A 107,716-nucleotide genomic window follows, 5' to 3' on the forward strand; every position below is an offset into this window, starting at 1 on the left:
GTCGTCAAAGCCGCCGCAATAATTGGCTGATTGAAACCAGTCGCTTGAGGCAACTTCAGCCCACTCTTGTTCCGTCTTGTTGTTCCGCATTATCTCGTCAAGATGACCTTTCAGTTCTTCATCGACTGTAAGTATCATAGTGCGCTCATCTTAACCAAGATTGCCGGAGACCCTAAAGCGCAGATGCGCATTCAGCAACGGCAGCTTCGTCCGCATAGCGGGCCAACACGGTTTGCGGACACCCCCAATGAAAAAGGGCGCCCGCGACGGACGCCCCTTTGGTCTGGAATGCGCGGGTCGGATCAGGTCTTGATCTCGAAGCCCAGATGCTTGGCTACGGCGAAGATATCCTTGTCGCCCCTTCCGCACATGTTCATCACGATGATGTGGTCCTGGGGAAGCTCCGGCGCGATCTTCATGACATGGGCCAGCGCGTGGCTCGGCTCGAGCGCCGGGATGATGCCCTCCTGCGCGCAACACAGCTGGAACGCCTCAAGCGCCTCCTTGTCCGTGATCGAGACGTACTGGGCCCGGCCGGTGTCGTGCAGCCAGGCGTGTTCCGGCCCGATGCCGGGATAGTCGAGCCCGGCCGAGATCGAGAACCCTTCGAGGATCTGGCCGTCCTCGTCCTGCAGCAGGTAGGTGCGGTTTCCGTGCAGCACGCCGGGGCGGCCGCCGGTCAGGCTGGCGCAATGCTCCATCCGGTCGTCCACACCCTTGCCGCCGGCCTCGACGCCGATGATGCGGACCGAAGGGTCATCAAGGAACGGATAGAATAGCCCCATCGCGTTCGAGCCGCCGCCGATCGCTGCGACGACGGTGTCAGGCAGGCGCCCCTCGCCTTCCTGCTCGGCCAGTTGCCAGCGAACCTCCTTGCCGATGATCGACTGGAAGTCGCGGACCATCGCAGGATAGGGGTGCGGACCCGCGACCGTACCGATGCAGTAGAAGGTGTCGCGGACGTTGGTGACCCAGTCGCGCAGCGCGTCGTTCATCGCGTCCTTCAGCGTCCCGCGACCCGAGGTAACCGGCACGACCTCTGCCCCCAGAAGCCGCATGCGGAAGACGTTCGGGGCCTGACGCTCGACGTCATGGGCACCCATGTAGACGATGCACTTCAGGCCGAACTTGGCGCAGACGGTCGCGGTCGCCACGCCATGCTGGCCGGCGCCCGTTTCCGCGATGATGCGGGTCTTGCCCATGCGGCGCGCAAGGATGATCTGGCCCAGAACGTTGTTGATCTTGTGCGCGCCGGTGTGATTCAGCTCGTCGCGCTTCATGTAGATCTTGGCGCCGCCAAGGTGCGTCGTCAGGCGCTCGGCGTAGTAAAGCGGCGAGGGACGGCCGACGTAGTGCTTCCAGAGCCAGTCCATCTCTTCCCAGAAGCTGGGATCGGTCTTGGCCTTTTCGTACTCTGCCTCAAGATCAAGGATCAGCGGCATCAGCGTTTCGGACACGAACCGTCCACCAAAGATGCCGAAGCGACCCTTTTCGTCGGGTCCGGTCATGAAGCTGTTGATCAGGTCCTCGGCCATCTTCGCCTCCTCTCAGTTCAGAACGCGTTTATAGCCAATGTGGGATGGGGTAAAGCCAAGGCTTTCGTAGAAACGGTGGGCATCGGGGCGGCTGCGGTTCGTGGTCAGCTGCATGAGCCCGCAGCCTGCCTCCCGGGCGCGGGTTTCCGCATCGCGCATCAACGCCGCCCCGATCCCCTGCCCCCTGAGTTCCGATACGACGCGCACCGATTCCACCTGCGCCCGCCGCGTCGCGCGCAGGGACAGGCCCGAGATGAAGGTGATCTGATAGGTGGCGACGATCCGGCCGTCCAATTCACCGACGATCAGATGATTGGCGCCTTCATCCCTCATCCGGTGGAAAGCGGCCAGATAGGTGGCGGCGTCCGAGCTTTCGCGCGCGGCCCCCAGTACATCGTCCAGCAGCAGCGCCACGACCGTCAGCACGTCCCGTTCTTCCGCTGTGCGGAACCGGATCATTCCAGCGCCGCCTTGCAGAAGGCGCGGATCAGGGCTTCGTCCTTGACGCCAGGCGCGGTTTCGACGCCGGATGAGACATCCACTTGGCGGGCGTTGGTCGAACGGATGGCCAGGGCCACGTTGTCCGGCGTCAGGCCACCCGCCAGCATCCACGGCCGGCGCCAGACCCTGCCCAGCATCAGCCGCCAGTCGAAGGCCAGGCCGTTGCCGCCCGGCAGCACCGCCCCTTTCGGCGGCTTGGCATCCACAAGGATCTGGTCCGCGACGGTCTGGTAAAGATCAAGCGCCGCAAGGTCGGCGGGTTCGGCGACGCCCACCGCCTTCATCACGGGAAGCCCATAGCGTGAACGCACCTCGGCTACGCGCTCGGGGCTTTCGGATCCGTGAAGTTGCAGCATGTCCAGCGGCACCGCCTCCGTGATCGCGTCCAACTCCTCATTGGTCGCGTTCACGGTCAGCGCGACCTTGGCTATACCTTCGGGCACGCCAAGCGCCAACGCGGCCGCGTCGGCAAGCCCAAGATGGCGCGGCGAGCGCGAGAAGAACACGAAGCCCACATAGCGCGCGCCAGCCTCGGCGGCGGCGACGACATGGGCGGGTTCCCGAAGGCCGCAGATCTTTACAGCGATATCCATGACTGCGATCTAGATGATTATCGTGCCCTGCACAAACCCCTGCCCCGAGCACATCGGCGGCGCCCTACCGGGCGCCCTTGCGTTCCAGAAGGGCCAGCACATCATCCTCGGGCTGGTCGCTGTCGGCCTTCAACCGATCGACTTCGCGCGCAAGGCGCCCGGCTTCCCGCCGGTGCTGCGTTGCGGCGCTGCGATGCTTGGACTCACGCAGCCATTCCCAGACGAAACCGATGGCAAGACCCGCGACGATGCCCGCGAAGATCACCAGGAAGAGCGGCAGCTTGACGGACAGGCCGAAGCCAAAGAAGCTATCCACCTGCTCAGGCACCAGTCGCAAAACGACCAGCTCACGGTTGGCGGATGCAACGCCAAGCAAGGACAGGCCCAGCAGGGCCAGAAAAAGCCATTTCAGAACACGCAACATGGTACCGGATCATTCACCGTTCAGGCGGTCACGTAGCAGCTTGCCGGTCTTGAAGAAAGGCACATGCTTCTCATCGACATCGACGGATTCGCCCGTGCGCGGATTTCGTCCCTGCCGGGAATCGCGCTTCTTTACGGAAAACGCGCCGAACCCTCTGAGTTCGACCCGATCACCGCGGGCCAGGGCACCGACAATCTCTTCGAATATGGTGTTCACAATCCTTTCGACGTCGCGCTGAAAGAGGTGCGGATTCTCATCAGCTATCTTCTGAATGAGTTCGGACCGGATCATCAAAAACCCCCCTGCGCACGCGACTCGCAGCGCGTCCGCTGCACTTTTTTGGTTCGACAGACTATAGGGGCAAAACCGGCATCGACAAACAGGAAAGCCTTTGGAAAGTCAGGGATTCCGTCGTGAGGTGGTCAGTTTCGCGAGCCATTTCGCCGCGTCCGGCCAAGCCGCGCTGCAGCAATCGCGGTGCCGCAGCGCCGCAGCACCTTGCCGATCGCGACATCCTCGGCGCGATTCGCAATGTCCTGACCGACGCGCAAAGCGTCCAGCGTGTTCCGGCAGGACAGGATGGAGCGCTGGCTCAGGTTCGGGGGCAGTTCCGAACCCGATCAGCCCGGATTGCGGCCGGTGTGCCGCGACTCCGCCACGCCCCGCACTCCGGGCTGGCGACGCCACGTCCTTCGGGAAGGGTGCCGGCGGATCAATGCGATGCTGTCGGGCCTTGCTGCCTGGAGCTGACCTGGGGGAAATGGAAAAAGCCCCGCGCATTGCGCGGGGCTTCCGTTCGGGCAATCCGCCCGAAGATTACTTCTGACCCTTGAGCGCGGCGCCCAGGATGTCGCCGAGCGAGGCGCCGGAGTCCGAGGAACCGTACTGTTCGACGGCTTCCTTTTCCTCGGCGATCTCGCGCGCCTTGATCGACACGCCCAGCTTGCGGGTCTTGCTGTCGACGTTGGTCACGCGAACATCGACGTGATCGCCAACCTGGAAGCGCTCGGGGCGCTGGTCGGCGCGGTCACGGGCAAGGTCCGAACGACGGATGAACGACTTCATGCCGTTGTACTCGACCTCGATGCCGCCTTCTTCGATCGCGGTGACGTTCACGGTGATGACCGAACCACGCTTCACGCCGTCAACGGCGTCCGAGAAGGTGTCGGCGTCCAGAGCCTTGATCGAGAGCGAGATGCGCTCTTTCTCGACGTCCACTTCGGTGACCGCGGCCTTGACCACGTCGCCCTTGCGGTAGGACTGGATCGCCTCTTCGCCGCGCTGATCCCAGCTGAGGTCGGAGAGGTGCACCATGCCGTCGATGTCGTTCTCGAGGCCGATGAACAGACCGAATTCGGTGATGTTCTTGACTTCGCCCTCGATCACGCTGCCGACCGGGTGGGTCTCGGCGAAGACTTCCCACGGGTTGCGCATGCACTGCTTGAGACCCAGCGAAACGCGACGCTTCGCGGTGTCGATCTCGAGCACCATGACGTCGACTTCCTGCGAGGTCGACACGATCTTGCCCGGATGGACGTTCTTCTTGGTCCAGGACATCTCGGAGACGTGGACAAGGCCCTCGACCCCGGCTTCCAGTTCCACGAATGCACCGTAGTCGGTGATGTTCGTGACGCGGCCCTTGTGGATCGAGCCCAGCGGGAACTTCTGCTCGACCGAATCCCACGGATCGGACTGAAGCTGCTTCATGCCCAGCGAGATGCGGTGGGTTTCCTTGTTGATCTTGATCACCTGGACCTTCACGGTCTCGCCGATGTTCAGGATCTCGGACGGATGGTTCACGCGGCGCCACGCCATGTCGGTGACATGGAGCAGACCATCGACGCCACCCAGGTCAACGAACGCACCGTATTCGGTGATGTTCTTGACGACGCCATCCACGACCTGGCCTTCGGACAGGTTGCCGATGACTTCGGCGCGCTGCTCGGCGCGGGACTCTTCGAGGATCGCGCGGCGCGACACGACGATGTTGCCCCGGCGGCGGTCCATCTTGAGGATCTGGAACGGCTGCTTCATGCCCATGAGCGGGCCGGCATCGCGAACCGGACGAACATCGACCTGCGAACCCGGAAGGAACGCGACAGCGCCGCCCAGATCGACGGTGAAGCCACCCTTGACGCGGCCGAAGATGGCGCCATCGACGCGCTCTTCGTTGGCATAGGCCTTCTCAAGACGGTCCCAGGCCTCTTCGCGGCGGGCTTTCTCGCGGCTGATGACGGCTTCGCCGCGGGCGTTCTCGACGCGGTCGAGATAGACCTCGACCTCATCGCCCACCGCGATTTCGGGGGCCTGGCCGGGGGCTGCGAATTCTTTCAGATCGACGCGGCCTTCCATCTTGTAGCCGACGTCGATGATGGCCTGGCCCGCCTCGATGGCGATGACCTTGCCCTTGACGACCGAACCTTCGTCCGGGGTGTCGATTTCGAAGCTTTCGTTAAGGAGGGCTTCGAATTCCTCCATGGTCGCTTTAGCGCACATGCGTTTTCAGTTCCTTTTCAACATGTTTTCTGGCCATGCGGTTGGCTCCGCCGGTCTTTGCTGGCCCCATGACAAAAAGCCGCCTGGCCCGGACGCCTGTCCGGTGCTCAGCGACTCCTGCCTCAGGATGGGGGCGCTATAGCGACAATGGGTCCGAGAAGCAAGAAGATTGGGGCAATGGGGCCGATGCAGGCGCACCGCGAACGGCCACGGTCGCCCCACGCATCGCCCTATGCCTAGACTTCCGCGGATAGCCTTGTGTCCACCACGGCTTTCGCCGCCGCGACCGCGCTTTCGATGGTCATTTCGCTGGTGTCCAGCACCACGGCATCCGCAGCGGGTTTCATCGGGGCGACCAAGCGTTCCGCGTCCCGCTTGTCCCGTTCGATCACCTGCGCCAGCACTTCGGCCTCATCCCCACCAACCTCCAGCCAGCGGCGATGGGCGCGGACCTCGGCGCTGGCGGTGACGAAAAGCTTCACCTCCGCCTCGGGGCAAATCACCGTGCCGATGTCGCGCCCGTCAAGCACCGCGCCGCCCTCGCGCCGGGCGAAGCGGCGCTGAAAATCGACCAACGCGGCACGCACCTCGGGGATCACGGCGACCTGACTTGCGGCTTGCCCGGCCTCCAGCGTCCGAAGGTCGCCGCGGGTCAGGTCTGCCTCCGACAGGGTTTGCGCGGCCCGGACCGGATCGCCGCCCTTCGCCCCCACGGCGCGGTAAAGAAGCCCGGTGTCGAGATGGGCAAAGCCAAAATGACGGGCGACGGCGCGGGAGATCGTCCCCTTCCCCGCCGCGGCCGGCCCGTCAATGGCAACCGTGAAGATCATGCGTCCGCGCGTTCGACCAGCGCGCCTAGGCCGCGCATCAGGTCCTCGAACACCGGGAAGGAGGTCGCGATCGGCGATCCGTCATCTATGCTAACTGGCTTTTGCGCAGCAAGGCCCAAGACGAGGAAGGACATTGCGATCCGGTGGTCGATGTGCGTCTTCGCGGTTCCCCCGCCCGGCACACCGCCTGCGCCCATGCCGTGGACGATCAGGGTGTCTTCGTCTTCCTCGATGCGCACGCCCATGGCTTCAAGCCCGCGCGCCATCGCGTCGATCCGGTCGCTTTCCTTGACGCGCAGCTCCTTTACGCCGCGCATGACCGTGGTGCCCTCGGCACAGGCCGCGACCACCGACAGGACAGGATATTCGTCGATCATCGAGGCCGCGCGCTCTTCGGGAACCTCGATCCCCTTGAGGGTCGAGAAGCGGACACGCAGGTCCGCGACCGGTTCGCCGCCCTCTTCGCGCGGATTCTGGAACTCGATATCGGCGCCCATCTCCACCAGCGTCGTATAAAGACCGTTACGGGTGGGGTTCTGGCTGACCCCCGGAACCATGATGTCCGACCCCTCGACGATCAGCGCGGCGCAGACCGGAAACGCGGCCGAGGACGGATCGCGCGGCACCGCCACGGTTTGCGGCTTCAGCTCGGGCTGCCCCTTCAGGATGATCACGCGCCCTTCCGCCGTATCCTCGACCGCCAGGTCTGCGCCGAAGCCGCGCAGCATGCGCTCGGAGTGGTCGCGCGTCGGCTCCTTCTCGATCACCACCGTCTCACCCGGCGCGTTCAGGCCAGCAAGAAGGACGGCTGACTTGACCTGCGCCGACGGCATGGGAACGGTATAGCGCACCGGGACGGGTTCGCCTGCGCCGACGATGGTCATCGGAAGCCGGCCGCCTTGGCGGCCGTAGGCCTGTGCGCCGAACAGCGCGAGCGGATCGGTCACGCGGCCCATCGGGCGCTTGCGCAGCGACGCATCGCCGGTGAACGTCGCGGTGATGGGCGAGGTCGCCATCGCCCCCATGATCAATCGCACGCCGGTGCCGGAGTTGCCGCAATCGATCACGTCAGAGGGTTCGGCGAAACCGCCCACCCCCACGCCATGAACTGACCAGTCGCCGTCGCCCAGCCGCGTCACCTGCGCGCCGAAAGCCCGCATTGCCTTTGCGGTGTCGATCACGTCCTGCCCCTCCAGAAGGCCCGTCACGCGCGTCTCGCCAACCGAAAGCGCGCCCAGGATGAGCGAACGATGTGAAATGGACTTGTCGCCCGGCACTTCTGCCACCCCTTTCAGGGGACCCGACTTGCGGGCGATCATCGCAACGGGCTCACCATGGCCGGACATTCGGAACTCCCTTCAAAATCCGCATCGCTGATAGCGCAAGCGAATGGGGGCGTCCATGGCTGATCCAGATCAAAGACACCTTGACCGCTCCGTCTTACGCGCTTCTGGACAAGGGAGCGCACATGGACCTGACCGCCCTTCTGGACTACGTCGAGGAACCGCAGCTTGCGGCGCTTCTGGGTCTGCTGACGGGGGCGGTTTTCGGCTTCTCCGCGGAACGGTCCGCCTTTTGCCTCAGGGCCGCGACGGTCGAGTTCGCCCGCGGCAAGCTGGGGGAACGCATGGCGGTCTGGCTTCTGACCTTCTCGACGGCCGTCATCTGGGTTCAGGGCGCAGAGTTGATGGGCCTGTTTCGTGCGGAAGAGGCCCGCATGATGGCGATCGCCGGGTCGTGGTCCGGCGCGATCATCGGGGGGCTGATGTTCGGCGCGGGCATGGTTCTGGCGCGCGGCTGTTCCGGGCGGCTCCTGGTCCTGGCGGCGACCGGCAATCTTCGGTCCGTCGTCGCTGGCCTGATCTTCGCCGTGGTGGCACAGATGGCGCGCCACGGCTGGCTTTCGCCGCTGCGTCAATGGCTTGCGGCGCTCTGGGTGACGCCGGGCGGACGCAACGTCGATCTAGTCAGCTCTCTGGGGCTGCCCGACGCGGGGGGCTTGTTGCTGGGCGTGGCGATAGCGCTTCTGTCCCTTTGGCTCTCGTTCCGCAACGGGCTGGGCTGGTCGCGGCTGGTCTTCGCCTCGGGCGCCGGGTTCGCCGTGGCACTGGGCTGGGTTCTGACGTTTTCACTGTCGCAGATCGCGTTCGAGCCTGTCAGCGTGACATCTGCGTCATTCTCGGGGCCCTCGGCTGATACGCTCATGTTCTTCCTTGTCGAAAACCCGGCGCTCGATTTCGACATCGGGCTGGTTCCCGGCGTGTTCATCGGCGCGCTGGTTTCCGCCGCGCTGAAGGGAAGCCTGCGGTTTCAGGGTTTCGACGGCGAAAGTCAGATGCGCCGGGCGATGACCGGCGCCGTGCTGATGGGCTTCGGGGCCATGCTGGCCGGGGGGTGCGCGATCGGAGCTGGCGTCACCGGCGGGTCGATCTTTGCGGCGACGGCCTGGCTCACGCTTTTCTGCATGTGGATCGGCGCGACGCTGACCGACTTCGTCGTCGATCAGCGCGCGCGACTTGTCGCGGCCTAGACCCCGGACAGGAAGCGATAGCCCTCGCCGCTGCGTTCAGCCCGTCCGATCCCGCCGTCGGGAAGGTGATAGCCGATCAGCACCACCTGATCCGCGGCAAGCCGGTCAAGAAGCGCGGTCCGGGTACTGGCGGCAAGATCCTTGTCCTGATCCGACCCGGAGGCCCATCCCGGGCGTTCGAAGCCGACATGGTGGTTTCCGATCGCGTCGCCGACGACCGTGACCGGCACCGAACCGGCCGTCATGTCGAACGACATGTGCCCCGGCGTGTGGCCCGGCGTCAGTCGCGCGACAAGACCGGGCAGCACCTCTTCGCCGTCCGTCAGCCGTCGCAGGCTGTCGCCGATGACCGACAGGCGGCGAGACGCGCCGACGGCAAAGCTCGCTCGGGCCTCACCGATCGTGTTCACCGTGTCGGGGTCCGTCCAGTAATCGAACTCTGCCCCGCCCATCGCGAATTCGGCGTTGGCAAAGATCGGTTCGTCGAATTCGTCCAGAAGTCCCCAAAGATGGTCCGGGTGCCCGTGGGTGAAGACGACATGTGTTACATCGTCGACCGACAGGTCCAATGCCTCCATCGCCTCGGCCAGCTTTCCGGCGGTCGGCTGGAAATCCGGACCGGAACCGACATCGAACAGTACCGTGTTCGTGCCGTCACGCCAAAGCGTGACATTGCACGGCGGCGTCAGCTGATCGGTCGCAAGACCGTATCTGGAAACGATTTCCTGAAGCTCGGTTTCGGGCATGCCGCCAAGAATGAAGTTGCCGGGCAGCGTCAAGAAGCCGTCCGACAAGGTATCGATCCGCGCGCCCCCCAGGTCAAGCGTGCTGGCGGACCATACGCGGGATACCGGAAGGGCGAGCGCACCCCCGGTCGCGGCAAGGAAATGGCGGCGGGTCAGCATGTCGGATCTCCTGTCGGCAGATGGGCGCTAGCCGAAGATGTCGGCGGTAATCGTGTCGTACCAGTCAAAGCTTTCCTCGTAAGTCAGCCGCCGTTCCTCCGCGTCTTCGTCGGGACGGCTTATGAAGCTTCCGGTCGAGGCGATGTGGTCGTCGGCCGGTTCATAGGCACCACCAAGCTTGACGGAATCTTCGGGCGCAAGCGCCGACCAGCAGGTGTTGACGTAGATCGCAGGGGGCACATCGGCCCCTGCCAGATCGCCCAGAAGGGACTGCACCACGACCGCGGCCTGCGAGTTGGCGGCGACGGCCGATTTCGGCATCTCGGCCGCGCTGGAGGCGTCGCCCAGGACCCAGACGGCGGGATCTACGGCAGAGCGCATGCTGTCCGGCTGGATGGGGGCCCATCCCGTGTCGTCCGTGACGCCCGCGATCCGCGCGATCGCCCCGGCCCTCTGCGCCGGAATCACGTTGCAGACATCGACCGCCTGCGCCTCTCCTTCGATCAGGACCTCCATCGTGGCGGGCCTGACCTCGACATCCGCGCCGCCGAATTCGGGATTCACCCAATCGATCATTCCGTCATAGTGCTGAAGCCAGGCGTTTTCGAACAACGTCTGCTTGGAATATTTGTCCTTGGGATCAAGGATCATGATCTTGGCCGTGGGATTCACTTGCGTCAGCAGGTTCGCGACCATGCAGGCCCGTTCATAGGGCGCGGGCGGGCAGCGGTAGGGATTTGGCGGGGCGATCATCACGAAAAGCCCACCCTGCGGCATCGCCTCGATCATCCGGCGCAGCAGGACGGTCTGCGATCCGGCCTTGTAGGCATGCGGCATGATCTCTGCGTCATCAATCGACCATCCAGGAACGGAACCGTCGACAAAGTCGATGCCCGGGGCCAGCACCAGCCTGTCGTAGGGCAACACCGCGCCGCTTGAGAGCGTCACTGTCCGATTGTCCCGGTCCACCCCCGTGGCAAGGTCATGGATGACCTCCACGCCCGCGGAAACCAGGCCAGCGTAGCCGAAACGAAGGCTTTCGATCGTGCGGATTCCACCCAGATACAGGTTCGAAAAGAAGCAGGTCGTGTAGCTGGGGTTGGCCTCGACCAGCGTGACGTTGATGGCGCCGGCGGACTCCAAGGCCAGATGCCGGGCGACGGTTGCCCCGGCCGCGCCGCCGCCGACGACGACGACACGAGGCCGCCCCTGACCGAACACCGCGGGGGCGGACAAAAGGCCAGCGGCCCCGGCACTACCCGCGATCAGGGTTCTTCTGCTCAGGCGCATCAGCGCACCCCTTCTGTCAGAAAGCGGCGCGCTGAACGCGCGCCTGCTCAGGGTTCCAGGGTCGAAAGATAGGCGACAATCGCCGCGCGGTCTTCTTCCTTCTTCAGTCCGGCAAAGGACATCTTCGTGCCCTTCAAGAACCCCTTCGGGTTTTCAAGGAACGACATCAGCGACGCCTCGTCCCAAACCAGCCCTTCGGCCGCGGCATCGGCCATGGCCTTGGAGTACTTGAAGCCCTCGACCGATCCGGCAGCGCGGCCGATCGTTGCGTTCAGATGCGGTCCTGTGCCATTCTTGGCACCCTCGCCGACCTTGTGGCACGCCGCACATTTCTTGAAGACCTTCTGCCCGGCCTCGGCCAGCTCGGAATCGACCTCGGCCGCAGCCGTTTCCGTGGTCTCTGCGGGCGCGTCGGTCGATGTTTCCTGCGCCTCTGACGCAGGCGCGGCCGCGGTGGCCGCCGCCATGATGTCCGGCAGCGTTCCGGCGGGCCGGCCGTCCGGGTCCTCGGGCGTGACGTTAAGGTCCACCGCCCTCTTCGTGACCTTTACCTCGGGTCCGCAATCACTCATGCAGCCCTCGCCGCTGAACAGCGGGTATTCGCTTTCGGCGCGATCGTCGGGATAGAATCCATCTGCGTTCGGCAGGGTGTTCTCGGTGAAGTTCTCGTTTGACAGGACGTAATCGTCTTCGACCAGACCGTTGGAATAAAGAAGGAACGCGGTGATCGCATAGGCCTCATCCGTCGAGACGGTTTGCGCCGCGCCGAAGGGCATCGAGCGGTGGACATAGTCAAAGACCGTGGACAGATAGGGCCAGTAGCTGCCGATGGTCTTGACCGGGCGGCGGTGTTGCAATGTGCCTTCACCGCCGGCCAGAACAGGCCAACTGTCAAGCCCCTCGGCGAATTCGCCGTGGCAGGACGCGCACTTGTCGGCAAAGACTTCCTCGCCCGTCAGGACATCGCCTTCGCCCTTTGGCAGGCCGGTTCCATCGGGCAGGACCGACACGTCCCAGGCGGCGATCTCTTCGGGAAGCGCCGGACGGCCAAGACCCATCTTTTCGGCCATGGCGGGCGCGGCGATCAAGGCCGCCATCGCGGTTCCGACAAGAAGGTTAAGCGACTTCGACATTTTCAACCTCCCCGTCGGACTTGAGCCACCAGGTCTGGATACCGTTGTTGTGATAGACGTTGTTCAGGCCGCGGATCTCGCGCAGCGCGTCCTTGGTCGGCTGGACATAGCCGGTCTCATCGGTCGCGCGGGATTGCAGAAGCAGTTCCGATCCGTCCCAGTCGATGTCCAGGTGGAAGCGGGTCAGCGCCTTGGGCTTCGCCTCGCCCGTGATCCGCGCCTCTTGCCAGTTGCGCCCGCCGTCAAGCGAAACGTCGACCTTGGTGATCCTGCCGTGGCCTGACCAGGCCAGTCCGGTCAGGACAAGCGGCCCCTTGCCGTGGCGCACCGGCGCCTGGGGCGAGGGCGAGGTGATGACCGACTTGGCGTCCATGACCCAGGTCCACTTGCGCGCGCGGCCGTCCGGCATGAGGTCGGTATACTTCGACGTCTCTTCGCGGCTTTCGACGGCCTGATCGTAGACGCCAATCCGCCGGACCCACTTGACCCACATGTTGCCCTCCCAGCCCGGCACGACGAGCCGGACGGGATAGCCATGCTCCTTGCGCAGCGCCTCGCCATTGGCGAAGAAGGCGACCACGACGTCGTCCAGCGCCTTTTCCATCGGAATCGAGCGGCCGTTCGACGACGCATCGGCGCCCTCGGCGTAGATCCACTTGCCCTCGGCCTGAACGCCGGCCTCCTCAAGCAGGTAGCGCAGGGGTACGCCGACATATTCCATGTTGTGGATCATGCCCTGGGTGAACTGGCAGCCCTCAAGCTGGGCGCCGCCCCACTCCATGCCGCCATTTGCCGCGCATTCCAGGAAGGCCGTGACGGTGGTGCGGGGGAAGCGCATCAGGTCTTCGAAGGTGAACACCAGCGGCGTGTCGACCAGACCGTTGATCATCAGCCGGTAGTCGGCCTTCGACAGTTCGATCGCGCCGGAGTGGTGGCGTTCGAAGGCGCAGCCCTGTGGCGTGATCGTTCCCTCAAGCGCATGGATCGGCGTGAAGTTGATCGACGATACCGGGCTTTCGGTCAGCCATTCGACGTTGCGCCGCACCACGTGGGATTCAAAGCGGATCGGCATGCCGTAGGGCGACGCATCCACGGCATCCCCAAACGAGGACGCCCAGTCCTGCACCTCGGTGATCAGGGGATCAGCGCCTTCTGCCCGGACGGCTCCGGTGGCCAGCGCGCCCGCGCCAAGCGCGGCGCCGCCCTTCAGGAAGTTCCGGCGCGATGCGCCCCTGGCGGGTTCGTCGGACATGGCGAACTCTCCTTTTCTGTCTCAGATGCCGGTCACGGTGACCGAAGTGTTGGGTTCCAGTTTGACGGTGCCGATCTTGCGGATGTGCGCTTCGATCACATCCCAGATCTGCGGGCCTTCCGTGCCTTCATTGACGCTGGCCCAGCCTGCCACGGTGTAGGACTTCGCCGCGTCGATCGCCTCGCCCGTGTCTGCCAGGCGCATGTCGCTGATGCGTTCACCGATCGGCTTCGAGACATCGATCGAATAGGCCAGACCGCCGACGCGGACCATGTCGCCGCCCTGCTGATAATAGGGGTCTGTGTTGAAGATGTTGTCGGCCACGTCCTCAAGGATCAGTTTCAGCGTCTCGCCGGTCATCTCGTTGCGGTAGCAGGCGCCGTAGGTCATCGAGGTGACGTTGTGGATGTCTTCCCGCGTGATGGCCTCGCCGGGCAGAATCGTGGTGCCCCACCGCACGCCAGGCGACAGCGCGATCTGCGCGTCCCGCTCTGAGCGGATCGCCTGACAGATCAGGTCGTCCCAGGTGCCGTTGAAGTTGCCGCGCCGATAAAGCAGGTCCTCGGTGGTTCCGATCGGCTCTTCGAGCTGGTCCCTGAAGGGGGCGCGGCTTTCGTCGATCAGCGACGCCATGTCCGCGTCAGGCTCGATCACGTCAGAAAAGATCGGGATCAACTTGTGGCGGAAGCCCATCATGCGGCCGTCGCGCACATCCAGATCGACACGGCTTACAAACTTGCCGTTCGAGCCGCTGGCGATCAGGATCGTATCTCCGACCAGAACCGGCTCGGGCACGGCGTCATGGGTATGCCCGGTCAGGATCACGTCGATCCCCTTGACCCGGCCGATCATCTTGCGGTCCACGTCGAAGCCGTTGTGAGACAGGCAGACGACCAGATCGACGCCCTGCCCGCGCACCTCGTCCACGACTTCCTGCATCCGTTCCTCGCGGATGCCGAAGCTGTACTCGGGGAACATCCAGCCGGGGTTCGCGATGGGCATGTAGGGGAAGGCCTGGCCGATCACCGCGATCCGCACGCCACCGCGTTCGAAGATCGTGTAGGGTTCGAAGGCGGGTTCGTCCCACTCCACGTCGAAGATGTTCGCGCCCAGGAAGGGGAACGGCAGGCCCTCGACGATCTCGTTCACGCGCTCCGATCCGTAGGTCCATTCCCAGTGGCTCGTCATCGCCTCGACGCCGAGCGCGTTCATCACGTCGACCATGTCCTGCCCCTTGGTCAGGAAGCTGGTCATGGACCCGTGCCAGGTATCGCCGCCGTCCAGCAGGATCGCCTCGGGACGCGCGGCTTTGATCGATTTGACCACCGTCGCCACGCGGTCCATGCCCCCCATCTTGCCGTAGGTGCGACCCAGCGCGGTGAAATCCTCGTAGGTCAGCGCATAGGCTTCCGGAGAGCCCGGCGTAAGGTTGAACATCTTGATGAAGTCGGCACCCGTCACATGCGGCGGGAGGCCCGCGGCTTCGCCCACTCCGATGTTGATCTCGGGTTCGCGGAACCAGATCGGTTTCAGCTGCGCGTGGATGTCCGTCACGTGAATAAGGGTGACGTTGCCGAAATCGTCGAACTGCAGCAACTGATCCTGCGTCAACGCCTGTTGCGCCGCAAGGCGGGACCAGTTTCCGAAGCCGGAAATGCCGACGATGGCCGAGGCGGCCACCGAAGCCTGAAGGAATTCCCGACGGGTGATCATGACCGGCTCCTTGAACTTTGGACATGCAAAGGCGATCGCGCAAACGCGTCTGAAAGCCTGCTTTTTTCCGAATTGGTGATGCGCGGCCGCCGGACTATCCGGCGACCGCGGGATCGTCAGTGGCGAACGCCGACGCCTTCGATGGACAGGCCGTTGCCGCGCGAAGCGACGTAAAGCTCAAGCGCCTTGAACTCGTCCGAACCGGCCTTGAAGGTTTCTGCGCGCGTGTCGCGAACGCAGCCCACGAAACGCTGCTGGGCAGACACCAGACCCGCATCCTTGAGACGATAGACCGGGAAGCCGGATAGCTGACCCTGACTCAGGTGGTCTGCACGGATGTAGCGACCGTTATTGTCCTCGTGGCAGGTTGCGCAGGACATCTCGAGCTGACCGTAACGGGTGTAGTAGATCTCCTTGCCCTTCTCCCAGTACTCGGCAGCAGGCCCGTCGATGGCGACGTTCTGAGGCTGGCCGCGCGACTGCAGGGAGATCAGCGCAAGCATGTTCTTCATGTCACCCGAGGTGGTTCCCCACTTCTCCAACCCCATGCGTTCTGTCACGCAGGTGTTGATGTAGTCTTCCATGATCATCAGCTTGCCGGTCGTGGCATCGACCCGCGGCGTCACCGCGCGAAGTCCAGCCATGCTTTCGGGCCCCTGGTGGCAGCCCGCGCAGCTTTCGCCATTCGTGCCGATCGCCTCTTCCCACTTCTCCAGCCCGAGGTCGACAAAGACCATGCCCGGGTTGTCGAAGTCGTCACGTTCCATGTCCCGCGTGTCAGGATCCCGGTAGTGCCAGCCCGAATAGACGGTGTCGAACACGTCTTTGACCGCTTCCGACGCGGGCGCCATCGTGGTCAGCGTGATCGTTCCGTCGTCGGTCGTGACTTCAAGCGTGTCCTCCGCCGGATCAGCGCCAGCCATGCCCGCAAGAGCCAGACCAAACGCTGCGGCCGCCGCAAAGTTTCGTGTCGTTCTTCTACGCTGCATTCGTTTCCTCCCCGACCTGCGCTGATTATCAGGCGATGGCGATGGGCTTGGTGTCTTCGTAGACCGAGCCGTCGTCGTCATACCAGGTGAACTTGAACTCCCCCGCCGCATCGACCTTGGCGTCGAATTCGAAATAGGGGTTGGTCGAGATCGCCGGCTCAAGCGTCACGTCGATGACGTTCACACCGTTCAGATCACAGGTGAAACGATTGATGATCGAGCGCGGAATCACGTTGCCGTCCGCGTCCTTGCGCTGGCCCGACTCCATGGTGTGGCTGATCAGCGCCTTGATGGTCACGACCTCGCCGGCCGCCGCCGACTTCGGAACCTTAACGCGGGGTTTTGCGTCTTTTGCCATGTTCTTGACTCCTGATCCTCAGCCGCCGCAGCCGCCGATGGTGACTTTGACGGTGGAAGCCGCCTGAACGATCGAACCGTCGGCCATCTTGGCCATCGCCACGACATCCTGGGTCTTCGCAAGGCGAATGCGGGTGGCGGCGCGCTGGCTGCCGGCCGCCGGACCGAAGGTGAAAGTCGCCACCGCCGGCTCCGGGTTGCCGGTGGCCAGAAGCATGATTGCGACCGCGCCGGGTGCGCTCACCTCCACCGGAACGGTGTTGCCGTTCTCGGCGATTTCAGGGGCGGTCAGGGTGATCCCGCCTTCGCCCGCCGCCGCGCCGCCGGTGAAGGCCGCGGTCAGTTCCTCGACAGTTGCCGCAAACCCCAGCCCCGGAAGAGCTGCGGCCGCGAACCCGCCGAAACCGGCTAGCATCGCGTCGCGTCTGGTGATCTTCATGGTCATCTCCTTGAATTCCTCTTGCCCGTCACTCTTTGAGCGTCAGCAGATAGGCAACGACATCCTCGATCTGCTGCGCCGAAAGGATCGGAGGCAGATCTTCCGGCGCGGCCTTGCCCGTATAGTCGTCGCCGGGACGAATGAAGCCGGTCGTCTTGTAGAAGGCGGGCATGAACGTGCCGTCGAAACTCATCTTCGCATTGGCAACGATCCCGCGAAGCTGCGCCTCTTCGTAGCGGTCCGCCACGCCGTCGAGCGCAGGCGCGATATCGCCCTGGAAGGGAACATCCGGCATCGCCGATATCTGGTGGCAGGCCACGCAGTTCCCCTGGGACCGGGTGGTCATGACCTTGGCGCCCGCCGCCGGATCACCGGCCACGCCCGACAAGGACTCGGCCACCGCCCCGTCCAAATAAGCCACGTCGCCCGGCGCGGTATCGGCAGCCGCCGGCAGCGCTGCTGCCAGCGCTACCAAGGACGCGAGCCAAAACTGGCTGTTCATTGCGATCCTCCCTGATCATTCCCTCGTTTGGACGATAGCGCCCTTGAAGTGACAAGGGCAACCAAAAATATATGCATTCATGAATATTCTTATATTCAGCATTCCAGACGTGCACTTAGTTCCCCGGATTCACGCGAGAGGCGAGGAATTTCTGGAAATGCTCGCCGCTTTCATAACCGTGATCGCGCACCCAGAGCAACAGCGCTTCGGTCGTTCCCTTGCCGAATGCGCCGGGCATCATCGCCACCGACGATTCGGGCGCGGTCTGCCCTTCCGGCACCTCTTCGGGCAGGAAGATCATCGTCGGCGTGAACATTACACCCCAACGCGCTGCCATCTCCTTTTCGGGAAGGACCGTGCCGTCGAAGTCCGTAACCTCGACGTCGCCGAAAAGGTTCAGCTGAACCACGAAGTATGTGCCGCGGATCAGCTTTTCGATTTCGGGTATCGTGAAGATCTCATCATGCATCTGTGTGCAGTAGATGCATCCGCGCTGTTCGATGATGATCATCAGACGCTTGCCCTCGGCGTTGGCCTCTTCCAGGTCCTCACGAAGGTCCTTGAAGGTTTCGCGCAGCCAGTCCGGCTTGTGCAGCCCGTCGTCGCCAAGCTCAATCGCCAGCGCGGGGCCTGCCGCCAAGACAAACGCGGCAATCAGGTTCAGAAGGCGTGTCATGTCGATACTCCTTTCAAGTCAGGGTCGCGGACCAGTCGAAAGTCCGGATCATCCAGTCGGCGATAAGATTGACGGTGTCCGTCGCGATCAGGACCCCAAAGACGATCAGCATGACGCCGGTCGCCTTTTCGACGTGCCGCACGATTGCGCGGTGACGCCCCAGCCAAGACAGAAAGGACCCTGCGAAAGCCGAAGCCAGAACAAAAGGCGAGGTCATCGCCAGCCCGAAGACCAGCAGCAGCGCGCCCCCGCGCCACACCTCGCCCATGCCGCCGGCGATCATCAGGATGGCTGCCAACGCCGGCCCGACACAGGGCGTCCAGCCGAATCCGAACGCGAGTCCCAGAACATAGGCCCCCAGGATTGTCGTCGGACGCTGGTCGGACTGAAGCCGCGCTTCCCGATAGAACAGCCCGATGCGCAGGAGGCCAAGGAAGTGCAAGCCGAACAGGATGAGGACGCCGCCGGCAACCCAGGACAGCGTATCCATCCATGCCGCAAGCCCCCGGCCAAGCCCCGATGCCGCCAGCCCCAGCATCATGAAGATCGTGGTTACGCCAAGGGCAAAGGCAAGCGTTCGCACGATCAGCCGCGCCCGCGCCGATGGCGCAAGGCCACCCCCCGAACCCAGTTCACTGACCGAGACGCCGGCAAGGTAGGACAGGTAGAAGGGAACCATGGGAAGCACGCATGGCGAAAAGAACGCCAGGAACCCGGCAATCAAGGCACCCCCAAATGAAATCTCAAGCATTGCGGGCTCCGACTGCGCGGCCTCTTGCCGATCAAGCTGACTTACATTAGCATATTTATATGTTAAGATGATCTGTCAACATGGCTGTTCGCTCAATTCTCGCTTCACTCGCACTTGCGCTGTCGGCTCTGCCGACGGGCGCGACAGAGTTCGCGCTGCTGATGTTCGAACAGCCGGGCTGCATGTATTGCGCACGCTGGAACGAGGAGATCGCGCCCGAGTATCCGCTGACCGCCGAAGGCCGCGCCGCACCTTTGCAGCGGCTGGACCTGCGCGGGCCGCTGCCCCAGGGGATTCAGATCGTTTCACACCCGATCTTCACGCCCACCTTCGTACTGGTGGCTGACGGGGTCGAGGCCGGCCGGATCGAGGGGTACCCAGGCGAAGACTTTTTCTGGCCGATGCTGGGCGCCATGCTGCGCCAGTCTCATGCCGGGCTGCCGGATTAAGCCGGAAAACACTGGTTTTCATCAAGTGAAGTTTATTCCCAGGCAGGGGCTTGCCGAAACAGCCCTGCCCGGCCATGAAGAGTACAGGGAAAGGGAGCCGCGTTTTGACCGAGAAGGCGAAGACCGACGCGCCTGACTGCGGGCCGAACGATCTGGCGGCACTTGTTGCGCGCGCGAACGAGGCCGCGACCTTTCTGAAGGCGTTTGGTCATGACGGCCGGCTGATGATCCTGTGCCATCTCAAGAGCGGCCCCAAGAGTGTCACCGAACTTGAAAACCTTTTGTGCTCAAGGCAGGCTGTCGTCAGCCAGCAGCTTGCGCGCCTGAGGCTTGAAGGGTTGGTCAGCGCCCGCCGGGAAGGTCAGGCGATCTATTACTCGATCCTGGATCCCAAGGTTCTGGAAATGGTCAATCTTCTGTCGAAGCTGTTCTGCGAGGTCGACTGAGTACGTGGCCCCGCCGGCCGATCGCCGGTGCCGTGGCCGCAAGGGAGGAAACGTGATGGATGCCTTGCCTTTCGGCCTGATCGCGGCGCTTGTCGGCCTTGCGGGCGGGGTGGTGCTGGGACTTGCAGCGCGGCTGGGCGACTTCTGCACGCTGGGCGCGCTGGAAAGCGCCATCTACGGCGGTACCCAAAGTCGATTACGCCTTTGGGGTGTCGTGCTGGGCGTGGCAATACTTGGCACGCAGTTCGGCGCAATGGGCGGCTGGATCGACCTCGAGGCATCCATCTACCACAGTATAGCCTGGAACCCGGTCGCCTCGATCGTCGGCGGGCTCATTTTCGGTTATGGAATGGCGATGGCTGGAAATTGCGGTTTCGGCTCGCTCGTGCGTTTCGGGGGCGGCGATCTGCGATCCCTTGTGGTCGTCGTCGTCATGGGGATCTTCGGCTTCGTGGCCCTGTCCGGCCCGCTTGCGCCGCTCCGCGTGGCGCTGTTTCCACAGCCAGAGGCGACAGGACCGCAGGGTATTCTTTTCGACCTAGACTCAATCGGGATCCCACCGGCCGTAACGATCGCCGCGGTCGCGGTGCTTGCCTTCGGATGGGCCTTGTCCCACGGCGGTCTGCGCGCGCGCCCGACGATGATTCTATGGGGCATTGCCGCGGGTCTTGCTGTCGTCTGGTGCTTTGCAGGAACAAGCTGGCTGGCAGAGGCGAGCCTTGACGAGATCGCGGTCGAGGGCCCGTCCTTTACCGCCCCGGTTGGGCGAACGCTGATCTACATGATGACCTCGACCTCGGGGGGGCTCAGCTTTTCGGTCGGGTCCGTCGTCGGCGTCATGGTGGGCGCGCTTGCCGGATCGATCTTCCGGGGCCTGTTTCGATGGGAAGCCTGCGAGGATCCGCGCGAACTGGGCCGCCAGGTCGGCGGTGCCGCGCTGATGGGCATTGGCGGCGTGGTCGCGCTTGGATGCTCGGTCGGCCAAGGCGTCACCGCCATCGCCGCGCTGGCATGGTCGGGCCCCGTCACGCTTGCCGCGATCAGCCTGGGCGCGTGGCTGGGCCTTCGCCAGCTGATCGGCGGCTATCAACCCGAGTAGCGCATGGGCAATGCGGCGCGGATCGGGGCATCTTTGTGGGTCTTCCCGTTCGCAGCCGCCCTGCCCCGCCTTATCTGGCGCATCATGTTAGCCAGCCTCAGACGGCTGGCTCCGACATCTCGGGGGCCATCTCGGGGGCTTCCTTGGCACCGGTCATGAAGGCTACGGCGTCGGACATGGTGTAGTCTTGCGGCCGGATAACGCATAGGCGGCGACCCAGACGGTGGATGTGGATCCGGTCCGCAACCTCGAACACATGGGGCATGTTGTGGCTGATCAGGATGATCGGGATTCCGCGCGCGCGCACGTCACGGATCAGGTCCAGAACACGCCGGCTTTCCTTGACGCCAAGCGCTGCCGTAGGCTCATCCAGGATCACGACCTTCGAGCCGAAGGCGGCGGCGCGGGCCACGGCCACGCCCTGCCTTTGCCCGCCAGACAAGGTCTCGACCGCCTGGTTGATGTTCTGGATCGTCATCAGTCCAAGCTCAGTCAGCTTGTCGCGTGCGAACTTTTCCATCGCAGGCCGGTCGAGCTGGCGAAAGAGGCTGCCCATGATGCCGGGCTTGCGCAGTTCGCGCCCCATGAACATGTTGTCCGCGATCGATAGCGCGGGCGACATCGCCAAGGTCTGGTAGACGGTTTCAATACCCGCGCCCCGAGCCTCCAGAGGACTGTGGAACGATACCTTTCTGCCATCTAGCCAAACGTCACCCGCATCGGGGACGACCGCGCCCGAGATCGCCTTGATCAGAGTCGACTTTCCCGCCCCGTTGTCCCCGATGACGGCCAGGATCTCACCCGGCATCAGATCGAAATCGCAGCGGTCCAGGGCCACGACACGGCCGTAGCGCTTGACGAGGTTTTTGGCTTTCAGGATAGGTTCCATCACGCGGCCACCTTTCTGATCCACTGGTCCACGGCAACCGCCCCGATGATCAGCGCGCCGATGAGAAGATAGGTCCACTGGGGGTCCGTGCCGAGCATCTTCAGCCCCAACGAAAACACACCCACGATGAGCGCGCCGAACAGCATGCCCAGGATCGAGCCGCGACCACCGAAAAGCGAGATGCCTCCGATCACCACGGCAGTGATGCTTTCGATATTGGCAAACTGCCCCGCTGTCGGCGAGACCGAGCCAAGACGCCCGATCAGCACCCAGCCCGCCAGCGCACAAATCACCCCTGACAAGACATAGACGGTGACAAGCACCCGCCGCACCTGGACGCCCGCAAGTTCCGCCGCATCCGGGTCATCGCCCACGGCATAGACGTGACGCCCCCAGGCCGTGTGGCGAAGGACATAGGACAGTGCAAGCACAAGCAACAGCATGGCCACGACGCCGTAGGTAAAGACCGCACCACCAAGCCGGAAGCTTTCCCCGAAGAACTGCAGTATCGGGGCCTGTTCGACGATGTCCTGGCTGCGGATCGTCTCGTTCGCCGAGTAAAGGAAATTCGTCGCCAGAACGATCTGCCACATGCCCAGGGTCACGATGAACGGCGGCAGCTTCATCCGTGCGACCAGCGTGCCGTTGATGAAGCCCATGAGCGCCCCGCAAGCGAGCCCGCAAAGAATGGCGAAAGACGGGGGCAGGCCGTACCGGAACGTGAACTGTCCCATGACCACGGATGAAAGGACCATGATCGCGCCGACCGACAGGTCGATGCCCGCGGTCAGGATGACCAGAGTCTGCGCCGCCCCGACGATGCCGGTGATCGCCACCTGCTGAAGGATCAGCGTCAGCGTGAACGGCGAGAAGAATTTCGATCCCAGCAGAGCCGCAAAAACCACGACGGCAGCCAGCAGCACGATTAGAGGAACCAGCGACGGCGTCTGGTGCAGCACGTGCTGAAACCTGTGCACTGCGGATCGTTGATGCACGAATTCCGCGACGGTTTCGGGGCTGCCCTTCGTCGCACTTTCATAGCTGTCCGCCGGACCGGTTTCGCTGGCCATTGCCCTGTTCTCCCCCCCCGAAAAAGCGGGGGCGGCGTTGCCACCGCCCCGCGCAAGTTCAGTCTGTCCCTCTTGCTACCTTAGATCAATGCCGGGGCGTCAGCCCCAGCAAAGCTCGGCGCCTTTCGTTGTGTCGATGGACTCGACCCCCTCGACAGGCTTGTCGGTGACAAGGGCCACGCCCGTATCAAAGAACGACTTGCCCGGCGTCGCCTCAGGCTTCGTGCCGTCCTTCGCGTAGGCCGCGATCGCCTCGATCCCGAGCGAGGCCATCAGCAGCGGATACTGCTGCGAGGTCGCGCCGATCACGCCGCCCTTGACGTCAGCCACGCCCGGGCAGCCGCCATCGACCGAAACGATCAGCACGTCGGCTTCGCGGCCGACCGCTTTCAGCGCCTCGTAGGCACCGCTCGCGGCGGGTTCGTTGATGGTGTAGACCACGTTGATGAACGGATCCTTCGCCAGCAGGCTTTCCATCGCCCGGCGGCCGCCTTCCTGGTTGCCCTGGGTCACGTCATGGCCAACGATGCGCGGATCGGTTTCGTCGCCCCATTTGTTCGGGTCGCCCAGGTCGATGCCGAAGCCCTGAAGGAAGCCCTGGTCGCGCAACACGTCCACGGTCGGCTGGCTGACTTCCAGGTCCAGCATGGCGATCTTCGCATCGGCCGATGCCTCGCCAAGGGCCGCACTGGCCCATTTCCCGATCAGTTCCCCGGCCAGGAAGTTGTCGGTCGCAAAGGTTGCGTCCGCCGCCTCGATCGGGTCGAGCGGCGTGTCGAGCGCGATCACCAGTATGCCCGCGTCGCGCGCCTTCTGCACCGCCGGCACGATGCCCTTGGTGTCCGACGGCGTCAGCAAGATGCCCTTGGCGCCATCGGCGATACAGGTTTCGATCGCCGCGACCTGGCTTTCGCTGTCACCGTCGATCTTGCCCGCGTAGGACTTCAACTCGATGCCCAGCTCAGCGGCCTTCGCGGTTGCGCCTTCCTTCATCTTGACGAAGAAGGGGTTCGTGTCGGTCTTGGTGATCAGACACGCACTGTCTGCCGAAGCGGCCGTCGCTGCGCCGACCAGTAGCGCGCTGACTGCAGCGCCTGTCAGAAATTTCGTCATGTAGTCCTCCCCTGGATCGCTCTCGGCGGGGCACCCGCCCTTCGCCGGACTGTCGGACGGGCGGCGATCCGCCGTCCCCGCTACCGCTATGGGCCGAGTCGGCTGGAGCTGTCAATAAATAAATAAACTTGATTTATTAATACGGCCGGTCAAAATAGGTCAGGACATTGCACGCACCAGACACGAGTCATGGACAACACACCGATCCGAGACCCCATGGGGGGCGCGAACCAGTCCGGGATACGCGATCACAATGAAAGGCTGGTCCTTTCCTTGATCCAGCGGCATGGCGGGCTGCCAAGCGCGGAAATCGCTCGGCGATCGAACCTTTCTGCACAAACCGTATCGATCATCATCCGCGAGCTTGAGATGGACGGACTTCTGGCGCGCGGCGAACCGATCAGGGGCAAGGTCGGCAAGCCGTCGATCCCCATGACGCTTCGGGCAGACGGAGCGCTTTCGGTCGGGCTGAACATCGGGCGCAAAAGCATCGACCTTGTCCTGATCGACATGTCGGGGACGATCCGCGCGCAGATCAAGCGCACCTATGCCTACCCCACACCGTCGGCATTGACCGCGTTCCTGGCCGAGAACTTCGAAAGGATACTGTCCGGGCTGACGACCGACGAACGCCACCGCATCGCAGGCATCGGTGTCGCCGAGCCCTTCGAGTTGTGGAACTGGCTCAATATCGTGAACGCCCCTACCGAAGAAATGCTGGCCTGGCGCGATTTCGACGTTGCCGCGGCGGTCGCAGACGTGACGGGCCTTCATGTCACGATCAAGAACGATGCGACCGCGGCTTGCACTGCCGAACATGTCTTCGGGCGCGGGCGTGAATTTGCCGACTATGCCTACTTTTTCATCGGGTCCTTCATCGGTGGCGGCGTCGTCCTGAACGACACGGTCTATGCTGGCCGAACTGGCAACGCGGGCGCTTTCGGCTCAATCCCTGTCGCGACCGGGGCCGGAGCGCAGCAGTTGATCCATCATGCATCGCTTTACCTTCTGGAGAAGCGGCTGGAGGCGTCGGGATTCGATCCCGCCGCGATCTGGAAACCCGAAACGGACTGGTCGCTATTCGGTCAGCCGCTTGAAGATTGGCTGGACCATACGGCCCGGCACCTGGCCATGGCCTCTGTGGCCGTATCGTCTGTCATCGACTTCCAGGCTGTCCTTATCGACGCCAACTGCCCGGACGTGGTGCGCAAGATGATCGTCGAGCGCACCAGGGCCGCTTTACGTTCACTCGACACTCAGGGCATCGGCGAACCCGCGATCGCCGAGGCCGCCATCGGCCGCAATGCGCGTGCGATTGGCGCGGCCTCGCTTCCGATCATCGAACGCTATCTGCTGGCGCAGCCGCTTTTCGGCTGATGACGTTCAGTCCCTGACGAAGGTCAGGTAGTGAGGAGCGCGCCCTTCGCGCAGTGCCTTCTGTTCGTACCGCGTGGATATCCAGTCATCCCACGGCTTGTCGCCTTGACCCACGAGACGAAAACCAGCCTTTGGCACTTCCTTGAGGGTCTGGCGCACATAGTCGGGAATATCCGTGGCGACCCGGAACTCGGCCCCCTTCGCCATGACCCGCGCCAACGGCGCCAGATGTTCTGCGGTCACGAAGCGGCGGCGGTGATGTCGACGCTTGGGCCAGGGATCGGGGTAATTCAGAAAGGCGCGTGCGACCGAATTCTCTGGCAGAACCTCCATCAGATCGCGCGCATCGCCCGGATGCACGGCCAGGTTGGTCGCCCCCGCCGCGCGGATCTTGCCCAGAAGCATGGCGACGCCATTGATGAAGGGCTCGCATCCGATGATCCCTACCTCTGGATAGCGGGCGGCCATGTGCACCAGATGCTCTCCGCCGCCGAACCCAACCTCAAGCCAGACCGGCCTCTCATCGCCGAAGATCGCAGAGGGGTCCAAGGTCAGACGCTCGGGGTTTTCCTCGCGCGTCACGCCTGCCGGGCGCAGCGTTTCAAGGTCCTCGGACAGATAGGTCTTCTGGCTGGGCCGAAGCGTCTTGCCGTGGCGACGGCCATAGAAGTTGCGCCATTCGGTCTGGGTGTTCTCTGGTTCGGTCATCGGCACGGTCCTGCAGGGATGCGGCGACCTAACGGTCCCGCGGACCAGCGTCAAGGCAAGCGCACGCAGCTCAACCCCGCCCGCGATAGGGCGCGACGCCCTGATAGGGGATCCAGACCCCGGCGGGCGGCGCGGCCGTCTGCCAGAACACATCGATCGGGATGCCGCCCCTTGGGTACCAGTAGGCACCGATCCGCAGCCATTCGGGATCGAGCAGCGCAACAAGCCGCTTGGCGATGTCGATGGTGCAATCTTCGTGAAAGGCCCCGTGATTGCGGAAAGAGTGAAGGTAAAGCTTCAGGCTCTTGCTCTCCACCAGCCAGTCCCGCGGGATGTAGTCTATGACGATATGGGCAAAGTCGGGCTGCCCCGTCATCGGGCAAACCGAGGTGAACTCGGGCGCCGTGAATCGCACAACATATTGCGTTCCGCAGTGGCCGGCCGGCACCTTCTCAAGCACCGCCTCCTCGGGCGATGCAGGCATCTTCGCTTCCGATCCCAGCTGAGTCAGGCTCGACACGTCGGTCTTGGTCATCGCTTTCACCTCTGAGATATCCACCGCGGCGCCCATGATCCGAGAATACGCCGCGGCGGTCTATTGGTGCAACGCCCTCGGACCGCCTGCGCCGTGCGCGGACTCAGACCGCCTTCTTCAGCGCCGCCGCCAGGTCGGTACGCTCCCAGCTGAACCCGCCATCCGCCTCTGGGGCGCGGCCGAAATGGCCATAGGCCGCGGTGCGCTGGTAGATCGGCCGGTCAAGCTCCAGGTGCGTTCGGATGCCGCGCGGTGTCAGGTCCATGACCTCGGCCACCGCCTTTTCGATCTCTGCATCTGCGACCTCGCCGGTGCCATGCGTGTCGACATAGATCGACAGCGGCTTGGCTACGCCGATGGCGTAGGACAACTGCAGGGTGCAACGCTCTGCCAGACCGGCCGCGACCACGTTCTTCGCCAGGTAACGCGCGGCATAGGCCGCCGACCGGTCTACCTTGGTCGGGTCCTTGCCCGAAAACGCCCCGCCCCCGTGCGGCGCGGCGCCGCCGTAGGTGTCCACGATGATCTTGCGCCCGGTAAGACCGGCGTCCCCATCCGGCCCGCCGATGACGAAGGTGCCCGTCGGGTTCACATGCCACTCGGTCTTCTTCGTGATCCAGCCCTCGGGCAGGATCTCGCGAATGTAGGGTTCGACGATCTTGCGGATCACCTTCGAGGTCTGGCGCTTGGACGTATGCTGGGTCGACAGCACGATCGAAGTCACCTCGACCGGCTTGCCGTCCGCGTAGCGCAAGGAAAGCTGGCTTTTCGCGTCGGGACCCAGCGTCGGTTCGGCACCGGATTTGCGCACCTCGGCAAGACGGCGCAGGATCGCGTGCGAATACTGGATCGGCGCCGGCATGAACTCTGGCGTTTCGCGCGTGGCGTAGCCGAACATGATGCCCTGATCGCCCGCGCCGTCGCGGTCCACGCCTTGCGCGATATGGGCGGACTGTTCATGCAGGTAGTTGTGGATCTTGATCTTGTCCCAGTGGAACTTCTTCTGCTCGTAACCGATGTCCCTTACGCAGGACCGCACGATCCCGTCGATGCGCTCCATCATGGCCTTGGTCTTATCCTTGCTGGAAAGGCCGACCTCGCCGCCGACAACCACGCGGTTCGTGGTCGCAAAGGTTTCGCAGGCGACACGCGCGTTCGGCTCTTCGGCCAGAAAGGCGTCCAGGATGGCATCGGAAATGCGGTCGCAGACCTTGTCCGGATGACCCTCCGAAACGGATTCGGAGGTAAAAACGTAGTTGTTGCGGGACATTAAGTGCTCCATTGGGGTTATCCCCGTCACGCCAGGAAGCCGTTGTGACGGTTCGTTGGAACTGACTATCCGGCGCCGTGTCCCGGGTCAATCAGCAAAACGTCTGCGGCGGAGCAGGACGACCAGCCCCGCAAGCAGCAACAAGGCAACCGGAAGATCACCTGTCTGGGCGTAGAGCGGGCGCGGCCGCGCCGGCGGGACCACGGCATCTAGCCTTCCTTGCGTGTTCAGAGGCAGGCTGTCCAGCACCCGGCCGGACGCGTCGATCACGGCCGAAACGCCGGTGTTCGCCACGCGCAGCACCGGCAGACCCTGCTCGATCGCGCGAAGCCGCGTCTGCGCAAGATGCTGGTAAGGGCCGGAAATGTCGCCGAACCACCCGTCATTGGTGATCTGCAAGATCCAGTCGGCCTGCCCTTCCGCGTTGATGAGGTCCTGCGGAAAGATCGCCTCGTAGCAGATCAGTGGCAGGACGCGCCCGGCCCGGCCAAGGTCCAGCACACGGATGTTCGCACCGCCCGTATAGCCAAAGCCCTCTTGCGCGGCGAACGCCCGGATGCCGAGGGGGACCAGCAGATCGCCGAACGGGATGTATTCGCCGAACGGAACAAGGTGAGACTTGTCATGCAGCGCCGTGACCTCGCCCGCTCCGTCGATCGCGATCAGGCTGTTGAAATAGCGCAGGCCGTCGGCGCGCTGAATGCCGGTCACGATGGGTACACCACCCGAGGCCGCGACCATTTGCTGAAAGAGCGGACCGGTTTCACCCAGAAGGTAGGGCACCGCGGTTTCCGGCCAGATCACAAGGTCAAGCGGGCTGGACGCGGGTTCGGCTGTCAGCGCGATCTGCCTTTCCAGGAAGATGCGCCACATGTCGCCCTGCCACTTCAAAGCCTGATCCGCGTCCGGTTGAACCAGCCGGACATGAACCGGCGGCTGCCGTTCGGGCACGCTTTCCAGCAGGCGCGCATCTCCCAAGGCCCATGCTCCGCCGAGGATGGCGCAAGCAGCGGCGGCAAGGGCCAGACGAGGAAGGGCCGCGCGGGCAAGGACGGGCAGTGCCGCAGAGCCCGTGGCCAACAGCGAAAGCCCCACCGGCCCGACCAGCGCAGCTGCCTGCGCCACAGGCGTGTCGATCCAGATGTGCCCGATCAGCGCCCATGGAAAACCGGTCAGCACGTAGCCGCGCGCAAGATCGCTCAGCGTCAGACCAAGCGCGAATCCGACGGCCCGACCCATCGACGTCCGACCAAGACCAGCCACCAGCGTGGCAAACAGCCAGAAAAGCGCCATGCCAGCGCACATGAAGAAAAGCGCAAAGGGCGCCATCCAGCCAAAGATATCAGGCTCGATCAGGAACGGTTCCACGATCCAGAACAGCGAAAGCGTGAAGTAACCCACACCCGCCACCCACCCGAGCCACAGCCGGTGCGGGCCCCGGCCCTCTGCGGCGATCAGTCCGGTCAGCACGCAAAGCGCCGCCAGCGAAAGCCACCAAAGACCAAAGGGGGCCTGGCCCAAGGCGGTCCCGACGCCAAGAAGCGCGGCGCCGGCCAGGCTCATGATCGAAGGTCGGTTCGCGCGGCCGAATGCGCGCAAAAGTCGCACGTCAGCCCTAACGCCTGGGCAGCCGCACGCGCAGCCGCTTGATCCGGCGCGGGTCGGCGTCCACGACCTCGAATTCCGCCCCGCTTTCGTGCGGAACGACCTCGCCGCGCGCGGGCACGCGGCCCGTCAGCATGAACACCAGCCCACCAAGCGTGTCGATCTCTTCGCCCTCTTCCTCGTCGGCAAGCTTCATGCCGATCTCGGATTCGAACTCATCAAGCGGTGCGCGGGCCTGGACGATGTACTGCCCCGGTTTTTCCTGGGACCAGAGCCCGGATTCCGATGTGTCGTGTTCGTCCTCGATCTCGCCGATCACGGTTTCGATCAGATCCTCGATCGTCACGAGGCCGTCCACGCCGCCATATTCGTCGATCACCAGCGCCATGTGTATGCGTTCGCTCTGCATTTTCTGCAGCAGTACGCCAATGGGCATGGAGGGCGGGGCGTAAAGCAGCGGTCGCAAGAGCTTTCTAAGGGAAAACCTTGGTTTTGCGTCGGAAAACGCCTGCTGCAAGGCCAGGTCCTTGAGGTGAACGATGCCCAGGGGGCTATCCAGCGTGCCCTTGAAGACAGGCAGGCGCGAAAACCCGCTTTCGCGAAACTTCGCGACCAGGTCGTCGAGGCTGATCGTGACGGGAACGGCGATAACCTCGGCCTTGGGGATGGCCACGTCGTCCACGCGCAGCTTGCGGAGGTTTGCGATGCCCGGAAGCACCGCACCTGGCGCGGAACTGTCCTTGCGCGCGACTGGCGCGTCTGCGTCCTCTCCTGCTTCCGAGGGGGACAACGCGCTTAGGATACGCCCGAAGAAGCCCCTCTGCGCGCTACTGTCTGCGGGATCTTCAGTGCCGTCTGCGAACTGAGACCCGTCTGCGGATTCGCCCATCTTCCCTTTCCAACTTTCAGGGCCATTCTGCCCAGGCTCACTCATATGGGTTCGTGAGCCCCATATGTTCAAGTATGCGGATTTCCGTGCCTTCCATCAACGCCGCATCGCCATCGCGGATGTGGTCGTAGCCCAGAAGGTGCAATGTCCCGTGAACCAGAAGATGCGTCACATGATCATGCACCGACTTGCCCTGCTCGGCCGCTTCGCGTTCGCAAGTCTCCCAGGCGATGGCGATGTCGCCCAATTCCTCGGGCATTCCTTCGGGACCGGGACGCGGAAGATCGGGCGCTTCGCCCTCGCCTTCTGCCGCGCGCTCCTCCGCTGGCCAGGATAACACGTTTGTGGGCTGAGACTTGCCGCGAAAATCGGCATTCAACTCGGCAATGCGGGCATCGTCGCAGCCCAGCAGGCTGATCACGAATCCAGCCGCGGGAAGGCCAAGCGCCTCGAGGGTAGCCGCCGCAGCCTTCCCGGCCAGATCATCCAGCCCGAACGCGTCCCATCGCGCGTCCTCGATCAATGTGTCAACCAGCGGCTCCATCGTCGCGGTCATATGCCTCGATGATGCGGGCGACAAGAGGATGCCGCACCACATCCTTCGCCGTAAAGTAGTTGAAGCTGACCCCCTTAACCTCATTCAGGATCCTTTCGGCGTCCGTCAGGCCGGAAAAGACACCCTTGGGCAGGTCGACCTGAGTGCGGTCGCCGGTGATCACCATGCGGCTCCCCTCGCCAAGGCGGGTCAGGAACATCTTCATCTGCATGGTGGTGGCGTTCTGCGCCTCGTCCAGCACCACGAAAGCGTTCGCCAGGGTCCTGCCGCGCATGAAGGCCAAGGGCGCGATCTCGATCCGCTTTTCCTCCATCAGCTTCTGGACCTGCTTGGCAGGCAGGAAATCGTTCAGCGCGTCGTAAAGCGGCTGCATGTAAGGATCGACCTTTTCCTTCATGTCCCCCGGAAGAAAGCCCAGCCTTTCGCCCGCCTCGACCGCCGGCCGCGACAGGACGATGCGGTCCACATGTCCACCGATCAGCATGGTCACGCCGACAGCGACCGCCAGATAGGTCTTGCCGGTGCCTGCCGGACCTATGCCGAAGGCGAGTTCGTTCTGGAACAGGTTCTTGACATAGGCCTTCTGCGCCTCGGTGCGCGGTTCGACCTGTTTCTTGCGCGTGCGGATCTCCATTCGGCCAGCGGCGAACATTTCAAGCTGTTCGTCAAGGCTTGGCGGATTGGGAACGCCAGTCTCACCCATCCGGATCGCAGCGTCGATTTCGCCCGCGTCGATGGCGCGCCCGGTTTCCAGGCGTCCGTAAAGCGTTTGCAGGACTGCCGCCGCGCGCCCCCTGCCCTCTGCACCGCCCACGACCGCCAGGTGGTTGCCGCGTCGCAGGATGTGGACCCCGAGCTGGTGTTCGATCTGTGCCAGGTTGCGATCGAATTCGCCGCACAGGTCGATCAGAAGCCGATTATCGGGAAATTCCAGAAGCGTCTCGTGAAGGTCTTCCGGTCTCGGCGGGGGGGTCAAGGCAGAGATGCCCAAACGTATCTCCTTCGCAAAGGGTTCGTGCATAAATGGTGCCTGCCAAAGGATGCGCACGCAAGCCCTAGTGGTCTCATAGTACGGATTGTTACGAAAAAGCGCTCAATGCCGGATGCATTGCGGCGCATCTGCATCGTTTTTTCGCCAATGCGAAACTTTGGTGACGGGATTTCGTCCGTATCAGGCCGCCACGACCTCTCCAGCGAGAGAGTTGGGGGCTGACGAAACGATTCTCACGTGCGCGATTGCTCCGACGGGCAGATCCGTGTCGACATGGACCGCGTGCAGGTAATCGGACTTGCCCACCATCTGTCCCTTTAGACGCCCCGGTTTTTCGAACAGGACCGAGACCTCGCGCCCGACCATGCCCTGCTGCGCCTCGCGCTGCTGCTGGGTGATCAGAGCCTGAAGCGTCTGAAGCCGCGCATCGGCCACGTCGGCGGCAACCGGGGTCTTTTCCGCCGCCGGAGTACCGGGCCGGGCAGAGTACTTGAACGAATAGGCCATCCCGTAGTTCACCGCGCGGATCAGGTCCATCGTCGCATCGAAATCCGCGTCCGTCTCGCCCGGGAAGCCGACGATGAAGTCGCCCGACATCATCATGTCGGGGCGCGCGGCGCGGATCTTCTCGATCAGGCGCAGGTACTGCTCGGCCGTGTGCTTGCGCGCCATCGCTTTCAGGATGCGGTCCGAACCCGACTGCACCGGCAGGTGAAGGTAGGGCATCAGCTTCGGCTCTTCCCCGTGCGCCGCGATCAGGTCGTCGGCCATGTCGTTGGGGTGGGAGGTCGTGTAGCGAATGCGGTCAAGTCCATCGACGCGCGCCAGTTCACGGACGAGCCGCGCCAGCGTCCAGTCACCGTCGGGCCCCGCGCCGTGATAGGCGTTGACGTTCTGGCCCAGCAGCGTGATTTCGCGCACGCCCTTTTCCACCAGGCCCCGCGCCTCCTTCAGGATCCGCTCGGCCGGGCGGGACACCTCGGCCCCGCGCGTGTAGGGCACCACGCAGAAAGCACAGAACTTGTCGCAGCCTTCCTGCACCGTCAGAAAGGCGGTCGGGCGCACCGCGGCCTTGGGGCGGTCGGGCAGATGGTCAAACTTGTCCTCTTCGGGAAAATCCGTGTCGACCCTCTTTTCCCCCTTCTCGGCAGCCTTCGCCATTTCGGGAAGGCGGTGATAGCTTTGCGGGCCAACCACCAGGTCGACCAGCGGCATGCGCTTGAGGATCTCTTCGCCCTCGGCCTGGGCGACGCAGCCCGCAACGCCGATCTTGAGGTCGGGTTTGGCCTGCTTTAGCGGGCGCAAGCGGCCAAGGTCGGAATAGACCTTCTCTGCGGCCTTCTCGCGAATGTGGCAGGTATTCAGAAGCACCATGTCGGCCTCTTCGGCCACCTCGGTCGTCACGTAGCCTTCGGCGCCCATGGCCTCGGCCATGCGCTCGCTGTCATAGACGTTCATCTGACAGCCGTAGGTCTTGATGAATAGCTTCTTAGGTTCGGACATGGCAGGATCCCTTCGGATGCGACGGGATAACGCAATGTCGTGCACGGGGCAACCGCACCCAAACTTGCCGGGCCCGGAATGGCCGGTCGCGCGCAAACCGGACGCCGCTGAATGGCCGAGTTGCCGCCGGGACTTGATTCCGTCCGGCGGTTGCCGCCATGTTGGCGCGCCGCCCGGTCCGAGGCGGCGCATTCGGGTCGCGCCCGTCGCGCAAAAGCAGAGCAAGATGACAGTTCAACCGCTTTCCCACTTCCTTACCCAGAACCGCGCGCTGCTTGCCAAGGGGCCCGTTGCGCTGATCTTCGTGGAGGACGAGGTCGAGCTGTCGTCGACACTTCGCCACCATCTTGCGGCCGGATTCCGCCCGGTTCTTGCGTTCCTGCCCGACGGCATCGATCTGCCCGAGGAATTCGCACATTCCGTCCATGCGATCCGCCATGATGCGCGGGCGGAGGGCGCGGTCACCAACGCGGTCAACGCGCTTCTGGAGACGGCCCCGCACACGACGTGGTTCTACTACTGCTACAATGGCGAGTACCTTTTCCACCCCTTCGCCAAGACGCGCAGCGTTGCCGAGATGCTGACCTTCCACACAGAGGAACGCCGCAGTGCGATGTTTTGCACCGTCGTCGATCTGTATGCCGGGGACCTCGGTCGGGCGCCCTCGGGCGTGTCCGTCGACGACGCGATGCTGGACGCGGCGGGCTACTACGCCCTGGCCCGCTGGGATGAGCAAGCCGGCGCGGAAAAGGAGCGCCAGATCGACCTGTTCGGCGGCCTGAAGTGGCGCTTTGAAGAGCACATTCCCTGGACGCGGCGCCGGATCGACCGAATCGCGCTGTTCCGGGCGGAACCGGGGCTGAAGCTCCTGCCCGACCACAGGCTGTCCATCGAAGAGCTCAATACCTACGCCTGCCCCTGGCACAACAACGTCACCGCCGCGATCGCGTCCTTCCGGACGGCAAAGGCGCTTCGGCGCAACCCGGCGTCCAAGCATGCCGTCAACAGCTTCGTCTGGTCGCGCTCCACTCGCTTCGAATGGTCATCTCAGCAGCTGATGGATCTTGGCCTGATGGAACCGGGCCAATGGTTCTGATCCGGGAGAAACCGCAATGAACGTGACGCGCGCCGAGTGGGCCGTCTTCTTCTTCACGATCGCCTATGCCGGAATCTTCGGGGCCTGGTTCCTGTCGATCGGCAATCTTGAGTTCCTGTGGTATCTCGCAACCATGGCGGCGATGATCGCGCTGGTCGGGTTCAACCTGCGCAAGGCCGAATTTTCCCCCGCCCTTCTCTGGGCGCTTTCGATCTGGGGGCTGGCGCACATGGCGGGCGGCGGTGTGCCGGTGGGCGGTTCGGTCCTTTATTCCGCCGTGCTGTTCCCCGTCGGCGGCAGCGGAGAGCTCACGATCCTGAAGTACGACCAGCTGGTGCACGCCTACGGGTTCGGAACGACCGCATGGCTTCTGTGGCACCTCATGCGCCACAACTATCCGGGCGTGAAATGGGGCTGGACGCTTTATGTCTATCCTGCGCTTGGGTCGATGGGGCTTGGCGCCACCAACGAGATCATCGAGTTCCTGGCCGTCCTTGGCATCAAGGACACCAACGTCGGCGGCTACTACAACACCGCGCTGGATCTGGTGTTCAATGCCGCGGGCGCTTGCCTGGCGATGTTGGTGCTGGCGCTTGCGTCCCGGCGCTGATCAGCCGCGCTTGAGCCGGATGACGACATCGACGCGCGCAACCTCTCCGCCCTCGGGCGTTTCCGGCAGCCGTGCGATCTCAAGCTCTTCCTTCGGCGCATCGACAAGCTGGGACGTGTCTTCCCAGAAGAAATGCGGATGGTCGTCCAGACGGGTGTCGAAGTAGCTGCGCGACCCGTCCACCGTGATCTCGTTCATCAGGCCGGCGTCGCAGAAAGCGCGCAGGGTATTGTAGACAGTGGCAAGCGACACCGGTTCCCCGGCGGAACGCGCCGACGCATGCAGGCTTTCCGCCGTCACATGGCGATGCTCTCCGTCACCGACCAGCAGCGCCGCAAGCGCAAGCCTTTGGCGCGTGGGCCTGAGCCCCGCGCCTGCCAGCCAGCCTTCCGCGCGTGTCGCCGTAGTGTCGTCCATGGGCCGCTCCCGCAAGATCAAGGTCTATTTAGACCAAACGGCGGGGATTTTTCAATCGCTCGCCGCAAGATGCCTGCGCCGCGCCCCCTGCCCGCCCTTGCTCTGGCGCGCGCCGGGGTGCTAGAGGGGTTTCGGACACGACTAGGGATGGGGACCAACCGCATGGCGGCATATCCGAAAAGCTTCGATCGCGACGATCTTCTCAAATGCGCTAGAGGCGAGCTTTTCGGCCCCGGCAATGCCCAACTGCCAGAGCCTCCGATGCTGATGATGGACCGCATCACGGACATCTCGGAAGACGGTGGACTGCACGGCAAGGGACATGTCGTGGCGGAATTCGACATCCATCCGGACCTGTGGTTCTTCGCCTGCCACTTCCCCGGCAACCCGATCATGCCCGGCTGCCTTGGCCTTGACGGGCTCTGGCAGCTCACCGGCTTCAACCTGGGTTGGCGCGGTTGGGAAGGCCGCGGCTACGCCCTTGGCGTAGGCGAGGTGAAACTGACGGGCATGGTCCGGCCGGACCGCAAGATGCTGACCTACAAGGTCGACTTCACCAAGGCGATCCAGACCCGCAGGCTGACCATGGGCGTGGCCGACGGGATCGTGGAAGCGGATGGCGAAGTCATCTATCAGGTCAAGGACATGAAGGTCGCGCTTTCCGCAAGCTGACCGCAAAGAAGGAGTGCGCCCATGCGCCGCGTCGTCATCACCGGGATCGGGATCGTCTCGCCCATTGGCAACAATGCCGCCGAGGTCGAAGCCTCGCTCCGCGCCGGCCGCTCGGGCATCGTGTTTGCCCCGGACTACGCCGAACACGGCTTCCGCAGCCAGGTCCACGGCAAGCCCCAGATCGTGCTCGAGGATCACATCGACAAGCGCAACCTTCGCTTCATGGGCGATGGCGCGGCCTACAACTTCATCGCCATGGAACAGGCGGTCAAGGACAGCGGTCTGACCGAGGCCGAGGTGTCGAACGAACGCACCGGCCTGATCATGGGTTCGGGCGGGCCGTCGACCAAGAACTTCTTCGTCGCCTTCGACACCGTGATCAACAAGGGCAGCCCCAAGCGCATGGGGCCCTTCATGGTCACGCGCTGCATGTCGTCGACGAACTCCGCCTGCCTGGCGACGCCGTTCAAGATCAAAGGCGTGAACTATTCGATCACCTCGGCCTGCTCGACCAGCGCGCATTGCATCGGCAACGGCACCGAGCTGATCCAGATGGGCAAGCAGGACGTGGTCTTTGCCGGCGGCGGCGAGGAGCTGGACTGGACACTGTCGTGCCTGTTCGACGCAATGGGCGCTATGTCGTCCAAGTACAACGACACGCCCGAAACCGCCTCGCGCACCTATGACGCGACCCGCGACGGCTTTGTCATCGCAGGCGGCGGCGGTGTCGTCGTGCTTGAAGAGCTGAACCACGCCCTGGCCCGGGGCGCCAAGATCTATGGCGAGGTTACGGGATATGGCGCGACCTCGGACGGCTACGACATGGTCGCGCCGTCGGGCGAAGGCGGTGAACGCTCGATGCGCCTTGCGATCTCCACCCTGCCCGACGGGCGCAAGGTCGACTACATCAACAGCCACGGCACCTCGACCCCCGTGGGCGACGTGACCGAGATGGAGGCGATCCGCCGCGTCTTCGGCAAGGGCTCCACGCCCCCCGTCGCCTCGACCAAGTCGCTGACCGGCCACTCGCTGGGCGCGACAGGCGTGCACGAGGCGATCTATTCGCTGATCATGATGAACAAGGGCTTCATCGCGGCCTCGGCCAATGTGACCACCCTTGATCCCGCGCTCGACCCGTCCGAAATCGTGACGGAACTGCGCGAAGGCGTCGACATCGACAGCGTGCTGTCCAACAGCTTCGGTTTCGGCGGAACGAACGCAACGCTGGTGATGAGCAAATATCTCGGGTGATGTGACATGGCCGAACTGATGAAGGGCAAACGCGGGCTTGTGATGGGCGTCGCGAATGAACGTTCGATCGCCTGGGGCATCGCCTCGGCTTTGGCGGCCGAAGGTGCCGAACTGGCGTTTTCCTATCAGGGCGAGGCATTCGGCAAACGGGTGGAGCCGCTGGCGGCTTCGGTCGGGTCGGATTTCCTGGTCGACGTGGACGTGACCAACGACGCCAGCCTTGAAGCCTGCTTTGCCGCGCTCAAGGACCGCTGGGGCAAGATGGATTTCCTGGTCCATGCCATCGCCTATTCCGACAAGAACGAACTGACCGGCCGTTTCGTCAACACCAGCCGGGCGAACTTCAAGCACTCGCTGGACATCTCCTGCTATTCCTTCATCGACGTGGCGCGCCGCGCGGCCGAGCTGATGCCCGACGGCGGCAGCCTGATCACGCTGACCTATGGCGGTTCGAACCGCGTGACGCCCAACTACAACGTGATGGGCGTGGCAAAGGCGGCGCTGGAAAGCGCGACGCGCTATCTGGCCAACGACCTTGGTCCCCAGAAGGTCCGCGTCAACGCGATCTCGCCAGGTCCGATGAAGACGCTGGCGGGGGCTGCGATCGGCGGCGCGCGGGCGACCTTCCGCCATACCGAGGCGAACGCGCCCCTGCGCGCCAACGCAACGCTCGAGTCGATTGGCGGAACGGCCGTCTACCTGTGTTCCGACTACGGAGCCTGCACCACGGGCGAGGTGATCCGCGTGGACGGTGGCTTCCACGTCCTGGGGATGCCCCAGGGCGAAAACCTCTGATCAGCGATCCGGGCGCAGATCGTCACGCAGCTTCTTCTTCTGCGATTGGAACGCCTCTGCGTCGCCGTAGTCTAGGAAGTCGGGATACCGGCTGTGCGGATCGGCCGGATTGCGGGCATGGCGGATCGGGCACCAGTATTGCTCGGTCCGCGCAGAGACTTCGCGGACCAGTGCGATCAGGCCGTTGACATAGCCGCAATATAGGCAGTTCAGCTTCTGAAGCCCGTTCAGATAGGCCAGCCGATGCCGGTCGATCACGATGTGGTCGCGCCTTCGGACCTTCTCGATCCCGTAGACCGGAAAGCAGACCGCCTGATAGACCGCGACGAAAAGATCCAGCAGCACGAAGGGCAGGATCAGCGAATAGATCACCGGCGCGGTCAGCACCACGCGCAGGCGGGCATGAAAGATGTAGCCCGGCAGCTTTTCCCGGATCGCGCGATGCGCATCGCGAACTTCGCTGTCGAAGACCGCCTTTCCCCGCTCGATCCGATATCGAAGCTGCTCACGGCGCTCGGCAAGCTCGCGGTCGATCTCGGACCGGGTTTCCTGGACAAGCGCCCTCAGGCGGTCGAATGGGCTGGTCATAACGGCCTCCGCGTCCATTCTGCTTGGGCGCCAATTTGACCACGGAATGGCCGCCAAGGCCAGAACCCCGCCTCGGCATTAGGTGCTTGCACCCGCGCGGCTCCGCGGTCAGTCTGCCGCCGAGGGAGGACACGATGCCCATCAAGGTCTGCATCTTCGATGCCTATGGCACGCTTTTCGACGTGGCCGCCGCGGCGCGCATTGCCGCGGCCGAACCGGGGCGCGGCGCCCTTGCGGCGGCCTGGCCAAAACTGGCCGAGGACTGGCGCCGCAAGCAGTTGGAATACAGCTGGCTGCGGGCGGTCATGGCCGCGCATGTCGATTTTTGGCAGGTCACGCAGGATGGGCTCGACTGGGCGCTCGAGGCGTCGGCGCTTGCCGATCCCGATCTAAGAGAACGTCTGCTTGCGCTTTATCGGGAGCTGCAGGCCTACCCCGAGGTGCCCGCGATGCTCGCGCGATTGAAGGATCAGGGCTTCGCGACCGCGATCCTGTCGAACGGTTCGCCCGACATGCTTCAGGAAGCGGTGCGGTCGGCAGGGATCGGCGACCATCTGGATGATGTCCTGTCGGTGGAAAGCGTCGGCGTATTCAAACCCGCAGCCGACGTATACGGGCTTGTGACCAAGCGCTTCGGTTGCGCGGCAGCCGATGTCCTGTTCGTATCCTCGAACGGCTGGGACGCGGCGGCAGCCTCTGCCTACGGGTTCCGCGTGGCCTGGGTGAACAGGGCCGGCGCGCCCCTTGACCGTCTTCCCGGCAAACCCCATCACATCCTTTCCGAACTGAGCAGCATCCCGGACCTCGCCACGCAATGACGCTTTCGCATTTCACCGCATCGGACGGCGCCCATCTGGCCTACCGCGACCAGGGCGCCGGATTGCCCGTGCTTTGCCTTGCCGGATTGACCCGCTCTTCGACCGATTTCGATTTCCTGGCACCGCATATGACCGGCATCCGCCTGATCCGGGCGGACTATCGCGGCCGCGGCGCGTCGGACTGGACCGGGGCCGACTCCTACACCATCCCGCGCGAGGCACAGGACGCGCTGGAGCTTCTGAACCATCTGGACATCGACCGCGCGGCGATCCTCGGGACATCGCGCGGGGGTCTCATCGGCATGGCGCTGGCTGCCACGGCAAGGGACCGGCTGCGCGGCCTTTGCCTGAACGACATCGGCCCGGTGATCGAGCGCTCGGGACTGGACCGCATCTGCGACTATGTCGGACGGAACCCCGCGGCAAAGACCATCGCGGACATCGCGGCCCGGATGCCCCGGACCATGCCGGGGTTCGCGGGCGTTTCCCCCGACCGCTGGATCGACTTCGCCCGCCAGCTTTACGACGAGACGCCCGCCGGGCTGACCATCCGCTACGACCCCGCGCTTCGCGAAAGCTTCCTTGCAGGATATCGCGCGCCGGTGGCTGACCTTTGGCCACTTTTCGATGCCTGCGCGGGCTTGCCGCTTGCGCTGATCCGGGGCGCGAACTCGGACCTCCTGTCCGGCGAGACGGCGGCAGAAATGCAGCGCAGGCGCCCCGACATGATCTTCGCCGACGTGCCTGGCCGCGCCCATGTACCGTTTTTGGACGAACCGGAAAGTCTGAGGGCGATCCGGGCCTGGCTGGAGCGTCTGACATGAACATCGACATGATCCGCGCTGCCGAGGCGCGACTGAAGGGGGCGGTACGGGAAACGCCGCTTTTGTCTTCTCCCGCGTTGGACGCCATTGCGGGGCGCCGGGTGCTTGTGAAGCCCGAGTGCCTTCAGCATACGGGATCGTTCAAATTGCGGGGCGGCTGGTCGGCGGTCTCTGCCCTTCCCCCTGTCGCGCTTGAGCGCGGGGTCATCGCCTTTTCCTCGGGCAATCACGCGCAGGGCGTGGCGCTTGCCGCGCGACGTCATAGTGCGCCGGCTGTCATCGTCATGCCATCCGACGCCCCTGCGGTGAAGATCGCCAACACCCGTGAGCTTGGGGCCGAGATCGTGCTGTACGACCGCGTGACCGAAGACCGGGACGCCATCGGCGCGGCGCTGGCCGCCGAACGCGGCCTGACCCTGATCAAGCCCTTCGACGAACCGCAGGTCATCGCGGGCCAGGGCACGGCAGGGCTTGAAATCGCCCGGCAGTCGCTTGCCCTGGGCGTGACCGAGGCCGAGGTGTTCGTTCCTTGCGGCGGCGGCGGGCTCAGCTCCGGAATAGCGCTGGCGTGCGAGGCCGCAGCGCCGGGTCTTCGCATCCGCACGGCCGAACCTGAGGCCTTTGATGACACGGCCAGATCGCTCGCCTCGGGATGCATCCAGCGCAATACGCGGCTGTCAGGTTCGCTTTGCGACGCGATCGTGACGCCGCAGCCGGGCAATCTGACCTTCCCGATCCTCGCCCGGCTTGCCGGCCCCGGTCTTGTCGTGACCGAGGACGAGGCGCTGCGGGCCATGGCCATGGCCTTCGCGCATCTGCGCATCGTGGTCGAACCGGGTGGCGCCGTGGCTCTGGCCGCAGCCCTTTTTCACCCGGAGGAGTCCCAGGCCGACACGGTCATCGCGGTCTGCTCGGGCGGCAATGTCGACGCCGCCATCTTCGCACTGGCACTGTCCAAGCTGGAGGCCGCATGAACATCCTCGACCTTGGGGAAACCCACATCCACTGGCGCGAAGACGGCGACCCCGCCGGGGCACCCGTCGTATTCTCGAATTCGCTCGGCACGGATTTGCGGCTTTGGGACAAGATCGTGCCCATGATGCCCCCCGGCCTCAGGCTGATCCGGTACGACACGCGCGGGCACGGGCTGTCCGCTTGCCCGGCTGGGGCCTACTCGATGGGGGCGCTGATCCGCGACGCCGAACGGCTTCTGGACGCGCTGGCGGTCAAGGACTGCGTCTTTGTCGGCCTGTCCCTGGGCGGGCTGATCGCGCAGGGTCTGGCCGTCAAGCGCCTTGACCTGGTGCGCGCGATGGTGCTGTCCAATACGGCTGCCAAGATCGGCACGGCGCAGATGTGGGCCGACCGCGTGGAAAAGGTCCGAACCCATGGGATCGAGGCGATCGCCGACGGAATGATGGAGCGGTGGTTCACGCGCAGGTTCCGCGAAACGCCCGAACTGAAGGGCTGGCGCGCCATGCTGACGGGAACGCCCGTTGACGGCTACACCGGATGCTCGTCGGCGATCGCGGGAACCGACTTCATCACTCCTACATCGGGGCTTGCGCTGCCGACGCTGGCCATCGCGGGATCGGATGACGGGGCAACGCCCGCGGATCTGGTGCGGGAAACGGCCGATCTGGTGCGCGGCAGCCGGTTTCACCTGATCCGCGGTGTTGGCCATCTGCCACCCGTCGAAAAGCCGGACGACTACGCCAAGGTCCTGGCGGGCTTCTTGCACGACATCGGCCATACCGCGGGCTAGCCCGAATGTCGCACTTCACACTTGTTCATGGCTCCTGCCACGGTGCCTGGTGCTGGGCCGAAGTGATCGCCGCGCTCACCCGGCTTGGGCATTCGGCCAGGGCGATCGACCTGCCCGCGCATGGGGCCGACCGGACGCCCCCGGGCGAGGCAACGCTCGATCGCTATGCGGCCGCGATCCTGGGCGCAATCGACAAACCGACGATCCTTGTTGGCCATTCCGCAGGCGGCTTTCCGGTCACTCTCGCCGCCTCCCTCGCCCCCGAGAAGATCACGCGGCTGATCTATCTTTGCGCCTACGTCCCCGCACTCGGCCAGTCGATCATCGACCTGCGCCGTGCGGGGCCACGCCAACCCCTGAAAGGCGTGGTGAAGGCCGATCCGGGCGGCGTGACCTACCACGCCGATCCGGCAGGCGCGCGGCGGACCTTCTTCCACGACTGCCCAGAAGACAAGGCGGCCGCCGCCGTCCGCCTTCTTGGCCCCGAGCCGATCGCGCCCCAGGCGACGCCCCTGCCGCCGGGCCTGGAAACGCCGCCGCACCCCCGCCACTACATCCTGTGCGAGGATGACCGCACAATCCCACCCGAATATCAGGCAGACATGGCGCGCCCCTTCGGCCGGGCGGTCACGCGGCTGCCTTCAGGGCATTCGCCCTTCCTGACCGCCCCTGCGCGCCTTGCCCGCCTTCTTGACCTGCTGGCCACCGAGGCCCCTTCCCTCGTGCCGTGACCGGCGCTAGCGTGTCGCGGCCCGGCGGCCATTTCCGCGGGCCGGGACTCCATGCAACACCGCCTAGCGCTGATCTTCATCCTGGCGACGGTCGCCATAGACTCCATCGGCATCGGGATCATCTTCCCGGTGATGCCCGACCTCATGCGTGACGTGACCGGGGCCTCTCTGGCGCAGGCGGCACTGTGGGGCGGCGTCTTGGCCACCGCCTTCGCCGCGATGCAATTCCTGTGCGGCCCGGTCGTCGGCAACCTGTCGGACCGCTTCGGCCGCCGCCCGGTGATGCTGGTGGCGCTTGCCACGATGGCGATCGACTACCTGGTGATGGCGCTGGCGCAATCCGTCTGGCTTCTGCTGTTGGCGCGCATCGTCGCCGGAGCGTCCGCGGCCACCTATGCCACCGCGGGCGCCTATGTCGCCGACGTATCCGGGCCGCAGGAACGCGCCCGCAACTTCGGGCTGATCGGCGCAGCCTTCGGTGTAGGCTTCGTTCTTGGCCCGCTTATCGGCGGCGCGGCGTCGGTGCTTGACGTGCGCGCGCCCTTCTACGCCGCCGCCGCCATCGCCGCGGCGAACTTCCTTTTCGGCTTCGTGATCCTGCCCGAAAGCCTGCCCGAAGGCCGCCGACGCCGGATCACGCTTGCCCGCGCCAATCCGTTCGCTTCCTTCCGCGCGATCGGCCATCTTCCGGGCCTGCGCCGCTATCTTGTGGTGATGTTTCTCTACACCGTTTGCTTCACCGCCTATCCGGCGGTCTGGTCCTATTTCGGCGCGGCGCAGTTCGGCTGGGACGGCTGGTGGAACGGGCTTTCGCTGGCCGTGTTCGGCATATTCATGGCGCTGGTGCAGGGACTTGGCGTCGGCCCCGCCACCCGGCTCTGGGGAGAGGAGCGCACCGCGGTCTACGGCTGCGTCATGCATGTCCTGACCTTCGGATTCTACGGGCTTGTCACCTCCGGCTTCTGGGCGATGGCCTTCACCCCGATCGCGGCCCTGGGCGATGTCGCGGGCCCCGCGATGCAGGGCCGCATGACGAACCTCACGCCCGAGGACCAGCAGGGAGAGTTGCAAGGCGTCATCTCCTCGGTCTCGGCCGTGGCCGCCACCGTTTCGCCGCTGGTGATGACCTGGATATTCGCGCATTTCACCAAGGTCGGCGCAGCGCCTTACTGGCCGGGCGCGCCCTTCATCCTGTCCGCGGCCATCATGGTCGCTGTCGTGCTTATCCTTGTCGCGCCCTCGCGCGCGCCCGCGGCACCGCCCGCCAAGATCTGAACCGCAGGAGGACAACGAATGACCCAAGTGAGAGCCGCGATCTGCGAAACCTTCGGCGCGCCGCTCGCGCTTGAAACGCTGACCCTGCGCGCGCCCGAGTCGGGCGAGGTCGAAGTCGCCATCGAAGCCTGCGCCATCTGCCATTCGGACATCACCTATATCGACGGCGGTTGGGGCGGCGACCTGCCCGCGGTCTTCGGGCACGAGGCCGCGGGCCGCGTCACCGCAACCGGGCCGGGCGTCACCCGCCTGGCGCAGGGCGACGCGGTCCTCGTGACGCTGATCCGCGCCTGCGGCCACTGCGCCCCCTGTGCCTCGGGGCATCCGACGCGCTGCGAAACGCCCGCCCGGCCGACCTCGCCGCTAAGCCGGCCGGATGGCGCGCCCGTCGCCCAGGGCCTGAACTGCGCGGCCTTCGCGGACCACGTCGTCGTGCACGAAAGCCAGATCGCCCCTCTGCCCGAAGGCATCCCGATGGAAACGGCGGCGCTTCTGTCCTGCGGGGTCATCACCGGGCTGGGCGCGGCGGTTAACACCGCCCGAATCCGGCCCGGAGAGATCGCCGTCGTCATCGGCGCGGGCGGCGTCGGGCTGAATGCCATCCAGGGCGCACGGCTCGCCGGGGCCGCCCGCGTCATCGCCGTCGACACCAACCCCGCCAAGTTGGAGGCTGCAAAGGAATTCGGCGCAACCGACGGCATCCTCGCAACCGATCCGAAACCCTGGTCCGCGGCAAAGAAGATCGCGGGCCGCGGTGCCGATGCCGTGCTGGTCACCGTGGGCGCGATCCCCGCCTACGACACCGCCGCGCGCTACCTCGCCCCCGGCGGGCGGCTCGTCGCCGTGGGCATGCCGCATTCGGGCGCAAGATCAGCTTGGGAACCGGTGGTCCTTGCCGCCACCGGCCAGTCGATCGCCGGCTCGTTCATGGGCGACACGGTTCTTGCCCGCGACATTCCCTGGATCGTCGATCTGTATCGGCAGGGGCGGCTCAAGCTGGATGAACTGATCACGGGCCGCTGGACGCTTGACCAGATCAACGAGGCCATCGCCGACACCCGATCGGGAGCCGCGCGCCGCAATGTGCTGATCTTCTGACTTCTTCTTTTCAGAAATACCCCGCGGGGGAAGGACCGGGGAACCCGGTTCCGGGGGGCGCGAAGCCCCCGCCCGCCAGAACCGGAGGAACCATGCGTCTCAAGGATCTAGACATCTTCACCGTCGCACCCCCCGCCCCCGGCTGGGGCGGGCGCTACTGGATCTTCGTCAAGCTGACCACCGACGACGGGATCACGGGCTACGGCGAATGCTACGCCTCCTCGGTCGGTCCCAAGGCGATGGAGGCGGTGATCACCGACGTCTTCAACCGCCACATGGCGGGCGAGAACCCCGAGATGATCGAGCTGATGTTCCGCCGCGCCTATTCCTCGGGCTTCACGCAGCGGCCAGACCTGACTGTGATGGGGGCGTTCTCGGGGCTCGAGATCGCCTGCTGGGACATCATCGGCAAGGCGCGCGGGCGTCCCGTACACGCGCTTCTGGGCGGCAAGATCAACGAACGGCTGCGGTCCTACACCTACCTTTACCCCGAACCAGGCAAGGAAAGCGGAGAGTTCTGGGTCAGCCCCGACATGGCCGCCGAGGCCGCCAGCCGCTTTGTCGGCATGGGCTTCACAGCGGTAAAATTCGACCCCGCCGGCCCCTACACGATCCGCGGAGGGCATGACCCCTCAGGCTCGGACATCACGCGCTCCGCTGCCTTTTGCAAGGCGATCCGCGAGGCCGTGGGCGACCGCGCGGACCTTCTGTTCGGCACGCACGGGCAGTTCAACGTCGCGGGCGCGGTGCGCTTGGCGCAGGCGATCGAGCCCTACGGGCCGCTGTGGTACGAGGAACCGATTCCGCCCGACAACCTCTTGGATTTCGCGGAAGTGCAAAAGGCCGTCCGCATCCCCGTGGCCACGGGCGAACGCTTTACCACCAAGGCCGAATTCGCGACCGTTCTGCGCACGGGCGGCGCACGCATCCTGCAGCCCGCGCTTGGCCGCGCAGGTGGCATCTGGGAGTGCAAGAAGATCGCTGCGATCGCCGAGGTGTTTACCGCCCAGATGGCCCCGCATCTTTACGCGGGTCCCGTGGAGTGGGCGGCCAACATCCACCTTGGCGCCTCGATCCCCAACCTGCTGATGGTCGAGACGATCGAAACCGGCGGGGCCTTCCACCTCAAGCTCATCAAGAACTCCATCCGGTGGGAAGATGGCTATGTCATCGTTCCCGACGAGCCCGGACTGGGCATCGAATTCGATGAGGATCTGGCCCGCGCTCACCCTTACACAGGCGCCGCGCTTCATCTTCAAATGCAGGAAGCGCCCTGCGACTATGCGCAGCCGAACTGGTTTGAAGGCGGGGCGCCGACCACGAAGAAGCCGGGCTGATCCACAGCGACGCAGGCCCCCGCGCGCAGCTAGGGGGCCGCGTCCGTCGCGTCGTGACGGTGGATGGTCGCGCGTCCCCGCCCGCCGTTCTTGGACTGATACAGTGCCGCATCGGCGCCCTCGGTCATCGTGCGGGCGGTGGGACTGTCATAGGCAACCGACCACGCCACGCCGATGCTGCAGGAGATGCGGCAAAGGGTTCCATCGTAGTCGATCGGCCGCTCGATTCCGGCGATGATGCGGTGGCTGATGCGGCGCAGGCTTTCAAGGTCGCCCGCGCCGGTCACGATTGCCATGAACTCATCGCCGCCGATCCGGGCGACCATGTCGCTTTGCCTGATCTGCGCGCGCAAGACGCGCGCCACCTCTGCCAGCACCCGGTCGCCCGCCGCGTGACCCAGCGTGTCGTTGACCTGCTTGAAGCGATCCAGATCGAGGTGAAAAAGCGAAAATGGCGCGCCTCTCGCCGCGCTCGCAACAGCCCGATCCAACGCCGCGTCAAAGGCGCGGCGGTTGGCAAGACCGGTCAGGGCATCGGTCATCGCCTGCGCCTCGGCCGCGCGCCGGGCGGACTGCAAACGGTGGTTAAGCGACTTCAGTTCGTCCATCACCGCTGACTTCACTTCGGTCAGGTAAAGCATTTCGACGGTCAGATCGGTCGGCGCGAAATCCGAATGGTTCAGCCCGTGGTCCCGGGCGGCGTCAACGGCGTTGATACCGAACGAAAGGTTGACCAGCGCCCCCTCCCCCCGCGCCAGGCAGACAAGATGGCCACGCAACTGGCGCGACGGCCGGGCGCGAAAGCGCAGGACGATCTTGCGATCCGCAAGCTTCAGAAGCGCCCTCATCGTTGAGGCGCGTTCAGGGCGCGTAACCTCGAACACCTCCAGGAACTGCCGACCGACCAGGGTCAGGGCGCCGCAGACACGCTGAAGCGTTGGCCCGACCGACATGATCTGACCATCGCAGGACACGACCACATGCATAGGCATGAGCTTCTCCAACCCAGGCCCGGGGATCGTGGCTTGAACGCAAAGGAACTGGCCCGCCACTACCGCACCCGGCCAATTGCCAGATCAAACCGCCGCCCCTCAGCGAACTGCGCCTGCAGAAGTTCGATCGCGACGGCTTCGGCACCCTCCTCCGCGTCGATCAGCGCCAGCGCGCCATAGTCGTCAGCCATAGCGCGCAGGATCCCCGCGAAGACCGCGCCGTAGCCCCTGCGCCGGGCGCAGCACAGCCGGTACCGCCCCGCACCGGTCGGGATCAGCCTAAGATCGGGCAGATTGAGTTCGGGGACGGCCAGGTGCGCACGCTCGGCGAGTTCATCAAGCGAATGCAGGAAGTCGACATAATCCAACCCGCCGAAGCGAAGCAGGCGCCGCAGGGGCTCGAGTGACACGAGGTAGATACCCAAGTCCTCCAGCAACGCGTCGCGCGGCTTTCCAAGCTCTTGCGCGGCCAGGTCGATCACGCTGTCGGTCAGCGCCGCGTCGTAGGCCAGCATGGTTTCGAAGCCCTCGGGCGGCAAACCCGCCCCAGCGGACACGCGCGACCAGACCGCGGCACCATAGGTGTCGCGCAGGAAACACTGAATCGACCGATTGATGAGCCCGTGCATGACCAGCCTTCCTTCCACGGGCAAGGCTAGCGCGCTTCGGGTTAAGATATGGCAAATCCCCAACGGAGTGCCGGGCGCGCGCCGGGCGCCCGGACCAGCATTGTCGGACGGATATCAGAAATCCGTGGGCGCGCCGCCCTCGGCCTTGCGGCGGTCCACGAAGGACCTAAGCTCTTCGCGGATGCCCTCATCCATGGGTGGTGCCTCGAACTCGGCCATGATCGCGTGGAAGACGCGGTTCGCGCGTTCGGGCGTCCACAGCGCACCGTCGATCTGCCAGGCCTCGAAGTTGCGCCAGTCGCTGACGAAGGGCTGATAGAAGGCGGTGGTGTAGCGATCCTGCGTGTGCTGGCACCCGAAGTAATGGCCGTCCGGCCCCACCTCGGCGATGGTGTCGATGGCGATATCCTCTGGCGTGGCCGCCCAGACCTCGGGCTCCATGTAGCGCTGGATCATCTGCAGGACCTCACAGTCCATGATGAACTTCTCGGGGCTCGCGATCAGCCCGCCCTCGAGCCAGCCTGCCGCGTGGTAGACAAGGTTCGTGCCGGACTGCACCGCCGCCCAAAGGCTGTTCGACGTTTCCCACATCGCCTGGCCGTCCGGCACGTTGGCGGCGCAGACGCCCGATGACCGCAGCGGCAATCCGTAGAACCGCGCCATCTGACCGGTGACCTGGGTCGCGCGCATGTATTCGGGGGTTCCGAATGCCGGCGCGCCCGATTTCATGTCGACGTTCGACGTGAAGGTTCCGATCATCACCGGTGCGCCGGGCACGACGTACTGGATCAGCACGATCGCGGCCAGCGCCTCGGCGATGGACAGCGTCACCGCGCCGGTCATCGTCACTGGCGCCATCGCTCCGGCCAGCGTGAACGGAGTGACGATCACCGCCTGCCCTGCCCGCGCCAGGCGAAGCGCGCCGTCGATCATCGGGAAGTCATGCTTGAGCGGCGAGACAGAGTTGATGTTGGTGAACATCCGCGGCTTTTCGCGGAACTCTTCATGGCTTAGCCCGCCCGCGATGCGCACCATCTCCATCGCGTCCTCGACCCGCTCCTTGCCAAGGCTGTAGGCGTGCACGACCTTGTCGGTAAGCGTCAGCTTTTCATAGATGCAGTCAAGGTGGCGGACCGAGGCGTGAACGTCGATCGGCTCGACCGGATAGCCCCCGGCGAAGTGGATGCAGTTGAAGTACTGCGTCAGCTTGATGAAGTCGCGGAACCCGTCCATGAAGCCAGAGACCTTGCCGCGTTCAAGATCCCAGTAGTTCGGGGGAGAAGACACGTTGCCGAACAGGATGTGCTTGCCGCCCATCGGCAGCGCACGGTCCGGGTTGCGTGGGGTGACGGTGAATTCCGCGGGCGCGCGTCCCACCATCTCCATCACGAAATCCTCGTCCATGCGGACGGTCTGGCCGTCGACCTTGCAGCCGGCTTGGGCAAAGATATCCAGCGCCTCGTCGTTCAGGAACCGGATGCCGATCTCCTTGAGGATGCGCATCGCACCCTTGTGAATCGCCTCCACCCCCTCGGGGCCCAGCGGTTCGATCGGGCGGTCGGGATTGACGGGAATGCGCCAGGGCATCTGCGTGATCGCCTGGCCGCCAGAGCGCCGGACATTCCCGGTGCGTCCGCCTGTACGCTTGCGTTTGTGTTCGTCGGCCATTGCTTGTCTCCGCCAGATTTCCTGCAGGATTGAGGTGGAGACGCGCGGCCTTCGCCACTTTCCGCGACAAAATGTGTCGCATTTGCTCTTTCAGGCGCTCTGGGCGGTATCGCGAAAGCTGGCGACCCAGTCGGGGAGATGGCCGATATGGGGAAGAACGATGTCCGCGTAAGGCGCAAGGTCCTCCGGTCCGGCGATGCCGGTCAGGACACCCACCGTCCGCATTCCGGCGGCGCGGCCCGCGACAAGGTCGTGCACGCTGTCACCCACCATGACGACCTGGTCCGGGTCAAGCCCGCCGCTTGCCGCAAAGGCCAGAAGCGGCCCTGGATCGGGCTTCGCGCCAAAGCCGCTGTCGAAGCCGGAAACGAAATCGAAGTACTGAAGGACTCCCGCCCGCCGAAGGTGCTCCTGCGCTGGTTCCGCGAAGTCATTCGTCGCAAGACCGACGTAAAGGCCCGCCTGCTTGAGAGCGGCGAACAACGGCGGAAGGTCGGTCGCGGACACAAGCGCCGTTTCACCGGCAAGGCTCGACATCCGCGCGATCAGCGCGGACCGGTCGACGCCGGGCAGAAGCGGCATCATCACGTCCGCGATCTCTGCCGGCGTGTGTGCGATCACATGGCTGTCGGGTGCGAAGTCACCCGTGTTCAGGCCGTAACCGATGACGCGGCCGATGGCCGCGGCGCGGTCCCGGTCGCCTGAGGTCAGCTCAAGCAGCAGCGCCCTTGTCCATGCGCTCCAGGTCGCGCGAAAGTCAAAGAGCGTTCCGTCCTTGTCGAACACCAGCCCACGGATGGCACGCATCGCTCCCCCCCTGCAAAATCAGCGTGACACTGGAGCATTCACCGGTTGCTGGCAATAGCTCTCAGCCCCAGTCGGGCGCGGCGCCGGGCAACGCCATCCGTGCCCTGCGCAGGCTTTCGTAACCCAGTCCCACAGAGTCGCAAAAGGCGATGACCCAAGCGTCATCCAGGAGCAGAAAGTCCATAACCGACGCCAGAACCTCCGGCTCCGCGGCGCGGGTGCGCATGTCTCCGGGGCGCAGACCGGAAGACCCCAGGAAGACGGGCAGAAGCTCGTCGTTCGCCGCGATCCAGCCAAGCGCCTGCAGGGCGACCGTCTCGGCGAAGTCGCCGTGATTGTGAAACTTGCTCAAATCCGCTCCAACCTTGCAAGGCTTTGTTAACCAAAGCACGGGAAGGATGGCTTCAGGGCGGCAACAAGTAAAGCGGGTAGGTCTCATGGCGGGGCGCATCCTGATCGTGGACGATATTGCGACCAATCGCATGGTGCTTAAGGTGATCCTTTCATCCGCACTTTACGAAACGCTGCAGGCGACCAACGGAGACGACGCGATCGCGCTTGCTCAGCAGATGCAGCCCGACCTGATCATTCTCGACGTCGACCTGGCGGGCATCAACGGCATCGAAATGTGCGGGCGACTGAAGGCCAATCCCCTGACGCGCGACATTCCGGTGGTGATGATTGCGGCCCAGAAGGATCACGCACGCAAGATCAAGTCCCTGCGCGCCGGAGCAGCCGAGGTGTTTGCAAAACCCATCGACGATTCGCTTCTGCTGGCGCGACTCCGGTCGCTTCTGCGCGCCCGCGAGACCGAACGAGAGCTTGGCTGCCGCCTGGCCCAAGGCACGCTGCCCGGTCTTGCGGAAGGCGCGGCCGGCTTTGTCGCGCAAGCTCATGTCGCGATCGTGGCCGCACTGCCCAACTCGGTCCAGTCGTTGCACCGCGACCTGTCGCGAGCGACGTCGGACCATATCTCGCTGATGGCCGAAGAGGCGGCCATCGGCCTTGCGGCCGAGAACCGGGTGCCGGATGTCTTTCTTGTCGTGACGGACGCAGGGCGCCCCGAACGGACGCTCAGGCTTATTTCCGATCTCCGCTCGCGTCCGGCCACGCGAAAGTCTGCGCTATGCGCCGTCGTGCCGGCAGGGTCGGGGGCGCTTGGCGCGATCGCGCTTGATCTTGGGGCCGACGATCTAGTCGAGCTGCCCGCCGAGGCGACAGAGCTGGCCTTGCGCCTGTCATCGCTGGTCCGGCGCAAGCGGCAAGGCGACCGCATGCGTATTTCGATCGCGGACGGGCTGCGGCTTTCGGTGCTTGATCCGCTGACGGGCCTGCACAACCGCCGCTATGCAATGCCCCAGCTTCACCGGATTCGGGAACACGCGCGCCAGTCGGGGCGCGACTATGCGGTCATGGTGCTGGACATCGACCGGTTCAAGACGATCAACGACACCTTTGGACATGCGGCGGGCGATACCGTGCTGGTGCAGATCGCAGAGCGCCTGCGCGCCAACCTGCGGCCGGGCGACACGCTCGCGCGGATCGGCGGGGAGGAGTTCGTGGTCGCCAGCGCCGACACTCCACTTCCCGCGGCGCGGGCACTGGCGGAGCGGATCCGCCATGCCATCGAAGAGCGGCCTTTCGCCTTGACGGACGGCCGCAGCATCGGCGTGACTCTTTCGGTCGGGCTTGCCATTGGGGCCGCAGGCGCGGGCCCATCTGTAGACGTGCTGCTGGAATCCGCCGATCGGGCGCTTTTCAAGTCCAAGTCAGAGGGGCGCAACCAGGTGACCGTACATCGAACGGCTGCCTAGCGGGGCAATCTGGCTGCCCGCACCCGTCTGACACGGCACCGGATCGCGCCCTCCACGCCCGCCATCAGCGGCGACCGCCGGCCAAGTTCTGTTCCAGCCTGTCCGCATATTCCCGCCGCTCGTCAGCCGACATCGCCGCGATGCGGTCTAGAAAAAGGACACGTCCCGCCTCAAGCCGCCGGCCAGCGCGGGCCATCTGCCGATCGAAGACCGCGGCGGCGGCGGAAGGGTCGAAGGGTTCTGCCCTGAGCGTGCTGACAAAGGCGGCAAGATCCTCTGCCCGTTCGCGCCGAAGGTCCCTGAGATCGGGCATCCGGTGGAACATCTCGGAACGCAAGCCGCCACGCTGCGCGCGCGGCAACGCCTCGACATAGGGGGCGAAGGCCGCCCGGTCATCGCCCGGACCGCCGCCATGACGGTGCCGCACCGCGGCACCCGCGATCAGGCCCACAAGCAGCAGATTGACCGCCAGCGACAGCACCAACGCGATCTTGAGCGTCCTTCCGGGCGCGCGGGGCGTTTTCTCGGCCTGGGTCATTCCCCGTCCTCCGCTACCGCCATCGACACAAGGTCGGCAGGCCCGTAGAGCCAGCCGTCAGTCGAACTGCCATAGACGTAGCCCATCAGGCCGCCGGCATCGGACAGGCCCAGCCAAAGCCCGGCCAACCCCGCCGTCATCAGACCGCCCAAGGCCGGCCACCCGCCGATCGCGGCCAGAAGACCGCGCAGCGGCCCGGCCGGGCGCCCTTGGTCACGCAACCGCGGGGTTCGGGGCATGGGCTGAAGCGATCGTCCCTGCGCAGCGACGCGCGCCAGCAAAGCCTCGTCTGGCGCTGGCGCGTGCATCCGCGCACTGGCGAAGAAGGCTTCAAGCTCCTTGTCGTCTTCCATCTCAACCCTCCTCGTATCCCAAGCCCTCGCGCCGCCCGGACAAGGCCGCCGCCAAGGCGCGCCGTCCGCGTGCCGTCAGGCTTTCGACCGCCTCGACCCCGACTTCCATGATCTCGGCGATCTCGGGGTTTCCAAGACCTTCCAGATGGCGCAGGACCACGGCCTGCCGCTGCCGTTCCGGCAGACGCAGCAGCGCCTCGTTCAGCGCTGCCGCCCGGTCCCTCTCCACCAGCGCCGCTAGAGCGCTCTGCTGGCCATCCGCGACATCGGGCGCATCGGCAAGCGGGGCCGCTCGGCGCCTGCGCAGGCGGTCCGTCGCCAGGTTCGCCACGACGCGGTAAAGCCAGGTCGATACCTTTGCCCCGCCCGACTGCCACCCCGGCGCGGCCCGCCAAAGCCGCAGCATCGCCTCTTGCGCGATGTCTTCGGCCTCGAACGCGTCACCCAGCATCCGCAGTGCAACGCGATAGGCCAAAGGCGCAAGGCGATCCGTCAGCATGCGCACGGCCGCCGGATCCCCAGCCCCATAGAGCCGAAGCAGATCATCGTCCGCACAGTCCGCCCGGACGCAAGACGTCGTCGCGATGACCTTCTCCGAAACCACTCTGCCCCGCCGCTCTCAGCCCGTCGCCGCGCGCCGATCTCGCGCGCGGCCCAGTTCCAGTTGTTGCCGGACCTACTCGTCATCCATATCCGGCGCGCCCAAGCCGAACCAGCCCCAGCCGTCATCACCCCAGCCCATGCCCCCGTGGCCCATGCCCCCGTGGCCCATTTCGCCGCGACCGTGCCCGCGCCCCTGACCATACCCCATGTGCCCCCAGCCACGGTCTTCACGCATCGTCGTCATGCGTTCGCGGGCGGCGTCGAATTCCTCCTTGCTGACCGAGCCGTCGCCATCGGCATCGGCCCGCTGGAACAGGCGTGGCGGCATCGGAGGCGCGATCAGCTCTTCGACGCTGAGGGCGCCATCGCCATCGGCGTCCTGCGCGGCAATCCGTGCCTGTGCCATCCGCTCGATCCGTTCGGCCATGCGCGCGGACATGTGGGCGGCAAGTTCCTCTGCCGAGATCTTGCCATCGCCGTCCGCATCCACGCCCGAGACATGCGCCTGCCTGAACGCAAGCGCCTCGGCCTCGCTCACCTTGCCGTCACCGTCGGCATCGAGCGCGTCGAAGTCGGGCATCATGCCCCCCATGGCGCCAGGCCCCATGCCCTGCCCCATGCCCTGCCCCATCCCTTGACCCATGGCGCCGCCCGAGCGCCAATCATGCGCGCCCGCCGCGCCTGCGGCCAGAATCGCCGTCCCCAAGGTCAGTGCCACCAGGATCGTGTTCGGTTTCATCGTCATCTCCTTTGCTTCAATGAAAGGCGCTTCGGGCACCCTTACATATACAAACGCACAAAGCTGCAGGTTCCGTCGCTGTTCGGCGCGACATTCCATCGCAAGGTGCCCGCGCTTCCAAAATGGTCCGGCAAATGCTACATGCGCCCCGACAGGAAAAATGAAACCATGACCGAGACTCAGGAAATCGAACGCCCAATCAAGGACGCCATGCTGCGCGGCTGGCGACGCCGTTGCCCCTCTTGCGGGTCGGGACCAATGCTGTCGGGATACCTCAAGGTCCGCGAAAGCTGCCCCGTCTGCAAGGAAGAGCTTCACCACCACCGCGCCGACGATGGCCCGGCCTATGTCACGATCCTGATCGTCGGACACCTGATGGCGCCGATGCTGATGTGGGCCTTCGTGAAGTTCCAGCCCGATCCCTGGATCCTTTCCACGGTGTTCACGGTTGGGTGCGTGACCCTGTCGCTTTACCTGCTTCCAAGGCTCAAGGGCGTGTTTGTCGCGATCCAGTGGGCCAAGCGGATGCATGGTTTCGGCCTGCCGGCGAATGGCTGAGGCGCAGCCGCAAATCGACAAGAGCGCGATCCGCAACGCCGCTACGGTGGTCCTTTGGCGCGACGGCGCCGACGGCCCCGCGGTCCTTATGGGCCAACGCGGCGCAGGGGCCGCCTTCATGCCCTCCAAATACGTATTTCCCGGGGGGGCGGTCGATGACGGGGACGCCATGGTTCCCCTGGCGAATCCTTTGTCCGACGTTTGCCTTGGCAGGCTTGATCAGCAATCGACACCGGGACTGGGCAGCGCGCTGGCGGCCTGCGCCATTCGCGAACTGTGGGAAGAGACCGGCCTTGTGATCGGGGCCGAGGGTGCTTGGCCGGGTCAGGTGCCCGACGACTGGACGGGGTTTGCAGCAGCTGGCCGCCTTCCGAACGCGGCCCCGTTTTCCTTCGTGTTCCGCGCGATCACGCCGCCCGGCCGCCCGCGCCGGTTCGATGCGCGGTTCTTCCTTGCAAATGCAAACGACGTCATCGGCGACGCCGACGATTTTTCACGAGCCTCCGATGAACTGTCGCACCTGCACTGGGTTCCGATCACCCATGCGCGCCTGCTGAACCTGCCGTTCATCACCGAAGTCGTCCTGGCGGAAATCACCGCGCTTCTGCGATCGGGCGGCGCGCCGCAAAGCGTCCCCTTCTTCGATAATTCGGGCGATCGCCCGATGTTTCGTCGCCTGGGCTGAACCTAGCCGATCGCGAAGACGATCAGCAGAAGCGACGCGATGACCAGCGCGATGCCCAGGGCCTCACGCAGCCGCAGCCGTTCGCGGAAGACAAACGCCGAGGCCAGCAGCGTGAACACGATCTCGACCTGCCCCACCGCGCGGACATAGGCCGCGTTCTGAAGCGAAAAGGCCGCGAACCAGCCCAGGGACCCTGATACCCCGGTAACTCCGACCAGGACCGTTCGCCGCCAGCGCGTCAGGACGCGGCCCAGTTCGCCCGGCTCGCGCCAGGCAAGCCAGGCGGACATGGCGATGCTTTGCGCGACGGTTGCTGCAGCCAGCGCGACAATGGCGCGCGAAAAGAAGTCCAAGGGCAAAAGCTCTAACGTGGCACCCCTGTAGCCGACGGCGGAAATGCCGAAAAGCGCGCCGGCCAGCACACCATAAAGCGCGGGGCGGCCAAGGAAACGGGCACCAGCCGCCGGGCTTCGGGACAAAAACAGCACCCCGACCAAACCGACCGAGATCGCGAACCAGCCAAACCCGGTCACGGGCTCGGCCAGGACCAGAGCGGAAAACAGGGCGACCTGCACCGTTTCGGTCTTGGTGAAGGCGACGCCTACCGCGAAGTTGCGCAAGGCGAAGAGCGCGACTGTCAGGAAAGTCGCGACGATCTGCGCCGCACCGCCAAGCAGGACGAAGGCCCAAAAGCGCGCCGAGAGCGACGGGATCTCCTGCCCTGTCACCGCAAACGTTGCCGCCGCGATGACGCAAGCGATCGGGGCCGCGAACAGGAAACGCGCAAAGGTCGCGCCGGCTGTGGACAGGCCAGCGCCTTGCAGGATCTTCTGCAGCATGAAGCGAAGCGTCTGCATCGCCGCCGCTGCCAAGGTGAATACGACCCAGATCTCCATCAAGCCCCCCGCGCCGCGGTTGTGGCACGCGGCGCAGGCGGGGGGAAGATCACTTGTGCCGCATCAGGGGATGGGGCACCGGATCTTTGGCGCGCAGGAAGTGACGCCGAAAGATGTCCCCGTAAGAGGCGTAATAGTAGCCGTCGTTCCGCTTGAGGTAGGCGTCTCGGCCCTCCCGGAAGAGCTGCGGCAACCGGTACCAGGCGACGTTCGGCTTGGAATGATGGACGATGTGCAGGTTGTTGTTCAGGAAGAGGAACGGCAGGATCCAGCCCTTTTCCACGATCACCGTGCGGCCGCGCGCCAGCTGGTGCGCCCGGTGTTCAAGGAAGGTGCGGATTTTCAGCACCGACATGGCGGCATAGGCAGCCAGCAGGTAAATCGTCCAGGAAAACCCGCTGTTTCCTATCCAGAGCGCAACAAGACACAGCCCCGCCGCGTGCAGGGCCCAGTCCCTCACGATGGCGCGATCACCCGCACGCGCCGCCCTCAGATCGTTCGCGGCGAAGGAAACGACGCCCAGAAGCGGTCCGACAAGCATCCGCCCGGCAAGCGTGTTGTTGATCCGCAAGAGCTTCTGGCGCCAGCTCGGCAGGTTTTCCCAGACGGACGGATCAAGGAAGTTCGATTCCGGGTCGTCGTAAGGGTCGGTCAGCCGCTCGTCGCGGTGGTGGGCCAAGTGCGTGTCGCGAAAACGGCCATAGGGATACGCCAGACCCAGCGGCAGGAAGACCAGCCCCTCGTTCAGCCAGCGAGTCCGGAAGGGATGGCCGTGCAGAACCTCATGCTGCAAGGACGCATGCAGCACGATGGAGAGTGTCAGAACCGCGAAGGCCAACGGCATCCAGACTTGCGGCAGCACGGTGGTGGCGAGGATCCAGCCCAGATAGACCGCGGCCAGCAGGATCAGGGTCGGCCACTCGATCTCGCGCCGGCGGTCAGCCATGATGAGCCCCGCCCAGAATGCTGATGCGCCTCCAGGCAATGCCGGCCCAGACCCGTTCATAAAACACATAGGCGATGAACCCGATCAAGGTGTTGACGACGGCCATTGCCCCCCCAATCGCGATCGAGCCCGTCATCAAAAGCCCGACAAGGGCCATCGAGGCGAGCCCGATCAGGTTCCAAAGAATTGCCTTCATTATCGTACGCTTGCGCGTTTCCATGTGATGTTCCCTCTTTGACTTGGTGCTACGCCAAAGCTTCGGAATTTCGAATTCGGAATATGATTAACATTTCTCATCAAATGTGCTTTTATTAACATCATGATGGAAAAAATTGACAAACGTGATCGTGCCGGCCTGTTCAGAGAGCGGCTTGCCCAGGCGATGGCTGACAAGGGCGAAAGTCAAAGTGGCCTTGCGCGGAAGGTCGGGGTCGACCGCTCGACCATTTCCCAGCTTCTGGGGGGAGAAGGCGCGCGCCTGCCCAACGCCCAGGTCGTGGCCGAATGCGCCTCGGCGCTGGACATCTCGGCCGATTGGCTGCTGGGTCTGACCGAGCGGCCCGAAAGGCTGGCCAACCTACTGGCGACCTCGCTCACCCTGACCGAGGCGCCGCGCGCGCTGATAGATGAAACCATTTTCGGCTGGCACCAGGAAGCGGCGGGCTACAAGGTCCGCCACGTGCCCGCGACCCTGCCAGACATGCTGAAGACCCGAGAGATGCTGCGTTGGGAATATGAACCGCAACTGGGTCGCAGCGCCGAACAGGCGATCGGCGCCAGCGAAGACCGACTGCGCTGGATGCGGTCGGCACAATCCGACTACGAAATCGCGCTTCCCCAGCACGAGTTGTTCGCCTTCGCGCGCGCCGAGGGATATTACGCGGGACTGCCGCTTGACACCCGCCTGGCACAGATCGACCGCCTTGGCCAACTTTGCGATCAGCTGTATCCGCGTTTGCGCATCTATGTCTTTGATGCGCGGCGCGTATTTTCGGCCCCAGTGACCGTCTTCGGGCCATTGCTTGCCGCGATTTATCTGGGCCGCCACTATGTCGCCTTCCGCGACAGTCAGCGGGTCGGCGCAATCACCCAGCACTTCGATTGGCTGGTGCGGGAAGCCGATACCGGAGCGAGGGATTTCACACGCCTTTTAAATACTTTGCGAGCCGAGGCTAAGGATTCACTTGAGCCAGGCGGGCGACGTCATACCCATTGAACGCCAGGACATCGCGCGCCGCCTGCAACAGGTCGCTTCTGGGGGCTGGTTCGCGCGACAGAATGCGCCCGAAGCTGCCATCCGGCGTTCCGATCACCGCCACCCGGTCGCCCGCATCAACCCACAGAACCCACAGAGCCTCTTCGCCCGAGGCGCCACGCCGGACGAACCGCCCTGGCCCGGATGGCATCGCAACCGTGTCAAGCGTCACGCGGCCGCTGCGCGCGCAGCCTTCTCCTCTGACCGCGAGCGATCCGTCACCTCTGGGCGTCCATGACTCGGTCAGGGCGCCACAGGCGGCTTCGTTCCCGAACGCGGCTGCAAGATGCCAGGTGCCCGACATCCGCGCCGGATCGAACAGCGCGAGCGACGCGATGGTCACCGAAGGATCCCGAACGGCGCTGGACGGCGCGCCGCCGCAGCCCGCCAGGGCAATCAAGGCGGCAAGCGCCACGCCAGTCAGCCGTCCGCTCGATCGTCTCATGCCTGCCCCTGCCCTTGCATTATGCGCAATCTCTTCATGCCGGCGGGAAATGCGCAAGGGCCGAACTTGCCAATGGGCCTTGCACGGCGCCCCGTTTGCACAATACGAAATTCCTTGATGAAACACGCACCGATATTCGCGCCCGAGTCCACTCCGCTTTCCGTGGGCATTCTTCTGATGGAGGAAACGAACGCGCTTGGGCTTGCTTCGGTCGTCGACCCGATGCGCGTCGCAAACCGAAGGTCGGGTCGCACGCTTTACAGTTGGCGCTACCATTCCGTCCGCGGGGGGCCAGTCCGGCTGACCGCGGGGATCGAGGTGCCGACCACGCCCCTGCCCGAGCGTCCCGATTTCGACCTTCTGGTCCTGGTCGCCAGTTTCCGGCTGGCGGAACAGGCGACGCCCGCGCTGCTGACCGCGCTGCGGCGGCTCGCACCCAGGCTGCGCGCGATGGCGGCGGTGGACGGCGGTGCCTGGTTCCTTGCCCGCGCGGGGCTGCTGGATGGTGCCCGCGCGACCGTTCACTGGGAAGACCTGGAGGCCTTTGCCGCCGCCTTCCCCGCGATCGACGTGCGACGGGACCGCTATGTCATATCCGGCGATCGCATTACCACCGGCGGCGCGGCGCCCAGTCTTGAACTGATGCTGGACCTGATCCGCGCGCGGCAGGGGTCAGAGCTGGCGTTAACCGTGGCCGGAACGCTGCTTTACGACCCCGTGCACACGGCGGCTGCCCCTCAGCGCTCGATGTCGGCGGCACGCATCGCGCGCGTGGATCCCGCCCTGGGCCGTGCCGTGGCGCTGATGGAGTCCGAGGTCGAGGATCCGCCCCCCGTATCGGAGATCGCCCGGCGCATCGGACTGTCCGCCCGCAGGATGGAAATGCTGTTTCGCGCGCGCCTTGGCACGTCGCCCGGCCGGTTCTTCCTGGACCTGAGGCTTGAGGAGGCGCGGCGGCTGGTGTCGGACACGCGCCTTCCGCTGCAAGAGATCGCTCTGCGAACCGGGTTTTCCGGCCAGGCGGCCTTTGCCCGCGCCTTCCGCGCCCGCTTCGGCGCAAGCGCGACAGACCTGCGGGCGGGGCGCGCTCAGTAGGGCAGCGGGTGTTCCCGATGGGCGGCGCCAATGGCGGCCAACACGTCCTCGCCCAACGTCAGGTCAGCCGCCCCAAGCGCCACGTCAAGCTGCGGCAGGGTCGTCGCGCCAAAGATCGGCACGACCGGAAAGGGTCGCGTCAGCGTCCATGCGATCGCCATCTGCGCCGGGTCGATGCCCGCTTCGCCCGCGATCTTCATGTAGGCCGCGACCGCGCCCCAGACACGGGGGGTGATGCGCCCGCCCAGCTCCGGGTTCAGCGACCGGCGCGATCCTTCGGGAATGACGTCGCCCGCGTACTTGCCGGTCAGAAGCCCGGTCGCCAGCGGCGAAAACGCCAGCAGCGTCACGTCTTCGTTGTGGCCCAGTTCTGCCAGGTCGGTGTCGTACATCCGGCAGAGCAGCGAATATTCGTTCTGAAGCGACAGCGGGCGTGGCCCAAGCCCCTGATCGGCCAGCCTCAGCCACTGCGCCATGCCCCAGGCGGTTTCATTCGACAGTCCCCAGTGGCGGATCTTCCCCTCTTCGACCAGAGCGCCAAGCGTTTCCATGCATTCGGCCATGTTGTCGAGCGTGCGGGCACGGTCCTGGCCCGATGGATCAAAGGCCCAGTGCTTGCGGAAGAAGTAGCTGCCACGGTTCGGCCAGTGGAACTGGTACAGATCGACGTGATCCGTCCTGAGCCTTCGCAACGACCCTTCAAGCGCCTTGCGGATCGTGGGTCCATCGATGATCTCGTCCTCTTCGCGCGCGACGCTGCCTTCACCCGCGATCTTGGTGGCGATCACCCAATCATCGCGTCGACCGCCCCTGGCGATCCAGTTCCCGATGATCTCTTCGGTCTTGCCCACGGTTTCGCGGCGGACCGGGTTCACAGGATACATCTCTGCCGTATCAAGGAAATTCACCCCCCGATCGCCGGCGGTGTCGATCTGGGCGTGCGCTTCATCCTCGGGTGTCTGATTGCCCCAGGTCATGGTTCCCAGACAAAGGACCGAAACTTCCGGCCCATTCTCTCCAAGTCGTGTCTTCCGCATGTGCCCCCCGGATCCTCTGCAACCGGCTGACCTTCGCCCGGCCTCGCGCGGTGGTCAAGCGGGGGCGGGCAATGCCGCAGGGCCGCTTGACCGACAGGCCGCCTTCAGGCGCGGTTTGGGTGCATGGGATCGCCTGTTCCGATTGGGCAAACTGCGCTAACCTTCCGTGCACGAACGCCTGACGCCGTGGCGGCCGCCCGACGGCGCATCAACCGGAAGGAAGGGGCAATGAAGCAGGACGTGGAAAAGCACTACACCAAGGGCGGACAGCTTGCCGGCAAGATCGCGGCGGGGCTGGAGGCGTCCGGCAAGAGCCTTGAGACGCTGACGACGCGCGACCTGGCGCCGGTCGACGAATTTCACATCCGCGGGCGAAAGGCGACGTTGGAACTTGGCGCCGAGATGAACCTGAGCGATGCATCGCGCGTGCTTGATCTGGGCAGCGGACTAGGCGGACCCGCCCGCACGCTGGCGGAAACCTACGGATGCCAGGTCACCGGCATCGACCTGACCGAGATGTTCTGCGAAGCCGCCGGCACTCTTTCCGGCTGGGTGGGACTAGGAAGCAAGGTGAGCTTCGATCATGGCGATGCGACCGCGCTGCCCTATCCCGACGATCATTTCGACGCCGCCATGACGATCCATGTTGCGATGAACATCGCGGCCAAGGACAGGCTCTATGCCGAGGCCTTCCGAACGCTCCGGCCCGGCGGACGGTTCGCCGTCTACGACGTGATCCAGGGCGACGGTGGCGGCATCCATTTCCCGGTGCCTTGGGCGCGAGAGGCCGCGATCAGCCACCTGGCCACCCATGATCAGATGGAAAGGTTGCTGACGAACGCGGGTTTCAAGGTCCTGAAGACGCAGGACTCGAGCGCGCAAAGCCTGACCTGGTTCCAGGACATGAAGTCACGCGCGGCAAGCTCGGGACTGCCCGCGGTCTCGATCCAACTGATCCTGGGGGATGACTACCTGGAAATGGTGCGCAACCAGATCCGAAATCTTGCCGAGGACCGGATCCGGACGATGACCTACATCTGCGAACGCTGAACCCTTGCGCGCATCAAGGCAGCAGCGTGGACCCGCAAGCACTGGCCCAAGCGCCCGGCGCGCTCAGCTTTCGTCGCGCCAGCGGTTGACGATCGGATAGCGCCGGTCCAGCCAGAAGGCCTTGCGTGTAAGCCGAGCGCCGGGCGCGGACTGAAAGCGCTTGTATTCGCTGATGTAGACCAGGTGTTCAACCTTCTTCACCGTTGCGCGGTCGAAGCCTTCGGACACGATCTCGGCCACTGACAGGTCGCCCTCGATCAGGTGTTCCAGGATCGCGTCCAGCACGGGATAAGGCGGCAGCGAATCCTCGTCCTTCTGGTCGGCTCGCAACTCGGCCGAGGGTGCCTTGTCGATGACACGTTGCGGGATGACCGTGCCCTCCGGCCCCTTCATCCAAGGCCTGTGGTTGGCATTGCGCCAGCGGCAGGTTTCGAACACCCGCATCTTGTAAAGATCCTTGATCGGGTTGTAGCCGCCTGCCATGTCGCCGTAGATCGTGGCATAGCCAACAGCGACCTCGGACTTGTTGCCCGTGGTCAGGAGCATTTCCCCGAACTTGTTCGAGATCGCCATCAGCAGCAGTCCGCGCAGGCGGGACTGCACGTTTTCCTCGGCGATGCCGAACGACGTGCCCTCGAAAAGCGGCTGAAGGGATTCGGTGACCGCATCGCGCGGCCCCGAGATCGGCACGGTGTCCAGCCGACAGCCAAGCGCGCGGGCGACGCCCTTGGCATCCTCCAGCGAATGGGCCGAGGTGAACTCGGAAGGCAGCATAACGCAGCGGACGTTTTCCGGGCCCAGCGCGTCGGCCGCGATCGTCGCGACAAGCGCGCTGTCGATCCCCCCCGAGAGCCCCAGCACCACCTTGGAAAACCCGCTTTTGCCCATGTAGTCGGAAAGCGACAGGACCATCGCGCGGTAATCCTGTTCCCAGTCGTCGGGGTGAACGGCGCGCTCGCCGGTTTCGGCCCGCCAGCCGTCCGCGTGCCGCGTGAAGTCGACATGGGCGATGACCTCTTCCCATACAGGAAGCTGCGCGGCCAGATGGCCGCCCGGATTGATGACGAACGAACCGCCATCGAACAGCTGATCGTCCTGTCCTCCGACGAAGTTCAGATAGACCATCGGCAAGCCGGTTTCGACCACGCGCGACACCATCAGGTTCACTCGACGTTCGAACTTGCCTCGGTAGTAGGGGGACCCGTTCGGAACCAGCAGGATCTCTGCCCCCGTCTCTTCAAGCGTTTCGCAGACATCGGGGAACCACGCGTCCTCGCAGATCGGGGTGCCGATCCTCAGGGGACCGATGCGATAGGGTCCCGACACCGGCCCGGATTCGAACAGGCGCTTTTCGTCGAAGACGCTATAGTTGGGCAGGTGGTGCTTCAGGATGCGGGCGGCGATCCGCCCGCCCTGACAGACATACCAGGCGTTGAAAAGCAGACCATTGGCGTCAAGCCAGGGGCCGCCGATCCCAAGCGCGGGGCCGTCGGCGCAGTCGCGCGCCAGTTGCTCGACCGCCTGCATCGCGTCGCGGGTGAAGGCATTCTTCTTGACCAGGTCCTGCGTCTGATAGCCCGTTATGAACATTTCTGGCAGCGCGACCATGTCGGCGTCCGCGGCCTTCGCCGCTTCCCATGCCGCGCGCGCCTGCGCCGCGTTGGCTGCAATCGCCCCCACGGTCGGATTGAGTTGCGCGAGCGTCAGGCGGAATCTGTCGGACATGCGGCATCCCTTTGCGTTTGCCCCCTCTTAGCAGACTGACGGGCAATCGGAAGCGGCAAGGATATCGGTCGCCCGCGATGCGCCGGGCGCTTGCCACGGCCAGCCCCGTTCAATAGGTTTCAGGACAAGTTTCGCGGCGTGACCATCACCTGCCGCGTCAAAGGCAATCCGGGGGCGGTCATGACGACGAAGGTCAAAGCGGTTTTTGGTCTGGCACTGGCATTGGCCTGCGCCCTTGGCGGCAGCCCTTCTGGCGCGCAGGAAGTCGTCTCGAAGCAATATGAAGACGGCGGCATCTACGAAGGCACCTTCAAGGACGGCAAGCAGCACGGCCGCGGCACCTACCGGCTTCCCAACGGCTACGAATATTCCGGCGACTGGGTCGAGGGCGAGATCCTGGGACAGGGCACTGCCCGTTACCCCAACGGATCGGTATATGAAGGCGCCTTCATCAAGGGAAAGCCGCACGGCAAGGGTAAGATCACCTTCGCCGATGGGGGCACCTACGAGGGCGACTGGGTCGAGGGGGAGATCGAAGGTCAGGGCGTGGCCCGTTACGCCAACGGCGTGACCTATACCGGCGGCTTCACCAAGGCGCTGCACAACGGGACGGGCAAGATGGAAAGCCCCGGCGGCTACGTCTACGAAGGCGAATGGGTCATGGGCGTCAAGGAAGGCAAGGGCCGCATCACCTATCCGGACGGCGCGGTCTATGAAGGCGACATGCTGCGTGGACAGCGCGCAGGTCAGGGCAAGCTGACCACGGCAGATGGGCTGGTGTATGAGGGAGCCTGGCAGGAAGGCCAGATAAACGGCGCAGGCAAGCTGACCCAACCCAACGGCGACATCTATCAAGGACAACTTGCCAACGGCAAGCGCAACGGCAAGGGCAAGGTCACCTACGCCAACGGGGACATCTACGAAGGCGACTTCGCGGACGACCAGCGTCACGGCACCGGATCGTTCCGCGGGCACGACGGCTACCTCTACGAGGGCGAGTGGCGCAATGGCCGGATCGAGGGTATGGGCAAGGCCAGCTATCCCGATGGCTCGGTCTACGAGGGAGAGTTCAAGGCCGACAAGGCAAGCGGCACCGGCAAGATCACCTACGCCGACGGAGCGACCTACGAAGGCGAATGGAAGGCCGGCGTGATCGAAGGCCAAGGCAAGGCGGTCTATGCCAACGGGCTGATCTATGAAGGCGGGTTCAAGAACGGCAAGAACCACGGGAAGGGCAAGATGACCTATCCCGACGGCTACTCGTACGACGGCGACTGGAAGGACGGCACCCGCGAAGGTCAGGGCGTCGCGGTTTATGCCGACGGCACGGTCTATACGGGCAGCTTTGTCGCGGGCAAGCGCGAGGGCGAAGGCGACATAGTGATGACCGACGGCTTCCGCTATTCCGGACAGTGGAAAGCAGGCGAAATTGACGGCGACGGAGTGGCGACCTACCCCAACGGCGACGTCTACGAGGGAAGCTTCAAGAATGGCCGCCGTCAGGGCCAGGGCACGCTGCGCTACGCCAGTGGAGAGGTCGCGACCGGCACATGGAACGGCGACGCGCTGACCGAACCGGAAAGCGCGCCCACCGCGGAACCGGCGGCCACTGAAGGCACGGCAACCACGGGCAACTGACCCGGAGGCACGAAAAGCCCCGGCAGGATTGCATTTTTTGCTTTTCCTTTCGGCACCCGTCCGTATAGTCGCGCCCATGACACGGAACCGGCACATTCCCATGCTTTACCGCGCCTCCGGCGCGGCGCGCCGCCGTGGCCTTCTTCTCCTTAGCTGCCTCTGAGCGTGCCATCCGGCGCGACCGCTCAGAGGTGACCAGCGCCAAAGCAGAACGCTAAGGACCAAGACGAGAGACAAGCCATGACCGACAAGACCAAAGCCACCGGTGCCGCCGAACAGGATCGCGTGCTGATCTTCGATACCACGCTGCGCGACGGAGAACAGTCGCCCGGCGCGACCATGACCCATGACGAAAAGCTCGAGATTGCCGAGATGCTCGACGAAATGGGCGTGGACATCATCGAGGCGGGCTTCCCCATCGCCTCCGAAGGCGACTTCGAGGCGGTGTCCGACATCGCCCGGCAGTCGAAGAACTCCGTGATCTGCGGCCTTGCCCGTGCGAACTTCAAGGACATCGACCGCTGCTGGGAAGCCGTGCGCCACGCCAGGCGCCCGCGCATCCATACCTTCATCGGCACCTCGCCGCTGCACCGCGCCATCCCCAATCTGGACATGGACCAGATGGCCGAGCGCATCCACGAAACCGTGACCCACGCCCGCAACCTGTGCGACAACGTGCAGTGGTCGCCGATGGACGCGACGCGGACCGAACACGATTACCTGTGCCGCGTGGTGGAGATCGCGATCAAGGCCGGCGCCACGACGATCAACATTCCCGACACCGTGGGGTACACCGCCCCGCGTGAAAGCGCCGAACTGATCCGGATGCTGCTGGAACGGGTGCCGGGCGCCGACACGATCACCTTCGCGACGCATTGCCACAACGACCTGGGCATGGCGACGGCGAATGCGCTGGCCGCCGTCGAGGCCGGTGCCCGCCAGATCGAATGCACCATCAACGGCCTTGGCGAACGCGCGGGCAACACCGCGCTGGAAGAGGTCGTGATGGCGCTCAAGGTGCGCAACGACATCATGCCCTACCGCACCGGCATCGACACGACCAGGATCATGGGCATCTCGCGCCGGGTCGCCGCCGTGTCGGGCTTCCCCGTCCAGTACAACAAGGCGATCGTCGGCAAGAACGCCTTTGCCCATGAAAGTGGGATCCACCAGGACGGGATGCTGAAGAACGCCCAGACGTTCGAGATCATGCGCCCCGAGGACATCGGGCTGTCAGCCACGAACCTGGTCATGGGCAAGCACTCGGGTCGCGCCGCGCTGCGCGCCAAGCTCAGGGACCTGGGATACGAACTGGCCGACAATCAGCTCAATGACGTCTTCGTCCGGTTCAAGGCGCTGGCCGACCGCAAGAAGGAAGTCTATGACGACGACCTGGTCGCGCTGATGACCGACACCGCGTCGGAAGGCGCTGGCGATCACATGCAGGTCAAGTTCCTGCGCGTGATCTGCGGAACCGAGGCGCCCCAGTCGGCTGACCTGATCCTGACCATGGACGGGACCGACCACCAGGTGACGGCACAGGGCGACGGACCGGTGGACGCGACCTTCAACGCGATCAAGAAACTGTTCCCGCATCACGCCCGGCTGGCCCTCTACCAGGTCCACGCCGTGACCGAGGGCACCGACGCGCAGGCGACCGTTTCCGTGCGCCTGGAAGAGGACGGCAAGATCGTCACGGGCCAGTCATCGGACACCGATACGGTCGTCGCAAGCGCCAAGGCCTATGTCAGCGCGCTGAACAACCTGATCGTGCGGCGGGCAAAGACCAAGCCCGAGGAAGACGTCAAGTCCGCTTCGTGACATTTTCGGGGGCAGATCACAAACCTGCCCCCGAAAATGTTCGAAAAATGAAATCCGGCGATTTCTCGCCGGACCTCACCCGATAGCCCCCTTCCGCTCGGCGCGCCATACCCCTATAAGATTTGCCAACGAATAAAGGCCCGCGCGCGGCGAGTCGCGGGCCTTTGCGGTTTAGGGATAGCGAAGATGATGGGAATAGGTCTCTTTTCGTCAGACATGGCGATCGACCTCGGGACGGCGAACACGCTTGTCTACGTGAAGGGCAAGGGGATCATCCTCAACGAACCTTCGGTGGTCGCCTACCATGTCAAGGACGGCAAGAAGCAGGTTCTGGCCGTGGGTGAGGACGCGAAGCTGATGCTTGGCCGTACGCCCGGCTCGATCCAGGCGATCCGGCCCATGCGCGAGGGCGTGATCGCCGACTTCGACGTTGCCGAAGAGATGATCAAGCACTTCATCCGCAAGGTCCACAAGCGCACGACTTTCTCCAAGCCGAAGATCATCGTCTGCGTGCCCCATGGCGCGACCCCGGTCGAAAAGCGCGCGATCCGGCAGTCGGTCCTTTCTGCCGGCGCGCGGCGCGCGGGCCTGATCGCGGAGCCAATCGCGGCGGCCATCGGCGCGGGGATGCCGATCACCGATCCGACCGGCTCCATGGTCGTGGACATCGGCGGCGGCACGACTGAGGTGGCGGTGCTGTCGCTGGGCGACATCGTCTATGCCCGCTCGGTCCGCGTCGGCGGCGACCGCATGGACGAGGCGATCATCTCCTACCTGCGGCGCCAGCAGAACCTTCTGGTCGGCGAAAGCACGGCCGAGCGGATCAAGACCTCGATCGGTACGGCGCGGATGCCGGATGACGGGCGCGGCGCCTCGATCCAGATCCGCGGCCGCGACCTTCTGAACGGTGTCCCGAAAGAGATCGAGATCAACCAGGCCCAGGTCGCCGAGGCGCTGGCCGAACCGGTCCAGCAGATCTGCGAAGCGGTGATGATCGCGCTGGAAGCGACGCCGCCCGACCTGGCTGCCGATATCGTGGACCGCGGCGTGATGCTGACCGGGGGCGGCGCGCTTCTGGGCGAGCTGGACCTGGCGCTGCGCGAGCAGACCGGGCTGCCGATCTCCATCGCCGACCAGTCTCTGAACTGTGTGGCACTTGGCACGGGCAAGGCGCTTGAATACGAAAAGCAGCTTCGCCACGTGATAGACTACGACAGCTGAGGCGCCCGCCGGGCGTCGGAAGACGAGGCCGCGCATGGCACGCCAACGCGACAGCGCCGACTACAAGGGGCCGGTCCGCCGTGTGCTGATCGCCATGCTTCTGCTTGCGCTGACGGGTCTTTTTCTGGTCTGGCGCATCGACAGCCCCCGCGTCGAACGCTTCCGCGCGGCCTTCATCGACCGCGTTGTTCCGAACTTCGACTGGGCGATGGTGCCGATCACCAAGATGGCCGGCATGGTCGAAAGCTTTCAGTCCTATGCCAGCCTTTATGAACAGAACCAGGAACTCCGCCGCGAACTGCAGCAGATGAAGTCCTGGAAAGAGGCCGCTGTCCAGCTGGAACAGCAGAACGCCAAGCTCCTGGCGCAGAACCAGGTGCGGCTTGATCCGAAGCTGACCACCGTTTCCGGCGTGGTTCTGGCAGATGCCGGGTCACCCTTCCGCCAGTCCGTCCTTCTGAACGTCGGCGCGCGCGACGGGATCGTGGACGGCTGGGCGACAATGGACGGCCTGGGCCTTGTCGGCCGCATCTCGGGCGTGGGACAAACGACGTCGCGCGTGATCCTTCTGACCGACACCTCCAGCCGGATCCCGGTGACGATCCAGCCCTCAGGCCAGAAGGCCATGCTCGTCGGCGACAACAGCGCTGCCCCACCCATCGACTTTCTGGAAAGCCCCGATGAGGTGCGTCCAGGCGACCGCGTGGTGTCCTCGGGTGACGGCGGGGTGTTTCCCGCGGGGCTGCTTGTCGGGCAGGTCGCCCAAGGGACCGACCGCAGGCTGCGCGTGCGCCTGGCCGCCGATTACCAGCGGCTTGAGTTCCTGCGCGTCCTTCGCAGCCACCCGGCCGAACAGATCACCGAACCGGGCGTCCTGATCCCACCGCCGCTCCCCCCCCTGTTGATGCAGGAGCCTGGGGCGGAACAGATCGTCGGGGGCGCAGATGGTTGATCCGGTCCTGTCCCGACGCCTGGGCTACCCGGTCATCTACGCGCTGTTGTGCGCGGGCTTTCTGTTCCTGCGCGTCCTGCCGCTTTCGACAATGCCCGTCAGCGTGCCAGGGCCCGATTTCGTGCTGCTGCTGACCCTGCTCTGGGTCATCCGCCGTCCAGACCACGTGCCCGCGCTTCTCATCGCTGGCGTCCTTCTGGTCGAGGACCTGCTGACCCTGCGCGCGCCCGGCCTTTGGGCGGGGCTCGTGATCGTCGTGACGGAGTTCCTCCGTTCGCACCGGATCGGGCTGCGCGAGGTGAATTTCGTGGTCGAGTGGCTTGTCGCCTCGGGCGCGCTTCTGGTCATTGCCCTGGCCAACCGCGCGATCCTTGCGATGTTCGTTGTCCCACAGGCGGGTTTGGGCCTGACGCTGCTTCAGGTGCTTGTTTCGGTCGCCGCCTATCCGGTTGTGGCATTCGCGCTGCAAGCCACCCTGGGCCTGCGCCGAACCGCACCCGGCGAAGTTGACGCAATGGGGCAACGGCTATGAGACGATCAGCCAAAGACGCGCTGGAAAGCACGCGGCGCATCAGCCGCAGGACGCTTGTCATTGGCGGGCTTCAGGCTGCGACGGTCGCCACGCTGGCGCTTCGCATGCGGTTCATGCAGGTCGAACAGGCCGATGATTTTCGACTTCTGGCCGAGGAAAACTCGATCAAGATCCGCCTGATCCCCCCTGCGCGCGGGCTGATCCTGGACCGCAACGGCGGGGTGGTGGCCGGCAATGGGCAGAACTATCGCGTCGTGATCACGCGCGAGGATGCAGGGGACGTCGAGGATGTGCTGCACAGGCTATCCCGGCTGATCCCGCTGACCGAGGATGACATCGCGCGCACGCTGAAAGAGGTGATGCGCCGCAGCCCTACCCTGCCCATCACCGTCGCGGACCAGCTGACGTGGGAGGACTTTTCACGCGTCGCCGTCAACGCCCCGGCCCTGCCGGGCGTCACGACCGAGGTCGGCCTGTCACGCTATTACCCGCAGGGCGGCGATTTCGCGCATGTGCTGGGCTATGTCGGCCCGGTCAGCGACTACGATCTGTCCAGGATCGAGGATCCGGATCCCCTTTTGCAGATCCCCAAGTTCCAACTGGGCAAACTGGGCGTCGAGGCCAAGCTGGAAGAGGACCTGCGCGGCAAGGCGGGCACGCGGCGGATCGAGGTGACATCGACTGGTCGCGTCATGCGCGAGCTTGACCGCAACGAAGGCGACGCGGGGGCCACGCTGCAACTGACGCTGGACCGCTACCTGCAGAACTACGTCCAGGCACGCCTGGGCAATGAAAGTGCCGCAGCGGTTGTGATGGATGTCCGCAACGGCGACATCCTGTCGATCGTCTCGTCGCCCAGCTTTGATCCGAACCTGTTCGTGCGCGGCATCTCGTCGGCTGACTACAGGCTACTGACCGAGAATGACCATCGGCCTCTGGCAGACAAGACGGTGCAGGGCGCCTATCCGCCAGGATCGACCTTCAAGATCGTAACCGCGCTTGCCGCGCTAGAGGCGGGTGTCATCGATCCGGAAGAAACCGTTTATTGCAAGGGATTTACCGAACTTGGCAACCACCGCTTCCATTGCTGGAAACGCGGCGGCCACGGCCATGTGAACCTGCCGCACAGCCTCGAACAATCCTGCGACGTCTACTATTACGAGGTTGCCCAACGGGTCGGCATCGACAGGATCGCGGAAATGGCCCGCCGGCTTGGCATCGGGGTCCGCCACGATCTGCCGATGTCCGCCATAAGCGAGGGGTTGGCACCGGACCGTGCCTGGAAGCAGGCCAAGTACGGCAAGGACTGGCTGGTCGGCGACACCCTGAACTCGGGTATCGGACAGGGCTATGTGCTTGCCTCGCCGCTGCAATTGGCGGTCATGACGGCACGCGTGGCTTCGGGGACGAATGTCGAGCCTCGGCTACTGCGCGCGCGCGACGGGGTGCCCGAGCCGACGCCGGAGCCCCAGACGCTTGGACTTTCAGAGGCTGCCCTGCGATCCGTGCGCAAGGGGTTGTTCGATGTGATCAACAGCCAACGTGGCACGGCCTATGGATCGCGGATCGCGGATGACGCGCTGCGCATGGCGGGCAAGACAGGCACCAGCCAGGTGCGCAACATCACCAAGGCGGAACGCGAACGCGGTGTGATTTCGAACGACGACCTGCCCTGGAACCGACGCGACCACGCGCTGTTCGTTTGCTACGCGCCCTATGACAATCCCGAGATCGCGGTCTCGGTCGTTGTCGAACACGGCGGCGGCGGATCGGCCGCGGCCGCGCCGATCGCGCGCGACATCATGCTTCAGGCGCTTTTCAAGGACCTGCCGCCGCTCAGCGCCTATCCGTCGAACCAGAGGGATCGGATCGAAGCGCAGCGCAAGACGCTGGACCTTATCCCGCGCGAGGACAAGCCAGGGGCCAAGTCGCGCGCATGAGCTACCTTGAGTACAACGTCAAGACCGTCCCGACAGGCATCCGCAAGGTGCTACACGTCAGCTGGCCCATCGTCGTCCTTCTGACCGCAATCGCCTCGGTCGGTTTTCTAATGCTCTACTCGGTCGCAAGTGGCCGGTTGGAGACCTGGGCCGAACCCCAGATGAAGCGCTTCGCGGCGGGCATGGTCGGCATGTTCGCCGTCGCTTTCGTGCCGATCTGGTTCTGGCGCAACCTCTCGGCGCTGGCATATTTCGTATCCTTCCTGCTGCTGATCGCGGTGGAGCTTTTCGGCGCGGTGGGCATGGGCGCGCAGCGCTGGATCGAACTTGGTCCGCTCAGGCTACAGCCGTCGGAACTGATGAAGATCAGCCTCGTGATGCTGCTGGCGGCCTACTACGACTGGCTGGACGTAAAGAAGGTGTCGCGCCCGCTATGGGTTTTGATCCCCGCGATCCTGGTGCTTGCCCCGACTTTCCTTGTCCTCAAGCAGCCAGACCTTGGGACGGCAATCCTGCTTGTGGCGGGAGGCGGGATCGTGATGTTCGCGGCCGGGGTCAGCTGGTGGTACTTCGGCACGGTCATCGCGCTTGTCGTGGCGCTGGTGTTCGCGGTGTTCGAAAGCCGCGGCACGGAATGGCAGCTGATCAAGGACTACCAGTTCAAGCGCATCGACACATTCCTTGATCCCGGCAGCGACCCGCTGGATGCCGGCTACAACATCATGCAGGCGCAGATCGCTCTGGGGTCCGGGGGGTGGGCCGGCAAGGGCTACATGCAGGGCACGCAGTCGCGGCTGAACTTCCTTCCCGAAAAACACACGGACTTCATCTTCACCACCCTGGCGGAAGAGTTCGGCTTTGTCGGCGCGTTCTCTCTCCTGATGCTCTACGCGCTCACGGTGATGTTTGCCTTGGTCTCTGGCCTGTCAAACAAGGATCGCTTCGCCTCTCTTCTGACGATCGGGATCGGTTCGACCTTCTTCCTGTTCTTCGCCGTCAACATGGCCATGGTCATGGGGCTGATCCCGGTCGTGGGCGTTCCGCTGCCCCTTGTGTCCTACGGCGGAACCGCAATGATGATCCTGCTTCTTGCCTTCGGGCTGGTGCAAAGCGCGCACATTCACAGACCGAGGTAAGGACATGGCCACAAACGTCTTTTTTGCCGCTGGCGCCAAACTTTGGCCTGAGTATCGCGAAGCCATTCAGGCGGCCTGCGCCAAAAAGGGGCTGTCGATCAGCCTTTCCGATGCTGCGCCCGATCCCGCCGCGGTCGATTACATCGTTTATGCCCCGACTGCGGCGCTGTCGGACTTCACCCCCTTCACGCGCTGCAAGGCGGTGCTGAGCCTGTGGGCCGGGGTCGAAAGGATCGCCCCCAACCCCACGCTGACACAGCCGCTATGCCGGATGGTCGACAGCGGGCTGACGGAGGGGATGGTGGAATGGGTCACAGGCCATGTCCTGCGTCATCACCTGGGCATGGATGCGCATATCACGGGGCAGGACGGCATCTGGCGGCATGACAGCAAGCCGCCGCTGGCCCGCGACCGCCGGGTGACGATCCTGGGCTTGGGCGAGCTAGGAACAGCCTGCGCCAAGGCCCTGTCCGCGCTCAATTTTCCCGTCACGGGATGGAGCCGTACGCAGAAGCACATTGACGGCATCGCCTGCCTGTCGGGTGATGAGGGGCTGGAGGAGGCTCTTGCGCGGGCGGATATCCTTGTCACGCTGCTTCCCCGCACGACAGCGACCGAAAACCTGATGAGCGCCGAGCGCTTCGCGTTGATGCCCAGGGGAAGTTTCCTGATCAACCCCGGCCGGGGACAGCTGATCGACGACGACGCGCTGCTGGCCGCGCTTGGTTCGGGGCGGATCGCCCACGCGACGCTGGATGTGTTCCGGGTTGAGCCATTGCCGCCCGACCATCCCTTCTGGGCGCACCCAGGGGTCACGGTCACGCCACATCTGGCCGCGGATACCCGAACCGCAACGGCCGCGGAAGTCATCGTGGAAAACATTCGCAGAGGAGAGACCGGAGAGCCCCTGCTGTATCTGGTGAACAGGGATCTAGGCTACTGACCCGAACTTAGCATATCAGTATCAGTCAGTTGAGATGAAATCCTGAAGCGTGGCCAGCCAGAGTATCAAGCGTCCCTTTGCCTGTACACTCTGAGGTTCGGAATCTCCGGTTCGGCCTGGCATCTTTCTGGCTGTTCGGCTTCCGGCGAGGGCGGCGGGCTCAGTTCCAGTTCCTGCGCCACGGCAAGGAAGGCCTCGGCGGCTGGCCCGTCCGCGGGAAGGAATGCGACGTCCAGATCAACCGTATCGACCCCTGAAAAGGAAAGCGCTTCTGACACAGCCTTGGCCAGCGACGGCTCCACGCCGGGCACCGCGCCGACGAAGCCAAGAAGCGCCCCCTCGCGTCCGTCCGAATAGGCCGCGCGCGCAAGCCCGGCCCGTTTGGCGACCGCACCAAGACCTGACAGCTTCGCCGACAGTTCCGCGACAAGTGCCTGCGGCAGGTCGTCGGGCGCCGCGAAGCCCTCGGGCCGGGCATCAGCGTGGCCGGGATCGTGGCCCAGCGTTTCGCTCAGCCAGTCGATCGCCGCCGCCGGGAGCAGATGACCCGAGGGCGCGACACCAAGGTTGAGCGCAAGCCCAATCCCCTGTCCCGCAAGCTGCGCAGCGATCGCCCTCCCGGGCAGTGCGGCGTAGGGCGCGGGCGCGTCGCAGAATGCCGCAAGCCTCTCTTCCTGGTCGAAAGCGGCAACGAAGGTGCCGTCTTCCAGCGCAAAGACATGGGGCGTGATGGCATCCCCGTCGGGTTCTGCGACAAGCAGCAGGAAAAGCTCGGTGTCCGCAAGGCGGTGATAGAAGCGCAGCCGCACCGCGTCATCATCCGGCGCCTCTTCCATCGCGGCATGGGCCAGATCAAGCGGGGTCGTTTCACTCATCGCGCATCACCTCGGCCACTCTTCGCCGGAGAACGGGCAGCAGGTCCTCTGCAAACCACGGGTTTCGTTTAAGCCACGCGGTATTGCGCCAGGACGGATGGGGCAAGGGAAAAACATCCGGCCCGAGGTCGCGCCAGCGGGCGACAGTCGCGGTGACGCCGCCCCTGCAGGCGGCTGTTCCCAGATGCCAGCGGTGGGCATGGCCGCCCACCAGGATCGAGAGGCGGCGCGCGCCAAGCGACGACATCACCCGTGCGTGCCAGGTTGCGTGGCAGCGTGCGGGCGGCGGCAGGTCGGCACCCCGTGCGTCGTAACCCGGAAAGCAGAACGCCATGGGAACGATCGCCACCCGATCCAGATCGTAGAACTGGTCCTCACTCAACCCCAGCCAATCGCGCAGGCGGTCGCCCGATGGGTCGGTGAAGGGCCGACCCGAGGCGTGGACGCGCGCACCCGGCGCCTGCCCGGCGATCAGCAGCCGGGCTCCGGGGCGGAACCAGACCACTGGTCGTGGCTCATGCGCGGTCGCGGTCGCGGCAAAATCGGCCGCGCACAGGCGGCAGTCACCGATTGCCTGAACAAGGGTGTCGCGGGGCTTGGTCATGTCCCAAAGGTAGTTCAGGCGCTGTATCGCGGCAACGCTTGCGCCCGCAGGTTCGGCGCCGGTTGCCGATATTCATCAATTCCAGTAAGGCAGCCGAAAACCGGGAGGAGCGACCACAAATGTATCGCGTCTGGAGTTTCGTCACCAGCTATTCCCTGCTGCTGATTGCGGGCGCCCTTCTGGCCCTCGTCTGGGCCAATATCGACGCCGAAAGCTATCACCACTTCGTCGACTACCCGCTGGTCGAGAACTTCTGGATCGGGCATCTGCACGCGGAAGGCGGCCACGCGACGCGGACCCTGACGCTTCATTACCTTGTCAACGACGTGCTCATGGCGCTGTTCTTCGCGATCGCTGCGAAGGAAGTCTGGGAAGCCGTGATCCTTGAAAACGGCGCGCTTCGCGGACGCAAGGCGGTCACGCCGCTCATCGCGACCGCGGGGGGGATGCTGGGACCGGTCGCGGTCTACCTGGGCCTGGCCGCCGTGCTTGGCGTCTACGAAGCCGTCAGCCGTGGTTGGGCGATCCCAACGGCGACCGACATCGCGTTTTCCTATTTGGTCGGCCGGATGGTCTTCGGCGCCGGGCATCCCGCGATCCGCTTCCTGCTGCTTCTGGCGATTGCTGACGATGCCGCGGGCCTGATCATTCTGGCGATCTTCTACCCAACGGGCGAACTTGCGCCGGAATGGTTGCTTATGTCGCTTGGCGCGGCGGTAACGGTGTTCGTGCTGTTCAACTGGCTGCCGCGCTGGCTGGACCGGGGCAACCAGCTTCGCCCGAACTCGACCTGGGTCCGCAAGCGGCTGTCCTTCCTGCCCTATCTCATCGGCGGGGCGATCAGCTGGTTCGGCTTCCAGGAGGCGGGCATTCACCCCGCGCTTGGCCTTCTGCCCATCGTGCCGACGGTACCCCACGCGGACCGCGCCTTCGGCATCTTCGCCGCGGCGGAAGAGCATCTGACCGACCTTCTGAACTGGATCGAACACCATCTGAAATATCCGGTCGAGATCATCCTGTTCTTCTTCGGCCTCCTGAACGCCGGCGTGGAGCTTTCGGCGATCTCTGAACCCACCTGGCTGGTGCTTTTTGGCCTGATTGTCGGCAAGCCGCTTGGCATCGCCATCATGGGCTGGATCGCGGCCTTCCCGCTGCGCTTCGGGCTTCCGCTGGGCATGCGGACGATCGACCTTGTGGTGATTGGCTGCGTCGCCGCCATCGGCTTCACCGTCGCGCTTTTCGTGGCCTCGGTCGCCTTTCCAAGCGGACCGGTGCAGGACGCCGCGAAGATGGGGGCGCTCTTCTCATTCGGGGCGGCGTTCATTTCCCTGGCCGTCGGCAAACTGTGCCGGGTCGAAAAGGTCCACGGCTAGGTTTCGCCACGGGTCGGCAACAAATCCTCTCCCCTTTCGGGCGGCGAAACGCCATAATGCCGCCCGGAAGACCGCGTATCGTCCCTGTTAAGAAAAGTGCCGTAAGGACGACGGAGCGAGAGCAGTGAACGGGGCGGGCAAATGCTCGAATTCATCGAAGTAAGCAAGTCCTACTGGACTGGCACAAGGCGCAAGGTGATCCTGGACCAGGCGACCTTTCGGGTCGAGCTTGGCAATTCGCTTGGCATTCTCGCCCCCAACGGCACGGGCAAGACGACGATCATCAACATGATGGCGGGCCTGGTGAAGCCAGACGAGGGCCGGATCCGCCGGGGCTGCCGCGTTTCCTTTCCGCTTGGCGTACCCTCGACGATGAACAAGCAGGAAAGCGCGAAGGCAAACGCCCGCTTTCTGGCTCAGCTCTACGGGCTTGACCCTGACTACGTCGAGGCGTTCTGCCGCTGGGTCTGCGACATTGGCGAATACTTCGACCGCCCGATGACCACCTACTCGCGTGGGATGAGCGCGCGCGTCGGGTTTGCCCTGCTGTTGGCGCTTGAATTCGACATCTATCTGATCGACGAAGGCATGCCCAGCACGACCGATGTCGAATTCAACCGCAAGGCAGGCAACCTGCTGCGCGAAAGACTTGCCAACGCCACGGTCGTCATCGTTTCCCACCAGCCCAAGACACTGGAAAAATTCTGCCGTTCGGCCGCCGTCCTGCGCGATGGGCGGCTGCACATGTTCGACACCCTCGCAGAGGCCACGCGGATGTATGAATATGCAGCCTAAGGCTACCCGTTTCCGAGTCCGCCGCGCCCAGAACGCCGCGCCTCAGACCGCTGCTTCGCCGCTTGAGGAAGAGGATGACGGCTTTGGCGACGTGCCGTTTCCGACAACGCTTTCCCCTCAGGACGAGGCCGAAATCGGGGCGATAAAGGCCGAGGGGCTTTCGGGCCATCAGCTGCGCACCGCCGCCCGGATCGCGCAGCGCCGCGGGTTTCACGCCTCGTCAGAGTTCGACGCCGTCCGCCTGCTGCGCAAGGCCGGGATAGATCCGTTCGCACGAGCGGAACTGGTCGGACTCGCGGGCCAGCCCGGTACCGAGGCGCCAACCGAAGGTCACCTGCCACGCATCGTCCCGCAGCCGGAAGCCCGCGTTCCCGCGCCGCCGATGAGCGAGGGCGAACGCGCGCGCGAAATCCTGAAGATGCAGCGCGAGATCGTCCGCCGCAGGCGCCGGTCGCTCGTCCACCTGATGATCCGGCTGGCGGCATTCATCGTCCTGCCGACGATCATTGCCGGATACTACTTCTTCGCCTTCGCGACACCACTTTACGCAACGCGAAGCGAATTTCTGATCCAGCAAGCCGACGGCAAGGCGGGCAGCCCGTTGGGCGGCCTGCTGTCGGGCACGCAGTTCGCGACGTCTCAGGACTCGATCACCGTTCAAAGCTATCTGCAGTCGCGCGATGCGATGAAGCGGCTGGACGCAGACCTGGGCTTCAAGGCGCACTTCAGCCAGGACTGGATAGACCCGATCCAGCGCCTAGCCACCGACGCGACGAACGAGCAAGCGTACAAGATCTACAAGCGAAACGTTCGCATCGGATTCGATCCGACCGAAGGCATCATCAAGCTTGAGGTGATCGCGGCGGACCCCGAGACGTCGCAGAGATTTTCCGAGGCGCTGATAAGCTACGCCGAAGAACGGGTCGACAACCTTTCGCTCCGCCTGCGCGAGGATCAGATGCAGGGCGCGCGCGAGGTTTATGAGGACGCCGAGACCAAGTTGCTGGAGGCGCAGCGCCGCGTGCAGACGCTGCAAGAGCAGCTTGGCGTCTTCGACCCGCGCTCGGAATCAGGCGCCGTCCTGTCCCAAATCGCGACGCTGGAGCTTCAGGCACAGGAAAAACGGCTGCAACTGGATCAGCTTATGGACAACGCCCGCCCGAACCAGGCGCGTGTCGAGGGCGTGCGGGGCGACATATCCCGGCTTGAAGGGGCGGTCGCGGACCTGCGCGCACAGCTGACCGGCACCAGCGGCAACGGTGGCTCCCTTGCTGCCATCACGGGCGAAATGCGCATCGCCGAGGCGGATCTGGAGACACGTCAGCTGATGCTGTCCCAGTCGCTTCAGCAACTGGAACTGGCGCGGATCGAGGCCAATCGCCAGGTGCGTTATCTCTCGACCGGGGTCAGCCCGATCGCGCCGGACGAGCCGACCTATCCCCGCGCATTCGAAAATACGGCCTTGGCCTTCCTGATCTTTGCTGGCATCTACCTGATGCTGTCGCTGACCGTTTCCATCCTGAGAGAGCAGGTCAGCGCCTGACGAAGGAGCTGCTAATGCACGATGTGACAATCGGCGGACTGACCGTCGGCAACGACAGACCCCTGACGATTATAGCTGGGCCTTGCCAGCTGGAAAGCGCGGACCATGCCCAGATGATCGCTGGCCGGATGGCCGAGGCATGCAAGGCCGCTGGCGCGCAGTACATCTTCAAGGCAAGCTACGACAAGGCCAACCGCACCTCGCTTTCGGGCAAGCGCGGCATCGGCATCGAGGCGGGACTGAAGGTGCTTGAAGGCGTGCGTGCGGCGCTTGGCATGCCCGTCCTGACCGACATTCACGACGCAGAGCAGGCGCGTGTCGCAGCCGAGGTCGTGGACGTGATCCAGATCCCGGCCTTCCTGTGCCGCCAGACCGACCTTCTGATCGCCGCGGGGGAAACGGGCTGCGTCGTCAACATCAAGAAAGGGCAGTTCCTTGCCCCGTGGGACATGGCGAATGTCGCCGCCAAGGTCGAAAGCACCGGCAACCAGCGCATCCTTCTGACCGAGCGTGGAGTTTCCTTCGGCTACAACACGCTGGTCGCGGACATGCGGTCGCTGCCGACGATGGCGCGGACGGGTTATCCCGTGATCATGGATGCGACGCATTCGGTCCAGCAACCCGGTGGCCTTGGGGGCTCCTCCGGCGGGCAGCGTGAATTCGCGCCGGTGATGGCCCGTGCCGCGGTCAGCCTTGGCATCGCCGGCGTCTTCATCGAGACGCATGAGGATCCGGACGCGGCGCCCTCGGATGGGCCGAACATGATCCACCTTGACCAGATGCCGCGTCTTCTTGAGACGCTCATGGCGATCGATGGCATAGCGAAGGCAGACCCGATCCGCGTCTGATGCGATTGGTCGCACTGCCTTGACTGCGGCAAATCCCAGCGGAAGGTCAGGAAAAGCCGTCGACCGGCACTGCCCTGATCGGCGGGCGGCGGCGCCTCAGACCGCCTGACCCGCGGCCCAACCCGACGACCAGGCCCATTGGAAGTTGTAGCCCCCGAGCCAGCCCGTGACGTCGACAACCTCGCCGATGAAATAGAGCCCCGGCACGGTTCGGGCCTGCATGGTGCGCGCATCCAGCGCGGCCGTGTCGACACCGCCAAGCGTGACCTCGGCCGTGCGATAGCCTTCCGATCCGACCGGCTTGACCCGCCATCGATGAACCGCCGCCGACAACTGATCCAGCCGCGCGTTGGACTGATCCGCCAGACGGCCCGAAAGCCCCGCCCGCGCCACCGACCAGGCAGCGACCTTGTCGGGCAGAAATGCCGACAGCGCCGTGTGCAGCGCCTGACGTCCGGACAGGCCGCGCTGCGCCGCCAGGTCGCGCGCGATGTCGGCGCCGGGAAGCAGATCGACCTCGATCTCCTCTCCCTCGCGCCAGTAGGAGGAAATCTGCAGGATCGACGGCCCGGAGAGCCCGCGATGGGTGAAAAGCAACGGATCCGTGAACGCGATCCGGCCATGCGAAATGCTTGCAGGCACCGAAACACCCGCCATCGGACGAATTGCCGCCAAATCTTGTTCCGCGAAGGTCAGCGGAACCAACCCTGGCCTGGTTTCGGTCACACGCAACCCGAAAGACTGCGCGATGCGGTATCCCAGCCCGGTCGCGCCCATCTTCGGGATCGATTTTCCACCTGTGGCCACCACGACCGACCGTGCGGCTATGCCACCCCCCCCTGTCGCGACGTGAAATCCTTCGCCCGATGGCCGCACCTCGTCGACGGAGGTGGACAATAGAAGCGTCGCGCCACCTGCGCGCAGATCCCCGACGAGCATGTCGACGACCTGACGCGCCGAGCCATCGCAGAAAAGCTGCCCCGCCGTCTTTTCATGCCAGGCTATTCCCGACCGGTCGATCCGGCCGACGAAATCGCGCGCCGTGAACCGGCTGAGCGCCGAGACCGCAAAGCGAGGGTTCTCCGAAAGGAATCGATCCGGCGAGGTGGCGAGATTCGTGAAGTTGCAGCGCCCCCCGCCCGAGATCCTGATCTTTTCCCCAGGTCGCGCCGCGTGATCGACGACAACGACGCTCCGGCCACGCCGCGCGGCTTCGCCCGCGGCAATAAGCCCGGCCGCCCCGGCACCAAGAACAAGGACATCGCAGGATTTCATCGGCAGCCCATAGCCCGATTTCTCGAAAGGCTCAACGGCAGGAGAAAGGACATTTTTGACTTGCAGCCCCTGATGCGCTTGGATATGAACCGCCGCACCGGATGGGGCGTCGCCAAGTGGTAAGGCAGCGGTTTTTGGTACCGCCATTCCCAGGTTCGAATCCTGGCGCCCCAGCCATCCAGTCTCGACATGATGGCCGTCGTTGAACGCTTGGGTCTTTGGGTCCCAACGGTGTTCTGCGTCGCCCCAGAGGGTGCCCCACGGGGCCTACCGCATCGGAGTTCATGCGAACCAGTCCCACAGCCTTGTTGTCGGTCAACTCGCCTGAGGCTAACGTCGGCGGAGATTTCCTTCGAGGTTTTCCCCGTGACCATCCCTGACTACGAAACGTTGATGCTGCCTGTACTTAGGCTCTTCGCCAATGGAGCGAAGAACGTCTCGGAGTGCTTGCCAGCAATCAAGAGGCAATTCAGCGTGACAGAGGCAGAGGCAGAGGAGCTTCTGCCAAGCGGACGTGTCACGGTGCTTCAGAGCAGGACGCACTGGGCAAGAACCTATCTGTCGAAGGCTGGGCTTCTAGAATCGCCCAAGCGCAACCTTCACGTCATCACTGCGCTGGGCAGGCAAGTCCTCGCCGAGAACCCTGAAACGATCGACAACCGCTTCCTCGATCGGTTCAGCTCATTCGCGGAGTGGCGAAGCGCCTCAGGCAGCAACCCGAAAGACTTGGGTGAAGACGCCGAACCGCCTCGGATAGACGATGGTCAGACCCCGAAGACGCCATGGATACGGCACATCGGCTTCTTCAGTCGGCTCTTCGCGATGAACTACTCTCTCTCATTCTGGAGCTTTCTCCGCAGCGCTTCGAGCGCGTTATCCTAGACCTCTTGGCAGCGATGGGCTTCGGCGGCGGCAACCTAGCAAACGGCCACATGACCAAGACGACAGGCGATGGGGGCATCGACGGTATCATTCACGAAGATGCGTTGGGCTTGGATGCAGTCTACATTCAGGCCAAACGCTACGCCCCCGACAACAAGATCAGCAGACCTGACATTCAGAGGTTCGTTGGCTCCCTGACGGGCGAAAGCGCGACCAAGGGCGTGTTCGTGACGACCTCCGATTTCTCGAAGGACGCTCAGGACTATGTAAGCCGGGTGCAGCAGCGGATCGTTCTGATCAACGGACAGCGACTTGCGGACCTGATGCTACAACACGGGGTCGGAGTGCGGGTCAGGGCAACCTACTCGATCCAGTCGATAGACGAGGACTACTTCGCCTAGGCATGCCAACTGGCGACACCGAAGAGGCTATCATGCGGATCATCCGGATCCTGTTTCGATCGACGATCGGGCTTGTGCTCGTGGTGAGTGTGGTGCTGAACCTAGCGCTGACCTTCGTAAACTTCGTCCTTCAGCCAATATGGAAGGCCGCTGCAGTCGCCACGGCCGTTGCAACGACGAAGACAGCCGCTGAGGCAAGCGAGAAGGCTGCGGTGGCCAAGACAAAGGTTCGGGAGAAGGCAAAGGGGCGCCTTCGCCGCCTGACCGTTGCCGTTCCGGTTGCAGGCGTCGCCGCTGCTGCTGCTTTCGAATACAACGACTTTTCAGACTGGCAGGAAGAAAATCCGGAGGGCACGGTGGACCAATACATTCAGGAGACCGTCGAGACCACGAAGCTGGTCATCGACGAAGTGCTTGCTGAACTTCCTGCTTGGCTGTCGATCGACAGGGACGAACTGATTGGGCAGATGGAAACCGTGTTTGCCCAGATGCGGTCTCTGGTAGGGGACTAGCGGGGCACATTGCGCTACGTCCTGGCTCGATACCGCGCGAGGCCAGTGGTGCTCTACATACGGCATTGCCAAGTTGTTGTGTCGTGAAGCCCCTGCTACAGGATCTCGGATGAAAACGCCGTCATCCATGCCGCGCCTGAAGGGCTTTCGCTTTCCCCGGGAGATCATTGCCTATGCCGTCTGGGCCTGGCGCCGTTTTGCTCTGAGCACGGCTGACGTCGAGGACCTTTTGGCCGAGCGCGGCGTGATCGTCAGCCGCGAAAGCATCAGGCTTTGGGTCAACCGTTTTGGCGGGTATTTCGCCACCCGCATCCTGCGAGACCGGCCAGCGCCTTCGGACAAATGGCATCTGGACGAGGTGGTCATCCCGATCCGTGGCAAGAAGCACTGGCTGTGGCGGGCCGTGGATGCCAATGGCGACACGCTCGACATCCTCGTGCAAACCCGCAGAAATGCCAAGGCGGCAAAGCGCTTTCTGGCAAGGCTCATCGCGCAGTTCGGCCAGCCCCGCGTGGTGATCACCGACAAACTGCGCAGCTATTTTGCGCCGATCCGGAAGCTCGCTCCCGACGCCGACCATCGGGCACACAAGGGCTTGAACAACCGGATCGAGGGCTCACACAGACCAACGCGAAGGCGAGAGAAAATCATGGGGCGCTTCAAGTCCCGACGGCAGGCGCAGAGATTCCTCGCCGCCCATGACCAGATCAACAACCTCTTCCGTCCCCGCCGCTATCGTCTCGCCGCATCTTCATACCGCCACGCACGGGCTGACGCCTTCAGCCTGTGGAACGGCTATGCGCTCGAGATGACCGCATAAGCGCTCACGCCACGCCCCCTTGCGCCCACGATCACGCAACTTGGCAATGCCGACGCAAGATATCGAACGAATTCGACGCGATTTCAAGTCTGGAGCCTACAGTTGCCTGCGAGAATTTTGTTTCAAGCCAGTCTCGCAAGCGTATTGAAAGCGATGTCGCGCAGCCAAAGGTTAGCCGGATCTGCATTGTATCTTGCATGCCAGTGAATCTTGACCTCGAAGCCTTCGATCGGGACGGGACATTCCGCCACGGTCAATCCTGCCTGTCCCGCGAGGGCGTTCCCGATATGACGCGGCAACGTCGCTACCAGATCGGACGACGTCAGGACCGAGGGCAAGCCCAGGAACCCAGGGAGGCTGAGGGCAATCCTGGGCGCGATTCCGGCGGTTTCAAGCGCGGCACGCAACAGGGACTGTCCGGTTCCGTTCGTCACCTCGACATGTTCGGCAGCGGCAAAGGCGTCTCGGGTCAAGCGGCCCAGCGGATGGGCAGACCGGTAGATCGAGACCCAACCCTGAGCGTAGAGGACGCGCTGGTAGAAACCCGCGTCGAGACCCGGGATCAGACCGATCGCGATATCGGCCTCGCCATTGGCAAGCCGCTCGGCCAGGCCACCATCGATCGCGCTGGCCTCCAGGCTGGCCCTCGGAGCCTCACGCCGGATCGTGGCGAAAAGATGGGGCAGCAGGGTCAGGTGACTGGCATCGCTCATCGCGACGCGAAAACGCCGGGTGGACCGCGCCGCATCGAAGGTCGCGCGGTGCCGGCTCAGCGTCCGGACGTCCTCAAGCGCGCGGCGGATCGGATCGATCAGGTGGTCGGCCAAAGGCGTCGGCGTCATCCCGCCGGGCATCTGCACGAACAACGGGTCTCCGTAATGCGCCCGTAGCTGACCCAGGCCGATGGACACGCTCGGCTGGCTGAGCCCCAGCCGGGCCGCGGCCCTGGTGATCGAACCGGTCTCGTAAACGGCGTGGAAAAGGCGCAGCAGGCGCAGGTCGAGATCGGACATATTGTTCGTTCTTATGGTAACTATATATTGCATTGCATAGAATTATTCTGGCGCTTCGTCCATGTCTCTCCCAAAGGTCACAAGGAGGGCTTCCATGGACATTGCCGTACTCGGAGCAGGGTCGCTCGGCTCTGTCATCGGCGGGCGGCTGGCGAAATCCGGCCATGCCGTCACCCTTATCAACCACAATGCCGCCTATGTCGAAGCGGTGAACCGCGAAGGGCTTGTCCTGAACGAGGCCGGGCACCGCGGCGTTGTCCAGATCACGGCCCGGAAAACGTCTGAGGGGTTGGCACCCGTCGACCTGGTGATCGTGCTGGTGAAGAGCTTCCATACCGAGGAGGCGATCTGCGCCGCTTCCGGTCTGATCGGACCCGGGACCACGGTCATGTCGCTGCAGAACGGGCTCGGACAGGAAGAGATACTTGCCCGAGTTGTCGGGGCCGAAAGGGTCATCGCCGCCAAGACCTATGTTGGCGGCGTCATGACGGCGCCGGGCGTGGTCTCGGCCGGGACGGTCGGCAAAGAGACGATCATCGGCGAATTGTCGGGCGAGGTTACGTTCCGGGTGCAGGCCATCGCGACCGCGTTCGAGGAGGCCGACCTGCGCTGCATCGCCTCGCACAACATCCGGGGCGCGATGTGGGACAAGCTGCTGGTGAATGTCGCCACAGGGGCGCTGGCGGGGATCACGCGGCTGAACTACGGCAACCTCTACGACATCCCCGAGATTGCCGATACCGCGGTCAAGGCGGTCGCCGAGGCCATGCACGTCGCGGCCGCTCTCGGCATCAGTCTGGCAACCACGAATCCACAGGCTGCCTGGGACAAGGCGGCCGCCGGCCTCGGCTTCGACTTCAAGACCTCGATGCTGCAGAGCCTGGAAAAAGGGTCGCGAACCGAAATCGACTTCATCAACGGCGCGGTTACGCGCGCGGGCGCGAGAATGGCGGTACCGACACCGGTCAACGACACGCTCGTCGCCTGTATCAAGGGGATCGAACGGGCGCTCGACCCGAAGACGGAAGGACAGGCAGCATGACCCGCGGCTATCTCGAACATGTGGCGATCCGGGTCCGGTCGCTGGCACCGCACCTGGCATTCTTCCGCGATGTCTGCGGCATGGAGATCCGGGACGAGAAGATCATCGGCGGGCTCAGGCAGGTCTGGGTGACCGGAGGTATCCAATTCATCGAGGATCCGGCCTTCGAGGGCCCCGAGGGGCGCTTTGCCCATCTCGGCATCTTTGTCGATGACCTGGACTCGGCACTGGACCCGCCCGGGCGCATGACGTGACGGTGCTGCCCAAGGGGCGCAACTGGCTGCTTCTGCCCGACGGGCTGGAAGTGGAACTGGACCAGGCGCGCGGCGACTCGGTCGCCCGGGCGTTGTCGATCGATGCAAGGAACGGATGAATGGCCGACTGGACCTACTTTGACGACCTCAAGGGCGGCGAGAGGGGCATGACGCCCAAGGTGACCGTCACCAAGGAGATGATCCGCGCCTACGCCGATCTGACCGGCGACCATACGCCGATACACATCGACGAGGAGTTTGCCAGGAAAAGCCACTTCGGCGGTATCGTCGCGCATGGCCTGTTCGGCCTCGCGCTTGCCGACGGGCTGAAGACGCAGTCCGACCTGCAGTTTCCGCCCGGAGCCTCGCTGGGCTGGGAGTGGGATTTCGCCCGGCCGATCTATGCCGGGGACGAGCTGCAATGCACCTTCACCGTGGGCTTCATGCGCCCGACGTCCAAGCCGGGCTGGGGCATTGTCCATCTGGAAAGCGAACTGATCAACCAGAAGGGCGAAGTGGTCCAGAGGGGCCGCCACAAGCTGATGATCCTGCGCAACCCTCAAGCCGAGGATGCCGTGAAATGACTCAAGACCTTCCGCTCGATGGCATTCGGGTCATCGATTTCACCCACTTCCTCGCTGGTCCGCATCTCAGCCGCTCGCTCGCGGCCATGGGCGCCGACGTGATCAAGGTCGAGCGCCCCAAGGGCGGCGACGCAGGCCGTTACCACCCGTATTTCAAGGACGGCCAGTCGGGGTATTACCTGCAACAGAACATGGGCAAGCGCGGCATATGTCTGAACCTGAAGGACCCGCGCGGCATGGACCTTATGAAGCGGCTGGCGAAATCGGCGGATGTGTTCGTCGAGAACTTCCGCCCCGGTGCGCTGGCCAAGCTCGGCCTTGGCTACGAGGCACTGTCGCGGGAAAACCCGGGCCTCGTGTACTGTTCGATCTCGGCCTTTGGCCACACCGGTCCGAAAAGCGACAAGCCGGGGTTCGGACTGATCGCCGAGGCGATCTCTGGCGCGATGGCGCAGTTGGGCGAGCCTGACCAGGCGCCGCCCCTGATGCGGATGCCGATCGCCGACATGTATACCGGGATGCACGGCGTCGCCGCGGTCAACGCCGCGCTCTTGGGCCGCGTCAAGTCCGGCCGGGGCCAGCACATCGACCTTGCGCTCTATGACTGCATGGTGTCGATGCACGACTACGCCGTGCAGCAGTACTTCCTGTCGGGTGGCACAGTCGTGCCGAAAAAACACGGCTCCCGCCAACCCGAGAGCACCGTCTACGGGGCGTTCCGCGCCAAGGATGGCGATCTGGTGATCGCCGCGCAGGTGGACGACGCCTGGGCGCGGCTGGCGGGCCTGATCGGCGGCGCGGCGCTGAACGATCGCTTCCTCACGCCTGCGGGTCGCAACGACAACCACGCCGAAGTTTATGCGCTGGTCGAGGACTGGACCGGTCAGCAAGACAGCCTTGCCCACTGCATCGCCCAACTGGACGCGGCCGAGGTTCCCGCCGCGCCGGTGCAGACCGTCGACCAGATCGTGCGCGACCCGCAGATCCTGGCCCGTGGCATGCTGATCGAGCAGGATCATCCCGTGCTGGGCAAGGTGACACTGCCCAACTTGCCGTTCCGGTTCTCGGGCTGCGACACGACCCCCCGATGCGTGGCGCCGCTGCTCGGCCAGCACAATGCCGAGATCGCCGCCGAGCTTGGCTACGATGCGGCCGAGATCGCGGCATTCAAGGACGACGGTGTGTTCTATGCGGAGGAAGCCGCAGGATGACCGACCGTTACGCCGTATTCGGCAATGCGGCCACGACCGACCGCGACTTCATCTATGCTCAGCGGGTCCGATTGGCTGGTTCTGATGGTTTGCTGGCCTTCTCTCACAAGCCCCTCGGCCGACACGGGCGCCAGCGCATTTCTGGAAGAGGCCGACCGACTGTCATTCCCTGATGGGCCAACCTTCGCTCCCGGTTGGGCCTCATGAATTTCCCTGTTAGGGCGCGTAGGCAATTTTCGAATAAGACACTGTTATTTTTGGGAAAAGAGTGCAGATTTCGAGAGAATTCGACCGGATTCCGCGAGGTCCCCTGTTATTTTCCCTGTTAGCAGGGAACTTCCGAGCCGAGACCGGTTAGCTCGGGACTGCCTGCACAGCCATCCAGCCTAGACATGATGACCGTCGTTGAACGCTTGGGTCTTTGGGTCCCAACGGTGTTCTGCGTCGCCCCAGAGGGTGCCCCACGGGGGGCGTCGGCCCCGCCCTCCTCCTGAACGAACTTCCAGTTTGACATGAGGCTGCAGGCAGGCGCGCCAAGGCGAACGTCGAAAAAATTTTTCGTGCCCGAACAAGGACTAAGCGACGGCGCGCTACGCCAATGAGAACAAACACTCGCAATCGTCAGTACGATGACCTATCTAGGGCGGGCATCTCTATTTTTCGAACCTGTTCCTTCTGGCTCAGCTTTGGACTTTCAGCTTTGCCAAGTCGCCACATCCCGTGGGCGACACTCATGTAAGGAATAACACGATGGCCACTGGCACCGTGAAATGGTTCAACTCCACCAAAGGCTTCGGCTTCATCGCCCCTGAGGGCAGCAGCAAGGATGTGTTTGTTCACATCACCGCACTCGAACGCGCGGGCATCCAGCACCTGAAAGATGGTCAGGCTGTCAGCTTCGACGTCGAATCCGACCGCAATGGCCGCGAGTCGGCAACGAACCTCAAGCTCGCCTGAGGGCATCCTTCAGGTAGCACTCGGGAAGGTGGCAATCGAGCCGCCTTCCCTACGACTTTCCCGGCGCCGTCCCGCACGTGCGCTGGATGAATTATATGTAAGAAAATGAACATGATAGAAATCAACTGGGGATCGCCACTATGCTTTGTGGTGTCGCCCGAGGGTGATGTGCAAAAGTTTAGCACAATCGAACAGGTTCGCTACTGGTTGCGTAAGCGCTGGCCAGTTTCGGACGACACGCGCGCAACAGCCTTGACCAAGATCGAGGCCGCAATGGACTGCATCGGCTCTGTCGGCGCCGCCAGACGCGCTTTCATTGCCGCTGCCCGATCGGCGGGCTTCGTTCCTGAAAGCTTGGTCACACAGTCACACCGTCGACCAATCACGTGATCCGCTTGGCGCCTTGTCAGGGCTCACGGGCCAATCCGGGAATGTCAGCACTGCCCTACAAGGAAGCCAAACGATGAAACGACCGCTCCCTAGCAGCAAGACCGGCGAAGACGACAGCGGCGAGCCGCCAAAGCCGGACACCAAGACACAACCGCCAGCCCGGGAACCGCGTCAGTCAATCTTTGATACTTCCTACGCCCCTGAGGGCAAGGAGTTGCGAAAAGCCTGGTCCCGCTCGCAACGCAGGAAATAGCGCAACAGATCTTAGCAAACGCGAATGGGAGTGGGCGAACGAGACCACCCCACCGGTATCGCGCTTTCCAAGTACGGCGGGCCAGTGGCACGGGGCTGGCCTACAGAAGAGCTGGCCTACAGAAGATCGTAGTCCACCCCGTTCACCACGAAGTCCCGCTCGTCCTGCAGGATGTCGCCCCGGCTGCCCAGTTCCAGGTGATCGGGGTTGATGCAGAGGCGGTGGTTGCAGCGGTGCCTGACCACGTCGTCATAACTCGCCATCACCCCCTAAAGCACGCAATGGATGAAGCGTTAGGCGGGTAGTTGGCGTCCCCGACACCTGACCTTCCTGGCAGAGGCGGTCGGCGTCTCAAGGCAGCCATTCTCGGTTCTTCGTCCCTGCCCAGCAGGGAAAAAGGCCCGCGAACGGGCCTCCTCCAGATGATTGTCCAGTATGTCCTGCAGCCAGAGCTGCGACAGGTCTCCGCCACCGATCCTCAGGTTCACCTCCTCGCAGATCACCAGCTTGCAGCACGGGACGGTCATGCTGAAGCGCCCCGTCAGCTTGTCGACGTAGTTCTGGGTGATGGCATTCGCCGCGCCGAAGAGCCGGATCAGCAGGCGTCCCAGCGCGCTTTTGCCGGTGCCCATCGCTGCCGAGTAGAAGAACGGTTTCAGGGTGCCCCACTCGGGATGCTCAGTGGCCTCGCATCTGCGTGATGACCATCTTGAAGTCGATTGTCGCGATGATGCCGAACCTAAGGAACTACGGCCAGCGCCGAACGTTGATAACAATGCGCAACGCCACACCAAGCAAGCAGGACGACACATTCGGTGACGGATATGACGACATCATCTCACTCCTGCCAAAGCTCCGCGCATTTGCCTGGTCGCTGACCCGCAATGGCCATGACGCCGACGACCTGGTTCAGGACACGCTTCTGAAGGCCATAGCAAACCACGGGAAATTCCAGAAAGGGACCAACCTGCGAGCCTGGCTGTTCACCATCATGCGCAACACCTTCTACAACCGGGTCCACGCGGCAAAGCGCGAACGCACGTCCGCCAACGGTTGCGTTGCGGAAACGGTTTCGACACCGGATACGCAGGAATGGTCGGTTTTCGGGCGCGAGCTTCTGGCCATGATTGGCCAGCTTCCCAGAAAATACCGCGAAGTTCTGATCCTGGTCGTCATGTTCGGTGAAAGCTACGAGGATGCAGCTACTATCTGCAACTGCGCGATCGGTACGATCAAGAGCCGGGTCAGCCGGGCACGCGCGCTCGTAATGAACAAGCTCGGCAGAGATCCCGTTTAGGGGCCCCCAGGCAACCGTCACGGAACGAATCTTCCGTTCCGCGATGCCCATGCAAGCGCGGGCGCGCCTGCCTTCGAGCCGGTTACAGTCCCATGTGGAATCTGGAATCGCATCCGCGAGGACATCTGCGAGCACATGATGGACGACGACGATCTTGATCCCAGCGATATCGGCCTGAAAGTGTCGAAGGGTGAGGCGACGCTGAACCGCACCGCCGAGCCGCGTCACGCCAAACGGCGGGCCGAGGATTGCGCCGCCTCCGTCTCCGGCATCAAGCATGTCCAGAACAACCTTCGGCTCAAGGAATCGCAAGCTGAAGGCAAAACTGGCTGATGCGGCCCATGGCCCCCGGCGGCCTGGGCATATCTCAGGATTCACCTCATCAATAGCCGCCTATCACCGGCAGGATCTCTCCGCTGATGTAGCTTGAGCATTGGGCTGACGCGAGAAACACATAGGCCGGCGCAAGCTCCTCCGGCTGAGCCGGACGCCCCATCCTGGACTTCGCGCCGAAGCGCGCGACTTCTTCCGCCGGCCGGTCCGAAGGGTTGAGCGGGGTCCAGACCGGGCCGGGCGCGACCGCGTTCACGCGGATGCCGCGGTCAAGCAGGTTCCCGGACAGAGCGCGGGTGAAGGCGTGGATGCCGCCCTTGGTCATCGAGTAGTCGACCAGTTCGCTCGACCCGCGCAGGCCGGTGACCGACCCGGTGTTCACGATGGCCCCGCCGTGCGGCATGAAGGGCAAGACCGCCTGGGCCATGTAAAAGTAGCCAAACAGATTTGTACGCAGCGTCAGTTCAAACTGCGCGGGTGAAAGATCGGCGAAATCGGTCCGATGCACCTGGAAGGCCGCGTTGTTCACGAGGATGTCGATCCGCCCGAACATCTGCGCGACCATCTCGGCGTGTTGCTGGCAGGTGTCGCGGTCGGACACGTCCCCCTGCAGGACCAGGCAACGCCGCCCCTCTTGCTCGATCGCCTGTTGCGTGACGCGGGCATCGATCTCTTCTTCACTCAGATGCGAAAAGGCAACATCCGCCCCTTCGCGCGCGAAAAGCACGGCCACGGCCCGACCAATTCCCGAATCCCCCCCGGTCACCAGCGCGATCTTGTCGGCCAGCTTGCCAGAGCCACGGTAATAGGGCGCCTCCCACATCGGCGCCGGGTCAAGCCCGGCTTCGAACCCCGGCTTTTCCTGACGCTGGGCGGGAAAGGGCGGCTCGGGGTACAGGCGCGCGCCGGCCTGCATCGGTCCTGCCGGGCCGCCACCGTCGCCGTCCGCTTCCACGCTGCGCTGAACCTGGCGTTGCTGTTCTTCGGTCGATCGGGGCATCCGAGTTTCTCCTTCCTGCTGGGTCACTCGCCCAACCTCGGGATCACCCGATTGTTCCTGCCGCAACGGGCCTTCGGCACTTTCGCGTGCGGTTCACCCAGACTGGTTCGGCCAGTCATCGGGCAGAACAAAGCTGAGACACACGGCCAGGGCAGACGGTCAAATCTCACGGGCCACTTAGCCGCGAACCTTTCTGAGTTCGTCCGCCGCCAGATCCCGCAGCCGCAGGTAGGCAACGGTTCGGAAGCGGCGCTCGGTCCCGCCGAACATGTCGGCCCCCGACTTCCAAAGTCCGTAAAGCGCCTGCTGCTTCAAGCTGAATAGAGCGAGTTGGATGCTTCGATGCATGATCTTCCCTTTTGTTTTCGTGATCAGCCGCCGTCGGACCGAAGGCGGCGTTGTCGCGGGTTTTCGGCACCGCGGCGCCACATCCGCGGACGTTTCCGAACAGCCGCCCGCCTGCGATGGAGATGCGCGCCCTTGGCAGCTTTCCTTTCAACTCATCACCGGTCGGCTTGTTCCCGGGTCGCAGCTGCCGAAGGGCCGGAACTGTAGAATGCCGCAAGGTCGTCGATTGCCTGGTCGTCAAGCCCGCGCGCGGCCGCAGCCATCCTTGCGGCGCCCGGCGTTGCTGGCACCGGCCCGTCGCGCCAGATCCGCAGCCAGATCCTTATCCATCGCGCGTCCTGCCCGGCGATGCGCGGAACCTCGGCTGTTCTTGGCGGCTGACCGGCCCCGCCGTGACAGGCGACGCAAGAGGGGATCTCGTCATGTTCATCCCCATTCAACGCCAGGATACGGCCGCGCGCCGCATCCCCCTGTCCGTTCGCCCTGCCCTGCCAGATATCTGGTTTCATCGACGCGTAATTGCGCGCGATCTCGCGGCGCAAATCTTCCCCCAGTCGCACCGCGACAGGCTCCATGAAGCCGCTCTGCCGCAGATCGCGGGCATAGGCATCGAGCGCGCCAAGCAGATAGGCTTCGCTTTGCCCGGCCAACTTCGGGGCGGTGCCCTCACGGCCAAGGCCATCCCGTCCATGACAGCGCGCGCAATCCTCGATATGTGGACCCGCATCGGGAGCCATGTCCGCGAAGTCGGCGGCGGCGCTGTCCGACCGTGCTTTTTCCGTCCCGTGGGCAAGTCTGCGATAGTCGTCAGGCCCCAGTGTGGAGTACCGGGACAGGAACGCCGCAAGCGCCCATGGCTCATCGTCGCGGCCCCGCCCCGACCACGCAGGCATTCCCGTGTATTTCAATCCGTGGCGGGCCAGCCAGTAGAATTCGGCGGGTGTGTTCCGGACCATGCCCAGCTGGGTTGGTTCAGGCAGCATCGACGTCACGACGGCGCTGCGGACCTTGCCGGGCGCGCCATGGCAGGGCGCGCAGCCGGTCGCATAGTGGGCGGCACCCAGACGCACCAGCGCAGGGTCGTCCGGATCAAACCATGCGGGTGGATCAAGCGCCGCAGCGCGAATTTCGACTGCGTTTTTCATGTAGCTGTGCAGGAACGCGCGAACCGGCGCCAAGTGCCCGACCGAGGCGGCGACGTTGTACGGGGCAAGCCTCCAGGCGGCCAGCGCCAGAAGGGCAAGCACGGCAAGTGCGATGACAGCGCGACGCCAGGTCAGCTTCCAGGTCAGCTTCATGGCGATGCCTCCGGCTCTGACAGGCCGGGCGCAAGGCGTCGCAGCGCGGCGACTAGGTAGATCGCGCCACCGCCGACCGCCATCAGCGCGCCGGCGATCTGCTGTTCTTCAAGCGCCCCCAGCCCGAACCAGCCCGCGCATGTCACACCGTAGATCGGACGCGGGGCAAGACCGATCAGAGCGCCCAGCAAGGTCATGTGCATCACGGTCCCGAACAGCACCAGCGCGCCGCCAAACGCCCCAGCCGACCGCGCGGCGGCCCAAAGCAGCAGCCCCGCGCCCAGAAAGCTTGCCTGCTCAACGGCAAGGCCGGGCCCGCTGATGCGCGCCCAAAGATGCGCGGAAGGCGCATGCCACCCCCATACGACCGCCATTTCGACCAGCAGCACCGTCGTGACCAGCCAGAACGGCGTCGGCCGGAGCGGAAGCCGCGGCGCCAGCAACGCCGGCACGATCGCCACGACCGACAGATGCATGGCCATGTGCACGATGATGGAACCCGCCACGTAGGCAGGCGCAGGCGAAAGCCAAAGCATCCCCAGTAGGGCAAGTCCCGCCATGCGCCCAACGCTCAACATCGGCCGAACATCACGCTTGGAATGGCGGTCATCATCACCGCCGCCGCGTTGAGCACGCAGAGCAGAAGCGCGACATGGCCAAGGAACTGCCGGCGATCGGCTTGCGTATCCCCCGCGCTTTCGCGCCCCGGACGCGTGAATCCGCCGTATCGCACCGCCGCCACCCGGCCGATCAAGCTGATTGCAACCAGGGCGAGGATCGTCAGGACGATGATGGACCAGGCCGCCGGCGTCAGGCTGCCCGCCTCGCGTGCGCACCAGACCGCAGCAATCCAGTAGGCTGCCAGGAAATGCAGGGCCCAGATCAGGGGCGGCACGATCACGATCCAGACTGAGCCGTCGTCGATTATGCGCGGATATCTCATGGCACCCCCCCGGAGACGAGCGGGAACAATCCGATAAGCGCAAAGGTCGCCGCGGCCTGCACAATCAGGAAGTTCCAGTAAAGAACGGTGTTTCGAAGCTCAGCATCGTGATCGGCGTCCATGTGGCGGGCCAAAAGCCGGGCCCAACTGTAAAGCTGCATCACGATCCCACCGGCCACATGCGCGCCGATCCAGAGGGTGAGAACCCAGACGGTGGCGTCATAGGCATGCCGCGTCGGGTCCAGGCCGGCCGACCACGCCGCACCCGCAAGGACCGCGACGCCGGCTCCAGCCGGCAGCGGCGCAAGCGCGCAACAGCACAATGCCACGACCCGCCTTGACATGGCTGCACTTGCGGCGACCAACATGCCCCAGGAACCTGCAAGCAAGGCGGTGCCCAGCCACAACGTCACGGCGGCGGGCGGAGCCGTTCCCGGCGGCGGGAAGCTTCCGTGCAAGGTCCAGAAGAACACATAGGCGAACACAAGACCGGCAAAGGCCGTCGAGTCTCCGATCATGGTGATGAACATCGCCCACCACCCGACCGAGCCGTTTCCGCTTGCATAAAGCGGCAGCACAAGCCCGCGCCCGCAGTCGCGGGTTGGCGCGCTTGGCAAGCCCCCCGCTCCGGTCCATAGCCACCGAAGCGTCGCGACCAGGAAGACCGCGCCCGCAAGAACCGCCGCAAGCCACAAGTGAAAGGTGGCAAGGATGAAGACCGCGCCAAGGGAAGCCGCCGCAAGGATCGTCACGAATCCCGGACCCGGAACGCGTTGGACGAACATCGGCCGTGCGTCCAGGATGTCGGTCACGATCATCTCGCGATCGGCGTCCGGGGAATCCGAAAGGAACCACTCGCCGCGCAGGACTTCGTTTGCCAGTCCCGGCTGCTGCCAGAGCGGATAGCGCGAACTGATCACCGGCACGGACCTGATGCCCCAGGGCCTTCTGGGGACCTCTCGCGCCCACTCCAGCGTTGGCGCGCCCCAGGGATCGGCGGGCGCCGGGGATTGCCGCCCCTTCGGGCGCAGCACGTCGAAGGCCAGAACCGCGATCCCGGCCGCCAGGATGTAGGACCCTATGGTCGAGGTCAGGTTCAGCCCGTGCCACCCCATTTCCTCGGCGTAGGTCCACACGCGCCGCGGCATGCCCAGAATGCCCGTCCAGTGCATCGGCAGGAACGTGATGTTGAAGCCCGCGAAGATCAGCCAGAACGACCAGCGCCCGAGACGTTCTGACAGCACCCTGTCCGTGACGAAGGGATACCAGTAGCAAACCGCCGCGAAGACCGGAAACAGCATGCCGCCGATTAGCGTGTAGTGCAGGTGGGCAACGACGAAGTAGCTGTCATGCGCCTGATAGTCGAAGGGTACGACGGCCACCATAACGCCCGTCAGCCCGCCGAAGACAAAAACCGCGAGCGCGCCCCCCGCGAACAGAAGCGGCACGGAAAGCTTCGCCCGCCCCACCAGCAGCGTCGCGAGAAGGCAGAAGATCTGGATGCCGGTCGGGATCGCCACGGCCTCTGACGCGGCGGAAAAGAAGCCCAGCGAAATGTCGGGCAGACCGGTGGTGAACATGTGGTGCACCCAAAGCCCGAAACTCAGGAACGCCACACCGATGGCGGAAAGGACGACCCAGGAATGCCCGACGACGGGCGCGCGCGAAAGAGCTGGCAACATGGTCGCGATCAGCGCGATCGAAGGCAGGAAGATGATGTAGACCTCCGGGTGCCCGAAGATCCAGAACAGGTGCTGCCACAGCAGGGGGTCACCTCCCCTGTCGGCATCGAAAAAGGCCCAGCCGAAGGCGCGCTCCATCTCAAGCAGCAGATCGCCCGCGATCAGCGGGGGGAAGGCGAACAGGATCATCCCCGCGACCACAAGCACGTACCAGCAGTAAAGCGGCATCAGGTTGATCCGCATCCCCGGCGGGCGGCATTTCAGGACTCCGACGATCAGTTCGATTGCCGCGGCGATCGAGGCGACCTCGATGAAGCTTAGCCCCAGAAGCCAGATGTCGGTGCCGATGCCGGTCTGCCCTGGATCGGACGACAGCGGCGGATACATGAACCAGCCGCCGTCGGGCGCGGCATCGAACAGGATCGAGCCGCAAACGAACACCCCGCCGATCGCGAAACACCAGAAACCGAAAGCGGAAAGCCGCGGAAACGGCAGGTCGCGTGCGCCCAGCATCTCGGGCAGGATCAGGATCGCAACCGCCTCGAAGATCGGGATCGCGAACAGGAACATCATCGCCGTGCCGTGCAACGTGAAGACCTGATTGTAGAACCGCATGGACAGGAAGTCGTTGTCGGGCACCGCCAGCTGCGTGCGGATCAAAAGCGCCAGTACCCCTGCGAATCCGAAGAAGGCGAAGGCGGTCAACAGGTACCACTTGCCGATCAGCGAGTTGTTGACCGCCGAGATGCGCCGCCAGCCGGCGGGCGGCTGCCACGCCGCCATGAGCTGTTCCCTTTCTGCCCTGTCGCGTTCGGGATCCCGCGGAGGCGGAGGACCTATGTCGGAAAGGTCCGTCATTCGAGCGCCATCAGAAACTGCGTGATCTGGTCGAGATCGTCGGGCGGCATCGCGGGATACGACGGCATCCTGACGCCCGGCTTCACGTCTGTGGTGTGGGTGATCCAGCGGCGGAGATTGGCGTCGCTCAGGGCAAGCAGGCCCGCGCCGATCCTGCCCCGCGCCGCCAGATGGGTAAGATCGGGGCCGACCCGGCCATTCGCCTGCGTGCCGCGCACGGTATGGCACGCGGCGCATCCTTCATCCAGAAACAGCGAAAGCCCCCGTTCCATCCTGAGCGCGCTTGGGGCGGCGGGTTCGGACTCTGCGACCAGCCAGTCACGAAACGCGTCGGGCTCCATCACCACGACCTCGAACCGCATCTGCGCGTGCGCGGCCCCGCAGAATTCGGCACAAAGTCCGCCCCATCTGCCCGTCCTGACGGGGGTCAGGGTCATCCGGTTCGTGCGTCCCGGGATCATGTCCAGCTTTCCGCCAAGCGCCGGCGCCCAGAAGGAATGGATCACGTCGTCCGAGGTCAGCATCAGAAGCGTGGTCTTGCCCAACGGCAACCGGATCTCATTGGCGGAAAAGACCTTGCCGTCCGGCGTCTCGTAGATGACGCGCCACCACCATTGCTCGGCGTCGACATGGACCGTAAGCGCCGAGGGCCTTGATGCCATGGCGCGAAGCGTCAGTAGGCCGGTGATCAGCAAGGCCGCGACGACCACTGCGGGCAGCACGCCGCCGCCCCAAAGGATGATCGCACGGCCGATGCGTTCGTCGCTCCCCTTGGGTCGCCGCCGGAAGGCGATGACAGCGAAGACCATCACTGCTGTCCATATCGCCACCGCGCCTATCAGAAACGGCCAGAAAAGGTCCTCTATCAGGCGGGCCTCGGCACCCGCCCCGGCAAGCCATGAATGTCGGCCGTCGCACCCGGCAAGACCGCCGACCAAAGCAAGCCAGATGTGTTTCGGCATACGCATGAAGGACCCAGTGCCGGAAAACTCGTCGATCAACGCCCGGTCTGGCCGAATGTTCCGGCCAAGGTCCTAGCCTTGGCTTTCGGGATCACGCTGGCCGTTGGCATAAGGGATCCAGATCTGACGCGTTACCACGATCATCAGGACCGTCAGGGGCGCGGCCAGGACGAACCCGGCCGGGCCGAACATCAGGCCGAAGCCGACCACCGAAAAGACGGTGACCGCGGGCGGAAGATCAACCGTCTCCCTCTGGATCAGGGGGATGAGCAGCGTGCCCTCGATCTGCTGGATCGCGACATAGAGCAAGGCGACCCACAGCGCCGTCGTGGGGCCGTCGACGAGCCCCACGGCAATCGCGGGTATGGCGCTTGCGACCGGCCCGACATACGGAATGAACTCAAGCAGGCCCGCGATGACGCCTAGCGCGATCGCGGTCGACACCCCCAGGAACCAAAGCCCGACGGTCGTCATCAGGCCGACTGCCAGCATGGCCACCAGTTGCCCCAACAGGAAGGCGCGCAGGGCGTTGCCAGCGACGCGCAGGGTCTGGCCGCCCTTGTCGCGGAACCTCTGGGGCATCAGGCATACCGCGCCGTTTCGATAAAGCGATGGGTTCAGCGCGATGAACACCCCACCCGCAAGCGCAAGACCCACCCCCGTGCCGGCGGAGATGACGAACGATGTCATCCCGGAAATACCGTTCAGGATCGAGATCGTGCCGTCCGAGCTTTGCAGCCTTTCGGTGATCCAGGCTTCGATACTGCCGATGTCGATCCAGTCCTCAAGCTGATTGACCGCGGTCGGGATCTTCGAGGACAGCTCTGACAGTTCGGCCAGGGTCTGCGCGCCAAGCACGCCGATGGTTCCCAGGAACAGGCCAAGAAGCACGACGACGCTTGCGAGGACAGCGACCGTCTGCCCCACCGGCACCACACGTTGAAGCGTTCGCGCGGCCGCATCCAGAAGAAGCGCGACAAGGATCGCCGCGAAGATCACGAGAACAAGGCTACGCAATGCCCACAGCGCCAAGGCAGCCACGACAATGGCCATAATACCGGCCGATATCGCAATCGGGCCTGCACTGCGCCTCGGGCCTTGCCACTCGCTCATGTCCTGTGTCCTTCCGCTTGGCGCAGCCGCGCCTGGTCATGTTCGCGGGCTGAGCGTTTTCGCGAACTCAACAGCGGATGGCGTTTTCGGTTCCCTCTTTCGGATCGCCGTTCGGCCAGCGGCACGGAACCAAACCCGTAACTGCGCGTTTAGCGACGTCACGACCCAAAATGTCACGACGAATGGAGCTTGAAATGAAAAAGGTAATGCTGCTCATACCCCTTCTTGCATTCACCGCGGCGTGCGAGAACCAGAACGACTCCACGCTTGCCGGCGCAGCGGCCGGCGCAGCATTGGGCGCAGCCGTGTCCGATGACGACCGCGTCGAAGGCGCGCTTATCGGCGGTGCCGCGGGCGCCGTGGTCGGCACGCTGATCGGCCAGGCAAGCACGCCGGGTGACTGTATCTACCGCGATGCCTACGGCAACCGCTATATCGCCGATTGCCCGTGACGGCCGCAATCCTGGCGTACGACGATTGAACATGCGCACCGCTTCTGGCGGTGCGTTTTTTTCATCGCCCTACACGCCGCGCAAAAAAAGAGCGCGGCAAAGCCGCGCCCCCTGCATTTCGGATTGACCCTGGCGGTGTGCCAGTCGATCAGTTGCCGCCGTCACCCACGCTGCCTTGAACGCCGAACACCGTATCCAGAACGTTGGATTCCAGTGCGATCAGGTATTCGCCGCTATCAACCAGCAAGTTTTCATCCGAGTCGATCAGCGCCATGTGAGACTCCTCGAACCTCGGATATTCAGCCGTCAGCTCAGCCATGCTCAGGCCACCGTTGTTGTCGATGTCCAACATCTCGAAATCTGCCGCCTGAGCAAAGGCAACGGCTGGCGAAACCGCAAGTACGGCGATTGTAAGAATTTGCAAACGCATCTTGTTTCCTTTCGTTACCGTGTCTTTGAAGCGGAAGGCAGGCAGCACCTGTTCCGCTTCAGATAACCCAACCCCCGGATGCGCAATTCGTTGCGCGGGGTCACGGCATCGTGACACGCAGACCGGCACCTCCCGATCTCCCCGGGTCCTGTCCGCTGCGCGCAAATTCGCGCACGATCTCGCACCGGCTTGGCGCGCACAGCCTTGGAACAGGCGGGAACAAACGCGGCAGCGACTGGTTGGACCCAATAAGGCTTGGTAACCGAAAGGAAAGCGAGGATCCGTCATGAGCGCTCCGAAGGACAACTTTGACAAGGAAGCACGCAAAAGCGTATGGCCGCTTCTGGGCATCGCGCTCGTGGTTCTGTTCGCCGTTGGCCTTATCGTCTTCTGGCTGTTCGAAGAGGCGGTAGAGGCCCCTGCCCCCGGTGAATCCGGCGAAGTGGAACAGGATGTGGCCCCGCCGGGTCAACCGGGCGTCGGCTCGGTTCCGGCCCCCGAAGGCGTGGTGCCGCAGGAAGTTGAGCCCGAGGTGCTGAATCCTTCGAACGAGGAATACTGAGGCGGGATCATGCGGAACAGCCCGCCCGACTGGCTGCCGTCAATCCCCTCTGAAGGCTTCAATCAGGTCATCGTCTTCGCCTTGCAGTTCGGTCCTGATCTGGACCCAGGCAAGGATGGTGAAGAACACCGAACCGCCCAGAAGGTTGCCAACCGTCGCGGGCAAGAGAAAGCCGACGACGCCGGAAAAGAAGCCCAGATCACCCGAAAGGATCAGCAGCGACACTTCGGTGGCGCCGGCCACGACATGGGCAAAGCCGGCAAGTGAGATCAGATAGGTGATGGCGATGACCATGAGCGCCCGCGCGTCTCCGGAATTGGGCGTCATCCAGACCAGCGCCGCGACAAGCCACCCAGCCCCGATCCCCCTCAGCACGATTTCACCCGTTCCGAATTCCACCGCATGAAGCGAGATGTCGTGCATCGCGCGCCAGACGTCCGGTTGATAGTTCCGCGTCATCCACAGCACCGCACCGAACGTCGCGGCCCCCGCGAGGTTCGAGCCCAGCACCAGGCCCCAAAGCCTTGCCAGCCGCCTGAACATTCTGGCCGACGTGTCATCCAATACCGGGCACACGGCCTTGATCGTGTTTTCCGTGAACAGCTGCATCTGTCCGAGGATGACGATCAGGAACCCGATGCTGTATCCAAGGCTTTCCACCAAGGGTCGCCAGTCCGCGACCGGAAGATGCGAGCGCAGCAAACCCTGCGACAGGACGGACAGGCCAATGGCCAGACCGGCGACGAAGCCCGACATCGTGAGGGCACTTGTCGGGCGCAGCAATTCCATGCGGCCCTCGCGCCTGATGGACTCGAAAATGGCGACGGCGCGGATCGGGGTATGATCTTCGATTGCCTCGATTTCGTGATCCGTGAGCGAGGCTTCGTGCTTGCTCTCTTCCTGGTCCTTCACCGGGTCTTTTTGCGCCATGTCCAATTTTCCGTTTAAAAGCCACCGCATGGGCAACGCCGCTGCGGCGGCTATCGTTCCCTCGGGAACACGCCTCATCGCTCCAGCAGGCCGATAAGCTCGGATTCTCCGGAACGCAGTCCGCTTAGTCCGGGGCCCGGAGAGGCACGCAGAAGGCGCAGTCGTTGATCGGGATCCAGGCGCGCCAGATCGATCACCGCTGGATGGACATAGCTTTTCCGCGCAACGGCCGCAGTGTTGTCCAGCCGCTCGGCCGCGGCTTCGGCCATTTCTGCGATGGTGACCGGCCCCGGGCGCAGCGCGATGCAAAAGGCCGCGTGCGTTCCGTTCCAGGTTCGAAAGGTCTTTGCCGTCATCCCTTCGCCGCATATTTCCGCGATGACCGCGTTGACCTGTTCCGACCGCAGGACATGCGGGATCTGGCTCTCGTCAAGCCAGGTGGCAAGGGCGGCGCCCGGAAGGTCGTGAATTCGGCTCATGGCACGCTGCAGCGCCGGCCCGCTCAGCGTCCGCCTGATGCGGGCGCCACCCTTGGATGGAAAGGACAGGATCAGCCTGTCCTTTCGAAACCGGACGTGACGGCCAAGCAGCGTCGTCGCGCCGAAGCTTTGGTTCTGGGTCGCATAGGCTTGGTTGCCGATCCTGATCGAGGCACGGTCGATCAAGGCCAGCACTGTCCCTAGCGCCAGTTCCGCCGAACCGGTTTCGGCCCCGAGACTTCGGGCGATGAAGCCGCGAAGACGCGGCAGGGCGCGCCCGAAGATCGACAGCTGATCGAACTTGACCGTGGCGCGATGTTCGGACCAGTCGGGATGATATCGGTATTGCTTGCGCCCGCGTGCATCACGCCCGGTCGCCTGAAGGTGCCCATTCGGATGCGGCGTGATCCAGACCTCATCATAGGCTGGCGGAACCGCGATTGCGGTAATGCGATCACGCTCCTTGCGGTCACGGATCAAAGTACCATCAGAGGCGTAGTAGGCAAAGCCGCTGCCGCATCGCCGGCGCGTGATACCAGGCTGGTCGTCGGAGTAATACAAAAGCCCCGAAGGACGAATTTTCGAAAGGTCGTGCATGGTCATTCGCCCGTGGCGAACGCGCCCCAGGTTCTGCCCGGAAAAGACGTTCCGCCCGGAGAAGACCCAGCATCGATGGCTGCTAGATCCGATCTCTCAACCCGGAAACGCCCGAATTCTGCGCACAACTGTCGCAGCAAAAGAACGTTCCGTTCGCTTCCAGCCCATGGCCGATGATGCGGCACCCGCAATGGGTGCACTTCGGTGCAAGCTTTTGAATCGCGCATTCGAAACTGTCGAAAGTGTAGGTTTCGCCGTCTTTGACCACGTCAAAGCTCTTGTCGTATTCGTTTCCGCAGGTGACGCAGGTGCCCATGGCTGGCCCTCCCCTTTGTCCGGTCCAAGTCGTATCCTAACGCAAACCGGCCAGGCGAGCGTTTGTTCCAGCGCAGGCACAGACTTTGACGTCCGGCGCCGACACTGTGGCTGACCCAAGCCAGCGCGGATGCGGCGTCCGGAGGTGGTTATCGGGGCTGCGCGATCAGTACTGCGCGTCTTGGGCCGTGTCGGTTACAGCCTCACCAACGTTTTCGATGTCGCGGCCCGCGCCCTCGACCGTCTCACAGGCGGAAAGGGCGGCGAACATGAACGCGGAAAGGGCAAGAAGTGTCATACGGGTCATGGGTTTTCCATTCTGCTGTGAAAGTGCCGATCATAACGCCCGACCCGGCGAAGGGTTCCGTCCTGACGATCCGCAACCCCCTAAAAAGGCACGATGAACCGAGTGAACGGCACGATTGGCATATTGGAACCGGAACAAACACGCCGGCGGCGGGGTTCACGTATGAGTGCGCGCGAAGCCAAGCGCGCCGGAAATGACACGAAAGGAGGTGCCGCGAATGGGCATGTTCTGGTTCTGGATCGGCCTGTTGCTTCTGGCCTTCGCGATTGCGGCTTTGCCGGGCTGGCGTCATACGCGAAACCGCTGGCCCTACAGCCTTGGCGGCCGATACCGTTTCTATCCAAGCGCAGGAGCGGCTTTGGGCGTTGCCCTGATCCTTCTGCTGTTCCTGCTTGGTCTGATCGCGATGGACTGGCCCGGAGCCACGGCACCGGCCGTCGAATAGCTGGGCTGGCTGCATGTTCGGCAACGACATCCGCCTTTTCACTCTTCTGGGCTTTCGCGTCAGCATCGCGCCAAGCTGGTTCCTTCTCGCGATACTGATCGTTTGGAGCCTCGCGCAGGCGTACTTCCCCTCGATTATCGACAACCTGTCGCCCGCGACCGCGATCTGGATGTCCGTCGTGGGCGCGATCGGCCTTTTCGCCTCGATCGTGTTTCATGAATTCGCGCACGCCCTGGTGGCGCGACGCTTCGACATGCCGATTTCGGGGATCACGCTTTTCCTGTTCGGCGGCGTCGCGCATCTGAGGGATGAGCCGCCCGGTCCCTGGGCGGAATTCCTTGTCGCCATCGTCGGGCCGATATCCAGCTACTTCCTCGCCGGCGTTTTCGCTCTGGGCTTGCTGCCCGGAACCGGGGGCGAAATCGGCCCCGTCGAAGCCGTGATCGGCTACCTTGTCACCATCAACCTCGTTCTGGCCACGTTCAATCTGCTGCCAGCCTTTCCGCTGGACGGCGGCCGGGTACTGCGTGCGGCCATCTGGGGCTGGACGGGCAGCCTGCGGCGGGCGACCCACATCAGCGCCATCTGCGGCCGGGTCCTTGGCGGAGCGGTGGTTCTTCTGGGCGCGCTCAATGTCGTCTACGGCGATCTGATCGGCGGCATGTGGCTGGTTCTGGTCGGCATGTTCATCAGCGCCGCCGCAGGCGCGTCCGAGGCGCATACCGATCTGAGGATCGGACTCGACAAGGTTCAGGTCCGGGATGTCATGAACCCAGTGACGATCACCGCGCCGGCGGACTTGACAGTGGCGGAACTGGTCGAGGACTACTTCTACCGTCACTATCACAAGGCGTTTCCGGTGGTGCGGGGCGAAACGCTTCTGGGCTGCGTCAGGCTTGAGGACGTGGGCCGCGTGCCCCGCGAAAGGTGGCAGGAAACCAGGATCGCGGACATATTGACCGACGACAACGCGCGCCATGTGATCGAACCCGAAAAGCCGGTCTGGAATGCGCTGAACCTGATGAAGGACGAAGGCGTCAGTCGCCTGATGGTGGTGGATCGCGGCGCGCTGGTCGGAATGCTGACGATGCGCGACCTGATGCAGTATGTCACCGTGCGGCGCCAGCTGGGCGGCGGCAAGTGGCGGAAAGCCCCAAGCCCGCCTGCACGACCATCAAAAAACGCGCGCTGACCGTCCTGCCACTGCCGACCTCGGGGAACCGAAGACATCTGAACCCAGTTTCCCTGAAGGCGCGGCTCGCGGGCATGCGGACGCTTGCCGCTCCGGTCGACGCCCGTCGCCTGCGGCGCGGTTTCGGGCGGCGCGATTGGATCGAGGACGCGCATGCATATCAGCAGCCAGGAAAGGCCAATTCGATGACCTACAGCCGTTTCGCCTTGATGATCCTTACCTCCACGGTGGTGATGTTCGTCCTGATGTACCTCAATACCTACGCGTTCGAGCACGTGTTCTTCTCGGAAACGCGGGTCTACATGGCGGTGCTTATGGGCGCGACGATGGCAATCATCATGTTGGGCTACATGCTGGGAATGTATGCCAACAAGGCACTGAACATCGCGATCTTCGCCGGTGCTGCGGTCGTGTTCGCGCTTTCACTCTGGCTTGTTCGAAGCCAGGTGACGGTGTCGGGCGAAAGCTACATGCGGGCGATGATACCGCACCATTCCATCGCGGTGATGACCTCGGAACGCGCGCGTATCCGGGATGCGAGGGTGCGCAAGCTTGCGGATGAGATCATCGGCGCGCAGCGGCGCGAGATCGCCGAAATGCGTTACCTGATCGGCGCAGTTGCATCCGGCGAGACGACCGACGTCGTTTATGCGGATCCGCCGCCAGAGCCGGGCACGATCGACGACGCGCTGAACAACACGCTCATCTCGGCGCTGGACCCCGCGCCGCTGCGCGCTGACGAAGCTGACCGGCTTCTTGCGTCGGGCCCGCGCTGTGCGTTCAACAGAAGCCCCGAAACCGATCCGATCCTCTGGGTATCCCGCGGCACTGGCGAGGCGGCGATGAGCCTGAATGGCGTCCTGGTGCCGCTTGCAGCATCGGACGGCACCGTCGATGAGATCACGACCTATGCCGCGCCTGGGGTGATGATGTCGGTCCGTCCGCTGGGTGAGGACGCGGACTGGCGGCAGGATACGGAACTGGTGTTTTCACTCGATCAAGGTCTCAGGGTTGGGTATCGCGGCTTCTGGTCCTGCGACGCGACCTGAGGGCTCGGCGGGCGTCAACCGCCTGGCGTCGCCAGACGGAATCCGATCGGCTGGCGCAGCGGCCCTTCCTTGCCCAAGGATGCCTGGATCGTTTCATATTCTCTTTCCATCTCCGGCGTGACGGATGCGCGGCTTTCGGTCAGAGCCGCTTCGAATTCGTCGACCCCGACCGTGTCGCGGGACCGTCGCAGCGCCATAAGTCCCGCCCTGCGCACGACGTCCTGCAGATCCGCACCCGTAAAGCGATCAGTTCGATCCGCGACGTCGTCCAGGTCGACATCCTTTTCAAGCGGCATCGCGGCGGTCTGTATGCCCAGGATCTGACGCCGTGCGTCGCGGTCGGGGACAGGAACGAAAATCAGTTCGTCGAAACGTCCGGGGCGAAGCAGCGCGGGGTCTATCAGGTTGGGGCGGTTCGTCGCGCCGATGACGACCACGCCCTGCAGTTCTTCCAGACCGTCAAGCTCTGACAGGATGGTGTTGACGACACGCTCAGTCACTGCCGGTTCGCCAAGACCGCCGCCACGCGCCGGCACAAGGCTGTCGATTTCGTCGATGAAGATGACCGTCGGCGCCACCTGCCGCGCACGACGGAAAAGCCGCGCGACCTGCTGTTCGGATTCTCCATACCACTTGGACAGCAGGTCCGACGACTTGGTGGCGACGAAGTTGGCCTCGGCCTCGCGAGCGACGGCCTTGGCCAGCATCGTCTTGCCTGTGCCGGGTGGGCCATAAAGCAGGAAGCCTTTCGCGGGGCGGATGCCCAGGCGCCGGAACGCGT

General features: G+C 64.2%; 122 protein-coding genes, 1 tRNA gene and 1 riboswitch (1 of these 124 cut by a window edge). Of the genes, 56 read left to right on the plus strand and 67 right to left on the minus strand.

Going from position 1 to position 107,716, the window contains the following annotated elements; all coding sequences use genetic code 11:
- Positions 1-302: 302 nt before the first annotated feature.
- From trpB to aroA, 8 genes are all read right to left on the minus strand, one after another.
- Positions 303-1,535, minus strand: a complete 1,233-nt coding sequence (trpB, locus tag OEW28_RS08870; protein WP_263734405.1) for a tryptophan synthase subunit beta — start codon at positions 1,533-1,535, stop codon at positions 303-305.
- Between the two features lie 12 nt (positions 1,536-1,547).
- Positions 1,548-1,994 carry a GNAT family N-acetyltransferase gene (locus OEW28_RS08875; protein WP_263734406.1) on the minus strand — a complete coding sequence of 149 codons (447 nt, stop codon included), beginning with the start codon at positions 1,992-1,994 and terminating at the stop codon, positions 1,548-1,550.
- A complete protein-coding gene (locus OEW28_RS08880; protein WP_263734407.1) occupies positions 1,991-2,629 on the minus strand; it encodes a phosphoribosylanthranilate isomerase in 639 nt (212 codons plus the stop codon). Before OEW28_RS08880 ends, OEW28_RS08875 begins: the two co-directional genes overlap by 4 nt.
- A gap of 64 nt (positions 2,630-2,693) precedes the next feature.
- The gene (locus OEW28_RS08885) at positions 2,694-3,053 is read right to left on the minus strand and encodes a LapA family protein (RefSeq protein ID WP_318527516.1); all 360 of its coding nucleotides are present in this window, start codon (positions 3,051-3,053) and stop codon (positions 2,694-2,696) included.
- A 9-nt stretch (positions 3,054-3,062) separates the two neighbouring features.
- A complete protein-coding gene (ihfB, locus tag OEW28_RS08890; protein WP_263734408.1) occupies positions 3,063-3,344 on the minus strand; it encodes an integration host factor subunit beta in 282 nt (93 codons plus the stop codon).
- Between the two features lie 525 nt (positions 3,345-3,869).
- Positions 3,870-5,549, minus strand: a complete 1,680-nt coding sequence (rpsA, locus tag OEW28_RS08895; protein ID WP_263734409.1) for a 30S ribosomal protein S1 — start codon at positions 5,547-5,549, stop codon at positions 3,870-3,872.
- 236 nt (positions 5,550-5,785) lie between these two features.
- A complete protein-coding gene (locus tag OEW28_RS08900) occupies positions 5,786-6,379 on the minus strand; it encodes a (d)CMP kinase (protein ID WP_263734410.1) in 594 nt (197 codons plus the stop codon).
- Entirely contained in the window at positions 6,376-7,725 is a 1,350-nt protein-coding gene (aroA, locus tag OEW28_RS08905) for a 3-phosphoshikimate 1-carboxyvinyltransferase (RefSeq protein ID WP_263734411.1), read from the minus strand. Before aroA ends, OEW28_RS08900 begins: the two co-directional genes overlap by 4 nt.
- A gap of 122 nt (positions 7,726-7,847) precedes the next feature.
- Here aroA and OEW28_RS08910 point away from each other — a divergent pair, with 122 nt between their 5' ends.
- Positions 7,848-8,909: a YeeE/YedE family protein gene (locus OEW28_RS08910; RefSeq protein WP_263734412.1), complete on the plus strand. Its 1,062-nt coding sequence runs from the start codon at positions 7,848-7,850 to the stop codon at positions 8,907-8,909.
- On the opposite strand, the gene OEW28_RS08915 is transcribed toward OEW28_RS08910, so the two are convergent.
- The 11 genes from OEW28_RS08915 to OEW28_RS08965 form a co-directional block, all read right to left on the minus strand.
- On the minus strand, positions 8,906-9,814 hold the full coding sequence (locus OEW28_RS08915; protein ID WP_263734413.1) for an MBL fold metallo-hydrolase: 909 nt from the start codon (positions 9,812-9,814) through the stop codon (positions 8,906-8,908). The two genes, OEW28_RS08910 and OEW28_RS08915, sit on opposite strands and share 4 nt — an antisense overlap.
- A 27-nt stretch (positions 9,815-9,841) precedes the next feature.
- Positions 9,842-11,104, minus strand: coding sequence for an NAD(P)/FAD-dependent oxidoreductase (locus OEW28_RS08920; RefSeq protein WP_263734414.1), 1,263 nt, complete (start codon positions 11,102-11,104; stop codon positions 9,842-9,844).
- Between the two features lie 47 nt (positions 11,105-11,151).
- The gene (locus OEW28_RS08925; protein ID WP_263734415.1) at positions 11,152-12,237 is read right to left on the minus strand and encodes a c-type cytochrome; all 1,086 of its coding nucleotides are present in this window, start codon (positions 12,235-12,237) and stop codon (positions 11,152-11,154) included.
- Complete coding sequence (soxC, locus tag OEW28_RS08930) at positions 12,221-13,489, minus strand: sulfite dehydrogenase (RefSeq protein ID WP_263734416.1); 1,269 nt, start codon at positions 13,487-13,489, stop codon at positions 12,221-12,223. Before soxC ends, OEW28_RS08925 begins: the two co-directional genes overlap by 17 nt.
- 21 nt (positions 13,490-13,510) lie before the next feature.
- Complete coding sequence (gene soxB / locus OEW28_RS08935; protein ID WP_263734417.1) at positions 13,511-15,202, minus strand: thiosulfohydrolase SoxB; 1,692 nt, start codon at positions 15,200-15,202, stop codon at positions 13,511-13,513.
- Between the two features lie 116 nt (positions 15,203-15,318).
- Complete coding sequence (gene soxA / locus OEW28_RS08940; RefSeq protein ID WP_263734418.1) at positions 15,319-16,191, minus strand: sulfur oxidation c-type cytochrome SoxA; 873 nt, start codon at positions 16,189-16,191, stop codon at positions 15,319-15,321.
- Positions 16,192-16,219: 28 nt separating this feature from the next.
- Entirely contained in the window at positions 16,220-16,549 is a 330-nt protein-coding gene (gene soxZ, locus OEW28_RS08945; protein WP_263734419.1) for a thiosulfate oxidation carrier complex protein SoxZ, read from the minus strand.
- 18 nt (positions 16,550-16,567) lie between these two features.
- Positions 16,568-16,987 (minus strand): thiosulfate oxidation carrier protein SoxY, encoded by a 420-nt coding sequence (gene soxY / locus OEW28_RS08950; protein WP_263734420.1) that lies wholly within the window; start codon positions 16,985-16,987, stop codon positions 16,568-16,570.
- A gap of 28 nt (positions 16,988-17,015) precedes the next feature.
- Entirely contained in the window at positions 17,016-17,489 is a 474-nt protein-coding gene (soxX, locus tag OEW28_RS08955; RefSeq protein WP_263734421.1) for a sulfur oxidation c-type cytochrome SoxX, read from the minus strand.
- A 115-nt stretch (positions 17,490-17,604) separates the two neighbouring features.
- Positions 17,605-18,165: a thioredoxin family protein gene (locus OEW28_RS08960; protein WP_263734422.1), complete on the minus strand. Its 561-nt coding sequence runs from the start codon at positions 18,163-18,165 to the stop codon at positions 17,605-17,607.
- Between the two features lie 13 nt (positions 18,166-18,178).
- Positions 18,179-18,916 carry a cytochrome c biogenesis CcdA family protein gene (locus tag OEW28_RS08965; protein WP_263734423.1) on the minus strand — a complete coding sequence of 246 codons (738 nt, stop codon included), beginning with the start codon at positions 18,914-18,916 and terminating at the stop codon, positions 18,179-18,181.
- A gap of 80 nt (positions 18,917-18,996) precedes the next feature.
- On the opposite strand from OEW28_RS08965, the gene OEW28_RS08970 reads away from it, so the two are divergent.
- From OEW28_RS08970 to OEW28_RS08980, 3 genes are all read left to right on the plus strand, one after another.
- Positions 18,997-19,365 (plus strand): thioredoxin domain-containing protein, encoded by a 369-nt coding sequence (locus tag OEW28_RS08970; protein ID WP_263734424.1) that lies wholly within the window; start codon positions 18,997-18,999, stop codon positions 19,363-19,365.
- A gap of 74 nt (positions 19,366-19,439) precedes the next feature.
- Positions 19,440-19,811, plus strand: coding sequence for an ArsR/SmtB family transcription factor (locus OEW28_RS08975; protein ID WP_412174792.1), 372 nt, complete (start codon positions 19,440-19,442; stop codon positions 19,809-19,811).
- A 55-nt stretch (positions 19,812-19,866) separates the two neighbouring features.
- Positions 19,867-20,910 (plus strand): YeeE/YedE family protein, encoded by a 1,044-nt coding sequence (locus OEW28_RS08980; RefSeq protein WP_263734426.1) that lies wholly within the window; start codon positions 19,867-19,869, stop codon positions 20,908-20,910.
- A 97-nt stretch (positions 20,911-21,007) separates the two neighbouring features.
- Here OEW28_RS08980 and OEW28_RS08985 read toward each other — a convergent pair whose 3' ends face one another.
- The 3 genes from OEW28_RS08985 to OEW28_RS08995 all read right to left on the minus strand — a co-directional run bounded on the left by OEW28_RS08985 (position 21,008) and on the right by OEW28_RS08995 (position 23,982).
- On the minus strand, positions 21,008-21,799 hold the full coding sequence (locus OEW28_RS08985) for an ATP-binding cassette domain-containing protein (RefSeq protein WP_263734427.1): 792 nt from the start codon (positions 21,797-21,799) through the stop codon (positions 21,008-21,010).
- Positions 21,799-22,869, minus strand: coding sequence for an ABC transporter permease (locus OEW28_RS08990; RefSeq protein WP_263734428.1), 1,071 nt, complete (start codon positions 22,867-22,869; stop codon positions 21,799-21,801). The genes OEW28_RS08985 and OEW28_RS08990 overlap by 1 nt, the downstream gene beginning before the upstream one ends.
- A 99-nt stretch (positions 22,870-22,968) precedes the next feature.
- Entirely contained in the window at positions 22,969-23,982 is a 1,014-nt protein-coding gene (locus OEW28_RS08995) for a sugar ABC transporter substrate-binding protein (RefSeq protein ID WP_263734429.1), read from the minus strand.
- A gap of 189 nt (positions 23,983-24,171) precedes the next feature.
- Here OEW28_RS08995 and OEW28_RS09000 point away from each other — a divergent pair, with 189 nt between their 5' ends.
- Positions 24,172-25,359 carry an ROK family transcriptional regulator gene (locus OEW28_RS09000; protein WP_263734430.1) on the plus strand — a complete coding sequence of 396 codons (1,188 nt, stop codon included), beginning with the start codon at positions 24,172-24,174 and terminating at the stop codon, positions 25,357-25,359.
- A gap of 6 nt (positions 25,360-25,365) precedes the next feature.
- Here OEW28_RS09000 and trmB read toward each other — a convergent pair whose 3' ends face one another.
- From trmB to miaB, 8 genes are all read right to left on the minus strand, one after another.
- On the minus strand, positions 25,366-26,067 hold the full coding sequence (gene trmB, locus OEW28_RS09005; RefSeq protein ID WP_263734431.1) for a tRNA (guanine(46)-N(7))-methyltransferase TrmB: 702 nt from the start codon (positions 26,065-26,067) through the stop codon (positions 25,366-25,368).
- A 70-nt stretch (positions 26,068-26,137) separates the two neighbouring features.
- Positions 26,138-26,602 (minus strand): preQ(1) synthase, encoded by a 465-nt coding sequence (queF, locus tag OEW28_RS09010; protein ID WP_263734432.1) that lies wholly within the window; start codon positions 26,600-26,602, stop codon positions 26,138-26,140.
- 103 nt (positions 26,603-26,705) lie between these two features.
- Complete coding sequence (gene metK, locus OEW28_RS09015) at positions 26,706-27,872, minus strand: methionine adenosyltransferase (protein ID WP_263734433.1); 1,167 nt, start codon at positions 27,870-27,872, stop codon at positions 26,706-26,708.
- Between the two features lie 4 nt (positions 27,873-27,876).
- Positions 27,877-27,926, minus strand: a riboswitch (SAM-SAH riboswitch).
- 33 nt (positions 27,927-27,959) lie between these two features.
- On the minus strand, positions 27,960-29,435 hold the full coding sequence (gene lnt / locus OEW28_RS09020; RefSeq protein ID WP_263734434.1) for an apolipoprotein N-acyltransferase: 1,476 nt from the start codon (positions 29,433-29,435) through the stop codon (positions 27,960-27,962).
- A 52-nt stretch (positions 29,436-29,487) separates the two neighbouring features.
- A complete protein-coding gene (locus OEW28_RS09025; RefSeq protein WP_263734435.1) occupies positions 29,488-30,366 on the minus strand; it encodes a hemolysin family protein in 879 nt (292 codons plus the stop codon).
- 37 nt (positions 30,367-30,403) lie between these two features.
- A complete protein-coding gene (gene ybeY, locus OEW28_RS09030; RefSeq protein ID WP_263734950.1) occupies positions 30,404-30,910 on the minus strand; it encodes an rRNA maturation RNase YbeY in 507 nt (168 codons plus the stop codon).
- Positions 30,894-31,943: a PhoH family protein gene (locus OEW28_RS09035; RefSeq protein WP_263734436.1), complete on the minus strand. Its 1,050-nt coding sequence runs from the start codon at positions 31,941-31,943 to the stop codon at positions 30,894-30,896. The genes ybeY and OEW28_RS09035 overlap by 17 nt, the downstream gene beginning before the upstream one ends.
- Before the next feature lie 150 nt (positions 31,944-32,093).
- Positions 32,094-33,416, minus strand: a complete 1,323-nt coding sequence (gene miaB, locus OEW28_RS09040) for a tRNA (N6-isopentenyl adenosine(37)-C2)-methylthiotransferase MiaB (protein ID WP_263734437.1) — start codon at positions 33,414-33,416, stop codon at positions 32,094-32,096.
- A 226-nt stretch (positions 33,417-33,642) separates the two neighbouring features.
- On the opposite strand from miaB, the gene OEW28_RS09045 reads away from it, so the two are divergent.
- Both OEW28_RS09045 and OEW28_RS09050 read left to right on the plus strand, forming a co-directional pair.
- Positions 33,643-34,512, plus strand: coding sequence for a glycosyltransferase family 2 protein (locus OEW28_RS09045; RefSeq protein ID WP_263734439.1), 870 nt, complete (start codon positions 33,643-33,645; stop codon positions 34,510-34,512).
- Between the two features lie 16 nt (positions 34,513-34,528).
- On the plus strand, positions 34,529-35,122 hold the full coding sequence (locus OEW28_RS09050) for a DUF2238 domain-containing protein (RefSeq protein WP_263734440.1): 594 nt from the start codon (positions 34,529-34,531) through the stop codon (positions 35,120-35,122).
- Here the strand turns inward: OEW28_RS09050 and irrA are convergent, their stop codons facing one another.
- Positions 35,123-35,539, minus strand: coding sequence for an iron response transcriptional regulator IrrA (gene irrA / locus OEW28_RS09055; RefSeq protein WP_263734441.1), 417 nt, complete (start codon positions 35,537-35,539; stop codon positions 35,123-35,125).
- A 162-nt stretch (positions 35,540-35,701) separates the two neighbouring features.
- Here irrA and fabA point away from each other — a divergent pair, with 162 nt between their 5' ends.
- The 3 genes from fabA to OEW28_RS09070 are packed head-to-tail and all read left to right on the plus strand — an operon-like array spanning position 35,702 to position 38,257.
- On the plus strand, positions 35,702-36,211 hold the full coding sequence (gene fabA, locus OEW28_RS09060; protein WP_263734951.1) for a bifunctional 3-hydroxydecanoyl-ACP dehydratase/trans-2-decenoyl-ACP isomerase: 510 nt from the start codon (positions 35,702-35,704) through the stop codon (positions 36,209-36,211).
- Between the two features lie 21 nt (positions 36,212-36,232).
- Positions 36,233-37,462 carry a beta-ketoacyl-ACP synthase I gene (gene fabB / locus OEW28_RS09065; protein WP_263734442.1) on the plus strand — a complete coding sequence of 410 codons (1,230 nt, stop codon included), beginning with the start codon at positions 36,233-36,235 and terminating at the stop codon, positions 37,460-37,462.
- A 6-nt stretch (positions 37,463-37,468) separates the two neighbouring features.
- Positions 37,469-38,257 carry an enoyl-ACP reductase FabI gene (locus OEW28_RS09070; RefSeq protein WP_263734443.1) on the plus strand — a complete coding sequence of 263 codons (789 nt, stop codon included), beginning with the start codon at positions 37,469-37,471 and terminating at the stop codon, positions 38,255-38,257.
- Here the strand turns inward: OEW28_RS09070 and OEW28_RS09075 are convergent, their stop codons facing one another.
- Positions 38,258-38,845 carry a hypothetical protein gene (locus OEW28_RS09075; RefSeq protein WP_263734444.1) on the minus strand — a complete coding sequence of 196 codons (588 nt, stop codon included), beginning with the start codon at positions 38,843-38,845 and terminating at the stop codon, positions 38,258-38,260.
- Positions 38,846-38,979: 134 nt separating this feature from the next.
- Between OEW28_RS09075 and OEW28_RS09080 the strand changes: the two genes are divergently transcribed.
- The 8 genes from OEW28_RS09080 (at position 38,980) to OEW28_RS09115 (ending at position 46,693) form a co-directional block, all read left to right on the plus strand.
- Entirely contained in the window at positions 38,980-39,663 is a 684-nt protein-coding gene (locus tag OEW28_RS09080) for a haloacid dehalogenase type II (protein WP_263734445.1), read from the plus strand.
- Positions 39,660-40,487, plus strand: a complete 828-nt coding sequence (locus OEW28_RS09085; protein WP_263734446.1) for an alpha/beta fold hydrolase — start codon at positions 39,660-39,662, stop codon at positions 40,485-40,487. The genes OEW28_RS09080 and OEW28_RS09085 overlap by 4 nt, the downstream gene beginning before the upstream one ends.
- Positions 40,484-41,461 carry a threonine ammonia-lyase gene (locus OEW28_RS09090; protein WP_263734447.1) on the plus strand — a complete coding sequence of 326 codons (978 nt, stop codon included), beginning with the start codon at positions 40,484-40,486 and terminating at the stop codon, positions 41,459-41,461. Before OEW28_RS09085 ends, OEW28_RS09090 begins: the two co-directional genes overlap by 4 nt.
- On the plus strand, positions 41,458-42,252 hold the full coding sequence (pcaD, locus tag OEW28_RS09095; protein WP_263734448.1) for a 3-oxoadipate enol-lactonase: 795 nt from the start codon (positions 41,458-41,460) through the stop codon (positions 42,250-42,252). The genes OEW28_RS09090 and pcaD overlap by 4 nt, the downstream gene beginning before the upstream one ends.
- A gap of 5 nt (positions 42,253-42,257) precedes the next feature.
- Positions 42,258-42,983, plus strand: a complete 726-nt coding sequence (locus OEW28_RS09100; RefSeq protein WP_263734449.1) for an alpha/beta fold hydrolase — start codon at positions 42,258-42,260, stop codon at positions 42,981-42,983.
- Between the two features lie 51 nt (positions 42,984-43,034).
- On the plus strand, positions 43,035-44,258 hold the full coding sequence (locus OEW28_RS09105; RefSeq protein ID WP_263734450.1) for a TCR/Tet family MFS transporter: 1,224 nt from the start codon (positions 43,035-43,037) through the stop codon (positions 44,256-44,258).
- 18 nt (positions 44,259-44,276) lie between these two features.
- The gene (locus OEW28_RS09110) at positions 44,277-45,356 is read left to right on the plus strand and encodes a Zn-dependent alcohol dehydrogenase (RefSeq protein WP_263734451.1); all 1,080 of its coding nucleotides are present in this window, start codon (positions 44,277-44,279) and stop codon (positions 45,354-45,356) included.
- A 92-nt stretch (positions 45,357-45,448) separates the two neighbouring features.
- Positions 45,449-46,693: a mandelate racemase/muconate lactonizing enzyme family protein gene (locus OEW28_RS09115; RefSeq protein ID WP_263734452.1), complete on the plus strand. Its 1,245-nt coding sequence runs from the start codon at positions 45,449-45,451 to the stop codon at positions 46,691-46,693.
- 29 nt (positions 46,694-46,722) lie between these two features.
- Here OEW28_RS09115 and OEW28_RS09120 read toward each other — a convergent pair whose 3' ends face one another.
- The 5 genes from OEW28_RS09120 to OEW28_RS09140 all read right to left on the minus strand — a co-directional run bounded on the left by OEW28_RS09120 (position 46,723) and on the right by OEW28_RS09140 (position 51,141).
- Positions 46,723-47,685 (minus strand): diguanylate cyclase domain-containing protein, encoded by a 963-nt coding sequence (locus OEW28_RS09120; protein WP_263734453.1) that lies wholly within the window; start codon positions 47,683-47,685, stop codon positions 46,723-46,725.
- A gap of 59 nt (positions 47,686-47,744) precedes the next feature.
- Positions 47,745-48,314: a heme NO-binding domain-containing protein gene (locus OEW28_RS09125; RefSeq protein ID WP_263734454.1), complete on the minus strand. Its 570-nt coding sequence runs from the start codon at positions 48,312-48,314 to the stop codon at positions 47,745-47,747.
- Between the two features lie 114 nt (positions 48,315-48,428).
- Positions 48,429-49,982: a trimethylamine methyltransferase family protein gene (locus tag OEW28_RS09130; RefSeq protein ID WP_263734455.1), complete on the minus strand. Its 1,554-nt coding sequence runs from the start codon at positions 49,980-49,982 to the stop codon at positions 48,429-48,431.
- A 90-nt stretch (positions 49,983-50,072) separates the two neighbouring features.
- Positions 50,073-50,789, minus strand: a complete 717-nt coding sequence (locus OEW28_RS09135; protein WP_263734456.1) for an HAD family hydrolase — start codon at positions 50,787-50,789, stop codon at positions 50,073-50,075.
- Positions 50,790-50,850: 61 nt separating this feature from the next.
- The gene (locus OEW28_RS09140; protein WP_263734457.1) at positions 50,851-51,141 is read right to left on the minus strand and encodes a DUF3572 domain-containing protein; all 291 of its coding nucleotides are present in this window, start codon (positions 51,139-51,141) and stop codon (positions 50,851-50,853) included.
- A gap of 85 nt (positions 51,142-51,226) precedes the next feature.
- On the opposite strand from OEW28_RS09140, the gene OEW28_RS09145 reads away from it, so the two are divergent.
- Positions 51,227-52,603: a diguanylate cyclase gene (locus OEW28_RS09145; RefSeq protein ID WP_263734458.1), complete on the plus strand. Its 1,377-nt coding sequence runs from the start codon at positions 51,227-51,229 to the stop codon at positions 52,601-52,603.
- A 64-nt stretch (positions 52,604-52,667) separates the two neighbouring features.
- On the opposite strand, the gene OEW28_RS09150 is transcribed toward OEW28_RS09145, so the two are convergent.
- The 4 genes from OEW28_RS09150 to OEW28_RS09165 all read right to left on the minus strand — a co-directional run bounded on the left by OEW28_RS09150 (position 52,668) and on the right by OEW28_RS09165 (position 54,836).
- The gene (locus OEW28_RS09150) at positions 52,668-53,141 is read right to left on the minus strand and encodes a periplasmic heavy metal sensor (RefSeq protein ID WP_263734459.1); all 474 of its coding nucleotides are present in this window, start codon (positions 53,139-53,141) and stop codon (positions 52,668-52,670) included.
- Positions 53,138-53,494 (minus strand): hypothetical protein, encoded by a 357-nt coding sequence (locus tag OEW28_RS09155; RefSeq protein ID WP_263734460.1) that lies wholly within the window; start codon positions 53,492-53,494, stop codon positions 53,138-53,140. Before OEW28_RS09155 ends, OEW28_RS09150 begins: the two co-directional genes overlap by 4 nt.
- Position 53,495: 1 nt before the next feature.
- Positions 53,496-54,080: an RNA polymerase sigma factor gene (locus OEW28_RS09160; protein WP_263734952.1), complete on the minus strand. Its 585-nt coding sequence runs from the start codon at positions 54,078-54,080 to the stop codon at positions 53,496-53,498.
- A 90-nt stretch (positions 54,081-54,170) separates the two neighbouring features.
- On the minus strand, positions 54,171-54,836 hold the full coding sequence (locus tag OEW28_RS09165) for an EF-hand domain-containing protein (protein ID WP_263734461.1): 666 nt from the start codon (positions 54,834-54,836) through the stop codon (positions 54,171-54,173).
- A 168-nt stretch (positions 54,837-55,004) separates the two neighbouring features.
- Between OEW28_RS09165 and OEW28_RS09170 the strand changes: the two genes are divergently transcribed.
- Both OEW28_RS09170 and OEW28_RS09175 read left to right on the plus strand, forming a co-directional pair.
- Positions 55,005-55,394, plus strand: coding sequence for a DUF983 domain-containing protein (locus OEW28_RS09170; RefSeq protein WP_263734462.1), 390 nt, complete (start codon positions 55,005-55,007; stop codon positions 55,392-55,394).
- Positions 55,387-56,079 (plus strand): NUDIX hydrolase, encoded by a 693-nt coding sequence (locus tag OEW28_RS09175; protein ID WP_263734463.1) that lies wholly within the window; start codon positions 55,387-55,389, stop codon positions 56,077-56,079. Before OEW28_RS09170 ends, OEW28_RS09175 begins: the two co-directional genes overlap by 8 nt.
- A gap of 2 nt (positions 56,080-56,081) precedes the next feature.
- Here OEW28_RS09175 and OEW28_RS09180 read toward each other — a convergent pair whose 3' ends face one another.
- Genes OEW28_RS09180 through OEW28_RS09190 form a run of 3 tightly spaced genes read right to left on the minus strand, consistent with a single transcriptional unit; the run spans position 56,082 to position 58,117 of the window.
- The gene (locus OEW28_RS09180) at positions 56,082-56,975 is read right to left on the minus strand and encodes a DMT family transporter (protein ID WP_263734464.1); all 894 of its coding nucleotides are present in this window, start codon (positions 56,973-56,975) and stop codon (positions 56,082-56,084) included.
- A 49-nt stretch (positions 56,976-57,024) separates the two neighbouring features.
- Positions 57,025-57,921 carry a fatty acid desaturase gene (locus OEW28_RS09185; protein WP_263734465.1) on the minus strand — a complete coding sequence of 299 codons (897 nt, stop codon included), beginning with the start codon at positions 57,919-57,921 and terminating at the stop codon, positions 57,025-57,027.
- Entirely contained in the window at positions 57,914-58,117 is a 204-nt protein-coding gene (locus tag OEW28_RS09190; RefSeq protein ID WP_412174793.1) for a DUF2061 domain-containing protein, read from the minus strand. The genes OEW28_RS09185 and OEW28_RS09190 overlap by 8 nt, the downstream gene beginning before the upstream one ends.
- 123 nt (positions 58,118-58,240) lie before the next feature.
- Here OEW28_RS09190 and OEW28_RS09195 point away from each other — a divergent pair, with 123 nt between their 5' ends.
- Positions 58,241-59,137: a helix-turn-helix domain-containing protein gene (locus OEW28_RS09195; RefSeq protein ID WP_263734467.1), complete on the plus strand. Its 897-nt coding sequence runs from the start codon at positions 58,241-58,243 to the stop codon at positions 59,135-59,137.
- Here the strand turns inward: OEW28_RS09195 and OEW28_RS09200 are convergent.
- Positions 59,094-59,621 (minus strand): lipocalin family protein, encoded by a 528-nt coding sequence (locus tag OEW28_RS09200; protein WP_263734468.1) that lies wholly within the window; start codon positions 59,619-59,621, stop codon positions 59,094-59,096. The two genes, OEW28_RS09195 and OEW28_RS09200, sit on opposite strands and share 44 nt — an antisense overlap.
- Positions 59,622-59,738: 117 nt before the next feature.
- Between OEW28_RS09200 and OEW28_RS09205 the strand changes: the two genes are divergently transcribed.
- Complete coding sequence (locus tag OEW28_RS09205; RefSeq protein ID WP_263734469.1) at positions 59,739-60,716, plus strand: GlxA family transcriptional regulator; 978 nt, start codon at positions 59,739-59,741, stop codon at positions 60,714-60,716.
- Here OEW28_RS09205 and OEW28_RS09210 read toward each other — a convergent pair.
- A complete protein-coding gene (locus tag OEW28_RS09210; RefSeq protein WP_263734470.1) occupies positions 60,710-61,753 on the minus strand; it encodes an aldo/keto reductase in 1,044 nt (347 codons plus the stop codon). The genes OEW28_RS09205 and OEW28_RS09210 overlap by 7 nt on opposite strands.
- A 228-nt stretch (positions 61,754-61,981) precedes the next feature.
- Here OEW28_RS09210 and OEW28_RS09215 point away from each other — a divergent pair, with 228 nt between their 5' ends.
- Positions 61,982-62,803 carry a class I SAM-dependent methyltransferase gene (locus tag OEW28_RS09215; RefSeq protein ID WP_263734471.1) on the plus strand — a complete coding sequence of 274 codons (822 nt, stop codon included), beginning with the start codon at positions 61,982-61,984 and terminating at the stop codon, positions 62,801-62,803.
- A gap of 63 nt (positions 62,804-62,866) precedes the next feature.
- On the opposite strand, the gene OEW28_RS09220 is transcribed toward OEW28_RS09215, so the two are convergent.
- Positions 62,867-64,528, minus strand: a complete 1,662-nt coding sequence (locus tag OEW28_RS09220) for an NAD+ synthase (RefSeq protein ID WP_263734472.1) — start codon at positions 64,526-64,528, stop codon at positions 62,867-62,869.
- Positions 64,529-64,708: 180 nt separating this feature from the next.
- Between OEW28_RS09220 and OEW28_RS09225 the strand changes: the two genes are divergently transcribed.
- The 8 genes from OEW28_RS09225 to OEW28_RS09260 all read left to right on the plus strand — a co-directional run bounded on the left by OEW28_RS09225 (position 64,709) and on the right by OEW28_RS09260 (position 74,711).
- Positions 64,709-66,166: an MORN repeat-containing protein gene (locus OEW28_RS09225; protein ID WP_263734473.1), complete on the plus strand. Its 1,458-nt coding sequence runs from the start codon at positions 64,709-64,711 to the stop codon at positions 66,164-66,166.
- Positions 66,167-66,406: 240 nt separating this feature from the next.
- The gene (locus OEW28_RS09230; protein ID WP_263734474.1) at positions 66,407-67,987 is read left to right on the plus strand and encodes a 2-isopropylmalate synthase; all 1,581 of its coding nucleotides are present in this window, start codon (positions 66,407-66,409) and stop codon (positions 67,985-67,987) included.
- Between the two features lie 186 nt (positions 67,988-68,173).
- Positions 68,174-69,208: a rod shape-determining protein gene (locus OEW28_RS09235; protein WP_263734475.1), complete on the plus strand. Its 1,035-nt coding sequence runs from the start codon at positions 68,174-68,176 to the stop codon at positions 69,206-69,208.
- A 34-nt stretch (positions 69,209-69,242) separates the two neighbouring features.
- Positions 69,243-70,160 carry a rod shape-determining protein MreC gene (gene mreC, locus OEW28_RS09240; RefSeq protein WP_263734476.1) on the plus strand — a complete coding sequence of 306 codons (918 nt, stop codon included), beginning with the start codon at positions 69,243-69,245 and terminating at the stop codon, positions 70,158-70,160.
- Positions 70,153-70,692, plus strand: a complete 540-nt coding sequence (locus OEW28_RS09245) for a rod shape-determining protein MreD (RefSeq protein ID WP_263734477.1) — start codon at positions 70,153-70,155, stop codon at positions 70,690-70,692. The genes mreC and OEW28_RS09245 overlap by 8 nt, the downstream gene beginning before the upstream one ends.
- Positions 70,689-72,632 carry a penicillin-binding protein 2 gene (mrdA, locus tag OEW28_RS09250; protein WP_263734478.1) on the plus strand — a complete coding sequence of 648 codons (1,944 nt, stop codon included), beginning with the start codon at positions 70,689-70,691 and terminating at the stop codon, positions 72,630-72,632. The genes OEW28_RS09245 and mrdA overlap by 4 nt, the downstream gene beginning before the upstream one ends.
- Positions 72,629-73,768: a rod shape-determining protein RodA gene (gene rodA / locus OEW28_RS09255; protein WP_263734479.1), complete on the plus strand. Its 1,140-nt coding sequence runs from the start codon at positions 72,629-72,631 to the stop codon at positions 73,766-73,768. Before mrdA ends, rodA begins: the two co-directional genes overlap by 4 nt.
- Positions 73,769-73,772: 4 nt before the next feature.
- A complete protein-coding gene (locus OEW28_RS09260; protein ID WP_263734480.1) occupies positions 73,773-74,711 on the plus strand; it encodes a 2-hydroxyacid dehydrogenase in 939 nt (312 codons plus the stop codon).
- Between the two features lie 65 nt (positions 74,712-74,776).
- On the opposite strand, the gene OEW28_RS09265 is transcribed toward OEW28_RS09260, so the two are convergent.
- Together OEW28_RS09265 and OEW28_RS09270 are read right to left on the minus strand one after the other, a co-directional pair.
- The gene (locus OEW28_RS09265) at positions 74,777-75,586 is read right to left on the minus strand and encodes an SseB family protein (protein WP_263734481.1); all 810 of its coding nucleotides are present in this window, start codon (positions 75,584-75,586) and stop codon (positions 74,777-74,779) included.
- Positions 75,579-76,190: a uracil-DNA glycosylase family protein gene (locus OEW28_RS09270; protein ID WP_263734482.1), complete on the minus strand. Its 612-nt coding sequence runs from the start codon at positions 76,188-76,190 to the stop codon at positions 75,579-75,581. Before OEW28_RS09270 ends, OEW28_RS09265 begins: the two co-directional genes overlap by 8 nt.
- A gap of 119 nt (positions 76,191-76,309) precedes the next feature.
- Between OEW28_RS09270 and OEW28_RS09275 the strand changes: the two genes are divergently transcribed.
- The 4 genes from OEW28_RS09275 (at position 76,310) to kdsA (ending at position 80,749) form a co-directional block, all read left to right on the plus strand.
- The gene (locus OEW28_RS09275; RefSeq protein WP_263734483.1) at positions 76,310-77,563 is read left to right on the plus strand and encodes a Na+/H+ antiporter NhaA; all 1,254 of its coding nucleotides are present in this window, start codon (positions 76,310-76,312) and stop codon (positions 77,561-77,563) included.
- Between the two features lie 141 nt (positions 77,564-77,704).
- Positions 77,705-78,358, plus strand: a complete 654-nt coding sequence (locus OEW28_RS09280) for an ABC transporter ATP-binding protein (RefSeq protein WP_263734484.1) — start codon at positions 77,705-77,707, stop codon at positions 78,356-78,358.
- Positions 78,348-79,901 (plus strand): capsule biosynthesis protein, encoded by a 1,554-nt coding sequence (locus OEW28_RS09285; protein WP_318527517.1) that lies wholly within the window; start codon positions 78,348-78,350, stop codon positions 79,899-79,901. The genes OEW28_RS09280 and OEW28_RS09285 overlap by 11 nt, the downstream gene beginning before the upstream one ends.
- Before the next feature lie 14 nt (positions 79,902-79,915).
- Positions 79,916-80,749, plus strand: a complete 834-nt coding sequence (kdsA, locus tag OEW28_RS09290) for a 3-deoxy-8-phosphooctulonate synthase (RefSeq protein ID WP_263734486.1) — start codon at positions 79,916-79,918, stop codon at positions 80,747-80,749.
- A gap of 96 nt (positions 80,750-80,845) precedes the next feature.
- Here the strand turns inward: kdsA and OEW28_RS09295 are convergent, their stop codons facing one another.
- Positions 80,846-82,024, minus strand: a complete 1,179-nt coding sequence (locus OEW28_RS09295; RefSeq protein ID WP_263734487.1) for a BaiN/RdsA family NAD(P)/FAD-dependent oxidoreductase — start codon at positions 82,022-82,024, stop codon at positions 80,846-80,848.
- A gap of 102 nt (positions 82,025-82,126) precedes the next feature.
- Here OEW28_RS09295 and OEW28_RS09300 point away from each other — a divergent pair.
- The 5 genes from OEW28_RS09300 to OEW28_RS09320 all read left to right on the plus strand — a co-directional run bounded on the left by OEW28_RS09300 (position 82,127) and on the right by OEW28_RS09320 (position 84,639).
- Positions 82,127-82,201 (plus strand) — tRNA-Gln (locus tag OEW28_RS09300).
- A 189-nt stretch (positions 82,202-82,390) separates the two neighbouring features.
- Positions 82,391-82,906, plus strand: a complete 516-nt coding sequence (locus OEW28_RS09305; protein WP_263734488.1) for a winged helix-turn-helix domain-containing protein — start codon at positions 82,391-82,393, stop codon at positions 82,904-82,906.
- 14 nt (positions 82,907-82,920) lie between these two features.
- Positions 82,921-83,307 carry a restriction endonuclease gene (locus OEW28_RS09310; RefSeq protein ID WP_263734953.1) on the plus strand — a complete coding sequence of 129 codons (387 nt, stop codon included), beginning with the start codon at positions 82,921-82,923 and terminating at the stop codon, positions 83,305-83,307.
- 32 nt (positions 83,308-83,339) lie between these two features.
- Positions 83,340-83,819, plus strand: coding sequence for a hypothetical protein (locus tag OEW28_RS09315; RefSeq protein WP_263734489.1), 480 nt, complete (start codon positions 83,340-83,342; stop codon positions 83,817-83,819).
- Positions 83,820-83,928: 109 nt separating this feature from the next.
- Positions 83,929-84,639: an IS6 family transposase gene (locus OEW28_RS09320; protein ID WP_263734954.1), complete on the plus strand. Its 711-nt coding sequence runs from the start codon at positions 83,929-83,931 to the stop codon at positions 84,637-84,639.
- A 122-nt stretch (positions 84,640-84,761) separates the two neighbouring features.
- Here OEW28_RS09320 and OEW28_RS09325 read toward each other — a convergent pair whose 3' ends face one another.
- The gene (locus OEW28_RS09325) at positions 84,762-85,652 is read right to left on the minus strand and encodes a LysR family transcriptional regulator (RefSeq protein ID WP_263734490.1); all 891 of its coding nucleotides are present in this window, start codon (positions 85,650-85,652) and stop codon (positions 84,762-84,764) included.
- 94 nt (positions 85,653-85,746) lie between these two features.
- Here OEW28_RS09325 and OEW28_RS09330 point away from each other — a divergent pair, with 94 nt between their 5' ends.
- The 8 genes from OEW28_RS09330 (at position 85,747) to OEW28_RS09365 (ending at position 90,090) form a co-directional block, all read left to right on the plus strand.
- Positions 85,747-86,694: a ketopantoate reductase family protein gene (locus OEW28_RS09330; RefSeq protein ID WP_263734491.1), complete on the plus strand. Its 948-nt coding sequence runs from the start codon at positions 85,747-85,749 to the stop codon at positions 86,692-86,694.
- Positions 86,691-86,948: a VOC family protein gene (locus OEW28_RS09335; RefSeq protein WP_263734492.1), complete on the plus strand. Its 258-nt coding sequence runs from the start codon at positions 86,691-86,693 to the stop codon at positions 86,946-86,948. The genes OEW28_RS09330 and OEW28_RS09335 overlap by 4 nt, the downstream gene beginning before the upstream one ends.
- Positions 86,945-87,067 carry a hypothetical protein gene (locus OEW28_RS09340; RefSeq protein WP_263734493.1) on the plus strand — a complete coding sequence of 41 codons (123 nt, stop codon included), beginning with the start codon at positions 86,945-86,947 and terminating at the stop codon, positions 87,065-87,067. Before OEW28_RS09335 ends, OEW28_RS09340 begins: the two co-directional genes overlap by 4 nt.
- Entirely contained in the window at positions 87,068-87,532 is a 465-nt protein-coding gene (locus OEW28_RS09345; protein ID WP_263734494.1) for a MaoC family dehydratase, read from the plus strand.
- Positions 87,529-88,743, plus strand: a complete 1,215-nt coding sequence (locus tag OEW28_RS09350; RefSeq protein WP_263734495.1) for a CaiB/BaiF CoA transferase family protein — start codon at positions 87,529-87,531, stop codon at positions 88,741-88,743. Before OEW28_RS09345 ends, OEW28_RS09350 begins: the two co-directional genes overlap by 4 nt.
- Positions 88,740-88,916 carry a hypothetical protein gene (locus OEW28_RS09355; RefSeq protein WP_263734496.1) on the plus strand — a complete coding sequence of 59 codons (177 nt, stop codon included), beginning with the start codon at positions 88,740-88,742 and terminating at the stop codon, positions 88,914-88,916. Before OEW28_RS09350 ends, OEW28_RS09355 begins: the two co-directional genes overlap by 4 nt.
- A gap of 577 nt (positions 88,917-89,493) precedes the next feature.
- Entirely contained in the window at positions 89,494-89,700 is a 207-nt protein-coding gene (locus OEW28_RS09360; RefSeq protein WP_263734498.1) for a cold-shock protein, read from the plus strand.
- 111 nt (positions 89,701-89,811) lie between these two features.
- Positions 89,812-90,090, plus strand: coding sequence for a DUF982 domain-containing protein (locus tag OEW28_RS09365; RefSeq protein WP_318527518.1), 279 nt, complete (start codon positions 89,812-89,814; stop codon positions 90,088-90,090).
- A 369-nt stretch (positions 90,091-90,459) separates the two neighbouring features.
- On the opposite strand, the gene OEW28_RS09370 is transcribed toward OEW28_RS09365, so the two are convergent.
- The gene (locus tag OEW28_RS09370; RefSeq protein WP_263734500.1) at positions 90,460-90,606 is read right to left on the minus strand and encodes a hypothetical protein; all 147 of its coding nucleotides are present in this window, start codon (positions 90,604-90,606) and stop codon (positions 90,460-90,462) included.
- 30 nt (positions 90,607-90,636) lie between these two features.
- Entirely contained in the window at positions 90,637-90,975 is a 339-nt protein-coding gene (locus OEW28_RS09375; RefSeq protein WP_263734501.1) for a primase-helicase family protein, read from the minus strand.
- A gap of 68 nt (positions 90,976-91,043) precedes the next feature.
- Here OEW28_RS09375 and OEW28_RS09380 point away from each other — a divergent pair, with 68 nt between their 5' ends.
- Entirely contained in the window at positions 91,044-91,640 is a 597-nt protein-coding gene (locus OEW28_RS09380; protein WP_263734503.1) for a sigma-70 family RNA polymerase sigma factor, read from the plus strand.
- 111 nt (positions 91,641-91,751) lie between these two features.
- On the plus strand, positions 91,752-91,973 hold the full coding sequence (locus OEW28_RS09385) for a BON domain-containing protein (protein WP_263734955.1): 222 nt from the start codon (positions 91,752-91,754) through the stop codon (positions 91,971-91,973).
- Positions 91,974-92,022: 49 nt separating this feature from the next.
- Here OEW28_RS09385 and OEW28_RS09390 read toward each other — a convergent pair whose 3' ends face one another.
- The 8 genes from OEW28_RS09390 to OEW28_RS09425 form a co-directional block, all read right to left on the minus strand.
- The gene (locus tag OEW28_RS09390; protein ID WP_263734504.1) at positions 92,023-92,973 is read right to left on the minus strand and encodes an SDR family oxidoreductase; all 951 of its coding nucleotides are present in this window, start codon (positions 92,971-92,973) and stop codon (positions 92,023-92,025) included.
- A 177-nt stretch (positions 92,974-93,150) separates the two neighbouring features.
- Positions 93,151-93,321: a hypothetical protein gene (locus OEW28_RS09395; RefSeq protein ID WP_263734505.1), complete on the minus strand. Its 171-nt coding sequence runs from the start codon at positions 93,319-93,321 to the stop codon at positions 93,151-93,153.
- A gap of 155 nt (positions 93,322-93,476) precedes the next feature.
- Positions 93,477-94,619, minus strand: coding sequence for a c-type cytochrome (locus OEW28_RS09400; protein WP_263734506.1), 1,143 nt, complete (start codon positions 94,617-94,619; stop codon positions 93,477-93,479).
- Entirely contained in the window at positions 94,616-95,179 is a 564-nt protein-coding gene (locus OEW28_RS09405; protein WP_263734507.1) for a cytochrome c oxidase assembly protein, read from the minus strand. Before OEW28_RS09405 ends, OEW28_RS09400 begins: the two co-directional genes overlap by 4 nt.
- 11 nt (positions 95,180-95,190) lie before the next feature.
- Complete coding sequence (locus tag OEW28_RS09410; RefSeq protein ID WP_263734508.1) at positions 95,191-95,562, minus strand: hypothetical protein; 372 nt, start codon at positions 95,560-95,562, stop codon at positions 95,191-95,193.
- A complete protein-coding gene (gene ctaD / locus OEW28_RS09415) occupies positions 95,559-98,102 on the minus strand; it encodes a cytochrome c oxidase subunit I (RefSeq protein ID WP_263734509.1) in 2,544 nt (847 codons plus the stop codon). The genes OEW28_RS09410 and ctaD overlap by 4 nt, the downstream gene beginning before the upstream one ends.
- Positions 98,099-99,070: a cytochrome c oxidase subunit II gene (coxB, locus tag OEW28_RS09420; RefSeq protein ID WP_263734510.1), complete on the minus strand. Its 972-nt coding sequence runs from the start codon at positions 99,068-99,070 to the stop codon at positions 98,099-98,101. Before coxB ends, ctaD begins: the two co-directional genes overlap by 4 nt.
- Positions 99,071-99,136: 66 nt before the next feature.
- Entirely contained in the window at positions 99,137-100,117 is a 981-nt protein-coding gene (locus tag OEW28_RS09425; protein ID WP_263734511.1) for an AI-2E family transporter, read from the minus strand.
- Positions 100,118-100,371: 254 nt separating this feature from the next.
- On the opposite strand from OEW28_RS09425, the gene OEW28_RS09430 reads away from it, so the two are divergent.
- Complete coding sequence (locus OEW28_RS09430) at positions 100,372-100,629, plus strand: YMGG-like glycine zipper-containing protein (RefSeq protein ID WP_263734512.1); 258 nt, start codon at positions 100,372-100,374, stop codon at positions 100,627-100,629.
- Positions 100,630-100,777: 148 nt separating this feature from the next.
- Here the strand turns inward: OEW28_RS09430 and OEW28_RS09435 are convergent, their stop codons facing one another.
- Positions 100,778-101,188 (minus strand): EF-hand domain-containing protein, encoded by a 411-nt coding sequence (locus tag OEW28_RS09435; protein WP_263734513.1) that lies wholly within the window; start codon positions 101,186-101,188, stop codon positions 100,778-100,780.
- 157 nt (positions 101,189-101,345) lie between these two features.
- Between OEW28_RS09435 and OEW28_RS09440 the strand changes: the two genes are divergently transcribed.
- Entirely contained in the window at positions 101,346-101,621 is a 276-nt protein-coding gene (locus OEW28_RS09440) for a hypothetical protein (protein ID WP_263734514.1), read from the plus strand.
- 39 nt (positions 101,622-101,660) lie between these two features.
- Here OEW28_RS09440 and OEW28_RS09445 read toward each other — a convergent pair whose 3' ends face one another.
- The 4 genes from OEW28_RS09445 to OEW28_RS09460 all read right to left on the minus strand — a co-directional run bounded on the left by OEW28_RS09445 (position 101,661) and on the right by OEW28_RS09460 (position 104,249).
- Complete coding sequence (locus OEW28_RS09445) at positions 101,661-102,551, minus strand: formate/nitrite transporter family protein (protein WP_263734515.1); 891 nt, start codon at positions 102,549-102,551, stop codon at positions 101,661-101,663.
- Positions 102,552-102,625: 74 nt separating this feature from the next.
- A complete protein-coding gene (locus OEW28_RS09450) occupies positions 102,626-103,633 on the minus strand; it encodes a DNA topoisomerase IB (RefSeq protein ID WP_263734516.1) in 1,008 nt (335 codons plus the stop codon).
- A gap of 76 nt (positions 103,634-103,709) precedes the next feature.
- Complete coding sequence (locus tag OEW28_RS09455; RefSeq protein ID WP_263734517.1) at positions 103,710-103,943, minus strand: hypothetical protein; 234 nt, start codon at positions 103,941-103,943, stop codon at positions 103,710-103,712.
- Positions 103,944-104,108: 165 nt separating this feature from the next.
- Positions 104,109-104,249 (minus strand): entericidin A/B family lipoprotein, encoded by a 141-nt coding sequence (locus tag OEW28_RS09460; RefSeq protein ID WP_263734518.1) that lies wholly within the window; start codon positions 104,247-104,249, stop codon positions 104,109-104,111.
- 217 nt (positions 104,250-104,466) lie between these two features.
- On the opposite strand from OEW28_RS09460, the gene OEW28_RS09465 reads away from it, so the two are divergent.
- The 3 genes from OEW28_RS09465 to OEW28_RS09475 all read left to right on the plus strand — a co-directional run bounded on the left by OEW28_RS09465 (position 104,467) and on the right by OEW28_RS09475 (position 106,935).
- Positions 104,467-104,694 carry a hypothetical protein gene (locus tag OEW28_RS09465; RefSeq protein WP_263734519.1) on the plus strand — a complete coding sequence of 76 codons (228 nt, stop codon included), beginning with the start codon at positions 104,467-104,469 and terminating at the stop codon, positions 104,692-104,694.
- Between the two features lie 13 nt (positions 104,695-104,707).
- Positions 104,708-105,886, plus strand: coding sequence for a site-2 protease family protein (locus OEW28_RS09470; protein WP_263734520.1), 1,179 nt, complete (start codon positions 104,708-104,710; stop codon positions 105,884-105,886).
- A 185-nt stretch (positions 105,887-106,071) separates the two neighbouring features.
- On the plus strand, positions 106,072-106,935 hold the full coding sequence (locus OEW28_RS09475) for a DUF305 domain-containing protein (protein WP_263734956.1): 864 nt from the start codon (positions 106,072-106,074) through the stop codon (positions 106,933-106,935).
- A gap of 14 nt (positions 106,936-106,949) precedes the next feature.
- On the opposite strand, the gene OEW28_RS09480 is transcribed toward OEW28_RS09475, so the two are convergent.
- A protein-coding gene (locus tag OEW28_RS09480; RefSeq protein ID WP_263734521.1) for a CDC48 family AAA ATPase crosses the window boundary here: on the minus strand, positions 106,950-107,716 show its final stretch. It continues 1,513 nt past the right edge of the window; 767 of the gene's 2,280 nt are visible here — the last part of the coding sequence; its start codon lies beyond the right edge, outside the window; its stop codon occupies positions 106,950-106,952.

Source organism: Albidovulum marisflavi (assembly GCF_025751435.1).
In the GTDB taxonomy this organism is placed as follows: domain Bacteria; phylum Pseudomonadota; class Alphaproteobacteria; order Rhodobacterales; family Rhodobacteraceae; genus Albidovulum; species Albidovulum marisflavi.

What these genes read in the sequence shown, in the direction of transcription:
- OEW28_RS09470 (WP_263734520.1), top strand. Translation starts at nt 104,708, where the DNA reads ATGTTCGGCAACGACATCCGCCTTTTCACTCTTCTGGGCTTTCGCGTC.
- OEW28_RS09165 (WP_263734461.1), bottom strand. Translation starts at nt 54,836, where the DNA reads ATGAAACCGAACACGATCCTGGTGGCACTGACCTTGGGGACGGCGATT.
- OEW28_RS09410 (WP_263734508.1), bottom strand. Translation starts at nt 95,562, where the DNA reads ATGAGATATCCGCGCATAATCGACGACGGCTCAGTCTGGATCGTGATC.
- OEW28_RS09025 (WP_263734435.1), bottom strand. Translation starts at nt 30,366, where the DNA reads ATGGGCGAATCCGCAGACGGGTCTCAGTTCGCAGACGGCACTGAAGAT.
- OEW28_RS09260 (WP_263734480.1), top strand. Translation starts at nt 73,773, where the DNA reads ATGGCCACAAACGTCTTTTTTGCCGCTGGCGCCAAACTTTGGCCTGAG.
- OEW28_RS08965 (WP_263734423.1), bottom strand. Translation starts at nt 18,916, where the DNA reads ATGCTTGAGATTTCATTTGGGGGTGCCTTGATTGCCGGGTTCCTGGCG.
- OEW28_RS09120 (WP_263734453.1), bottom strand. Translation starts at nt 47,685, where the DNA reads ATGCCTATGCATGTGGTCGTGTCCTGCGATGGTCAGATCATGTCGGTC.
- kdsA (WP_263734486.1), top strand. Translation starts at nt 79,916, where the DNA reads ATGCACGATGTGACAATCGGCGGACTGACCGTCGGCAACGACAGACCC.
- soxZ (WP_263734419.1), bottom strand. Translation starts at nt 16,549, where the DNA reads ATGGCAAAAGACGCAAAACCCCGCGTTAAGGTTCCGAAGTCGGCGGCG.
- OEW28_RS09100 (WP_263734449.1), top strand. Translation starts at nt 42,258, where the DNA reads ATGTCGCACTTCACACTTGTTCATGGCTCCTGCCACGGTGCCTGGTGC.
- OEW28_RS09475 (WP_263734956.1), top strand. Translation starts at nt 106,072, where the DNA reads ATGACCTACAGCCGTTTCGCCTTGATGATCCTTACCTCCACGGTGGTG.
- OEW28_RS09050 (WP_263734440.1), top strand. Translation starts at nt 34,529, where the DNA reads ATGAACGTGACGCGCGCCGAGTGGGCCGTCTTCTTCTTCACGATCGCC.
- OEW28_RS09345 (WP_263734494.1), top strand. Translation starts at nt 87,068, where the DNA reads ATGGCCGACTGGACCTACTTTGACGACCTCAAGGGCGGCGAGAGGGGC.
- OEW28_RS08880 (WP_263734407.1), bottom strand. Translation starts at nt 2,629, where the DNA reads ATGGATATCGCTGTAAAGATCTGCGGCCTTCGGGAACCCGCCCATGTC.
- OEW28_RS09310 (WP_263734953.1), top strand. Translation starts at nt 82,921, where the DNA reads ATGGGCTTCGGCGGCGGCAACCTAGCAAACGGCCACATGACCAAGACG.
- OEW28_RS08875 (WP_263734406.1), bottom strand. Translation starts at nt 1,994, where the DNA reads ATGATCCGGTTCCGCACAGCGGAAGAACGGGACGTGCTGACGGTCGTG.
- OEW28_RS09350 (WP_263734495.1), top strand. Translation starts at nt 87,529, where the DNA reads ATGACTCAAGACCTTCCGCTCGATGGCATTCGGGTCATCGATTTCACC.
- OEW28_RS09130 (WP_263734455.1), bottom strand. Translation starts at nt 49,982, where the DNA reads ATGGCCGACGAACACAAACGCAAGCGTACAGGCGGACGCACCGGGAAT.
- OEW28_RS08900 (WP_263734410.1), bottom strand. Translation starts at nt 6,379, where the DNA reads ATGATCTTCACGGTTGCCATTGACGGGCCGGCCGCGGCGGGGAAGGGG.
- OEW28_RS09200 (WP_263734468.1), bottom strand. Translation starts at nt 59,621, where the DNA reads ATGAGACGATCGAGCGGACGGCTGACTGGCGTGGCGCTTGCCGCCTTG.
- OEW28_RS09430 (WP_263734512.1), top strand. Translation starts at nt 100,372, where the DNA reads ATGAAAAAGGTAATGCTGCTCATACCCCTTCTTGCATTCACCGCGGCG.
- OEW28_RS09180 (WP_263734464.1), bottom strand. Translation starts at nt 56,975, where the DNA reads ATGGAGATCTGGGTCGTATTCACCTTGGCAGCGGCGGCGATGCAGACG.
- OEW28_RS09450 (WP_263734516.1), bottom strand. Translation starts at nt 103,633, where the DNA reads ATGACCATGCACGACCTTTCGAAAATTCGTCCTTCGGGGCTTTTGTAT.
- OEW28_RS09195 (WP_263734467.1), top strand. Translation starts at nt 58,241, where the DNA reads ATGATGGAAAAAATTGACAAACGTGATCGTGCCGGCCTGTTCAGAGAG.
- OEW28_RS09145 (WP_263734458.1), top strand. Translation starts at nt 51,227, where the DNA reads ATGGCGGGGCGCATCCTGATCGTGGACGATATTGCGACCAATCGCATG.
- OEW28_RS09275 (WP_263734483.1), top strand. Translation starts at nt 76,310, where the DNA reads ATGTATCGCGTCTGGAGTTTCGTCACCAGCTATTCCCTGCTGCTGATT.
- ybeY (WP_263734950.1), bottom strand. Translation starts at nt 30,910, where the DNA reads ATGGAGCCGCTGGTTGACACATTGATCGAGGACGCGCGATGGGACGCG.
- OEW28_RS08980 (WP_263734426.1), top strand. Translation starts at nt 19,867, where the DNA reads ATGGATGCCTTGCCTTTCGGCCTGATCGCGGCGCTTGTCGGCCTTGCG.
- OEW28_RS09440 (WP_263734514.1), top strand. Translation starts at nt 101,346, where the DNA reads ATGAGCGCTCCGAAGGACAACTTTGACAAGGAAGCACGCAAAAGCGTA.
- metK (WP_263734433.1), bottom strand. Translation starts at nt 27,872, where the DNA reads ATGTCCCGCAACAACTACGTTTTTACCTCCGAATCCGTTTCGGAGGGT.
- OEW28_RS08920 (WP_263734414.1), bottom strand. Translation starts at nt 11,104, where the DNA reads ATGCGCCTGAGCAGAAGAACCCTGATCGCGGGTAGTGCCGGGGCCGCT.
- OEW28_RS09375 (WP_263734501.1), bottom strand. Translation starts at nt 90,975, where the DNA reads ATGGGCACCGGCAAAAGCGCGCTGGGACGCCTGCTGATCCGGCTCTTC.
- rodA (WP_263734479.1), top strand. Translation starts at nt 72,629, where the DNA reads ATGAGCTACCTTGAGTACAACGTCAAGACCGTCCCGACAGGCATCCGC.
- OEW28_RS09215 (WP_263734471.1), top strand. Translation starts at nt 61,982, where the DNA reads ATGAAGCAGGACGTGGAAAAGCACTACACCAAGGGCGGACAGCTTGCC.
- OEW28_RS08985 (WP_263734427.1), bottom strand. Translation starts at nt 21,799, where the DNA reads ATGGAACCTATCCTGAAAGCCAAAAACCTCGTCAAGCGCTACGGCCGT.
- OEW28_RS09330 (WP_263734491.1), top strand. Translation starts at nt 85,747, where the DNA reads ATGGACATTGCCGTACTCGGAGCAGGGTCGCTCGGCTCTGTCATCGGC.
- OEW28_RS09000 (WP_263734430.1), top strand. Translation starts at nt 24,172, where the DNA reads ATGGACAACACACCGATCCGAGACCCCATGGGGGGCGCGAACCAGTCC.
- OEW28_RS09190 (WP_412174793.1), bottom strand. Translation starts at nt 58,117, where the DNA reads ATGAAGGCAATTCTTTGGAACCTGATCGGGCTCGCCTCGATGGCCCTT.
- OEW28_RS09230 (WP_263734474.1), top strand. Translation starts at nt 66,407, where the DNA reads ATGACCGACAAGACCAAAGCCACCGGTGCCGCCGAACAGGATCGCGTG.
- OEW28_RS09335 (WP_263734492.1), top strand. Translation starts at nt 86,691, where the DNA reads ATGACCCGCGGCTATCTCGAACATGTGGCGATCCGGGTCCGGTCGCTG.
- OEW28_RS08885 (WP_318527516.1), bottom strand. Translation starts at nt 3,053, where the DNA reads ATGTTGCGTGTTCTGAAATGGCTTTTTCTGGCCCTGCTGGGCCTGTCC.
- OEW28_RS09245 (WP_263734477.1), top strand. Translation starts at nt 70,153, where the DNA reads ATGGTTGATCCGGTCCTGTCCCGACGCCTGGGCTACCCGGTCATCTAC.
- OEW28_RS09285 (WP_318527517.1), top strand. Translation starts at nt 78,348, where the DNA reads ATGCAGCCTAAGGCTACCCGTTTCCGAGTCCGCCGCGCCCAGAACGCC.
- OEW28_RS08915 (WP_263734413.1), bottom strand. Translation starts at nt 9,814, where the DNA reads ATGCTGACCCGCCGCCATTTCCTTGCCGCGACCGGGGGTGCGCTCGCC.
- OEW28_RS09045 (WP_263734439.1), top strand. Translation starts at nt 33,643, where the DNA reads ATGACAGTTCAACCGCTTTCCCACTTCCTTACCCAGAACCGCGCGCTG.
- OEW28_RS09380 (WP_263734503.1), top strand. Translation starts at nt 91,044, where the DNA reads ATGACCATCTTGAAGTCGATTGTCGCGATGATGCCGAACCTAAGGAAC.
- OEW28_RS08975 (WP_412174792.1), top strand. Translation starts at nt 19,440, where the DNA reads ATGAAGAGTACAGGGAAAGGGAGCCGCGTTTTGACCGAGAAGGCGAAG.
- pcaD (WP_263734448.1), top strand. Translation starts at nt 41,458, where the DNA reads ATGAACATCCTCGACCTTGGGGAAACCCACATCCACTGGCGCGAAGAC.
- OEW28_RS09225 (WP_263734473.1), top strand. Translation starts at nt 64,709, where the DNA reads ATGACGACGAAGGTCAAAGCGGTTTTTGGTCTGGCACTGGCATTGGCC.
- OEW28_RS09075 (WP_263734444.1), bottom strand. Translation starts at nt 38,845, where the DNA reads ATGACCAGCCCATTCGACCGCCTGAGGGCGCTTGTCCAGGAAACCCGG.
- trmB (WP_263734431.1), bottom strand. Translation starts at nt 26,067, where the DNA reads ATGACCGAACCAGAGAACACCCAGACCGAATGGCGCAACTTCTATGGC.
- OEW28_RS09355 (WP_263734496.1), top strand. Translation starts at nt 88,740, where the DNA reads ATGACCGACCGTTACGCCGTATTCGGCAATGCGGCCACGACCGACCGC.
- OEW28_RS09325 (WP_263734490.1), bottom strand. Translation starts at nt 85,652, where the DNA reads ATGTCCGATCTCGACCTGCGCCTGCTGCGCCTTTTCCACGCCGTTTAC.
- trpB (WP_263734405.1), bottom strand. Translation starts at nt 1,535, where the DNA reads ATGGCCGAGGACCTGATCAACAGCTTCATGACCGGACCCGACGAAAAG.
- OEW28_RS09080 (WP_263734445.1), top strand. Translation starts at nt 38,980, where the DNA reads ATGCCCATCAAGGTCTGCATCTTCGATGCCTATGGCACGCTTTTCGAC.
- fabA (WP_263734951.1), top strand. Translation starts at nt 35,702, where the DNA reads ATGGCGGCATATCCGAAAAGCTTCGATCGCGACGATCTTCTCAAATGC.
- soxB (WP_263734417.1), bottom strand. Translation starts at nt 15,202, where the DNA reads ATGATCACCCGTCGGGAATTCCTTCAGGCTTCGGTGGCCGCCTCGGCC.
- OEW28_RS08910 (WP_263734412.1), top strand. Translation starts at nt 7,848, where the DNA reads ATGGACCTGACCGCCCTTCTGGACTACGTCGAGGAACCGCAGCTTGCG.
- soxC (WP_263734416.1), bottom strand. Translation starts at nt 13,489, where the DNA reads ATGTCCGACGAACCCGCCAGGGGCGCATCGCGCCGGAACTTCCTGAAG.
- OEW28_RS09110 (WP_263734451.1), top strand. Translation starts at nt 44,277, where the DNA reads ATGACCCAAGTGAGAGCCGCGATCTGCGAAACCTTCGGCGCGCCGCTC.
- queF (WP_263734432.1), bottom strand. Translation starts at nt 26,602, where the DNA reads ATGACCAAGACCGACGTGTCGAGCCTGACTCAGCTGGGATCGGAAGCG.
- rpsA (WP_263734409.1), bottom strand. Translation starts at nt 5,549, where the DNA reads ATGTGCGCTAAAGCGACCATGGAGGAATTCGAAGCCCTCCTTAACGAA.
- OEW28_RS09390 (WP_263734504.1), bottom strand. Translation starts at nt 92,973, where the DNA reads ATGCCCCGATCGACCGAAGAACAGCAACGCCAGGTTCAGCGCAGCGTG.
- OEW28_RS09360 (WP_263734498.1), top strand. Translation starts at nt 89,494, where the DNA reads ATGGCCACTGGCACCGTGAAATGGTTCAACTCCACCAAAGGCTTCGGC.
- OEW28_RS09175 (WP_263734463.1), top strand. Translation starts at nt 55,387, where the DNA reads ATGGCTGAGGCGCAGCCGCAAATCGACAAGAGCGCGATCCGCAACGCC.
- OEW28_RS08970 (WP_263734424.1), top strand. Translation starts at nt 18,997, where the DNA reads ATGGCTGTTCGCTCAATTCTCGCTTCACTCGCACTTGCGCTGTCGGCT.
- OEW28_RS09425 (WP_263734511.1), bottom strand. Translation starts at nt 100,117, where the DNA reads ATGGCCATTGTCGTGGCTGCCTTGGCGCTGTGGGCATTGCGTAGCCTT.
- OEW28_RS09465 (WP_263734519.1), top strand. Translation starts at nt 104,467, where the DNA reads ATGGGCATGTTCTGGTTCTGGATCGGCCTGTTGCTTCTGGCCTTCGCG.
- OEW28_RS09135 (WP_263734456.1), bottom strand. Translation starts at nt 50,789, where the DNA reads ATGCGTGCCATCCGTGGGCTGGTGTTCGACAAGGACGGAACGCTCTTT.
- OEW28_RS09090 (WP_263734447.1), top strand. Translation starts at nt 40,484, where the DNA reads ATGAACATCGACATGATCCGCGCTGCCGAGGCGCGACTGAAGGGGGCG.
- soxY (WP_263734420.1), bottom strand. Translation starts at nt 16,987, where the DNA reads ATGAAGATCACCAGACGCGACGCGATGCTAGCCGGTTTCGGCGGGTTC.
- OEW28_RS09220 (WP_263734472.1), bottom strand. Translation starts at nt 64,528, where the DNA reads ATGTCCGACAGATTCCGCCTGACGCTCGCGCAACTCAATCCGACCGTG.
- OEW28_RS09205 (WP_263734469.1), top strand. Translation starts at nt 59,739, where the DNA reads ATGAAACACGCACCGATATTCGCGCCCGAGTCCACTCCGCTTTCCGTG.
- OEW28_RS09280 (WP_263734484.1), top strand. Translation starts at nt 77,705, where the DNA reads ATGCTCGAATTCATCGAAGTAAGCAAGTCCTACTGGACTGGCACAAGG.
- OEW28_RS09105 (WP_263734450.1), top strand. Translation starts at nt 43,035, where the DNA reads ATGCAACACCGCCTAGCGCTGATCTTCATCCTGGCGACGGTCGCCATA.
- OEW28_RS09185 (WP_263734465.1), bottom strand. Translation starts at nt 57,921, where the DNA reads ATGGCTGACCGCCGGCGCGAGATCGAGTGGCCGACCCTGATCCTGCTG.
- OEW28_RS08960 (WP_263734422.1), bottom strand. Translation starts at nt 18,165, where the DNA reads ATGACACGCCTTCTGAACCTGATTGCCGCGTTTGTCTTGGCGGCAGGC.
- OEW28_RS09270 (WP_263734482.1), bottom strand. Translation starts at nt 76,190, where the DNA reads ATGACCAAGCCCCGCGACACCCTTGTTCAGGCAATCGGTGACTGCCGC.
- soxX (WP_263734421.1), bottom strand. Translation starts at nt 17,489, where the DNA reads ATGAACAGCCAGTTTTGGCTCGCGTCCTTGGTAGCGCTGGCAGCAGCG.
- OEW28_RS09365 (WP_318527518.1), top strand. Translation starts at nt 89,812, where the DNA reads ATGATAGAAATCAACTGGGGATCGCCACTATGCTTTGTGGTGTCGCCC.
- OEW28_RS09295 (WP_263734487.1), bottom strand. Translation starts at nt 82,024, where the DNA reads ATGAAATCCTGCGATGTCCTTGTTCTTGGTGCCGGGGCGGCCGGGCTT.
- ctaD (WP_263734509.1), bottom strand. Translation starts at nt 98,102, where the DNA reads ATGACGGACCTTTCCGACATAGGTCCTCCGCCTCCGCGGGATCCCGAA.
- OEW28_RS09405 (WP_263734507.1), bottom strand. Translation starts at nt 95,179, where the DNA reads ATGGCGGGACTTGCCCTACTGGGGATGCTTTGGCTTTCGCCTGCGCCT.
- OEW28_RS09125 (WP_263734454.1), bottom strand. Translation starts at nt 48,314, where the DNA reads ATGCACGGGCTCATCAATCGGTCGATTCAGTGTTTCCTGCGCGACACC.
- OEW28_RS09320 (WP_263734954.1), top strand. Translation starts at nt 83,929, where the DNA reads ATGAAAACGCCGTCATCCATGCCGCGCCTGAAGGGCTTTCGCTTTCCC.
- OEW28_RS09115 (WP_263734452.1), top strand. Translation starts at nt 45,449, where the DNA reads ATGCGTCTCAAGGATCTAGACATCTTCACCGTCGCACCCCCCGCCCCC.
- OEW28_RS09455 (WP_263734517.1), bottom strand. Translation starts at nt 103,943, where the DNA reads ATGGGCACCTGCGTCACCTGCGGAAACGAATACGACAAGAGCTTTGAC.
- OEW28_RS08925 (WP_263734415.1), bottom strand. Translation starts at nt 12,237, where the DNA reads ATGTCGAAGTCGCTTAACCTTCTTGTCGGAACCGCGATGGCGGCCTTG.
- OEW28_RS09460 (WP_263734518.1), bottom strand. Translation starts at nt 104,249, where the DNA reads ATGACCCGTATGACACTTCTTGCCCTTTCCGCGTTCATGTTCGCCGCC.
- coxB (WP_263734510.1), bottom strand. Translation starts at nt 99,070, where the DNA reads ATGCGTATGCCGAAACACATCTGGCTTGCTTTGGTCGGCGGTCTTGCC.
- OEW28_RS09235 (WP_263734475.1), top strand. Translation starts at nt 68,174, where the DNA reads ATGATGGGAATAGGTCTCTTTTCGTCAGACATGGCGATCGACCTCGGG.
- miaB (WP_263734437.1), bottom strand. Translation starts at nt 33,416, where the DNA reads ATGTCCGAACCTAAGAAGCTATTCATCAAGACCTACGGCTGTCAGATG.
- OEW28_RS09085 (WP_263734446.1), top strand. Translation starts at nt 39,660, where the DNA reads ATGACGCTTTCGCATTTCACCGCATCGGACGGCGCCCATCTGGCCTAC.
- mreC (WP_263734476.1), top strand. Translation starts at nt 69,243, where the DNA reads ATGGCACGCCAACGCGACAGCGCCGACTACAAGGGGCCGGTCCGCCGT.
- irrA (WP_263734441.1), bottom strand. Translation starts at nt 35,539, where the DNA reads ATGGACGACACTACGGCGACACGCGCGGAAGGCTGGCTGGCAGGCGCG.
- OEW28_RS09445 (WP_263734515.1), bottom strand. Translation starts at nt 102,551, where the DNA reads ATGGCGCAAAAAGACCCGGTGAAGGACCAGGAAGAGAGCAAGCACGAA.
- ihfB (WP_263734408.1), bottom strand. Translation starts at nt 3,344, where the DNA reads ATGATCCGGTCCGAACTCATTCAGAAGATAGCTGATGAGAATCCGCAC.
- lnt (WP_263734434.1), bottom strand. Translation starts at nt 29,435, where the DNA reads ATGAGCCTGGCCGGCGCCGCGCTTCTTGGCGTCGGGACCGCCTTGGGC.
- OEW28_RS09395 (WP_263734505.1), bottom strand. Translation starts at nt 93,321, where the DNA reads ATGCATCGAAGCATCCAACTCGCTCTATTCAGCTTGAAGCAGCAGGCG.
- fabB (WP_263734442.1), top strand. Translation starts at nt 36,233, where the DNA reads ATGCGCCGCGTCGTCATCACCGGGATCGGGATCGTCTCGCCCATTGGC.
- OEW28_RS09035 (WP_263734436.1), bottom strand. Translation starts at nt 31,943, where the DNA reads ATGCACGAACCCTTTGCGAAGGAGATACGTTTGGGCATCTCTGCCTTG.
- OEW28_RS09170 (WP_263734462.1), top strand. Translation starts at nt 55,005, where the DNA reads ATGACCGAGACTCAGGAAATCGAACGCCCAATCAAGGACGCCATGCTG.
- OEW28_RS09265 (WP_263734481.1), bottom strand. Translation starts at nt 75,586, where the DNA reads ATGAGTGAAACGACCCCGCTTGATCTGGCCCATGCCGCGATGGAAGAG.
- OEW28_RS08995 (WP_263734429.1), bottom strand. Translation starts at nt 23,982, where the DNA reads ATGACGAAATTTCTGACAGGCGCTGCAGTCAGCGCGCTACTGGTCGGC.
- mrdA (WP_263734478.1), top strand. Translation starts at nt 70,689, where the DNA reads ATGAGACGATCAGCCAAAGACGCGCTGGAAAGCACGCGGCGCATCAGC.
- OEW28_RS09370 (WP_263734500.1), bottom strand. Translation starts at nt 90,606, where the DNA reads ATGGCGAGTTATGACGACGTGGTCAGGCACCGCTGCAACCACCGCCTC.
- OEW28_RS09150 (WP_263734459.1), bottom strand. Translation starts at nt 53,141, where the DNA reads ATGACCCAGGCCGAGAAAACGCCCCGCGCGCCCGGAAGGACGCTCAAG.
- OEW28_RS09400 (WP_263734506.1), bottom strand. Translation starts at nt 94,619, where the DNA reads ATGAAGCTGACCTGGAAGCTGACCTGGCGTCGCGCTGTCATCGCACTT.
- OEW28_RS09070 (WP_263734443.1), top strand. Translation starts at nt 37,469, where the DNA reads ATGGCCGAACTGATGAAGGGCAAACGCGGGCTTGTGATGGGCGTCGCG.
- OEW28_RS08990 (WP_263734428.1), bottom strand. Translation starts at nt 22,869, where the DNA reads ATGGCCAGCGAAACCGGTCCGGCGGACAGCTATGAAAGTGCGACGAAG.
- OEW28_RS09210 (WP_263734470.1), bottom strand. Translation starts at nt 61,753, where the DNA reads ATGCGGAAGACACGACTTGGAGAGAATGGGCCGGAAGTTTCGGTCCTT.
- OEW28_RS09155 (WP_263734460.1), bottom strand. Translation starts at nt 53,494, where the DNA reads ATGGAAGACGACAAGGAGCTTGAAGCCTTCTTCGCCAGTGCGCGGATG.
- OEW28_RS09315 (WP_263734489.1), top strand. Translation starts at nt 83,340, where the DNA reads ATGCGGATCATCCGGATCCTGTTTCGATCGACGATCGGGCTTGTGCTC.
- aroA (WP_263734411.1), bottom strand. Translation starts at nt 7,725, where the DNA reads ATGTCCGGCCATGGTGAGCCCGTTGCGATGATCGCCCGCAAGTCGGGT.
- soxA (WP_263734418.1), bottom strand. Translation starts at nt 16,191, where the DNA reads ATGCAGCGTAGAAGAACGACACGAAACTTTGCGGCGGCCGCAGCGTTT.